Genomic DNA, 96,515 nt, shown 5'->3' with positions numbered 1-96,515 from the left:
TAGGAGACCCTACACATTTGATTCGTCGAAACTTTGTTCAGTTTTCAAAGATCTACAAAATTCAAAGCAATTAATATTATATCAGCTATTCTTTACAAAAGCAAGTGTTTTTTTACATCGCTTCACATAACTTAACAGCCAACTTTTATAGTATACCATGTATTACAAAAATAGCAACTGCAAATTTGGATTTTTTGGCTGTGTAAAACAAAAAAGCTATCATCGCAATTATTATCCATTTCAAAATAGGACTAACTATTTTGGCTTGCTTTTAAATACTTTTTAACCCTATTACTAATATTCACTAGAAAAAATAGAGCAGCCTACGCTGCTCTATCAATACACTTGCACTATTTTTAAAATCTTTATTTATGTTCTTCAGGACGCAGAGTTGGAAATAAAAGCACATCACGAATTGAAGGTGCGTCTGTCATTAACATTACTAAGCGATCAATACCAACACCCAAACCACCTGTTGGAGGCATACCGTATTCCAAAGCCTCGACATAATCTTCATCAATGCCTTCAGCTTCATCATTTCCAGCTTCACGTTCCTTAACTTGAGCCTCAAAACGCTCTTTTTGATCAATTGGATCATTTAATTCTGTGAAAGCATTGGCAAATTCATTTCCCAAAATAAACATCTCAAAACGGTCTGTAAAGCGTGGATCATCAGCATTTTTCTTTGCTAGTGGTGATACTTCAACCGGATGACCATAAATAAAGGTTGGGTTCACAATTTTGTCCTCACAAAACTTATCAAAGAATTCATTAATGATATGTCCGACTTCCCAATAGTCTTCATAGTGAACATTATATTCATTTGCGATTTTTCTTGCTTCATCAACAGACATTGGTTTCCAGAAATCAACACCAGTTTCATTCTTAATCGCATCCACCATATGAACACGCTGAAATGGTTTGTTAAAATCAACCTCATTTCCTTGATATGTAACAAGACCGTCATTCGTGACAACCGACGCAGCCGCTTTGAAAATCCCCTCAGTTTCGTCCATAACATCTTTGAAATCAAAGTACGCTGCATATGACTCAAGCATCGTAAATTCAGGATTATGTTTTGTATCAATTCCCTCATTTCGAAAGACCCTTCCAATCTCATAGACACGTTCCATTCCACCAACAATCAACCTTTTAAGGTGTAATTCCAAGGCAATTCGAAGATACAGTGAAATATCAAGCGCATTGTGGTGAGTTTTAAAAGGTCGTGCGGAAGCGCCACCTGCTTGATTATGCAGTACAGGTGTTTCAACCTCTGTAAAGCGTTGTCCATCCAAATACTTTCTGATCGCGGTTATGATTTGGCTCCGTTTAAGGAAACGATCAAAACTATCACGATTTGAGATTAAATCCAGATAGCGCTGACGATAAATTTGTTCAACATTTTGAAGGCCATGAAATTTATCTGGCAATGGACGCAAAGCTTTGGAAAGAAAAGTGATGTCTGTTACTCTGATTGTCAGCTCACCCATATCGGTTTTAATAACATCTCCTGTAAATCCGAGATGATCTCCAATATCGGAACGCTTGAAAATATGATACTTTTCTTCTCCAATAACATCTTTTCTCACATATACTTGAATTCTTCCATCCCGGTCCTGAATGTCAGCAAAACCCACTTTTCCTTTGCCTCTTTTTGCAACCATTCTTCCCGCAATCGTTTCTTTGATCTCTTTATTCTCAAGTTCTTCTTTTGACTCATTTCCATACTTTTCATGCAACTCCTGAGACAAAGCTGTTCGTTCAAAGCGATGCCCGAACGGATCTATCCCATTTTCCCTTAATTCTTGCATTTTTTCCCGACGCACACGCAGCTGATCATTCAAATTTTGTTCCTTTGCCAAACTAATCCCTCCAAAAAATCTTTTCTCTTACTATATTGCCAATTTAACACATAAAAAGCAAATCTATTTTACCTGCACGTTTCGCTCATGCCTTCTCTCTGCACGTTCAAGCAAATCAGCTAAAAAAATGTCAAAAATAGAGTTCATCTCATTTTCTGTATTAGCTGAATTTAATGCTGCTTTGGCACGCGCAGATCGTGGAATCCCTTTCAGATAATATGCAGCTTGACTTCTAAATTCTTTTGGCCCAACAATTTCACCCTTTAGCAATACTAAACGATGCAAGTGCTCTTTAGCAACACGTATTTTTTGTTCAGGAGTCGGTTCTGGTACAACTTCTTCACCAGCTAAATACTCTGCAGTTTGCTTTACAATCCATGGATTTCCTAATGCTGCGCGTCCGATCATAACCGCATCAGCGCCAACATCTTCCAGCATTTTCTTTGCATCCTCTGGTGTTCTGACATCACCATTTCCAATAAAAGGAATTTTAGTCAAATGGTCGGCAACATCTTTCAAAATTCCCCAGTCAGCATGCCCTGTGTATAATTGTTTTCGTGTTCTTCCGTGCATAGCTAATGCAGCAGCACCAGCCTCTTCTGCAGCCAAAGCATTCTCAACTGCATAAATATGGTCTTCATCCCAACCGGTTCTCATCTTGACTGTAACTGGCTTATTGCATGCGGCAACTACTGCGTGTACCATTTCATACACCTTGTTCGGATCAAGTAACCATCGAGCCCCAGCTTCCCCTTTTGTAACTTTAGGCACTGGGCATCCCATGTTGATATCAATAATATCAACATCAGTTGTTTCCTCAATAAAACGTGCAGCTTCAACTAAAGTTTCTTTATTTCCACCAAAAATTTGAACACTCACTGGATGCTCACTTGGATCAAATTTCAACATGCCTAATGTCTTCTTGTTTCTGAATTGAATACCCCGATCCGAAATCATTTCACACACAACAAGTCCAGCACCAAATTCTTTGCAGATCATACGAAAAGCAACATTCGTTACCCCAGCCATTGGAGCAACCACAACTTGATTTGGAATTGTGATATCACCGATTTTCCATTCCATTTCTACACCTCATTTTTTATTCGCCAAAACTTAATCTTGCAATAACAGTATAAGTTAAAAAACTAAACAATTAGTTAATTTGTTTTAAATGCAAGGTTTTCAATTCATCTTCACTAAAATAATATTTTTTCCCACAAAAATGACAAACTGCTTCTGCTCCATGATCTTCCTTAATCATAGTTTCCAAATCTCTAGGCGCAATACTTGAGAGAGACTGCGCAAAACGTTCTTTTGAGCAGTCACAACTATACGAAACAGGTACCTTATCTAAAAGTTTAACATTTTCTTTGCCACAAAATTTAAAAATAATCTCTTCAGGAGACATGTTTTGAGACATCAACTCAGCAAGCGATGGCAATGTACTTAATTTTTTTTCGAGTAGTTTAATCACATCATTTGATGCTTTAGGAAGAACTTGGATCATAAAACCTCCAGCCGCTTTTACAGAATTGTTGTCATCCATAACAACTGACAATCCAACTGCAGAAGGAATTTGTTCGGATTTTGCCAGATAATAAGTAAAATCCTCACCTAATTCACCTGAGACAAGTGGTACTTGCCCAGTAAATGGCGTTTTTAATCCTAAGTCTTTTGTTACTGACAAAAAGCCTTTAGAACCAACTGCATCTTTAACGTCAATTTTATTTTTGTTTTTTAAAGGGAAATGAACCTGCGGATTTTGCAGATACCCCTTTATCTGTCCTAGTGCATTACCATCCACTACAATAGCGCCGGCCGGCCCGTCTCCCATAATTCTAACTGTCATTCTTTCCTTGCCCTTTAATGAAGCTGCACTTAACATCGACGTAGCTGCTATTGTGCGTCCTAAAGCTGCAGTGGCTGCACTCCAAGTGTTGTGAATTTTTTGAGCCTCTTGGACCGTCTGTGATACATCAACCGCATAAATTCTGAGCTGATCCTCATAAGCTAGGCTCTTTACAAGATAGTCTTTCATTTTTCCTCCAAATATAACTCTCTCACATATTTTGTTTTTTCTAATAAACAAGGAGCGGGACAAAACAATTTTACAACCGTTTCATTCCGCTCGCTTATTTTATTTCGTTCCCAAATATTTGCCATTCAATTGCTTAACTTTACTCTTTATCTTTAGGATAAAATGTAACTGTGTCTGAATTTTTCTTTTCATCAGATTCAGACGAGTTCTTTACATCTTTTTGTTTTGCAGCTTCCTTACGTTCAAGAGCTTCTTTTGACTCTTCAAAAGTTGCAGCTTTTTCGCTAGGAAATTCCTCACCCTTTTTAGCAGGCATCTTACCTGTTTCAAAAAGGCTTAAGATTTGTTTCTCATCCAAGGTCTCATATTCAAGTAAAGCCTCAGCAATAATTCGATGTTGTTCACGATGTTCTTCAATAATCTTTTTAGCTTGCTCCATACCCTCAACGGCTAAATTTTTAACTTCTTCATCGATCATATTTGCGGTCTGACCGGAATAATTTGGTTGACCAGCCATACCACCACCAGCAAACATATTACTTTGTCCTTCATATTGTACGGGTCCTAATTTAGTGCTCATCCCATATTCTGTAACCATTGCTCGAGCTAATTGAGTAGCCTGTTGGAAATCATTTGAAGCTCCTGAAGACTGCTCACCATATACAATTTCTTCAGCAGCACGACCACCCATTAGACCTGCAATCTGTTCTTTTAGATCATGTCTAGACAACAACATCTGATCTTCTCTAGGAAGCATGATTGCGTAACCTCCAGCACGGCCACGTGGTACAATTGTTACCTTATGAACGACACGTGCATCATTCAGCACTAGACCTACAATAGTATGCCCTGCCTCATGAAAGGCAACTGTATGACGTTCTTTTTTACTGATAACACGATCTCTTTTCGCAGGTCCTGCAATAACACGATCTTCAGCTTCATCAATATCAGATGCATCAATTTGCTTCTTGTTACGCCGAGCAGCCAGCAAAGCAGCTTCATTCAGTAAATTCTCTAAATCGGCACCAACAAAACCAGGTGTTTGTTTAGCCACCATTTTCAAATCAACATCATTTGCCAGTGGTTTGTTTTTAGCATGGACCTTTAAGATAGCTTCTCGTCCCTTAACGTCTGGACGTCCAACAAGAATCTTACGATCGAATCGTCCTGGACGAAGTAAAGCAGGATCAAGAACATCAGATCTATTTGTCGCGGCCATGACAATAACTCCCTCATCGCCTGCAAAACCATCCATTTCAACCAGTAATTGGTTCAAGGTCTGTTCACGTTCGTCATGTCCGCCACCCATACCGGCACCACGTTGGCGACCGACAGCATCAATTTCATCAATAAATATAATTGATGGTGCATTCTTTTTTGCATTTTCAAATAAATCACGTACACGGCTAGCACCAACACCAACAAACATTTCAACAAAATCAGAACCAGAAATTGAGAAGAATGGAACTCCTGCCTCACCAGCAACAGCTTTAGCAAGCAATGTTTTACCTGTTCCTGGCGGTCCTTCAAGGAGAACTCCTGAAGGTATTCTGGCACCTAATGAAAGGAATTTATGCGGATCACGCAAAAATTCAACAACTTCAACTAACTCCTGTTTCTCTTCCTCTGCTCCAGCAACATCAGAAAAACGCACTTTATTTGCTTTCTTATCGACAGGCTTTGCCTTGGATTTGCCAAAATTCATAACACGGCCATTTCCACCGCCCTGGCCGGCTTGTCCCATCATCATGTAGAAAAAGAAAATGAAGAAAATTACAGGTAGAAGATATATGAGTAATTGAAGCCATAAGCTACTTGACTCTTCTTCTTTTGTCCCTACCTTAACATTATTTTTCTGCGAATAATCTTGAATCTGTTTGACTGCAACATCATTGGTCAACACATTAGTTGAAAAAGATGTCACCTTATTGCTGCCACTAGTCAAACCGCCTAATCCGGTGGATTCTTTGACCTTTCGAGCTTCCTTATATGTACCTGCTATTTTATAGGTACTGCCTGAAGGCTGCATTGTAAAATCTTTGACATTATTTTTCTTTAATTCTGTAACAAATTGGCTAGATTGGATTTGTTGAGACTGCGAATTTGTTTTACCACCAAAGAAGTAATACAACATTCCCATTATCCCAAGGAAAATCACAATATAAAACAGACTATTTTTAAAGAGCCCATTCTTTTTATTGTTCATACGTTTCCTCCTTGACTACATATGCATAGCTTAATTAATATTGTTTAGTTCGTATTATCGAATAAATCATATCATACTTGACCTTTATTGACTATTAATTATTCTCATAAACTTCAGGTTTTAAAACACCCACATAAGGTAAGTTACGGTAAAAGCCCTTATAATCCAAACCATAGCCGACAACGAACTCATTTGGGACCTTAAAACCAACATAATCAGGTTCGATCCCCTTAATACGACGTTCTGGTTTATTCAACAATGTACATATTTTAACAGAAGCAACTTTCCTATGCTGGAAAAGATCTACGAGGCAACTCAATGTCCTGCCTGTATCGATAATATCCTCAATGATCAAGATATTTCTTCCTTCAACTGGGACATCTAAATCTTTGATAATTTTAATTTCGCCCGTAGACTCTGTTCCATCACCATAACTTGAAACATCCATAAAATCGATTTCTGCATATGTTTTAATTTCACGGACAATATCGGCCATAAACAAGAAGGCTCCCTTCAATACACAAATCACTAAGGGATTTTTTCCTGCATAATCCTTGGTCAATTGAGATCCAATTTTTTGGGCAATATCTTTAATATCTTCCTTGCTGTAAAGGACCTCTTTAATATCATTATTCATTACCTTTAACCTCATCCCTGTCTTCTTCGCCTAAAAATTATCATGTATTGAATTTTATCATTTGATTGGCACTCTGACAAATTAGATTTCTTTATACCTGGCAACCAAATAACTCTATCTGAATTAGTCGTCAAAAGCCAAGTACTTTTCCGCTTTTCATTAGCCATTTTTTTGTCAATCATAATTTTTTTTACTTTTTGGTGTCCAATAGCTGTCTGAAGAACATCACCAGGCCGTCGATGTCTTAGTAGCAAAGGCAAATACGTCGCATCAGAAAAGAAAAAGAATTCATCTTCCGACTCTGTTGCTGGTTTATTGTGAAGAAAAACGCCTATTTTTGAACCATCAGAAAGCTCAACCCATTCATCCAGTTTTAACTTTCTTACACCTTGACTAATGGTCTGGGTGCTCTCTCCTTGCTTCAAAAAAAACTTATCGTAAAGTTTAACAAAAACAATTCCCTCCCCAAGTTCAACATAACCTTGAGGTTTATTCTTATTTTTTAACAAAGCATCAATCTGAGCTAGCTGCTGCACTGAGTAGGCTTTTTGGATTGACTGAATGATCATTTTTAAAACTATCTCCTGCCAATCCTGACTAAGCGCATTCCATTTCGAGACAGAGTAACTGTTTGCTTCCCCTTTGATTGATGACATCTTTTCTCGACCAATTCCATCAACAACAGACAATAATTGCTTAATTTGCCCTTCATATCCAGCAATATGCTGCAGAAATTTATTATTTTCCTTTTTTAATTTAGGAATTATCTGATGTCGCAACCTATTTCGAAAAACATCATCGTTTTGATTCGTATGATCTTCAAAATAATGCAACTTATGTTTAGTTGCATAATCACGGATTCTTCCTTTTGAAAATCCAAGCAAAGGCCGCGAAATTCGACCGACATCTTCAAAACACCGCTGTGCCTCGATTCCTGTTAATTGTTTTAGTTCACCACCGCGAACTAATTTCATTAGAAATGTCTCAGCCTGATCATCAGCATGATGTGCGGTCAATACGTCTGTAATATTCTCTTTTTTCATTATCTCCTTGAAAAAAGTATATCTGAAGATCCTTGCTGCCGCCTCAATCCCATTGCTCGGATGATCTTTGCTGCACCATTTCTTTAAAAAGAGTGGCAAAGCATTTTCTTGGCAGAAGTTTTGAATAAACTCAGTTTCAGCAATGCTTTGTTTTCTCAACTGATGATCAACATATGCGATAAAAATTTGCGGCTTAATTTCCGCAGGCATATTTAATAGCAAGTCAACAAGCGTCATCGAATCCACTCCCGTCGAAACAGCTACCAGAACTTTATTTCCCAATCCCAACTGCGCAAAGCTTTTGTTAAACTCTTGTCCCATGTCCATCTTCGTTCCGCCTATTCCATTAAAAAAACGATTGTCTCCTCTTGTATTCAAAGAGGCAACAATCGATCGTTCTTAATCTTTTTAGCTGCGACGACCGCCACGACCGCCACGTTTACCTTCAGTATTACGCTTTAACGAGGTCAAGCGTGCTTCACTATCCTTGAGGAAACCTGCCAATAAGGAGTCAAAATCTTTTGGCTTTGGTTCGGATTTCTTATATGTTTGACTGCGTTGATTACTATGATTGTGAGTTTTTACACCTGTTCCGCTATAATGGGAGCGCTGCTTACCGCCATCTTGATGATCATGTTCGTTCTTGCCAAAATCACGCGTGCTACTCTGCGTAGAATTTGTTGCTTTGCGAATTGAAAGACTGATCTTGCCATCATCAGCGATAGATAACACCTTAACTGTTACTTCATCACCAACACTTAGCACATCGTGAATATCCTTAACATAACTGTCAGATATTTCACTTATATGCACTAACCCATTCTTTCGCTCACCCAAATCAACGAACGCACCAAAACTTGTAATTCCAGAAACCTTACCAGTGACTTTAGCACCTACTTCAATCGACATAAAAAAGTTGCTCCTCCTTATTTTGTATACACCTCAGTATACCATGAGAGAGGGGGTATGCAACAGATATGTTAACTTCTTATTGAAGTTTCTACTTTTTATCAACACTTCCATTTGATTTATCGTTAGGAAAACTATAAATCGTCTCCCCCTTCTTCGAATAGTAATACTTCTCTCTAATCATTTTTTCAAGATAATCTTCCTCATTCAAACGCTTGACTTTGTTCTTTAAATCACTTTGTTCTTTATTGACATTGTTTAGCTTTTCCTTAGCCGTTTGCGTTTGATTACTCAAAGAATTCGCCATCAATCTAGTATTAATTATCTGATATCCAAGAATAACAGTTATGACTACGGTGACCAAAACAATGGCTGCAATCCGTCTTTTTCGGACACGTCTCACCCGCAGCTTACGTCCTTGAAGCTTCGCCTGCTGCTTACGTAATTTAAAAAAGTCGTTATTAAGAATTTTTATCTTATGCTCACCAGCCACTGTTCTCCCCCTCCAATCATATTTCTACATTACGGGCCGATTATAGCAGATGTTTAGAAACCACGTCTAACAATTTACTCATTTTTTAATTATTAAAGTTTTCTTTATAATTTTCTGCAAGAATATCGTACATTTGATCTGCTTCATCTTTTTTTGCATTTTCCTTAATTGAGTTCACTTTGATTTTTAATGTTTTGTTTCCAAAACCAATCGTTACTACATCTCCTTGAGCAACGTTGGAAGATGACTTAGCGATCTTATCATTTATTTTAATACGTCCCTTATCGGTTATTTGTTTAGCAACTGTTCTTCGTTTCACAATTCGAGAAATTTTTAAAAATTTGTCTATGCGCATTCCCTTTTACCTCATTTTCTATTAAATAATTTAAAAACCCTTCTGCCACCAGGAATGCTTGACCATTCTTGCAGAGTAAAAAGGTTTAACGTACTAGCTGAAACAACAAATGAAACACAACCAGCAACAACACCAATACATGTTTCTAAAATACTTCCCAACCGTCCTGAATAAATATGCTCTTCCAGAAATAAAGTACAGCCCAAAGTAATTAAAGTCATTATAAAAATACAAGTTATTAATTTAAGCAAAAAACGATCTGTCCCCAGTAAATGTTTTCCCATCTGAGGTAATGTTGTTTTAATCATGAAACAGCCGACCACTAAACTCAGCACAGTTGCTATACTAGCACCCTCGATTCCTAGATGCTGTACAAAGAAAGAATTACACAAAATTTTGACTGAAAGAATGACTACCAATGTCAAAAAAGTCTGCCAATATTGATCTAAACTCTGCAAAAATGCATTATACATCGTCAACAGCGTTGCAAATATAATCGTCAACATTGAGATAGCCAGTGACACACTACCCAGATCGTCTCCAAATAAAGAAATATTTATTTCAGGCATAAGAATCATCAATCCTACGCTCGCTGCACTTGAGATGCCAAGGCATACCCTAATTATCATTCTAGCTATTAGTTTAAATTGATGCAATTTATTTTGCACGAATTTTTCTGTAAGTAGCGGCAGAAGCGCCGTCGAAAAGCTTACTGAGATAACCAACCCCATCTGAATTAAAGGCTGCGCACGATCATAAATTCCTTTCAATTCTTTTGCTTTTGCTGATTGGTAACCTGAATTCTGCAATGCTTCTTTGACAGTAAATGAATCTACTAATTGTAAGAGGACCATCATTGCTGTAAATAAACAAATCGTCAAGCCCTTTGAAAACAATTGTTTGCCCATTTTCTTAAGCATATTCAATGAAAAATTTTTTCTCCCAGATAACAGTCTAAAATAAAACCCGCAGAAAAAAAGGGTCGCCGCAATTGCACCGAAAGTTGATCCCAGCATCGCCCATGATCCCATACGATAAAGTGACCAATTCATACTTACAGCTATAGCTGCAGCAGCAATAATCACAGTCACTCTGACAACTTGCTCCAGCAATTGTGACAGTGCAGTAGGCACCATATTGAAAATCCCCTGGTAATAGCCTCTGCCTACTGCCAGAATAGGCATTAATAAATACATCCACGCTACACTTTTAATCAAAACTGATAATTTTGCATCTCCCATAGCACGACCAATCCACGAAGCGCCGATTTGCAGGAACAAAAAAACAGATACTCCTAACAGTAACAGGAAGAAAAAAACTTCTCTGGCAATTTCATCTTTTGCTTGTTTTTTTTCTTCTTGAGCTATAATTTTTGAGATGTACATCGGAAAACCAGTGAGTGCAAATGTCATTCCTATCCCATATATCGGATAAATTTGCTGATAAATATAGAACCCTGTATTCCCCACTAAATTTTCAAAGGGTATTCGATAAAATGCGCTCAATATTTTAGCAATCAAGGAAGCAACTGTCAAAACAGCTGTTCCTTTCATCATCTTATTGACTTGCTTGTTCATCATTTTACTTTACCTTCATTGCTTTTTCAGTTTTCGAAGAAACGGTTTGTGCTAATAGTTGAACTATTTTTTGAAGCGAATCTAATACGTTTGTCATATTATCTGTTGGCTGGATTACAAACACCACTTGCATCTCACCGGATTCAGCACTGATTGTTGCTTGCAGACGCGTTTTTGAAATAGCCTGCAGCAAGTTTTTGGCATTAATATAACGCACTGCAATCTTAGAAAAAGTCATAATCACTTTATTTTTATTTTGCGTAATCGTTTGAATCAATGACTGATCAGCATTCATTTTCAATAATCCAACTTGTAGCAAGTTGGACACTTCTTTTGGATAATCCCCGAATCGATCAATTAAATCTGTCTGAACTTCTTGATATTGTTCCAGACTGGCAAAATTTCTGATTCGTTTGTACATCTCAATTTTTTGACGCTGATCGTCAATGTAACTATCAGGAAGATATGCTTCTAACTCAAAATTGATTTCACAGTCTTCTCTTGGCTTTCCCGTTTTGCCTTGTTTTTTAGAAACCGCGTCTTTCAGCATCTGTGTATATAAATCGTAACCAACAGAATCAATAAATCCATGCTGTTGCTTTCCAAGCAGATTTCCCGCTCCTCTGATAGACAGATCACGCATTGCTATTTTGAATCCTGATCCTAATTCTGTAAAATCCTTAATAGCTTCAAGTCTTTTTTCACTGATTTCTGTTAAAACTTTGTTTTGCTGGTACATGAAGTAGGCATATGCCACACGATTACTTCGACCTACTCGTCCTCTTAATTGATACAACTGAGCCAGCCCCATATGATCCGCATCTTCAACGATAAGGGTATTAACATTAGGGATATCTACGCCTGTTTCAATGATAGTCGTTGTGACTAAAACGTCGTACTCCCTAGCAATGAAATCAAACAAAACTCTCTCAAGCTGAACTTCCGTCATCTGCCCATGAATGTAACCAATCCGTGCATCGGGCATCATTGCCTTTAATTCACTAACGGTTTTTTCAATATCAGCAACACGATTATGCAAATAAAATACTTGTCCTCCACGCTTCATCTCTCGCTCGACAGCATCAACTATCACACCGTAATTCTGTTCTATAACATACGTTTGGATCGGGTATCTATTCATCGGAGCCGTTTCAATCACAGATAGATCCCGTACTCCTAACATCGACATATTCAGAGTTCGTGGAATCGGTGTCGCTGTTAATGTTAAAACATCTACCAGCGCCTTCAATTTTTTCAGTCGCTCCTTGTGTTTAACGCCAAAGCGCTGTTCTTCATCAATTATCAATAGACCCAAATCAGCAAATTTAACATCTTGAGACAAAAGGCGATGAGTCCCTACGACGATATCTGCAACTCCGGTTTTAAGATCATTTAATGTATCTTTGATTTGCTCTTTTGATCTAAAACGCGACAAAATTCCTACATTTACAGGAAAGCCTTCGAAGCGGCTCAACATTGTATCATAATGTTGTTGCGCAAGAACAGTTGTTGGGGCTAAAAAGGCTACTTGTTTTCCATCTTGTACCGCCTTGAAAGCTGCACGTAAAGCTACTTCTGTTTTTCCATAACCAACATCTCCGATTAATAAACGATCCATGGGTTGCTTTTGTTCCATATCATGTTTTATTTCAGCTGAACTGCGTAATTGATCAGGTGTCTCTGCATATGGAAATGCATCTTCAAATTCCGACTGGTAATCATTATCTTTTGAAAAAGCATACCCGTTCATTTCTTTGCGTTGCGCATATAATTCAACTAGATCATCAGCAATATCTTCAATTTTAGAAGCAACACTTTTTTTAGTCTTCCCCCATTCACTTCCGCCTAACTTGTTGATATGGGGTGTTTTTGACTCTGAGGAAACATACTTCTGAATACGATCAATTTGAGAAACTGGAATAAAGAGTTTAGCATCATCACGATATTTAATCGTTAAATAATCTTGATGCTTTCCAGATACCAGCATCGTTTTCATTCCCATAAAGCGACCGATACCATGATTTATATGCACAACATAATCGCCCTTTTTAAGTTCGGTATAGCTCTTTAACCGCTCAGTATTGTCCATTGTCTGATGTCTAACATGCCGTTTAACTATTTTTTTAAACAATTCGTGTTCCGTAAGTACAACCAAATGTCCTTCTGGTATTTCAAAGCCACCTGCCAAATCTCCTTGGACAATTTGGACTTCTGAAGCCTGAAGTGCATTTGATGCGGTCATAATAGCAGAAATTTTGAAATCATTTAGTGTTTTCAGTACCTTAGAAAGGCGCTCCTTTTCAGAGATAGCAATTACAACAGTCTGTTTTTTCTGGGACCAGCGAGCCATTTCTGCTTTTAGGAGCGGCATTTGTCCAAAGAACTGCTGTGTCGCTCGAACTGTCAGATCAAGCTTTTGCTTGAATCTAAGGCCACCCATTCCTTTTTGAAAAAGTGTCATAAAAATACTGTTATGCTTGTCATCTCTAATGAGTGGATGAAGATCAAGTGTCCATTTTTCTTTTGAAAAAGCTGTTCTTTTTTTCAGCAGTTCAATTGTCCAATTATCCTCTTCATCTTCTAAATTTTTTTGTGTTTCAAGTAAATGCTGATAGTCATCGACAACTAGTAGACCATCCTCACTTAAATAATCAAGCAATGTATTTTTTCGAGTGAATAACAGATCACTATGCACTAATTCAGCAGGTGTAACTTGATTGGCTTTCAAATCAGCAGCCACTTGCTCATAATGTTCTGTCAGTAGCTTTTGTTGTGCAGCATCCTGAAGCCTATGCAATTCTTTTTTATATACCTTTGTAATCCTATTCAACGCATCTGCAGCCATTTTACTCGACATAACCAAATCTTTTGCCGGTAAAATAAGGACTTGTGAAATATTTCGAATACTACGTTGGTCCGCAATATTAAATTCTCTAATTGAATCAACCTCATCATCAAAGAGATCAATTCTAACTGGATTAGAACAATTCAGAGGAAAAATATCAATAATCGATCCGCGAATAGCAAAGTCTCCTGGCTTATCGACTAATTTTTGCCGCTGATATCCCATCACCGACAATTTTTCTGGCAGACTCTCTAATTCAACTTTATCACCTGATTCAAAAATCATTTGAGAGCTGGCCCAGACTTCCGCCGGAGGTAAAATTCGTCTTAATCCTGCAGAAGATGTCACAATTATTTGCGGATTTTCACCATTACATAGCGCATTTAAAGCTTGAACCCTTGAGCTTTTAAATTCCGGTGAACTGACAGCTGTTTGCGCAGCAGCAGCCTCCTCAACTGGAAACAGAAAAATCTGCTGTGCACCAATTAGCTCGCTCAAATCAGTTTCAAGTTGTTCAGCGTGATGCAGTGTATCTGTTACAATCAACATTGTTTTTTGTTTTTTTTCAAACAATCCTGCCAGAAAGACTGTCTTTGAAGAAGACAACAAGCCCGTCACCAAATGACGGGCACCTTTAGCCGGGTCGATGTCTGCAATCCACTCTTCTACTGCTGGAATGCTTAACATCAAATCTTCCAATTTCATTTTTTGTTTAAGCTCCTTATTTTATAAACCTTACTTATGGTTATACTTATTCATGGTTTTCATAAAATCAGCATCGGTAAGCCAGCTATCTAACGCTGAAGTTGCACGTTGAATTCCTTCTTCCAATGACTTTTCCTGTTGTGCAGAAAACTTAGAAAGTACCCAATCCACTACACTTTGTTTCTGGGGATGGTCTATCCCAATTCGAATTCGTTTGAAATTTTGAGTGTTCAAATGAGCAATGATACTCTTAATTCCATTGTGTCCACCAGCTGATCCCTTCTGACGTAATCTTAATTGCCCAACTGGCAGATCCATATCGTCATGAATAACAATAAAATCCGCAATATCTATTCCAAAATAATCAAGCAGTGGTCCAACACTCCGTCCAGATTCATTCATATAAGTTGTTGGTTTGGCTAACAAAATTTTTTCACCATTAAAAAATAGCTCTGCAATCATTGCTTCACACTTTGTTTTGTTGAAGACAACATTGTTCTCCTCTGCAAACTTATCCACTGTCATAAACCCTACATTGTGTTTTGTATTTTCATACTTTTTACCAATATTTCCCAGACCTACAATTAATTTCATTCCTTACTCCTCCAAAAAACATTTCTTAACAATTTGTGAAAAAATCAATGTAAGCACATTCAAATAAATACAAATCAAAGTGTTGCCTACAAAATAAAAAACGCACAAAATTGGGTAAAACGCCTAACGTTTACCCTAAAAGTTGAAGCAATCGGTTTTATAACAGTATAGCATATTTTCATTTAAAGACCGGAAAAATTGTTTGAAAACTGCTACACATTTTTCTGAAAAACGTGGTATACTAACACTGTGTTAACAAGTTCACTATGAAAGGATGAATTACTGTGTCAAAAACACGAAATCATCAAAAAGTTATTTTAGTCGGCGATGGTGCCGTTGGATCTAGTTATGCTTATGCAATGGCTCTCCAAGGTGTTGCTGAAGAGTTCGGAATCGTTGATGTTGTGAAGGAACGTACAGAGGGGGATGCTTTAGATTTAGCTGATGCAACTGCATTGTCTTATCCAAAGAGAATCTACTCAGCTGAATATTCAGATTGCAAGGATGCGGACTTAGTTGTTATTACAGCTGGTGCTCCTCAAAAACCTGGTGAAACACGTCTTGATTTAGTCAACAAAAATCTTAAAATTTTGTCAAGTATTGTTAAACCAGTTGTAGAATCTGGCTTCGATGGTATCTTCCTCGTAGCTGCTAACCCTGTTGATATTTTAACATATGCAACATGGAAATTCTCAGGTTTCCCAAAAGACAGAGTTATCGGTTCTGGTACATCATTAGATACTTCACGTCTGCGTGTCGGACTTGGTGAACTGATGGGCGTCCGCGATCCTCGTTCGGTCCATGCTTATATCATGGGTGAACATGGTGATTCAGAATTTGCTGCATACTCTGCTGCAACTGTTGGTGGACTTCCTGTTTTGGACTGGGCTAAAGAAAACAATGTTTCTAAAGATCAGTTGGACAAACTCGAAGATGATGTGCGTAACAAAGCTTACACTATCATCAGCAAGAAAGGTGCAACTTTCTATGGTGTTGCAACTGCCTTAGCTCGTATCTCTAAAGCTATCCTTCGTGATGAAGATGCTGTTTTACCAGTTTCTGCATACATGGAAGGTCAGTACGGCTTAAATGATATCTACATCGGTACACCTGCTGTCGTTAATGGTAAAGGACTCGAAAGAATTCTTGAAGTACCTTTGAACGACGAAGAAAGCAAGAAGATGTCAGATTCAGCATCAACTTTGAAAAAAGTTCTTAATGATGGCTTGAAAAACCTTGAAAAAAAAGCTTAATTGATTTATCCGAGTGCAAAAAAGGCTGAGACATTTATGTCTCAGCCTTTTTTGTAGCCAGGCCTTTCTAGTATTTAATTGTAATTAAAAGATAATTAATTAAGTTTGTTTTTTATTATTATACTTCTTTTTTTATGATAAGATATATGAGAGCATTTTAATTAAATGGAGGATGCCATATTGTTATTCAAAACACTTATCAAACAAAAAAAAGATTTAACTACCGTACGTGAAGACGTTACATTAGAACAAGCACTAGATATTCTTGAAAAGTCAGGTTATCGTTGTGTCCCTATTTTAGATAAAACGGGGCAAATTTTTAGAGGAAACATCTATAAAATGCACATTTATAGGCACAAGTCTCGTGGTGGAGATATGTCCTTACCAGTTACCTACTTGTTGAAAAACGCAACTAAATTTATTACATTGGATTCTGCATTTTTTAATGTTTTCTTCTCTATCAAGGATCTTCCTTATATTACAGTATTAGATGAACATAACTTTTTCTATGGAATTCTTACTCATTCGAGTTTATTAAACATGCTTTCACAATCATGGAATGTTGAGATTGGAAGTTATGTTCTGACAGTAGTTTCATCTGGAGATCGTGGAGACCTTGTTGAAATGGCTAAAATAATAACTAAGTATACTTCTATCGCAAGCTGCATCACTCTTGATGTAGAGGCATCAGAGTTAGTTAGAAGAAGTTTATTTACACTTCCAGCTGGCGTGAACGAACAAAAACTTGAGAAAATAGTTGCCAATCTGGAACGCAAAAATTTCAGAGTACCTGAAATCGAAAATTTAAAGGCTTAATTCTATATGAAATGTCCTTCAATTTGAAGTATCACTGAAGAAATTCAAAAAAGACGAGACTGATTTTTTAATCCAGTTCCGTCTTTTTTGAATCTTTCATTTATGTATGCTGGCCAGCCCTAAGCTGACTTTTAGTGCATGATTAATTTCATCCATTCCTTGCTCATCGATATGTGTTACCTTATCTCTCAATCTCTGCTTATCAATCGTTCGTACCTGCTCAAGCAAAACGACAGAATCCTTCTCAATCCCAATTTTAGAAGCCAGTAGCCCCACATGTGTTGGCATTTTAGGTTTTTGAATCTTGGCTGTGATTGCTGCTACAATCACAGTCGGACTATACCGATTCCCAATATTATTCTGAATAATCAAAACAGGCCTCATTCCCCCCTGCTCTGATCCCACAACTGGTGATAAATCGGCATAGAATATATCTCCTCGTTTAACATCTTCAGTTGTCATATAAAACCTCTATCTTTTCTTTTCAAACTCTGTTTCACACTCACAACCCACAAGTTCATCACATATTTTTTTATTCAACGGTCCCATTTCTTTATATCCCGTAATCAATGCATCTAAAACCTGGTGATGCTTTTCAACGTACTCAGCAACCACTTTATCTTTTTCCAGCTCATGACGATCGATTGCATAGAAGTCACAGTAAAGAGCTATGCGTTCATTATTATCTACGATTAAATCATCCATTACATCTTCAAAATGATAAGTCATCTTCGGCAGCCTCCACAAGCTTATGCTAATAATATATGATAGCACACCCTTTTATAAAAGAGTATACTTAAATGTATTTTCGCTGAACTCTTTCCGAAATTCCGCATAAAATTTCATAACTAATTGTTTTTGCATACTTAGCTACATCTAAAGCCGTAATTTTCTCTTCCTGATTTTCACCAATAAGTGTAACTTCTGTCCCAACTTTAACTGAATAAGGAACTCTTACCATTATCTGATCCATGCACACTCTTCCCACAATTTCACAATATTGTCCATCAATAAGAATTTTAAAGCCTTGCATACATCTTGGCCAGCCATCCGCGTAGCCGATTGGAATAGTTGCTATCCATTCATTCATTTCAGCTGTGTATGTTTTCCCATAGCCGACAGAGTCACCCTTGCCAATCTGTTTTATAGCGGCAACTTCACTTGTCAATGATAAGGCTGCTTTGAATGTCTGGGGCAGCTCAAGTGCCTCACCTGAAGGATTCAACCCGTACATTGTAATCCCAAAGCGTACGACATTGCCGCTGCACTCACGGTGCCATAGAGCCGCCGCTGAATTAGCAACATGTACATAACGAGGCTTTTTTTTCACAACAGACATTAAATCATTAAAAGTCGTTATTTGTTTTTTATAGTATTCTTCGTCAGCCGAGTCGGCAGTTGCAAAATGCGTAAAGATACCTTCAAAATTAAATTTATTTCGATTGTTGTTGATAAAAGTAATTGCTTCGTTTAAGTCCTCTTTATTTCTAAATCCAATTCGGCCCATACCTGTGTCTAGTGCTAAATGTATACGCAATTTCTGATCAGTATCTTTCAGATAAGTTAAGGCACCCTGAAGATAGCCTAAATCCCCAACTGCAACTGAAATTTTATTTTCTGCCAAAAGACAGGCCTGATTCGTAGGAGTAACACCTAGGACGAGGATAGTTTCATCTAGTCCGGCTGCACGCAATGCCAAAGCTTCATCAACAATTGCAACACAAAAACCAGCAGCTCCAGCTCTCTCAGCAACCTTAGCAATCGGAATAATTCCATGACCATATGCATTTGCTTTTACAACCGCAAAAAGTTTCTGTTCTTGCGACATTCTTTTTCGTTCAGCTACGATATTATTTTCAATTGCTTTAAGATTAATAATAGCTTGTGTATTACGATGATTTCCCTCAACCATTATCAGCATCTTCTCTCATGTCTGGTTTGTTTTTATATTCCAAAATTACTTCTGTCATTACTAAGTCTGCCGTATGCGATATTGAGATATGACTGATTAAATCATTAACAGGTTGCATCGTTAACTGCGGTTTTCCTGTTTTTTCATCATTCAATATCTCAATTTCATGAAAGCTAGCATGCTTTCCAATCCCTGTTCCCAAAGCCTTGCCGTATGACTCCTTAGCCGAAAAACGTCCTGCTAGAAATTCTTTTTTTCGTCGATAGCTTAATTGGGCAAATTTTCTCCGCTCATTAGGGGTCAATACCATATCAATAAAACTAGTATGCGCCTTCCAGGCTTTTTCAATCCTAGCTATATCAGTAATATCGATTCCTATTCCATAAATCACAATTAAGCCTCCGTATATTTTTATCGAAAATCAAGCATTCAACTATAAGGTGCTATCTCTTGTCACAGATACACTTGTCATTTTACCATATTTTAAATCATTAAAAAAGAAGCTGAATCTACACACTTCAACTTCTTCTTTGTTATTTAATTGCTGATAACTTAGCCAAAATAATGTCTAATTCTACGCTACCAGATAATTAACTCGTCCATTTTACTAAACCCGTTATTTAATCTTTTTTGGAACGAATAGTATACTTACGCTTGCTTTTTTGACGACGATTGAATTTATCTCTATTTTTGTCTTTTTTTCCTTTATGGCTGCTATTGCTATCCTTGTGTGAATAACTTTTCTTATTGTAATGTCCTCCGCCACGATTAAAGTGTTTTGATTTTCTGCGTGGTAGTGGGCGTTCAGGAGTTATTTTCACAGGTACTTCATTGGCAGCATCCTTAGTCATTTCATTCAGAAGAGCTGCAACAAGGTCGACTGCTTCATATTCATTCATTAATTTTTCAGCTTGTTTTTCAAACATTGATGTATCAGTCTTCTTAATTAACTCCTCAATGTTATCAACTGCTGATGAAATTTGCCCGATAAAGGCTTCACGTTCTGTAGGTGGCTTAAGTGGCTCCATACGTTTCTTTGTCAACTTCTCAATTACACGCAAGTAATCCATTTCATTTGGTGTAACAAAAGTTACTGACACGCCATGATGCCCTGCACGCCCCGTACGTCCAATACGATGCACATAACTTTCAGGATCTTGAGGTATATCATAGTTATACACATGCGTAACACCCGATATATCCAATCCACGAGCAGCCACATCTGTTGCGACTAAAATGTCAAGTTTACCTGCTTTAAACTGCTTCAAGATACTCATTCTTCTTTGCTGAGACAAATCACCATGTATTCCTTTGGCATTGTATCCACGTGCTTCTAACCCCTTAGATAGCTCATCAACACGTCGCTTCGTTCTACCGAAGACAATTGTCAGCTCTGGAGCCTGAACATCAAGGATACGCGTCATCGTATCAAATTTTTCAAAATCACGTGCACGAACATAAAATTGGTCGACCAAATCTGTCGTCAATTCTTTTGACTTAATCTTTACAATCTTAGGATCAGTCATGAATTTCTCACCAATTTTTAAAATTGCCGGTGGCATGGTTGCTGAGAAAAGTAAAGTCTGGCGTTTAGCTGGAGTTTCTCGAATGATACTCTCAATGTCTTCAACAAATCCCATATCCAACATTTCATCTGCTTCATCCAAAATAACTGTTTTAACGTTTTTCAAATCAACAGTTCGACGACGGATATGATCAAGTAAACGCCCTGGCGTTCCAACAAGAACCTGCGGAGCACGTTTTAAAGCATTGATTTGTCGACGGATGTCTGCTCCACCATAAACGACCTGAACCTTAGCTCTTTGATCTTTTCCAAGTCTGAACAGTTCCTCTTGTGTTTGAATAGCAAGCTCACGTGTAGGCGAAACAATAACCGCTTGAATTGCATTTTCTTTTGGATCAATATGCTGTAAAACCGGCAGTCCGAACGCAGCAGTCTTCCCAGTCCCTGTTTGAGCCTGCCCAATAACATCATTGCCCTTTAAAACCAACGGAATTGTCTCGGCTTGAATTGGTGTAGCTTCCTCAAAGCCGCTTCGTTTTATTGCTTTCAGTAAATTCTCTGAAAGACCTAGTTCTGTAAATTTCAAAAAAAAATTCCTCCTATATATTGTCTATAATTAACAAAAAATTATTTCCTTAACGCTTCTAAAACTTTTTCCAAATGAATACCATGACTTCCCTTAAGCATGACAATATCATCTGTAACAATGCTTTCTCTCAATGTATGGATCAATTCATCCTTGTCATTTGCTGAATACAAATGAACTCTTGCAGGTGAAAATTTATCTGTCAAACTTCTGGCCAATGCTGCAACTTTTTCCCCACATAGAAAAACTTCAGTTACCTTATCCGGATCCAAAACACTTGCAAGATCTGCATGCATTTGATTCGATAAATCTCCAAGTTCCAGCATATCTCCTAAAACAACGAATCGTTTGCCATTTGTCTTAACTCGAGAAAAAGCACGTAAAACCATTTTTGCTGCAGTGGGGTTGGAATTGTATACATCACTTAATATTCTTTCGCCTTGATCACCTTGAACCCATTGCGTACGATTTTGAGTTAAATCAAAGTTTGAAAGAGCTTCGACCATTTTTTCAACCGGAATTCTGAAATGATTTCCCACACTCAAAGCTGCTAAGGCATTGCCAACATTGTAAGTTCCTAAAATATGAATCACAAAGTTATATTCTGGCCAATCCTTCACCCGAAAACTAGTACTATGTTCATCCCCTACAACATTTAACGCCTGGATATCGTTTCCTTCTTCACTTCCGAAGGAATGTGTTGCCTGCTCCAGTGTCTTCACGCGCTGCCTCAGCAATGGCTCATCACCGTTATAAATTAATATACCATCTTCTTTGAGCCCATGCGTTATCTCCATCTTGGCATCAGCTATTTTATCTCTCGTTCCAAAAAATTCGATATGTGCTTCACCGATCATTGTTATTACCGCAACGTCAGGTTCCACAAGTCGACTCAGTTTATCAAGCTCACCAAAGTGGTCCATCCCCATCTCAACGACAAGTGCCTCAGTGTTTGGTTCCATTCCTAGAATCGTCATTGGTACGCCAATGTGATTATTGAAATTGGCATGTGTTTTTTGCACATTAAACTGTGTCTTTAAAATTGCTGCGATCATATCCTTAGTTGTAGTTTTACCATTACTACCAGTTACCGCAACAACTTTGGGATTTATTTTATGAAGATAATAACCAGCTAAATCCTGCAATGCTTGCAAACAGTTTTCGACGTTCAATTTCGGGAAAACTACATTTTCATTATCTTCTGCTTTATCATGGTCATCCTGCCATAGCGTCGCTACAGCCCCATTATCGATTGCCTTCTGAATATAGTCATGTCCATCATGTTCCCCTACTAATGGAATAAATAATGCTCCTTGCTTCAACGTACGTGTATCAAATGATACGCTCGTAACAATAATCTTATCCCATTCATCTATTGACTGCACTTGTAGTGCTTTCGCAATTTCTGCTAATCGCATCTTCATGTGACTATCTTCCTTTCTTCACATCAGCGAAAAATAATAATATATTAAATTCAAATCTTCAAAATGTCTTTCCAACATTTATCACCTTATCATCTTAATCACAAATGATTTCATGATTTTCACCGATATTTAGTCCCTTGTTATTGTATCACAAAATAGCGTAATACTTTAAAACAAAATAAATACGGGACAGTGTATTATATCATGACCCCAGCAGCCAGCATACATTTTGCCGACAAGCATCACTTTATGCCATAAATATAATTCCATCCCATATCTTTTAGCATTAATAGAAAAAGAACATCAAAGACCGAAAGTATCCTCAAAAGCTTCCGGTGCGAGTATCTCAAGCTCCCATTTTCTAGTATTTAAATGGTATTTCAAATTGCCAACAATTTTGGATTTCTCAATCAGCATCGTTGGTTCATGCCACTTTAACTGATAAACAGAATCTGGTGCTGTCAAAACTGGAATAGTAGCCTCTTGACCTCTGATTTTTGAACTTCCGAAATCAAAAACAACACCATTCGCCATTAAAGTAAACATTTTCTTAGCAATTTCAGTTGGGAAGTCAATAAACTTGTAGCGCAATCTTAAAAAACTTTTCTTCTCGCGGTATACTTCGGCCAAATGACTAGTCAAACACTTAGCCAAAACTTTATAAAATTGAGTCAGATATCGGTAGTATACCTTTTTAGCACCGTTAGGCAAGGTGAGATAAACATAATTATTTTGCAGCTTATAGTAAAAAGGAGACTTCAAATGAGTATATGCATGTCCTAAATAAAGCAGTTCGGAAACTTCGACTGGAGTCAATACCTCTATATCGTATGCATTATCAAAGTCGATCCACTCCTGATTTTTGTTTTGCCTGTTAGTCAGATATTTGCGAACCTCATCAATTCCAATATACATATTAAAGCCGGAATAAATATCTATTTCTTGGTTAGCATCAACCGGACCTAAAGATAACAAATTAGTAGGCAACCTCTCGACACCCGCCATAAAATCTTTAACTGAGATGCCATATGACAAAGTAAGGTGAGAAACTCGTTCAAGATATACATACACAATATTGTCTCGCATTGATTTTTCCTCTATTCTACAAAAAATAATTACATTCTTTGCAACCTAGCAATTCTTTCAGCTGTAGGCGGATGTGTATCGAAAAGATGTGTCCAAGAGCCCTTTTTAAAAGGATTAGAAATATATAAAGAAGAGCTGCTTGAATCAGCTGATGTCATCGGTTCACTTCGTGATATTTTCTCAAGTGCATTGATCAAGCCTTGAGGGTTACGTGTTAATTCAACTCCAGAAGCATCTGCTAAGAATTCTCTATTTCGCGACAAAGCCATCTGTGCCAATGAGGCCGCAATTGGTCCCAGAATCAACATGAGAACAGACAAAACCAGTAAAATGATATTTGATCCGTTTCCGCCCTCATTATCACGTCTTCTTCCTCCGCCCCACCAAAACGAATTGAAGCCAATGTTAACAAGCATAGAGATTACGGCAACCAATGCGAGTGCTGTTGTTTGCAGCCTGATATCGTAGTTGCGTACATGTGATATCTCATGTGCTATAACACCCTCTAGTTCTTCACGGTTGAGTCTCGTCAGTAACCCTTGTGTTACAGCAACAGCTGAATGCTCCGGATCTCTACCTGTGGCGAACGCATTAGGACTATCATCATCAATAATAAAAACTCGCGGCATTGGTACTTTCCCAACAAGCGCCATATCTTCAATAATGTGCCATAATTCAGGGTAACTGTCTGCGGACTTAACTTCACGTGCATTATTCATTCCCATTACCACATCGGTCGAACGTGAGAGCATCACCATCATGTAAAAAACACCAATGACCGCCGCCATAATAACCCCAGCAATATAACTATCGAAAAAAACATATCCTAATGATGCTCCGATAGCAACTACCAACAAGAAAAAAGCAAGCATGACATAAACTGTTCGCCGTTTATTTCTTGCTATCTGTTGAAATAACATTCTTCACGCCTCCAACGGAAAAAATTTAACTAAAACGAAACCTTGGGTGCTTCTTTTTCTTCTGCAGGAACTTCAAGATAGTTAACTTTTAACATTCCATGTATTTTAGCAATTATATTTGATGGAAATGTCATCAACTTCTGATTATAACTGGCTGCGCTTGAGTTAAACAATTGACGTGAATACGCAATCTTATTTTCAGTATTGGTCAATTCTTCCATCAACTTAGTAAATTCTTGATTTGCCTTTAAATCAGGATAACTTTCAGCTAATGCAAAAATAGATTTTAATGCCCCTGTTAATTGGTTAGACACTTCCATTTTTTGCTGATGATCATCATTTGGTACCTGTGTCATTTGGTTGCGTAGTTCAACAACTTTTGCAAATGTTTCTTTTTCATGAGCCGCATAGCCTTTTGTAGTTTCAACTAAATTAGGAATCAGATCATTACGCCTTTTAAGCTGAACATCTATTTGACTCCATGACTCCTCAGTGTATACTTTAGTGGTCTGTAAACCATTATATACAGCTACATAACCCAGCCCTAAAATCACTAGTACTACTATCAGTATAATCCAAATCATTCTTTGACCTCCATCGGTAATTTTACACCTCAACTTAAGGGTAAAATCACTTCAATTTTTTAAAACATCATCAACTGTCAAACTTTTATAAAAATTGTAGGGGAAGTACCTTCCCAACAATCCATCATTGGTTTAATGATACCAAATTAGTTAGTCTTAATAAAGCCGTGGCACTCATGATTTTGAAAATATTTAAACTATTTCGATTGATGCTAAGTAAGAAAAAGGAGCCAAAGCAATAATTGCTTTGGCTCCTTTATATGCAGTACCCAACCAGAGGCTGGATAAACCGTGTATATTCCACAATATACAGTAGTAGGCACTCTAGAATACGCTAGAATATGTGTCCTGCATCGAAAAGTAAACCACTTGCCGCCGCAGCGAAATGATGAACTAGTCACCATCTGGTCTTTTCTCGACTCATCGCATAACCATAATATTACTCTCATTAAAAAGATAAAGCAACTCCAAAAATCAAATTATTTTTTTATCCATTCTGTGATGAGAAATTCCCGCATCCATAAACCCCTCTCCTACTGCTACGTAACCTAATGCAAGATAAAAAGAGCGGGCTTGATCTTGGGCACCAAGTGTCAAATAAGCAGCACCTTCTGAAACAGCATCTGCTTCAATCTTTTCCAGCACTTTTTTTGCAAATCCTTGATGTCGATAATCTTTCAAAGTTGCTACTCTTTGGATGTGCCATGCGCCATCTTTTTCGTGCAAAATCCTTGCTGTTGCAACAGCAATTTTTCCTTTATATGCTACATAATACTGAGCCGCTTGTTCATTGTCTAGCTCAAGTTCGACCGGCACTTGCTGCTCTTTTACAAAAACACTTTTCCTTATATATAGTGCATCATGGTAAACATCAGTACTTAAATCCGTTGTTGTTTTTATTCTAAGCATTTATATCGCTCCTTTTAAATATTAGCTGAGACTCGTATAATTACAGTTAGAAGTCAAAAATTCTGGCTTGCGAGGTTATAAAATGACAAAACACATGAAAAATGAACATCATAATTACACTCTTTTTCCCTTTATCTTGAAAACATTCATCTCAATTATTTTTTGTGGTTCTTTACTAGCTTTATTTTCAAACAATACCACAACTGATAATAAGGTTCACTTTACACCTGTAGTTCCTACCATCTACATCCATGGTTACGGCGGTGTCTTCAACTCTACAGAGCACATGATACAAGCTGCTGAAAAAACCGGTGCTGCTAAAAAGGTACTGATCGCCCATGTTGCTGCAGATGGAAAAGTCACGTATAGCGGTACATGGAATTTTACACAAAAAAATCCAATCATTCAAGTTCTCTTTGAAAATAATACCGCCGAAATACCAGAGGAGGCAAAATGGCTGAACACCGTGGTTGAACATCTTAAATCCGCTTACGCAATTTCAGAATTTAACCTTGTCTCACACTCAATGGGCGGCCCTGTGACACTCTACTGGGCTTTACATGAACGGACCTCCAGTTCACCTATTCTAAAAAAATTTGTTCCTATCGCCGGACCATTTGATGGTGTTATTTACATTGATGATTCTCCTAATACAAATTCGCTCGCCAGTAATGGTAAGCCTAAAATTCAAGATAATGCCTACCGTGCATACTACCAATACCGCATGCGGTTTCCTTCAGAAACACACATTCTGAATATCTATGGCAATTTAGAAGATGGGTCTAACTCTGACAGTCTGGTAACAAATGTCTCAGCAAAGTCCTTGGCTTATCTCCTAAAAAGCCATGTAGCTTCTTACCAAGAATTGATGATTAAAGGAGCAGATGCACAACACTCGCAGCTGCACAATAACGCAGAAGTTAATCGAGCTGTTATCAAATTTTTGTGGAATCGTTAATCGTTTGTTCTGATTTGAATTTTTTTATATTTGGACTACAATTAGGTTGTAGATAAGTTTCATAATGTGGATTTTAAAGGAAAGAGGCGATGACGATGTCAAAAAAGCTAAGTAAAGAAGAACGTAAAGCGATGGCACGTAAAGCTCTGGAGGATCGCGCAAAACAACCTAAAAAGGCTAATGGATCAGGTTTTGCAAAACTCGATGCCGATGCTAAGGGTTTACGCAACTAATTTAGATTGTTGCATATTTGGCAGCTCACAGAGTTTCGACCGATTTTTTTATCTGCTAGAATTAAAATAAAGCAATCAGAGTTCAAAACTGATTGCTTTATTTTTTGTTTCTTATATCCAATGCCTTAACTATCTTTACTTTACTTTGCGTTGCGAGTTTGTTAGCAAAAACATTTTTAAAAGCCGTTAAATTGGTTGAATTTGCTAAAATATCAAAATAAACAATCTCGAAGCATCCATTGAATTCTATCCGTCCAAGCGACTCACTGAAAATTTCAGCGACCATGCGAGGATTATTTCCGAACGCTCCACACCCAAAAGCCCCAAGAATCAGTATACGGTCTCCCACTGCTTTAAATTGACGTAAAATCTGCAAAATTTTTTTTGCAAAGTCGTTGCGAATTTTACGCTGATCAATAACAAGCTGAGCCCTTTTCATCGCTGTAACATTAGGGGCTGCAATACTTAATATATCAACATAATTCTCACCTTCTAAAAAATTTTTCTCAGTTTCATCGCGCAGTACTTTAATGTGACTTGCAAAAATCATTTTGGCACTGTAGTAATACTGATGTGAAGAGCGTTTATTTTCTAAATAATAGCTGCTGCGATACTTAAGCAGTTCCGGATATAGAAAACTATTTCGACAAATTGTCTGTTCTTGTGCATTTATACCCTCTAAAAATCTTCCCCCTGGAATTGTTGGACTTGCAAAATTTAAAACACCGACCTTCTGACCATTGCCGGCAACCAATTTTATCCTATGCAAAATATCTTCATCAAGTACTTCAACTTCAGTTCCCATATCACCAAAAGACTGAGTTTCCTTTAATGGCTCCTCAATCAATTCTGATTTTTGATTGATTTTTCCCATTTCGATCTGATACAAATTCATAGTATGATGCCCAATTTCTTGCAACACTTTTTTCTGTGTATTATCCAAGTTAAAATGCCTACTTCCCTCAGCAAATGCTTTTGCCTGATTTCTAGGAAAAACGAATTTCATCCAAGCAACACTTTTACTGCATAAAAAATTTATTTTCATTTTAATCTTAGCAAGTTCACATACTCTTGTATACCTTTTTCAGCGTAATAAGATTGCAACTTCAAGGTGCGGTAATAATAATAAGTTTAAATTCTTTTATAATAAAAAAGAAACCTCGCAAGAAATAACTTGATTGCGCGGCTTCTTAAGTAATTTGTTTAATTAGCTTATTATTAAATTAAAACCAAATTTTTGTTTTTTTTCAGTTTGTTAAATATTCAAAATCCAGAGAAAAATTAGAAAGACGAAAAACAAAAGATACATAATCGGATGAACTTCCTTGCCCTTTTTAGCAGCAATCATTGTAATAGGGTATGCAATAATACCTAGTGCTAATCCATCAGAGATACTATATGTTAAAGGCATTCCTAATAAAATTAAGAAAGAAGGAATTGCAATCTCCATTTTTTCCCACTCAATATACTTCATGCTCTGTGCCATCAAAACACCAACAATTATCAGTGCTGGTGCCGTTACCTGAGTAGTTACAACAGACAAAAGCGGCGAGAAGAACATACCCAAAATAAACAAAAATCCAGTTGTAACGGCTGTTAATCCTGAACGTCCTCCAACAGCAATTCCTGCCGATGATTCAACATATGCTCCAACAGGTGAGGTACCCAACAGTGATCCTGCAAGCATCGCTGTTGAATCTGAAAGCAGTGCTTTACCAACACGAGGCATCTTGTTATCCTTCATAAAACCAGCTTGCTGCGCTAAACCAACTAAAGTCCCGGCAGTATCGAAAAATGTTACCAGCAAGAAAGTCAAGACGACCACGAACAACTGCATTGTGTTAATATCACCGACATGCTTCAATGCAACTAAAAAAGTTGGCTTCAAACTTGGTGCACTCGAAACAAAGGACGTTGGCAGCTTGATCATTCCTGTAATTATTCCCAAAATAGAGGTTGCAACCATTCCAATAAATATTCCACCTGGGACACGTCTTACCAATAAAATAGCTGTAATAACCAATCCAAAGACAGTTAACCATGTAGTACCTGCAAAATGCCCAAGTGAAACAATAGTTGATTTGTCGGCCACAATCACACCGCCATCTTCCAAACCAATAAAGGCGATGAAAAGCCCAATTCCAGCTGAAATTGCATATTTCAAATTAGACGGTATCGCATCGATAATCAATTCACGCAGCTTAAAAATAGTAATAATTAAAAAAATGACTGACGCAACAAAAACACCGGCTAAAGCCGTTTGCCACGGAATTTTCATACCGATACATACTGAATAAGTGAAAAAAGCATTGATCCCTAAAGCTGGTGCAGTTGCAATTGGATACTTGGCAAAAAGACCCATAAGAAAACATCCAAGTGCACTTGCCAATGCTGTTGCAGTGAAAACAGCTCCCTTGTCCATTCCAGAGGCCCCTAAAACACTTGGGTTAACAAATAGAATATATGCCATAGAAATAAAGGTTGTAAAACCAGCCAGAACTTCTCTTTGCACACTAGAACCTAATTCATCTATTCCAAAATATGATACTAACTTCTCTTTCAAAGTTATATCTCCCTTTTTACCGAACATTAAAGCTCGTATATTTGATAATTAATCCTTTATCAATATACTATATACCGTAATCAATGTAAATACTCGATCTAGTGTGTAAGAATGTTCGTGTTTGAAAAGAATTAATCTCGTGCTAAAATTGTTTCAATATACAAATTCCGTTATAATGTTTCACAAGATTACTTTAATATTATTAATGAGGTTTTTATGATGAAAAATGAAATCGGGGTACGCCGATTAGTAGAGTTTATTTGGCAAACAGGCAATCTTCATGGTGAAATTTTTAGTAGCGACAATACAGCCCTTCAAGGAGCAGCTATTCATCGACAACTTCAAAAAAATTGGGATAAAGACTGCATTGCCGAATTTGATTTGAAATTACCTATTCAAATTGGAAATCAAGAATATATAATTCATGGAAGAGCAGATGGTGTCCATCAAAAAAACAATAATTACGATAAAATTATCGAGATAAAAACATCCTCCGTTTCTTTTGATACAATATCTGATTCAAAACGCAACTTATACTGGGCGCAATTAAAGGTTTATGCAGCACTCTTAATGAGAACCTGCAAAATTGACCATGTTGAGCTTGAATTAATTTATTTTCAAACAAATACTAATAAAATTACGCATAAAAAAAGTCTGTTTACTAAGGTAGAAGCTGAGTCCTTTTTTACAAAAACGATTAATATCCTTGATAAATGGATTAAACTGAAACAAAAAATGCTTTTGAAAAGAAATAACTCCATTCACAAACTTCATTTTCCCTTTGAACAATACCGCCCACACCAACGCGAACTAGCAGCAGCGGTCTATAAAACTGTTGTTTTGCACAAACGCTTATTTGTTGAGGCACCTACTGGAACAGGAAAAACGATTTCAACACTTTTCCCTTCAATCATGGCACTTGGTCAGAATAAAACGGAACGTATTTTTTATTTGACTGCTAAAGAAAGCACACGCCAGGTTGCTGAAAAAAGTCTCTTAAAGTTGCAAAAAAACGGTCTTTATATCCACAGTATTACACTCACTGCTAAAGAAAAAATAATCTTTGAGGAAGAAAGAGACCTTAAAGATGATAAGAATCCTTATTTTATCGGTTATTATGACCGTTTAAAACCTGCGCTGATGGATATTCTTCAAAATGAAAGTGTAATAACCACAGAAATAATTAAAAAATATGCTAAAAGGCATTTAGTTGATCCTTTTGAATTTTCGCTTGATGTTAGCCTTTTTTGTGACATCATCATAAGCGACTATAACTACCTTTTTGATCCACTTGTCTATCTACAACGCTTTTTCAAAGACTCGGACAAAGATTATAGTTTTTTAATTGATGAAGCACATAATCTAGTCGCACGTTCCCGTGCCATGTACACGGCTGAGATAACTTCCGCACCGCTCAGAACTTTGCTCACCAAATTTGAGACAATTCACGCACCGGCTCCCAATAAAATTCGTACTAACCTAAAAAAACTTCAACGTCACTTTTCTAAATTGCGAGAAAGGCTGTCCGATTCTAAACAGAGCTTTTTAATTTCAGAAAACTATTATGAAAAATTTTTAAAACAACTCCAACGTTTCAATTCTGATGCTCAAATTTGGTTGAAACAAAATCCTGACCATCTTTTATTTCAAGAAATATTAGACTACTATTTTGCAATACATGCTTTCATAAAAATTAACAGTTTTTATAATAAAACTTTCAGAACAAAGATTGAAATCGATAATGAGAACACTGTTGTCAAAACATTTTGTCTAAACCCTAGTTCACTGCTTCATCAAAGTCTAAAAAAGGGCAAGAGTGCTATTCTTTTCTCAGCCACACTCTCTCCGATTAGTTATTATCAAGATGTTTTAGGTGGAAAAAAAGAATCTTTGTCATACACATTATCCTCACCTTTTAACATTGAAAATCTTGGTATTTTCACTACTCCAAAGTTGAACGTTACTTACCGTTTTCGCTCACAAAATGAGAGCAAAATAATTGCTGCCTTAAGCGCAATGGTTCATGCTAAAAGCGGTAATTATTTAGTTTTTCTTCCATCCTACAACTTTCTTAAACAAATCCATACTGCTTTTTTGTGTGCAAATCCTGCGTTTAAAACAATTTGCCAATCAACGGATATGGATGCTAAAGCCAAAAAAACATTTTTGGATAACTTCACAAAACGTCCAATTGAAAAAGTAGTTGGTTTTGCTGTTCTAGGTGGGAGTTTCGCGGAGGGAATTGATTTAAAAGGTAATTCTCTTTCCGGTGCAGCGATTATAACAGTTGGTCTGCCTGCTTTCAATGAAGAAACAGCAGAACTTGAGCACTTCTTTGATCAGACAAACAAAAACGGGTTTGAATACACATATCAGCTACCTGGTTTTAATAATGTACTTCAAGCTGGCGGTCGTGTAATTCGTGGTATGAATGATACTGGTGTAATTTTATTATTAGATCAGCGCTTTAATACTGCACGCTATACGCGTTATTTTCCAGCTCACTGGCAGCACTACCGACAGAGTTATTCAATTAAACAACTAGAAGAACAACTATCTTTTTTTTGGACTCATGTTAATCCTAATTTTTGAAGGGAGAATCACTCAATGTTAGAAAAAATCAAACACAAGATGCTTCGGCCCCGTCAAAAATGGGAAAAAAATTTAATCGTTCTTTGGTTTGGCACTTTTATGGCTGGAATTGCATTTAGTTTAGTAATGCCTTTTTTATCACTTTATATTGATACGCTGGGAAATTTTTCCACAAGGCAACTTAATATTTACAGTGGCTTCACCTATTCTGCAACATTTTTAGTAACGGCAATTGTTTCCCCTTTTTGGGGTCGCCTAGCCGACCGCAAAGGGCGCAAATTAATGATTCTTCGTGCTTCTTTAGGGATGGCTTTCGTAATTGGGCTTATGGGTTTTGTCACCAATGTCTATCAATTAATTTTTTTGCGGCTTATTCAGGGAGTTTTTTCGGGTTATGTTAGCAATGCTAACGCCTTAGTTGCTACAGAAACACCAAAAGAAAAAAGTGGAAGAGCCTTAGGCTTTTTAACTACCGGAGCAGTTAGCGGAACATTGTTCGGTCCATTTGTTGGTGGTGTCATTGCAGCCGTTTTTGGATATCGACTGACTTTTCTGATAACAGGAGTCATTTTAATTTTAGTTTTTTTGCTAAGTGCCTTTTTTGTACATGAAGATTACGTTCCAGCAAACACAGAGAATTTAAAAAATTCACGTGAAATTTTTCATAGTCTAAAAAATACTAAATTGATTATTGGAATGCTCATTGCTACATTTTTAATTCAGCTCGGAAACTTCTCGATCAGTCCTATTATCAGTCTGTATGTCCGTGAACTTATGCATAATGTCGGACCCATCACAATCGCAAGCGGCATTGTTGCATCAGTTCCTGGAATTGCCACGCTTTTAGCAGCTCCTCGTTTTGGAACGCTTGGTGATAGGATCGGAACTGCACGCATTCTTAAACTTGGTATGCTGTTTGCAGTAATTGTTTTTATTCCTATGGCATTTGTAGGCAATGTCTGGCAATTCGGTATACTTCGCTTTTTAATTGGTATCTCCAATGCTGCAATGTTGCCTGCTGTTCAAACACTCTTAGCTAAAAATACACCTGCATATGCAACAGGTCGAATTTTCAGTTACAATCAATCCTTTCAAGCTCTAGGAAACGTTGCAGGACCATTAATCGGTTCAAGTATTTCAGGAATGTGGAATTATAATAGTGTTTTTATTTCGACTGCGCTCATTATTTTTCTAGGTTTTTTCTGGGTCAACTTTTCAACTAAAAAAAGCTCTTCGTGATTTATAGGCGCCGATAACTTAATAAGAATTATCAAACTTTTAACCGTGCATCAAAAAAAGAGGAAGTATGGATATGTTAGTATATTCTGAATACTAAGAAAAATATGACCATTGCGCTTTTCCTTGCTATACGTAATTCAAAGTTAGCTAGACATTTTTGAATTATGAACCAATTTATACAGAATCAATGATAGAACTCGCTCAACACATAAATTTGATCAATTCCACAAAAAAGGGTTATTACAAAACGTATATGTTTTGTAATAACCCTCTTTAAAACGTATGCAATTTTTATTATTTGTTCGTAAAACCATACTTCTTGTTGAAACGGTCCACACGACCATCTGCTTGAGTAAACTTTTGACGTCCTGTGTAGAATGGATGTGAGTCACATGAGATTTCAACACGAATCAATGGATATGTGTTTCCATCTTCCCATTCAATCGTTTCTTCTGATTTTTTTGTAGAACCAGAGATGAATTTGTAGCCTGTTGCTGAATCTTGAAAAACAACTTTATGATAATCTGGATGAATTCCTGGTTTCATTATATTACACTCCTTTGCCCTGAAACATTTGCTGAATCAGAGTTATTCTTAAGTACCACAACTCAAGATATTGTATCACGAAAAAACAGCACAAGCAATTATCTTTTTCGATTATCTTCGCGTTTTGCCAGCTTAGCTTCACAATTCTTGATAAATTCGTCATTGTTTTTAGTTCTTCCAAGCATATTAATAATCTGCTCTGCACTCCTTGCCACATCGTTAGGCAGAGACTTACGCAATTTCCACATAAATTCTAAACAATCTTTGTTTAGTAGCAATTCTTCCTTGCGCGTCCCAGACTTTTTTAGATCAACTGCTGGGAATATACGCCGTTCTGCTAAATCACGTGTTAATTGAATTTCTTGGTTTCCGGTGCCCTTGAATTCCTCATAGATAACATCATCCATTCGACTACCCGTGTCAACTAAAGACGTTGCCAATATTGTCAAACTACCGCCTTCTTCAATATTGCGAGCTGCGCCAAAAAACTTTTTCGGTTTAAATAGCGCTGCAGGATCAATCCCACCTGACAGAGTTCTTCCACTGGGCGGGACAATCAAATTATAAGCGCGAGCTAAACGAGTTAATGAGTCAAGTAAAATTACAACATCTTGTTTATCCTCGACGAGGCGCATTGCTCTTTCAAGTACCAATTCAGACACCCGCACATGATTCTCTGGTTTTTGATCAAAAGTAGAATAGACTACTTCCCCATCAATAGTTCGCTCCAAATCGGTAACCTCTTCTGGACGTTCATCGATCAGTAGCAGAATCAATTTTGCTTGCGGATAATTTTTAGTAATTCCGTTTGCAATTGCTTTTAACAAACTCGTCTTGCCAGCTTTAGGCGGAGCCACAATTAAGCCTCTCTGACCAAAACCGATCGGAGCAAACAAATCTAAAATGCGAGTCGCTGTTCTGCTGCGAGTTGTTTCTAAAATCATTTGCCGCTCGGGATATAACGGAGTTAAAGCTGGAAAATGCGGCCGCTGTTTTGCCTCTTCAGGATGTTTTCCATTCACACTATCCACATGCATTAGACCATAGTAACGCTCTTTTGGTTTAGGTGGACGTGCTTTGCCAGCCACTAAATCACCATTGCGTAAACCAAAACGGCGGATTTGGGAAGAAGAAATATATATATCCTCTTGCGAGGATCCATAGTTGATTGGTCGCAAAAAGCCATATCCATCTTGTTGCGCGGTTATATCTAAAACACCGGACATATAATAAAAGCCCTGTTTTTCTGCCTGAGCTCTAATTACAGCAAGTGAAAGTTCTTTTTTATTCATTTGGCTATAATATGGTATTTTAAATTCACGCGCATAACTATAAATTTCTTTTAACGTTTTATCCTTTAAATCAACTAATGTTAAGTTTTCCGTAATACTCTCCCCTTCAGGTTTACTCGAAACAAGTTGATCATTCTTGATTATTCCTTCAAGTTGTCATTTTCCTCAATGATTTGAATATCAACTGATAAACCTCGCAGCTTGTCAACAATACGCTCATATCCCCGTAAAATATTTTCAGCCTTAATAATCGTTGTTGTCCCTTTAGACATCAAAGCAAGTCCAAGTAAGGAAACACCAGCTCTAATCTCACTTGCTTCAACCGTTGTACCTTGCAGCGAAACTGAATGTCCCACCGTAATAACACCATTACTGCTTGAAATTTTTCCACCCATTCTCTGCATTTCGGGTATATGTTTGATTCTTTCAGGATATAGCGTATCAATAATTTTACTATCTCCTTGTGCCTTCATCAGTAGCGGTGTTATCGGCTGCTGTAAATCGGTAGCAAATCCAGGAAAGGGCGCTGTTTTAACAATCACTGGTGCTAAATGCTCCCCACCCCTGACATAAATACTATCTTCATTAACTTCAAGATAGACACCCATTTCAATTAATTTAGCAATAAATGGTTCTAAATGCTCGGTTATGACATTCTTAACTAGGACACCATCCCCATTTGCTGCTGCAAAAGATAAGTATGTGCCAGCTTCAATTCTATCTGGAATAATTGTATGTGTATTCGTAGCTTTAAGGCTGTTTACCCCCTTAATTCGAATCACGTCAGTACCTGCACCACGGATTTGCGCACCCATATTATTTAAAAAAGTTGCTAAATCAACTATTTCTGGTTCTTTAGCCGCGTTCTCAATAACAGTCGTCCCTTTTGCTTTGACCGCAGCTAAAAGAACATTAATTGTTGCACCTACAGAAACAATATCGAAAAAGATACGCGCTCCATGCAAGCCTTCTTCGCCTGTTCTAATATGGACAGCATCATTCTTTTCGATAACTGTTGCCCCTAAAGCTTCAAAACCCTTTATATGCTGATCTATCGGCCGCGGGCCAATATTATCTCCACCCGGGAAACCAACAATTGCTTCGCCAAAGCGTCCCAAAAGCGCGCCCATGAAATAATATGAAGCACGTAAACTTTTAATTGCTCCACCTGGTAGTGGAACTTTTTTTATTTTAGTAGGATCAACGTACAATTCACCATGGCTGAATGTTGATTCAACATTCATTGATCTTAAAATCAGCATTAAGTTATGTACATCCAAAATATCAGGAACAGAATCAAACGTAACTGGAGTATCCGCTAAAATTGCGGCTGGTATAAGGGCAACTGTACTATTCTTGGCTCCACCAATAGTGACTTCACCTGACAGTTTCTGCCCTCCTCTAATAATCATTTTTTTCATTTTTCTATAAATCCCCACTCGACTATTGAACAATAAGAAATCCCAACTCTGTTAAAATCATACATGCAAAAGTACCCAAAAAATAAATGTACGCTAACATAGGGCACGAAATGTGCCTCTCTTCATCATACAAGATAGATGCTATGGTTTCAATCCAAAACAATTAAATTAACATAATTATTCTCAAATTTTCATCAAAAAATTTGTTGCATAATCCTTGCTCATTTTAACATTCATCTAAAAAAACTCAATGAATACTGTTTGCCTTATCACCTTCTAAAATTTTTAAAATGACCATATAGATCTAGTCATCAAAATCTAATTTTTCTGCTCTAACAGATCCACCCAAAATCAATTTTTTAGCAATACTATTATCAAAACAAAAAGAACGATACAAAATAACATTTGCATCGTTCTTTTTAAGCACTACAGTATGCCGAAAATTCTGCTCACTAGAATTGAAACCTAATTTATATCCCCCACACTAGGTTCACCAAACCAACCTTATACGTTCATTTATGAATTACTTATAACCAAAATCAGATTTGTTTGTAGCATGTTATCTGCGCTTAAAATACCCAGTTTCAATTTACATTTTCTTTATTACTGTTGATTTCCAGTGTAACTATTTATAAAATCAAGAAGCAATTTTTTTTCATCACTGTCCGGTGAATATTTGTTCATTTTTATACCGTGAACCTTCTCAACAGACAGATGACTCGCCAAAGAAATTGCCGCATCCGTTACATGATATTTTTCTTGAAACAAAACCAATTTTTCTGCTAAGGAAACTACTTGGCCGTCTTTCATTCCAATTCCCCCCAAGATATTTCAAAATTACGTATATATCTAGGATACCACATTTGATCATGCTTGGAGGAAGCTGTTTTTTAATTACGCATTAGCGCAAGATTTAACAAATGCATGAAATAGTCCTTCTGGTCGTTGAGGCCGTGAAAGAAATTCAGGATGATATTGTGATGCAACAAAGAACTTATTGTTTGGAAGTTCAACAACCTCAACAAGCCTATTATCAGGCGAGGTTCCTGCAAAGATCAAACCATGCTCAGTAAAGCTTTTACGGTACCCATTATTAAATTCATAACGATGGCGATGACGTTCTTGAATAACATCCTCGTTGTCATACGCAGCAGCGGTTACTGTCTCTGGCATCAATCTGCATGGATAAAGACCTAAGCGCTGCGTTCCTCCCATATTTTCAACATCTTCCTGGTCAGCCATCAAGTCAATGATATTATTCTCACATTTTGGATCGACTTCAGTTGTATTTGCATCTTCAAGCCCTACAACATTCCGGGCAAATTCAATACATGCCATCTGCATTCCAAGGCAAATTCCCAAGAAAGGAACATCTTGTTCACGTGCATAGCGGATTGACTCGATCATGCCTTCAAGTCCACGATCTCCAAAACCGCCAGGAACAATGATACCATCGAATACACCGAGTTTGTCAGCGACATTTTCTTTAGTAATTTTTTCTGAATCGAACAACTGAATATTGACATCAGCATTAATTGCAAATCCAGCATGTTTTAATGCCTCCACTACCGAGATATAAGCATCTGGTAATTTTACATATTTTCCAACAAGAGCTATCTTGACCGTTTTTTCCAAATTCTGAACGCGCTTTGTCAAAGCTTCCCAAGTCTTCATATCAGCTTCAGGTGTTTTCAAGCGCAGATGTTGACAGACAATCTCATCCATATGCTGTGCCTTAAGGTTTAACGGAATCTGATACAATGTATCAACATCCATCGATTCTATTACTGCTTCTGGCTCAACATCACAAAAACTTGCTATTTTATTCCGCATACTCTGTGAAATTGGCTTTTCCGTCCTAACTACTAAAATATTTGGTTGAATACCTAATCCTCTTAACTCTTTAACACTATGTTGTGTCGGTTTTGTCTTCATTTCACCGGCTGCACGCAGGTAAGGAACCAATGTCGTATGAATATATACCACATTGTCGCTGCCAACGTCCGATTTCATTTGACGAAGTGCCTCTAAAAATGGCAAAGATTCAATATCTCCCACAGTTCCGCCGACTTCGGTAATGACAACATCGGCATTGGTCGTTGTCCCTGCACGCATAACCTTTTCTTTAATCATATTAGTAATATGCGGAATGACCTGAACCGTTGCGCCTAGGTAATCACCGCGACGTTCTTTTTTTATGACCTCTGAATAAATCTTCCCCGTGGTTACATTTGAATACTTGTTTAAATTATTATCAATAAAGCGTTCGTAATGCCCCAAATCCAAATCAGTTTCTGTACCATCATCCGTTACAAAAACTTCCCCATGCTGATATGGACTCATTGTCCCAGGATCGACATTGATATACGGATCGAATTTTTGGATCATTACTTTCAACCCTCTATTTTTCAATAATCTTCCAAGAGAAGCAGCTACAATCCCTTTTCCCAATGATGAAACTACGCCACCTGTAACAAAAATATACTTGGTCATTACAATTCTCCTTTGATTAGTAAATTGAGGGCCGCAGCAAAAAGAATTATACTATTGAGATAACCCAATAAAAATAACAAGCTCCCTATTCATTCGGAATAGGGAGCTTGTAAATATCTCCGTACAATGCCTAACACTCACATGCAAGGCGCCCAATAAGAATTTTACAAAAAAACTATCGAACAGTCAAGCATCAATTACTCGTTATTGTCATCATTATCAATCTCATCATCAGATAATTCAGAGAGTTGACCTTCGATCCCATCAGGTAACTCTTCTTCATCTTCAGGGTCATCAATATCATTTAAATCGTTGCTGTATTCTTTCAATTCATGATCCTCATCTTCAGAGTCATAGTCGACTGCTAAATCTTCATCTTCAGGATCATCGTTATTGTAATCAATAACATCATCATCATCCGCTGCATCCGCCATAAAAGCATTAACTTTTTTACGTTTTTTACCCTTAGGCATATCGTTTTCTTCTTCTTCGACATGGATAACAGCTTCATCAATAGAATCATACGGATACCATGAGCGTAATCCCCAAAGATTATCCCCCAACGAAATGAAACTGCCATCGATATTTAAATCTGTATAAAATTGAGAAAGACGTTCTCTTATCTCCTCATCACTTTTTCCAAGATACTCTTGGATTTCATTTGCCAAATCAGCAAAGGGCATCACGTCTCCATGACGCTTCAAAATCACACGAGCAACTTCGATCATAGATAACTCATTTTTGTTGGCATCCTTGAATTTTTCTAGCTCCAAACTGGTACACGTCCCTTCTACAGTCTAGACTTTATCATACAATTTTATGCCGTAAATTGCAATCTTAATTTATAATCTCCAAGCAATTCTTCGCCATTGTATAGTAAATAATCAATTTTAATCACGCCAGACAAAGGATTATCCCTTATTGTGACATTCAAAACAGGCGTAATTGTTTCAATTGGAATATCCCCAACTGATGTACGGTAAAGAGCTGCAATTCTTTGATTATTTCCAAAATACAATTTCATTTGAACATCTGCTTGTTTGCGTGTTAATTGGATGATTCCATTTTCTGAGATCTTAAATGTAACAGTTGCCCTATTTTCTTCTTCCAGATAGCGTAAATAAAGCGATGGTCCTATCTGAAACAATTGTCCCTGGAATTTTTTAGCATAATCACTGATTTTTCCATCTTGATTTCGCTGAGTTTTCAAATAAATCAAAACCGGAGTTCCTTTTGCCAAAAATACCCACCACCTTTTTTCATTCTTTTTTCCATTATATATCAAAACAATAAATTTGGTCACTATTTTAGGATTCGTATTCCTTGCAAGCCCGTGCGCTTCACATAAGATTAAGTTATAATTGAGGTTAAAAGACAAACTGCTTTTTTATAACAAGCTTAAGGAGTTGAAGACCATTACAGCTTACAGAGACAAAATGCTACCTATGGAAAAAGTCTTAAGAGATCCTATTCATAACTATATCTTTATCCAGCATCAGATTATTCTTGATTTAATCAATACACGTGAATTTCAGCGGCTTCGCCGTATTCGACAGCTTGGAACTGCCAGCAGTACCTTCCATGGTGCTGAACATTCACGTTTTACACATTCTGTCGGAGTTTACGAAATTACGCGCCAAATATGCGACCTTTTTCAGCGGAACTACCCTTCAAAAGCAAAAGATGATGGTTTATGGGATGACCATGAACGTCTAGTAGCCTTATGCGCAGCATTGCTTCACGATATAGGCCACGGACCTTATTCACACACTTTTGAACACATCTTCCACACAGATCACGAAGCAATAACTGCTGAAATTCTGACTTCTTCAACAACTGAGGTCAATCAGGTTTTAAGACGCGTTTCCGCTGATTTTCCGCAAGAAGTTGCAAGTGTTATTCAAAAAACATATCCAAATCCTCAAGTCGTACAGATGATTTCCAGTCAAATAGATGCAGATCGGATGGATTACCTCTTACGTGATTCTTACTATACTGGAACAAATTACGGAACATTTGATTTGACTCGTATCCTGCGCGTTATGCGTCCTTACAAAGAAGGAATTACTTTTCATATTAGCGGGATGCATGCTGTCGAAGACTATATTGTTAGTCGCTTTCAAATGTATCAACAAGTTTACTTCCACCCAGTCTCACGTTCGATGGAAGTTATTTTAAGCCATCTTTTAAAACGAGCCCAAGTTTTATATGAAAATAATGAACTGGATACGGCAATAACACCACATCTGCTACTTCCTTTTTTTGAGAACAATTTTTGCTTGTCTGATTATTTGAAGCTGGATGATGGCGTCTTAACAACATACTTCATCCATTGGTGCGAAAGTCCAGACAAGATACTGAACGACTTAGCAAACCGCTTTCTTAATCGTAAGCCCTTAAAATCAGCCAGATTTAACTCTCAAACAGCCAGACTACTGCCTAAATTGCGTATTTTAGTCAACGAAGCTGGATACAATCCAGAGTACTACACTGCCACCAATGATAGCTATGATTTGCCCTATGATGCCTATGACCCTACAAGTCAAAAACGACGTACCCAAATTGAATTAATGCAAGATGACGGTACCTTAGTGGAACTCTCAACTATCAGTAATCTTGTTGCTGCTATAACTGGCAAAGTCTCTGGAGACGAAAGGTTTTTCTTTCCAAAAGAAATGCTTGCAGAATCAAGTCAAGGCGAAATTTTTGCACCTATTTACAAAAAATTCCAAAACTATATAAAAAATGGGCGCATAACCGCACTCAAATAGTTTTATCCCAGTCTATTACGTAGCAACGTGTATCACCAAATATTCAACACCTTGCTCTTAAAAATTAGCTGGTATAGAAAATCAAAAACGATATTTGTGAAATAGATATAGTAGATTGCAAATATAGTTTACCCTTACTGTGAGCACTTCATGCTTAAACGAAAAAACTTACTAACAAAATACATTATTTTGCATAACATAAGGGTAACCAATAGGAGCTAGGTCAAAATACAACTTGTGACCCGGCTCCTACTTTTTTGCAGTTGCAATTTATTTCCATACTCAAGATTTGTGCGATAAAAACTAAATTTTATTAAGCGACGATATTTGTGAAATTTTCACTATCGTTTATGTAAAAACAAATCTCTCTATTATAGCTCTGTTTCACTTCAAATCCCTAAATATTAAGTATATAATGATATTATAATTTAGCTCATATATTTAGCTTGGTTTTTTATGACATTATTTAATAAAAATTTCACAAATATATTTTATATGAAAAACCATTTTAAACTTAAATATTTTAAAAGATAAACTACTTTTTTACTATTGTTATCCGCACTCGGTTTTGGTCGAGTGACTGCTCAAACTATTGGCAGTCACGACGTGAAATTAGATTGAGGGACATATAAAAATTGAAGAAGTAAATACTATTAAAACAACTCTTAGAATATTGATATCACATATAATCGCATTTTTTTATTCAAAGATTGCAAGTCTATACTATTATTGATCAATCAGGAGGATTATGATATGAATAAAAATTTAGTTAATAATGACTTCGCTGATATAGTTTTTAACCGCCATTCTGTTCGTTTATTCGATTCAACAGTGAAAATCACACGCAAAGAGCTGCAAGCTATGATAGCAGAAGCAACCACTGCTCCCTCTGCCTGTAATTTGCAATCATGGCATTTTGTTGTAGTCGACACGCCAGAAGCAAGGGAAAAAACAAAGAAAGCAGTGCTGAAGTTCAATTATCCACAAATAGATACAGCTTCAGCCATCATTTTTATTGTTGGCGACACACAATCACATGAGGTTTATCGTGATGTATGGCAAAAAGTCTATGAAAATCATAAAATAACTAAAGAGCGTTTGGATCAGATTTTTGGTACGTTTTTACCAATGTATGAAAATGCAACGCCTGATTTTTTGAAACTCGATGCAACAATTGATAGTTCGATTGTTGCTACACAGTTAATGTTAATTGCTCGTGCTCATGGCTATGATACTAATCTATTTTCCGGTGTTGATTTTGAAAATATTATTCCAGCACTTGAGCTTGATCCCAAACGATATATTCCGGTGATGGGAATTGCGATTGGGAAAGCCACAGAAAAACCTTTACTGACTGACCGTTATGATGCAGCAACATTAACAAAATTCTTATAAGAAAGAAACTAAACCGCGATATTCATTAACTTACCACCTACGTAAAAATTTAAAAACCGTGATCTCAGAACAAAATGTAGATTAGGTGCAAAAAGTTGGCAAAAAGATACTTCTACTAAAGAGTGGCTTAATTCTAAAATTTTGAGCAGAAAATCGGCGGTCAAAACCACTAATTTTATTTTTAAACACCAAAACAAAGAAGAGATTGTTGAAGATCTGTAACGATTTTCAACAATCTCTTTTCTTTTAAGAAATTTGTGACTCAAGCTCCTATTGTGACGTTATATTATACGAATTAACGGAGCCCAATTGTTAGGAAATCTCGGTTAGCCGCATCTCAATACTTAGCCACTTTCCAACAGATTTGCTGATTCAATCAATATTCTAAATCATCACAGAGTAACTAAGATTGCGCAAAGAATAAAGATACTTCCCGCTGCTAAACAGCTCCGCCCCAACTTGCTGCTTTGAATCGGCGCGTTTTTTAAACGTCCAACTTCTCTAACTTTAATTTTATTTTTTTGATACTCTTCGTCTGTCTCACCCTTTTTTTTGTGGCGAAACCAGCCTGCCAATAAATGAGCCTTTAATAGAACATCAACAACACTAACACATATTAAAAATAAGCCTATCACAAATGCAATATTTGAAATCAAAATTCCATAATACCCCAGCCTTGCTACTAATAAAAAGATTGCTGCGATTAGCGAAAGTGTAATTAATGCTTTTAAATAAATTTTCCGTTTAACCCACTGCATATACTTCTCCAATAAAATTGATTTGCCATTCAACCGTCTTGCCTATTGGCGATGGCCATATTAATTCACCTGAACATATTCTCCTGACACTTCGTTCATTTTTTGCACAACTTGAGTTGAAACTGCAAAACGATACATACCCTTCAAATTCGAAACTGCTGTATTATTGGGACTTGTATGCCTGATCTCAATCTGATAACTATCGCTATCTATTTTTTGTATATAATATTGATCTCCAGCTTCTTGCGGTATACCTGCCGCTGCTCGGAATTTGGCTAGGACTTCTGTATCAGTCAAACCATTGGCAACAGAAGAAACCTGACTATTCGTTGCTGAAGAAATTGAACTTCCGGTTTTCTTCTCATATTCTGAACTAACAATTTTTGAACTTCGCGCATTAGTATAGCCACTGCTTGCTTGTGTGCCAGCCGTGCTGTTATCCGTAGTGCTGGCCGCACTCGTAGAGCTGGAGTTACTACTTGAATCGGGTGTGGTTCCAGTACTTGCAGACTGAGCCTGAGCAATCAAATCTTCATATTTTTGCGCTTTAGATTGATATGCCGCAACTGCTTGGTAACGGGAAGGCAATGATTTTAGCGCCTCTAAACTTCCACCCGCAGCTGAAATTTTCTGTGCATTATAGTAATCACCGACTTCAGCATAGTATACACGTGCTAGTTTAGCTGATTGATATTCTTTCTTAACAGCATTGATTTGTTTAACCAAACTTTTAGGTGTATTCACTCTGTCAAGTTTTGCCAAATACTCACCTGTTTTTGTCAGCTTATCCTCTGTAACAGCTTTTTTCGCTTTTAACAAATATCCGAGATTCTGATGCAGTTTCTCGGCTTTTTCATTTTTGGAATCCTTCGCAACTACTTTTTCCAATCTACTGTATGCCTGCTGAGGTGCATTATTCCTAAGGGCATCTAATGCCTTTTGGTACCCATTAGCCACTAATGACGCTCTGCTAGAAGAATCTTTATCTGTTTGCTTGCCACCCTGGTCTGTAGAACAAGCAGCCAGCACCGTAGCTAAGATGACAATTCCTGCCCCCCTAAGAAATCTTTGACTGATGTTATTCACTTCTTCATCCCCCTGAACTAGCGCATTTTATGGGTTCATTATAACACGTAGTCAAGCACATTAATATTAATGGCTTCTTACTTATTTTTTTTGCGCTGTCTGGCTAATTTATGGACCATTAGCTCACTTGTAACCCAAATAATCATTATTACTGCGATTGATGCATAAAGTACAAGCATCGTTTCACCTACAAAAATTTTAGAGTTCAAATAATACCCAAATGAAGCTTGCAGTTTATACAATAAAATGAACAAAGCCAAATTCCCCCCAAACATACCAAAAAATAGCGTATTGAACGTCATCCCCATAATTTGCTGTCCAATGTTTCTTCCACTCTTGCGTAGATCACTTAACTCAATCTCAGGTTTTTGTTCAATTATTTCTTGGAGCCCACTTGAAACCGCAATTGCTGCTTCTGCTATTGCCCCTAGTGTACTCAAAACTGTAGCTGAAATCATAATTGCTTCAAAATTTACACCTACTGCAAGATTAAAAGCCTCAATTTCTTCAGAGTCTTCATTGCTGAAGCCTTGAATCTGTGCGGCATGTTCGATTGGGACAATCAATAACAACATAACGATCATTACAAGTATCGTAGCTAAGAAGGCAATATCAGTCTCACTTTCCCCGCTGTTGCCCATATAGATCGTAATTGCCAAAATGCATATTCCGCTAAAAAAAGAGACTCCGATAGCTGGAACTCCTCCCGCTATCAAAACAACGGTTATAAATAACAGGGAAAAGTTAATCACTAAGCTAATAAAAGAATACACTCCATTACGTCCACTTGTTGCAAACATCAGCAAAGCCAAAATAAGAGTCAAAGAAGTCATTGTTGTCATCTATCTCGTCCTCCTAAAGCAGCCGCAGCTAATAAACTGGCTGACGGAATAACCAAAGTGATCCCGATACCGCTAATAATTGCTTGAACCATTCCTAATGACATTGTCCATTCAAAAGTATAACCGAATGAGTTTCCCGTTCTAAAGTAAAGCACCGCTAAAGTAAATGTTTCAGCAAAGAAAATTAACAGCAAAACGTTGATCAGCGGACCCATAATCTTTTTCCCAACTTGCCTACCAGAATTAAATAACTGCTTAAAATGAATCTTTGGCTGACTCCGTTTTAGTTCAAACAATGTTGAAACAATATCCGTTGCCGCGTCCATCACTGTCCCTAGTAATCCTATTACACTAGCAGATAAAAATAGTTGTTTGGGAGCTTGTGTTGCAAAATCCAAGGCTTCATAATGCATCCCCTTGTCCTTAGTCAACCACATCGCCGTCACAGTAATCAGCAGTGCTGTTGTCGTTCCAAAAAAAATTGCGGCAAATGTTACTAAACACTGTTTATTCCATCCGATTACAAGAATCAAAGTTAAAGCCGTGAAAATAATTGCACTGATTGCATAAATCCAAAAAAAAGAAGTTATATTCCACATTACATCAAGCTGAACAACAATTAAAAATAAAATAAAATTGAGGATTACGCTCACAATTGATCTCAATCCATTACTTCGCATAACAATAAATAACAGCATCAATATCAGCCAACACAGCATCAGCAAATACGTATCGCGTTTATAGTGCGATATAGAAATAGTCTTTTTCCCCTCTTTTTGATAAACATTGACAAAAACCTGTTGCCCTACATAAAATTTTTGATCCATCCCTTTTGACAAAGTATATGTATTGCGGACTTTAAAACTCTTATCTTTGTTCTTACCATTTAATATTTTGCCTGTTATAATTTGATTTGTCTGTTGATCATGATTTTTAAACTCATCAACTGTCCCTTTCGTCTCACCATTTTTTACATGTGTTATTCTCAAAATGGGTTGTTTGTACAAAAAAGCATCTTTAGTGGTGAAAAAATAGAGTAAACATCCACTCAATATGATGAGCAGTCCCATAATAAAATCTCTTTTTGTGAGCTTCATACTATAATTGCTCCCTCTCCTTAATCTTCTATCCAAAAGTAACATGACTAACATTGCAAAACAAAGAAAAATCCGTATTCTTAAACAAAACAAAGCATTATTTTTTCACTTTTCTTCTTGTTTGGAACCCAAAACGTTCTACCGCTTCTTTGCACTTTAACAAACCTTTATTTATAATCCAGATAATACAACAATTTAAGGAGTAATAAAAATGGAGACTAATCAACTCGTACTGCAAAAACTTTCATCAAGCGACCAATCCATCTCTGGTGAACAATTGGCACAAGAACTTTCAATTTCAAGGACAGCTATTTGGAAAGCCATCAAGACATTGAAACAAAAAGGTTACCAAATTGAAAGTAAACCGCATGTCGGATACAAGTACAATGACAATGGTTTTCTGAATGAATTCGTTATCAGACGATATCTGAGTGCTGAAACAAATAAAAACATTAATTTCGAAATACGCGAAAAAATTAGTTCTACAAATACACGAGCAAAGGAAATAAGCATCAGCTCTGATAAAAATTTACCTTTAGTTATTATCAGCAATCAGCAAACTGGCGGCTATGGTCGTTATGGTCGAGCCTTCTCGTCACCTAATACCGGCATTTATATGAGCCTGCTTTTGAAGAATTCTTCTTCCTCCCTTAACCCTGGGCTTTTAACAACTGCCACAGCAACAGCTATTACTCGCGCAATTGAAAAAAAACTCCATGTTACCCCTAGCATCAAATGGGTCAATGATGTTTTAGTTAACGGAAAAAAAGTTGTTGGTATTTTAACTGAGGGAATAGCTGACATTGAAAGCCGTTATATCAAACAGATTGTGATTGGGATCGGTATTAATTATTCAACAGATGTTGATAGCATGCCCTCAGAACTGCAACAAAGAGCAGGTTCGTTGCTTGAATTTGCTAAAAAGTATTCTGTTTCCCGTAATGAGTTCATTGCAGCTGTCTTACAAGAATTTTTCTTACTTTACCCACATTATGAAGAAGGAACTTTTTTGGATGAATACCGCACTCATTCGGCCGTTCTTAACAAAAAAGTCACTATTACCCAAGGTCAACATCAATATGTTGGTTATGTTGACCAGATCAATCGCCAAGGCGAAATTGTTCTTGATGATGGAACAACTCTATCATCCGGAGAAGTAACAAAAATAAGATTAGCATAATTTAACTATTGACAAATCGTTTTACTTATTTTAATCTTTCTTTAACTTAATATTCGTCCATACAAACCGTTGAAGTGGAGATCAAGGTGGCCGTGCGCACACAGAGAGCCGATATTGCTGAGAATTTGGCTGAACGCAGACTGCTAAATGGACCACTGAGGGTGTGATGAACGCGGATAGATTCCGTTAGTACTTCACAACGTACGATATACGTCAGTTATCAGGAGTGTGTTTGCACTCTGGCAAGTGTGGAATCAGATACGCATTTTGTTTATTTGCGTTCTCTTCGATTTCAAAATAAGGTGGCACCGCGGAAAATCCGTCCTTAACAATCATGTTATGGACGGATTTTTTGTAAACTTTTTTATAAAACGGAGGAAACAAAATGACGCAAAACATCGAAAGTATCACACCATTAGCAGAAACATACCCTTGTATTCCAATTAGCATCTCGTTTGAAATAAAAAATCTGAATGTTTTTAAACTAACTCAAATCTGTGATCAGCTTGGAGATTGTTTCCAACTAACCATTGCGGACCACAAGAAAGAAAAATACAGCTACTTCGCACTAGAACCTCAAGCAAGTATAACTGTACTCGACGGTTCAATATCGGTGCAAACAGGGCACAATGAACAAATCATCAAACAAGATCCGCATACCTATATTGAAAAACTGCTTCTAAAACATCAACAACCTAAAATACAAGGATTACCACCATTCACAGGTGGCTTAGTTGGGTATTTTAGCTACGAATATACAAAATATTATTTAAAAAAAATTACTTTCAACCATGCTAATCCTGATAACTTAAAAGATGCTGGTCTCTTGCTATGCAACTTTGTTATCGCTTATCGTCATTCTGATCACCGTTTATTTCTCATTCAAAGTATTGCTAGTCAAAACTTGCGCAAAAATTACATGCAGGCAGATAAAAAACTTCATTTAATCAAGCAAAAAATACTAGCATTACTAAATCAAGAGTTAGAAAAGCCCAATTTAGTGCAGTTATCACCTTTTAAATTGCAACATTCTATAAAGGATTTTTCAACTGGAATAGCGAAAACCCAATTGCATATCAAAAATGGAGATATTTTTCAATTAATCTATTCTAATCCACACAGCTGCCATGCTAAGGGATCACTGATCCCTGTAGCACAACAACTCGCTCAAAGCGACCCTTCACCATACAATTTTTACTTTCATCAAAACAATTTTCAAATTGCCGGTGCCTCACCAGAAACATTAGTAACAAAATTTTCAGAACAACTTGTTACTTACCCACTAGCAGGAACACGCCGCCGCGGAAAAACACCTGCAGAAGATGAAAAATTTGCGCATGAATTGCAAAATGATCCCAAAGAATTATCCGAACATAATATGCTGGTCGACCTAGGAAGAAACGACCTTGGACAAGTAAGTCAATTTGGCAGTGTTCACGTTACCGCGCATGCCCAACTAGAACGTTATTCTAAAATCATGCATTTAGCTTCGACCATTAAGAGTGTCGCAGCATCTGACAAGAGTGTCTTAGATATTCTAGAAGCTGTCTTTCCGGCGGGAACCTTATCAGGTGCTCCTAAAATCAGAGCAATTCAGCTTATTGATGAACTTGAAAGGACAAAACGAGGAGTCTATGGCGGATGTTTTGGATATCTGTGCTTTAACGGTGATATGGATGTCTGTATTGGAATTAGAATGGTCCACAAAACAAGCGACAAAGCAGTTATTCATACAGGTGCTGGCATAGTTGCAGACAGCATCCCAAAACACGAATATCAAGAATGTTTAAACAAGGCACGCGCTGTAGATCTTGCTTTTAATAAAGTAACAGGAGGGAAAAACAATGGAACTCTTAATTGATAACTATGATAGTTTCACATATAACTTGTATCAACAGATTGGCGGTTTAAGCAGCGACATTCAAGTATATAAAAATGATGAACTGACCTGCGAAATGATCGAGCAAATGCATCCAGATCATATTTTTATCTCTCCAGGTCCCGGTTCTCCAAAAGATGCAGGAATAAGCCTTGATCTAGTTAAAAGATTCAAAGGTACAATCCCAATTCTTGGTGTTTGTATGGGAATAGAAGTTATTGCTGCAGCCTTTGGAACCAAAATTAATCGTGCACATCAATTAATGCATGGAAAAACTTCTCTAATCCAGCAAACAGTTGCTGATCCTTTGTTTGTTGGTTGTCCACATCTTTTTAAAGCCGCTCGTTATCATTCATTGGTTCTTGATCCTCAGACATTACCAAGTACTTTTACTGTAACTTCTGTGTCTGATGATGAAAACATTATGTCGATTTCAAATACGTCACAAAAACTTTTCGGCGTTCAATTTCATCCAGAATCAATTATGACTCCCAGAGCTGTTGGAAATAGAATCATTACAAATTTTTTGAAAATAAAATGATTTTATATTGACATTTATCTCATAATGGTTTAATCTTTCCTTAACTTAATATTCGTCCATGCAAACCGTTGAAGTGGAGATCAAGGTAGCCGTGCACATTCAGAGAGCCAATGTTGCTGAGAATTTGGCTGAACGCAGACTACTAAATGGACCACTGAGGGTGCGATGAACACGGGTAAATTCCGTTAGTACTTCGCAACGTACGATATACGTCAGTTATCAGGAGTGTGTTTGCACTCTAGCAAGTGTGGAATCGGATACGCATTTTGCTTATTTGCGTTCTCTTTGATTCCAAAATAAGGTGGCACCGCGGAAAATCCGTCCTTAACGAACATGTTATGGACGGATTTTTTTGTAGTCTTTTTTTCGAAGGAGGATATCAATGGAATTTAAAATGCGATGGCATTTCTCCACACTTTAAAATGTTAAGCCACTGACAAATTAATATTCAATTAAATGGAGGAATACCTTATGATTAACGAAATTATCAAAAAAGTTGTTAACAACGAAAATCTGACGTTCGAGCAAGCACAGACAGCTACTAATGAAATTATGAACGGTAAAGCGAATAATGTTCAAATTGCTTCATTTTTAACAGCATTGACAATGAAGCAAGAGACCATTGATGAAATAGCAGGAGCTGCCGCAGCAATGAGAAAACATGCTCACGCTTTTAAGACTCTACAACCTGCATTGGAAATCGTTGGAACTGGTGGCGATCATTCAAATTCATTCAATATTTCGACTACTTCAGCCTTCGTTGTATCAGCCGCTGGTATTCCAGTTGCTAAACACGGTAATCGAGCAGCGTCCTCAATGAGCGGAGCAGCCGATGTCTTAGAAGCCTTAGGAATAAATATCTCTACCTCATCTGCCCGCTCACAGCAAATATTACAGAAGGAAAATATTTGTTTTTTATTTGCACAAAAATACCACAAAGCAATGCGTTTTGTTGCTCCTGTACGTAAGGAATTAGGTATTCGAACAATTTTTAACATTTTAGGGCCATTAGCCAATCCAGCTCATGCATCAATGCAGCTTCTAGGAGTTTATGATGAAAAGCTGTTGGATATAATGCCTTCTGTTTTACAGAAGTTAGATGTAACCTCTGCAATGATCGTCCATGGACAAGATGGTTTAGATGAAATATCATTAACTGCCCCAACAGACGTTGTTGAATTCCAAAATGAACATCTGCAAAAATATGAAATTACTCCCGAACAATTTGGATTAAGTCGTTGCACACCTGAAGATCTACTCGGCGGATCTGCACAGAGAAATGCAGAAATCACACGTAATATTCTCGCGGGGGAGAAGGGTCCTAAAAGAGATGTCGTGTTATTGAACGCAGCGGCAGCAATTCATATTGCCAAACCCCAAGTTCAATTAAAAGCTGCTTTAAAACTTGCCGAAAAAGCAATTGATTCCGGTTTAGCGCTGAAAAAATTAGACACTTTTGCTGAATTATCCAATAGTGATGTGATTGCTTTATGATTTTAGATGAACTTGTCCAATCCACCAGAAGAAACATGCAGGCACGACAAAAAGTACTCAATATAGATGCATTAATGAGACAAGTTGCGACTATTCCCCTTAACAAAAACTTTCTTTTTGAGAAAAAGCTAGCTGCTGATAGCTTAAGCATTATTGCCGAAGTTAAGAAGGCTTCGCCATCCAAGGGAGTCCTTGTCAATCACTTCTCCTATATGCAAATCGCCGAAGAGTATGCTGCAGCTGGTGCCACTGCCATTTCAGTTTTAACTGAAAAGGATCACTTTCAGGGAAATTTAAAATTTCTACAAGAAATTGCGGCTTCGACAAGTACCCCATTACTCAGAAAAGACTTTACCATCGACCCTTATATGATCTACGAAGCAAAGGCAAATGGTGCAAGTATTATTCTCCTTATTGTTGCAATTTTGACCAATCAACAACTAAAATCATTTCTCAGATTAGCGAATACTCTTGGAATGTCGGCAATTGTTGAAGTTCATAACAAAAATGAAATAGACCGTGCACTGGCCGCCCATGCTCGAATCATCGGCATTAACAACCGAAACTTAAAGACTTTCGATGTCAGTCTTCAAACAACTATTCAACTCCAAAAATATGTTCCTTCAAATGTTCTTCTCATATCAGAAAGTGGCATAAAGAAAAAACAAGATATTTCTAAACTGAAGCAAGCTGGGGTCAACGGCGTTCTAATCGGCGAATATCTGATGCACTCAACCAATAAAAAAGCTTTGATCACTAGCCTCAGAAAGGTAGATCATCTTGACTGAAATCAAAATATGCGGCTTGAACCAACAACAAGATATTCATGCTGTAAACAAACTGTTCCCAGAATTTATTGGTTTTGTCTTTGCTCCCAGTCAACGACAAATCTCTTTTGAACGAGCAAAAAAGCTACATTCTCTGCTCTCTCCTTCAATCAAAACCGTTGGAGTTTTTGTTGAACCGTCAAACAAAGATGTGTTGGCTTTATATTCAATGGGAATTATCCAAGTTGCACAGCTGCACGGCACTGTTTCTTATGAACAAATCAAATTTTTACAAAAAAAAGGCTTGGAAATTATTCAAGTCAAAAGAAGCAACCAATCTACTAATAATTCACCCGCAGAATACATTATGTTTGATTCTCCAAAACCTGGTTCAGGAAAAAAAGCTGACTTGAATAAGTTAACTCGCCCGCAACGTCCATTTGTTATTGCTGGTGGTCTCAATGCCAGCAACGTCACACAAGTTATCGAAAAATTCCACCCTGATATCGTTGATGTCAGTTCCGGTGTTGAAACAAATGGAAAAAAAGATCCTCAGAAAATAAAAGAATTTATAAGGAGTGTTAGAAATGCAAAATGATCTAAAAAAAGAACAAAAAGCAGGACGTTTTGGTGAATTTGGTGGTCAATATATTCCCGAAACCTTAATGCATGAGATCGATCGGTTAGTAAAAGCTTATAATTATTACAAAAATGACCCTACTTTTAAAAAAGAGCTCACTGATTTGCTACACAAGTACGCAAACCGCCCTTCACTTTTATATCATGCTCAAAGAATGTCTAAAGATCTTGGCGGTGCACAAATTTATTTTAAGCGCGAAGACCTCAATCACACTGGTTCTCATAAAATCAATAATGTTTTAGGACAAATTCTATTGGCTAAAAAAATGAAAAAAACAAGAGTAATTGCTGAAACTGGTGCCGGACAACATGGTGTGGCTACAGCGACAGTTGCCGCACTTATGGGAATGAAATGTGAAATTTTTATGGGAGAAGTCGATACCAAGCGACAGTCTCTCAATGTTTATCGTATGCGCCTGCTCGGTGCAAAGGTGCATTCTGTGACAACTGGTACTGGTACGCTTAAAGATGCCGTTAATGCAGCCATGCAGGAATGGGCAAGCAGGACCGAAGATACACATTACGTAATCGGTTCTGTTATGGGACCCCATCCTTTTCCAACAATGGTTCGCGATTTTCAAGCATGCATCAGTGCAGAGATAAAAAAGCAATTGATTAATGAAACAGGCAAACTCCCTGATGCCATCGTTGCTTGCGTGGGGGGCGGCAGTAACGCTATTGGTGCTTTCTATCATTTTATCAAAGACAAGGATGTGAGATTGATCGGTTGTGAGGCAGCGGGAAAAGGTGTTGATACCGAAAAACACGCTGCAACCTTAGAACGCGGAACAACTGGTATTTTTCATGGTATGAAATCCATATTTTTACAGAATGATGATGGCCAAATCGATGAAGTTTATTCAATTTCAGCGGGACTTGATTATCCTGGGATCGGTCCAGAACATGCTGAATTAGCAGCCCAAAATCGTGCCGAGTATGTAGGCATCACAGATGATGAAGCTGTCGAAGCTTTTGAATATCTCGCGCGTGAGGAAGGAATCATTGCTGCAATTGAAAGTTGTCATGCTGTTGCCTACGTAAAAAAACTTGCACCTCAGATGAGTACGGATCAAATTATCGTCTGCAACCTTTCTGGACGCGGAGACAAAGATGTAGCTGCAATTGCACGTTATCGGGGGGAAAAAATTTATGACTAATATTAGTAATGCTTTTAAAAATAAAAAAGCCTTCATTGGTTTTGTTGTTGCTTGTGATCCAAACTTTGAAAAATCGATTGATTATGTAAAAACTTTAGCTGATGCAGGAACTGATGTAATTGAGATCGGTGTCCCTTTCAGCGATCCTATAGCTGATGGTCCAGTAATACAAGAAGCTGGTTTAAGGGCTTTTAAAAATGGTGTTTCAACAAAGCGAGTATTTGAAATGGTTGCTAAGATTCGTGAGAAGACCACTGTTCCACTGGTACTTTTAGTTTACTTGAACAATATTTTCAAGTACGGCTACGATAAATTTTTTAGTGCTTGTCAACAACTAAATATCAATGGTGTTATCATCCCTGATCTTCCGGTAGAGGAGCGCTCAGAAGTCGCAGTATTCGCTAAAAAGGCCGATTGCTCTTTGATTCCTTTAGTAGCTCCTACTTCAGGAAATCGCATAAAAAAAATTGTTGCAGGGACTGATGGATTTGTTTATGCTGTTTCCTCACTTGGAGTAACAGGAGCCCGCGACAGAATTACAACTGATTTGGACACGATGGTTTCTAACATTAAACGATTTACAGATGCCCCTATTGCGGTTGGCTTTGGAATTCATTCGCCGGAGCAAGCCGTCGAAATCGCAAAAACCGCTGATGGCGTGATTGTGGGTTCAGCAATCGTAAAAATAATTGCGCAGGAAGGAACACATGCTGAAGAAAAATTGATTGATTATGTCAGCAATATGAAAAAAGCACTCAAGCAACCCGAAACTAATCGGATTTAACAAAACAGTTGTTACTGCCTGAATATGCTAAGAAAGTATGCAAATATTTGATAAACCTCGTGTATTAATTGTGAATTGTAACCATAGTTTGAGTTAACTCTGAGCAATTCGTAGTTAACTCGAAAAACTGACTATTGAATACGTTAACTAGCATAATATAAGGTTAAAATATAATCTTTTTCTTTAACCCCATATTTATTGCATTTCCCCCTATCCGACTCCTTTTCCTAATAAATAAAGAAGAGAGTGAAAAGCCAAACAGACGGTTTGGTTTCACTCTCTTCTTTTATATCTTTGTACAATTTCTCTGTAGATTTAATTTTATTTTATTTTAACTAAATAAAATTAACTATTTCCATCAATATTGGGACGACTACAACGAATAAAACAGTGCTAGTTGTGACAACATTTGTCGCATACTCAACATCTCCGTGAGATTGACCGACCAAAATCGGTAAAACAGCCAATCCAGGTGTTGCAGTTTGAATAATTAGCGTATTTTGTTCAATATTTGGGATTGCTTGTCCCATATTTTTAAAGATAATCATAATAACAATCATAATCGCTGGTGCTACAATAAAACGACCTAACAATGCAAAGATTGTATCTTTATCGAAATGAATTGACTTCAATCCTGCATCTGCCAAAATAATACCAATATAGATCAAAGACATTGGTGTAACAATACCACCGACCATTGAGAATGTCTTATCAAAGAATTGTGGTAGTGGTAATCCTAGCAAGAGCCAAACCAATGCAACTAAGAAGCCAACAAGCGGTGCTGGTAATAATTTTTTCCAATTGAACTTGCTATTGTTTTGATTATTTTTCTGCTTGGTCGGATCATCATTAGATATAAAGAAAACACCGATTGCCCATGTTGAAACTGTGTTGGCTACGTAATAAATCAGGAAATACGGTAAACTGACATTGCCAAAAAGTGCAATATTTAAAGGAAGACCTACAAAAATTGTATTGGCATTGACAAACATGTTGATAAATGTTCCTCGGCGACCAGGTCGAACACGCAATACTTTTGTCAAGATCCATGCAATTAAATATCCACTGACAAAACTGATTAACACATAAATTAACCCGCTAGAAAGACTAGCTAATTTACTACGTGTTAAATTGTCTAATACAGAAACAAATATCGATAACGGCAAAGCAACGTTCATGATTAAAAAAGAAATACTGCCTTTGAAACTGTCATCAAATTTGCCTTTGCGTCTGAGAAAATATCCCAATGCAATCACCAGAATAATTTGACCGACACTTGATAACGAAGTTAAAAATGCTGCCAAAACAACCACACTCCTATTTTTTTATCAATCTGTTAATTCTTCATATTCAGGAACCCATTTCAAATCAGCAACTGCTTTTTTCACATCCTTGATTGGTTCCTTGTTCAATTTCTGAACAACGGCGCTCTTTGCAACTGCTTCAGCAACTGTTTGTGAAAAGACATCTAACTTAGTAACTGGTGGTAAAACTGCAGCCCCCGGTTCAGTCGGATCGACAATTCCACCTAATGAATGAGCAGCCTTACTGATCATTTCGTCATTAAGTACACGAGCTTTAGCAGCAATTGTGCCTAAACCTAATCCTGGATACACTAAAGCATTATTAGCTTGCCCTATTTCATAAGTGACACCGTTCAATTCAACGGGTTCAGCTGGTATGCCGGTAGCAACTAAAGCTTTTCCGTTTGTCCATTTCAACAAATCTTCAGCCTTCGCTTCGGCTAATTTAGTTGGATTAGATAATGGAAAGATAATCGGTCGAGCAGTATGGGCTGCCATTTCTTTGACAATCGTTTCTGTAAATGCACCTGGTTGAGTTGAAGTCCCTACTAGAATCGTTGGATGAACTGCTTTAACTGCATCTGCAAGAGTCTTCAATTCATCTGCATTAACAAATTCACTGCGTTTGTGGGCAAATGGTTTTTGTTCTGGTGTCAAGTCTGGATCATCATCAAATAGCAAACCTTGCTTATCAACCATATAGAATCGCGAACGAGCCTCTTTTTCTGATAATCCCTGTTGCAGCATTTCTTCATATATGCGCTGTGTAATACCAGCACCGGCCGTGCCAGCACCAAAGCTCATATAAACTTGATCAGTAAAGTTTTCACCTGAGATGTTCAAAGCACCCAACAAGCCGGCTAAAACAATTATCCCAGTTCCTTGAATATCATCGTTAAACGTTACAATTTCATTCTTGTATTTATTCAATATATTGGCAGCATTACCACGCCCAAAATCTTCAAAATGCAAATACAAATCTGGGAAAAGATCTTCAGCGGTCTGAACAAAACGATCAACAAAGGCGTAGTATTTATCACCACGCACACGTTCATGACGATTTCCAAGATATAACGGATCATCTAGCAAACTTTGACGATTAGTTCCAACATCCAAAACAACAGGTAAAACTTCGCTAGGATCAATTCCTGCAGCAGCTGTATAAACCATTAATTTACCGACAGAAATATCAACCCCTTGTGTTCCCCAATCACCGATTCCTAAAATTCCCTCGGCATCAGTTACGACAATAAGCTTAATATTTCGACCAGCAGCTGTATTTTTTAAAGCAGTAGCCATCGAATCAGGATCATCAATCGACAAAAATGCAGCATTTTGAGGGTTAACAAAAAGCGAACTGTAATTTTCGATCGTATCAGCAATTGTCGGGTCATATACAATTGGCATAAATTCAGCAATATGTTGGCTGAAAAGTTTATAAAATAAGACACGATTTTCGTTAAAAATAGACATCAGAAAAATTCGTTTCTCTAACATTGAGGGTTTAGTCAGGTACTGTGCGTAAGTTTGTTTGGCCTGATCATCTATAGTTTGGACATGCGGAGGCAATAAACCTGCTAATCCGAATTGTTGACGTTCAGCCACGGTAAAGGCCGTCCCTTTATTGAGAAATGGATTGTTTAAAATTTGTTGTGCTTTTTCATTCATCAAAAAATCCCCTTTATTTATAAATTCAATTAATTGCTGTGAAAGCATAGCATTTCAAAAAAACTATAGTCAAACTATGCAGTTGTGATAAACTAAATTTATAAGAGTGACGGAGAAGTGTCAGAAAACAAAAATCTTTGAATTTTAATAATAATGACAAACACACTTAAATTTTTATAAATAATTCATATTCAAACAAAAAGATTAATCTCTGGAGCAACTTAAGATGAAATTTTAAATTATGTCTTAAGCCTCGATCCATACACTGCTTTCTCTAAGCAAAAAAACGCATAACAGAAAAATTTTCTGTTATGCGTTCTTGATTTTTATTACTCCATTGCTCTTAAGTTCTCAGGAGGTTTTTATGAAAATTCGCGATTTAACTTACTTTTCCAAGCTAGTATCTCTAAAAAATTTCACTGCTGTGGCTGACTATTTTTCAGTCAGCCAACCAGCGATTACCATGGCCATCAAACGACTAGAAAATGAATTCGATACAGTCTTACTTTACCGAGATCAGTCGCATCAGTCAGTCTTGCTTACTTCCAGCGGACAACAGCTTTTGAAGCATGCACATCGCATAATTGCCGAAGCAGCATTGACCAACCTTGACATGGCATCATTGAAAACTGAACAAATCCGTTTTGGCCTTCCGCCAATCATCGGAAATTATTTTTTCCCCAAAGCAGCATCTCGGTTAGTTGAAGCCAATCTGCTCGATCAGTTACTGGTTACAGAAGCAGGCTCCAGTGAGTTGTTAGCAGCTCTAGAAAGCGGAAAACTCGATATCGCCTTGCTAGGTTCTACACATTCGCTTGATAGTGCCGAGCTAAGTGCAACACTTTTGGCAAAACATCATTTTAAAATAATTGTCAGTCCTCAATCGCATTTAGCCTCATTGAAAAAAATTGCATTTCGCGATCTTCGTAACGAGAAATTCATTATGCAAACTGAAGATTTTGTTCATCCTACTGCTTTTGGTGCGTTAAACAAAATCTCACGAATTGATCCGCAAATTATATATAAAACAGGGGATATTGCATTGCTCAAAAATATGATTCACGAAAATATCGGCATTGGTTTCTTAACAGAAACAGCAATTACTCCGCAAGATGGAATAATTAGTCTTGACTTGACGGATTCATTTCAACCAGAATTTTTGATTTCTCTAGTCTTTCGGCAATCAAAATTACTATCCCCGTCCAAAAAAAAGCTTATTGAGCAGCTAACTCAAAGTTTAAATTCCCTTTCAAAAGGCGAAAGCTTTTAAATACTAGCAACGAATTACAAATATAGACTAGTTTTAACTATAGATAATTATTAATTAGCTAATATCTAGTTTGGTAACCTTTAAAACAGCAATATGGCCCAAAAGGCAGTATACTTATGCTCTGAACTTTCAAAGGGGTTAGGAGAATGCATTATTCCTTTTATTTTTTGTTCGAACACAAGCTACTGGCTTTTGGGCCATATTAGACTCTAGCCAAAAAAACTTTATTTGGCTATTTTTTTAATTTCTGTGCAGCTTCTTCATCTAAAATGACCGTCACATTTGGATGCCGTTGCAAAACACTTGCTGGGCACTCTTGTGTCACAGGGCCTTCAATCATATTCTTAATCGCTTCCGCTTTTGAATTTCCGAAGGCCTCTAAAATAATTTTCTTAGATTTCAAGATAGAGCCTATTCCCATCGAATATGCATAACGCGGAACATCCTGACTATTATTAAAAAAACGGGCATTCGCAGCAATTGTTGATTCGGTAAGTTCCACTTTGTGGGTTTTCAAATCAAAGTCTGTTCCTGGTTCATTAAAACCAATATGTCCATTCCTACCAATTCCTAACAATTGAAGATCAATCGGATTTTTTTCAAGAATAGCATTATATCTGCTGATTTCCCTTTCTTCATCTGTAGCTCCTCCGTTAGGCAAATAGGATTCTCGAAACGGCTTGTATCTAAATAAGTGTTCCTGCATATAATAGTTATAGCTTTGCGGATGATCTGAACTCAACCCAACATACTCATCTAAATTAACGGAAATGCTGTTATTAAAATCCAAATTACTGTGCACAAGTGCTTCATAAGTGCTTATTGGCGTGCTTCCAGTTGCTAATCCAAAAACTGCATCATTTTTTTGTTCCAGTTCCTTCTTAAACAACTCACAAGCAGCCTGACCACCCTGCTTGTCGTCTTTGACAACAATAATTTTCATAATACTTTACCTCCAATAATTGGTATAGTCCCATTATAATTGGGCTATACCAAATCTGCAAGTAAAAAAGCTTGCCTATTTCAAGAACAATAACTAGAAACACATTTTCCACATAAATAATTCTATCATCTTTGTAAGCGTTTGTAAACATTTAAAAGTATATTTAAGTCTTTTTAAGCGTCAATGGCTGTAAACACTGTTATAACTGGAATTTTTAAAAAATATCAATTAGTAAACTGAGGCAATTATAAAAAATTATAAAAAAGTAATTGACATAGTATTAGAAATACGTTAAATTAATAGTCAAATAAAGAAAGGAGTCCTCGACATGGTTTTCGAATACAATGTAACTACAACAATTGAATTCGCCCTACTACTATGACGGAGGACTCAGACGAATATGTCGAGTCCTATTTAGCGTTATGGGAATGGGGCTCGAACCAAAGATGGTTAGCGTCTCATTCTTAATGAATGAGGCGTTTTTTTTATAAAAAAATACCGTGTAGATAATTGCAAAATAATTAGGAGGTTATTCTTATGACAAAAAAAATTCAATTTTTCGATACAACTTTACGTGATGGCGAGCAAACAATTGGTGTTAATTTTTCTATTGATGACAAAGTCGAATTGGCTCATCAGTTTGAAGCTTGGGGAGTAGATGTAATCGAAGCAGGTTTCCCTGTTGCTTCAAAAAATGATTTTGAAGCAGTTGAGCGCATCGGAAAAGAAATAAAGAAAACAAATGTTGTTGGTATAGCACGCTGTGTCAAAAAAGATATTGACGCGGTTTCTGCAGCTTTAAAGGATGCACCTACTGGTCAGATTCACGTCTTTATTGCGACAAGTCCGATTCATCGTCAAGCAAAATTGCATATGAGTCAAGATGAGGTGATCGAGTCAATTAAACATTTTGTCAGCTATGCAAAAAAGAGTTTCACTAATGTTGAGTTCTCACCGGAAGATGCAACTAGAACTGAATGGGATTTCTTGGTGAGAGCAATCAGAACTGCTATTCATGCAGGTGCAACAGTCATCAATATACCTGACACAACAGGCTATACAAATCCACATGAATTTGCTGCCATGTTTGACTATATGCGTGAAAATATCCCAGAATTTGATGATGTTATTTTTTCTGTTCACTGTCACAATGATTTAGGTATGGCAACAGCCAATGCATTAGCTTCAATCAAACACGGTGCAACAAGGATCGAAGGTACTGTTAATGGTATCGGCGAACGTGCCGGAAACACTGCTTTGGAAGAAGTTGCAGCAGCAATGTATGTCCGCAAAGATTATTATGACGCAGAAAACAATATTGATCTTAAACAAACATTTAAGACAGCTACTATGGTTAGCCAAAAGACAAAGATGCCTATTCCTAGCAACAAAGCTATTATCGGTTCAAATGCATATTCGCATGAATCTGGTATTCACCAAGATGGTTTCTTAAAGAATCATGCTACGTACGAAATTTTAACTCCTCAAACCGTGGGTATAGCTCATGCATCAATTCCATTAGGAAAATTATCCGGTTCCCATGCTGTAGCTGTCAAATTAAATGAAATGGGGTATCAGGTAACTAAGGAAGACATGCGTCGTATTTTTCCTATTTTCAAAGCAGTCGCTGACAATCAGCAGCTGGTCTCTGATGCAGACTTAGAACAAATTATAAAAAGAAGCAAGGTAACACAATAAATTTTTATCCAGAAAGGTGTTCGCAATGCCAAAAAAAGTAATAGCAGTCCTTCGTGGAGACTACATTGGACCAGAAATAATGGAAGCTGGTTTAACGGTCTTAGAAGCAGCCAGTGCAAACTCAAATTTTCAATATGAAACAATTGATTATCCTTTTGGAGGTGAAGCCATCGATAAATGTGGCGATCCGTTACCACAACAAACTGTTGCTGGTTGTGAGGAAGCAGACGCAGTGTTATTGAGCGCTATTGGTGGTCCTAAGTGGGATAATGCCAGCAAGCGCCCAGAAAAGGGACTTTTAGAGATTCGGAACAAGTTGGGGCTTTTTTCAAACATTCGCCCCACAAAAATTGATCCTAACCTATCACGTTTTTCTCCTGTAAAACAAGAAGTACTTAACAATACTGATTTTGTAATCGTCCGTGAATTAACCAGCGGTATTTACTTTGGAACACCTCGAGAACAGCATCCGCAAGATGCACTCGACACTTCAACCTATACCGTACAAGAAATTAAACGTATTTTAAAAATTGGCTTCGACATGAGTATGCGACGGAAAAAACACGTGACTGTTGTTGATAAAGCAAATGTCCTTGCAACTTCGAAACTTTGGCGTCAAGTTACAGAAGAAATTAAGCAGGATTATCCTGAAGTAACAGTTGACTATTCTTACGTTGACGCTGCTGCTATGAAGATCATTACGCAGCCTACCTCTTTCGATGTTCTGATTACCGCTAATTTATTTGGTGATATTCTAAGTGATGAAGCTTCAGTTCTGACAGGTTCACTAGGAACAATTCCTTCAATGAGTGCTGGCACAACTGGACCCAACTTGTATGAACCAATTCATGGATCTGCTCCAGACATCGCTGGCAAGGGTATTGCTGATCCGATTTCAATGATTCAAAGTATTGAAATGATGCTACGTGAATCATTCAATGAAGATTATCTGGCTGATAAAATAGCAAAAGCCGTTCAAAAGACGATTGAAGACGAGATCACTACTCCTGATATAGGTGGAACAGCTACAACACAAGAAGTTACAGCTAATATTGTAAAGAATCTGAAAGGATGAACAAAATGGGAAAGACATTATTTGATAAACTCTGGGAAAAACACGTTATCGCAGGTAAACCAGGAGAACCTCAATTGATTTATATTGATTTGCACTTAGTGCATGAAGTCACCTCCCCGCAGGCATTTGAAGGATTACGTGTGAACCATCGCCATGTCCGCCGTCCCGAAAGAACCTTTGCAACGATGGACCATAATGTTCCTACTAAAGATATTTTCAATATCAAGGATGCTATTTCGCTTAAACAGATTGAAACACTCAAAAAGAACTGCGATGAATTCGGAATTCGTTTGGCAGAAATAGGCTCTGAGGAGCAAGGCATTGTTCATGTCATTGGACCGCAGTTAGGCTTAACTCAACCTGGACAAACTGTTGTCTGTGGTGATTCACATACAGCAACACATGGTGCTTTTGGTTCAATTGCCTTTGGAATTGGAACTTCTGAAGTTGAACATGTTTTAGCTACACAAGCAATTTGGCAATTAAAACCTAAGACAATGGGAATTCATCTGCACGGAAACCTGCAGAAGGGAGTTTCAGCTAAAGACATTATTATGGCATTGATCGCAACTTACGGTGTTGATTTTGGTACAGGTTACGCGCTTGAGTTTTACGGAGATACAGTGGACCGTCTTTCAATGGAAAATAGAATGTCTATTTGTAATATGGCTATTGAAGGTGGCGCCAAAATGGGAATGATGAAGCCAGATCAAACTACTTTTGAATATGTTACAGGACGCAAATATGCTCCTAAAAAGATGGACGAAGCCATTGAATACTGGCAGCAATTCTATACCGATGACCCGACCGACTATGACAAAGTTTTAGATTTTGATGTAAGTGAATTGGCACCATATGTTTCTTGGGGGACCAACCCTTCCATGTCTGTACCTGTATCAGGGAGCCTGCCTGATATTGCAGATATGAACTTTCAACGTGCTTATGACTACATGGGACTCAAACCACACATGGCAGCCAGTGCGATTCCAATTCAGTGGATCTTTATCGGCTCTTGTACCAATGGACGTTTAGCTGATTTGCAGGAAGCAGCTCGTGTTATGAAGGGACATCATCTCGCTAAAAACGTAACTGCATGGATTGTACCAGGGTCAAGAACCGTCAAAAACGATGCTGAAAAACTCGGACTAGATAAAATCTTTAAAGATGCTGGCTGTGAGTGGCGTGACCCAGGATGCTCAGCCTGTTTAGCAATGAATCCCGATAAAATTCCTGCTGGTATCCATTGTGCTTCAACCACCAATCGGAATTTTGAAGGTCGTCAAGGAAAAGACGCACGGACACACTTGGCAAGCCCCGCAATGGTTGCAGCTGCAGGCATTCACGGACATTTTGTTGATATTAGACAGAAAGAGGTAATTTAGATGGAAGCTATCACAGTACACACAGGAACGACAATTCCACTGATGAATAATAACATTGACACCGATCAAATCATTCCAAAGCAATTTTTAAAAAATATATTAAAGATCGGTTATGGAAAACATCTTTTTCATGACTGGCGCTTCTTAGATGATGGCAGTCCTGATCCCAGTTTCATCTTAAACCATCCTGAAAGACAAGGTGCAACGGTTTTGATCAGTGGTGAAAACTTTGGTTGTGGTTCTTCACGAGAACATGCTGCGTGGGCATTGAAAGACTGGGGTTTTAAAATTATTATTGCCGGCAGTTACAGTGACATTTTCTTCATGAACTGTACCAAAAATGGGGTCCTTCCGATTATCTTGCCTCTTGACGCACGTAAAAAAATTGCTACTATTTCACCTGAAGAAAAAATAACAGTTGATCTTCCACAGCAGTTCGTAGAATGTAACGGTGAAAAATTTAATTTTAAAATCGATTCAACTTGGAAACAAAAATTTATTAATGGCACGGATGATATCGATATCACTTTGAATTATTCCGATAAAATTTCCAAATTTGAAAATTCGATGCCATCATTTTCTTAAGGATGTGACTTATGCGTGGACAATACTAATTCTTTATCCCAAAACAACACTAACCAAACTATGAAACAGGATCTGCACATTAGAATGGACAAGATCCAGCCAACTAAAACATTTTACAAAATTTTTACTCTGGTCTCAGCTGGAATGTTTCTTGATGCAATTGATGTTTATCTCGCCAGTGGCGTTAGCAGCTACTTATTGAAAGATGGCTGGTCAACACTTTCTTTGAATTCAACTTTTCTTTCTGTTGGTTTTTTTGGTCTCTTTCTCGGCTCAGTCTTTGCTGGTTTAATTGGCGATCTGTTTGGACGTAAAAGAGCTTACCAGCTTAACTTGCTGATTTTTGGATCATTTACTTTGCTGGGCTCTTTTGCCCCTAACATGCCCTTTTTGATTGTCTGCCGACTGATCTCAAGCATTGGACTTGGAACAGAGATTGTTACCGGATATGCAATGATTAACGAATTCTCACCCATTAAATCACGTGGTAAGTGGTGCGCTTTGACTTCTTTTGTTGCAAATTGCGGTGCACCAATAACAATGTTGTTGTGCACATTAATTATTCCTCATTTCTCTTGGCGTGCGATGTTCGTTATCTCTGGTGTCCTTGCTTTAATTCTTTGGTACTTCAGACGCAGTTTGCCTGAATCTCCACGTTGGTACATTGCGCATGATAAATATCAAGATGCCCAAAAAGTAATCGCTGGTATAGAAGATGAGATGAAAGCTGAAAATGCGCGGCCAGCAGTAGCTGTTTCAGCAGAATCAGCCGCTCACAACTCAGCCGATTCCGACAAACATTTCATTCGGAATCTTTTTGTGGCAACTTTTGCCGTCTCTGCAACTATCGTATGCCAATATACCTTTACTTCTTGGGTACCCACTCTGCTCGTCAAACAAGGAATTAATGTCGTTTCATCATTGGGCTTTACTACTGTAATGCTGATGGGAGCGCCTTTCGGAGCATTTATTGGTGCATTAGCTGTTGATCATATAGGTAGGAAACCTACTATTGTTTCTGCTTTTGTTTTGGCAGCCATACTAGGCATCTTGTACGGACATCAAACTCAGCCCATAATGGTTATGTTTCTCGGATTCTTGCTTACCTCCTGTTTCTACATTTTGATGGCATCAGTTGTAGGAGTTTACGTTTCAGAACTCTTCTCGACAAAATATCGTTTCCGAGGTGCTGGGATCGCTAACGGTATCTCAAAATTGATAACAGTTGGAATGCCTTTCGTTGTTTCATCGTTAATTGCTATTTCTAATCCTACTATGATTTTTGTTTTAATAAGTCTTTTTGCAATTATCGCTGGTGCTGTTGTCTTCTTTTTCGGACCAGAGACAAATAATAAGATATTGGAATAAATTTTTCATTCACTTTACTTAAAAACAGCGTTTATCAGAAATTGGGGAGTTCCAAGCACCAACAGAAAATTGTAGTCAAAAACATATTTAGTTTTTGAATGTAAGTAATTCATTGTTAGTCAAAGATTGACCGTTGAAATATTTTAATTCGTACAACATAGGGGAATGGATCAAAAATTATTTTGATCCATTCCCCTTCTGTTTTATTTGAACTTATACGTCTTCTGCTTTCAACTCCGCAAATCTTTTCTTAATCTGCAAGAACTTTTTTGCTTTTTTTTCTCAAACACCCTATTATTATAAAAAAGCTATACATTCAATAAAGAGTTAGGAAGGATCACATGCCCAAAATGAAAAATTCACAAATAGTTTTTCGTCAAGTACAGCGAGAAGATATTCCGCAACTGTTGGAAATTTATGCTCCCTACGTCAAAAAAACTGCCATTACTTTTGAATATCAGGTACCCACCGCCGAAGATTTTGCGCAAAGAATCACTGAAATTTCCTTAAAATATCCTTTTATCATTGCTGCACGAGACCACGAAATTCTAGGTTACGCTTATCTATCTCCATTTCATCCTCGTGCTGCCTATGCTTGGTCAGCTGAAATTTCAATTTATCTAAAAAGTAACAGCCGGAGAAACGGTCTTGGTCGTTGTTTTTACACATTACTGGAAAAAACGGCCAAACAACAACATATTTTAAATTTGAATGCTTGTATTGGTGTTTCACCAAAACCAGACCCACATCTTCCACCAGACAGTGTTATATTTCATGAACACATGGGGTTCAAGCAAACCGCACACTTTCACAATTGCGGATATAAATTTTCTACTTGGTACGATATGATTTGGATGGAGAAACAAATTGGTCAGCATAAAGCTTCTGTTGACCCTGTCATACCTTTTCCAAAATTGAAAACTAATCTCTTAAATGAGTTTCAAGCGGGAAAATAAGCAATCAAACTAAATGGTGTTAGAATTAGGGTGGTATTTAAAACAATTCAGGGAGTGATTTCGTATGAGTGAGAATGTACTGTTCAATCCTGGTCAAGCTATTTCCAGTACTTTTGATTTTAACGAGGCCTATGTTTCAGCCCAGATTTATCGTAAGAAAAACAATAAACCTTTACTCGTTGTTCAAGAAAAAGACGGTAAGCTGTATTGTGTTTTCGATAAGTCTGTAGCACAAGAAAACAGCACAGACTCCAAACAGTATCGTGTGATCAAACATCTTGATTAACTGATAATTATCGAAAAATATCATTCGGGGGGATATTAATTTGGTATCTAAACAATCACTGATCCTTAACGACAAAAATAGTATTCCATTAATCGGATTTGGAACTTACAAATTAAACGGTGCTCAAGGCGTTAACACAATTACACAGGCACTAAAAAATGGCTATCGTGCACTTGATACAGCTGTTAATTATGAAAACGAAGGAACAGTTGGCCAAGCAATTAAACGTTCAAGCATTCCAAGAGAGCAACTTTTTGTGAGCTCTAAATTACCTGGACGCCACCACCATTACCATGAAGCAATCGTTACTATTCAAGAATCATTGTACAGAATGCAGCTTGACTATTTAGATCTGTATTTGATTCATTGGCCGAATCCATTAGAAGATAACTACGTTGAGGCATGGCAAGCCTTGATAGATGCTCAGAAATTTGGTCTTGTCCGCTCAATTGGTGTCTCAAACTTTTTACCAGAGCATATTGATCGTTTGGAACGAGAAACAGGAGTGCTACCAGTCATAAACCAGATTGAGTTGCATCCCTACTGGTCTCAACCTACACAAAGAAAATACGATGCAGAACATAAAATTGTCACACAGGCTTGGAGCCCTCTGGGACGTGCAAGTGCTGTTTTAAGTGAACCAGTTATCCAAAAAATCGCTCAAAAATATTCTAAAACAGTTGGTCAAGTCATTTTACGCTGGGAAATACAGCTTGGTGTTTCTGTCATACCTAAATCAAGTTCGCAAATACGTCAATTGCAAAATAAAGATCTCTTTGATTTCGAACTTTCTACTGCTGAAATGGAATCTATCACTAATCTTGATAAAAGCGATGGCCGCAACAAAAACCAAAATCCAGCAACCTATCAGGAATTTTAATTAGCAAATGTTCCCAACTAGAATTGCCTCCTTTCTTAATGAATTGGCTAAAACTATTTCCCAAATTTCGTGATAGTTGTATTTGGTCGCTTACGGTTGAGTAAGTAGTCTTATCTTTGAAAAAGAAGTTCTTAAACAGAGATACAATCAAATCAAATTAAAGCGGCTATGACAAATTACACCTGTCATAGCCGCTTTAATTAACTTCAAATATTATTCATTTTACCATGTCGATTTAGTTAACATAAGAACTCAAAATACTGCTTATTCCCGATGGAAACGATTCTTAAACAATGGACTAACAGACTTGTTCTCATGGATACGTTTAATTGCATCACCAATCAGTGGCCCAACAGAAACTTGAAGAAGTTTATCAATCTTTTTTTCCTCTGGTAACTTAATAGAATCAGTAATAACCAGACGTTTAATCGGTGAGTTCTCAATTCTTTCAATTGCCGGCCCTGAAAGAACTGGATGAGTTGCGCATGCATAGACCTCAGTTGCACCAGCATCTCTTAAAGCTTGGGCTGCAAGCGTTATTGTACCTGCTGTATCGATCATATCATCTATTAAGATACAACGTTTGCCATCAACTGACCCAATAATATTCATCACTTCAGCAACGTTCGCTTTAGGACGACGTTTATCAATAATTGCAATCGGTGCTTTTAAAAATTCTGCAAGTTTACGTGCACGGGTCACACCACCATGATCAGGTGAAACAACTACTGCATCTTTTTCAAGTCCATTGTTAAGAAAATAATCCGCAAGCAAAGGTGCTCCCATCAAATGATCCACAGGGATATCAAAGAAACCTTGAATCTGAACAGCATGCAAATCCAACGCAACAACACGGCTTGCGCCAGCTTTTACTATCATGTCTGCCACTAGCTTCGCAGTAATCGGTTCGCGTGGACGCGCTTTGCGGTCCTGACGTGCATACCCGTAATAAGGGATAACCACATTTATCGTTGATGCACTCGCACGCCGCAAGGCATCTATCATAATCAATAACTCCATCAAGTTATCATTCACAGGTGCTGAAGTTGATTGGATAATAAAGATTTCATCTCCACGAATACTTTCTTCAATATTGATTCTTATTTCCCCATCACTAAAACGATCAACAGAAGTTTTTCCTAACTTAACACCCACAGCTTCAGCAATTTTTTCAGCCAAAGGTTTGTTTGAATTCAAAGCAAATATTTTGAGCTTCGGATCAGCATAATATCCAGACATGACAGCCTCCATAATTTATATTTATCTATAGATAATAGTATTCATTTTTGGGATTAAAATCAAGATTATTAGTAGTTATCTTTTGACAATTTAATTTTTCACATCTTTTTTGGATGTTTCTGCGCAAGGATACCTATCATAATATCCCTTTTTATTGACTTGTCTTCCTCTTGCAATAGCCATGTCATGAGTAGAGACATCATTGGTAATAGTTGAACCAGCTGCAATATAAGCATGATCAGCGATATGCAACGGTGCTATCATATTTGAAGCACTACCTACAAAAGAGTGATCCCCGACAACTGTGTGATGTTTATTTTTACCATCGTAATTGACAAATACACATCCGCAACCTACGTTGATGTCTTTGCCCAATGTTGCATCCCCAACATAAGTTAAATGACCAACCTTGGTGTTTTCACCAATTTCGGCTTTCTTGATTTCAACAAAATTGCCAATATGCACTTTTTTGCCAATTTGAGCGGCCGGTCTCAGATGGCTATACGGTCCAATATTGCTCTCATCCTGCATCTCAGCACCTTCAAGTGTTGACGAAGTGATGGTAACTCCATCATGGATAACACTGTCACGAATGTCTGAATGTGCACCTATCAGACAATCCTCGCCAATTACCGTACTCCCTCTCAATGACACTCCAGGTTCAATAATCGTATCGGCACCAATTTTTACATCAGCATCGATATACGTCGTCTCGGGGTCTATTAAAGTAACACCATCACGCATATGCTTTTCATTAATACGATGACGCATTAATTTAGTAGCTGCTGCCAAAGCAACTCGGTCGTTAACTCCCATTGACTCAGAAAAATCTTTCATTTTATATGCTGCGACTATTTCATGCTGCTTCTTAAAAATCTCCATAACATCAGTTAAATAATATTCTCCTTGAACATTATCGTTGTTTATTTTATGCAGTGCACTAAACAAAGCTTCATTATCAAAACAATAAACACCTGTATTTATTTCTTTAATTGCTACTTCTTCTTTTGTAGCATCTTTTTGTTCAACGATTTTTTCAACAATACCTAAATCATTACGTATAATCCGACCATACCCGAACGGATTCTCTGCTGTCGCTGTTAATACAGTAGCGACAGCACCTTTTTGCTGATGGTATTCAAATAATTCATTAAATGTCTGAGTCGTAAATAACGGCGTATCTCCGCAAGTAATTAGCGTTATGCCTTTTTTTCCTCCCAGTAACTTTTCTGCTTGGAGTACAGCATGACCTGTTCCCAATTGCTCCTTTTGCAAAGCATATTCAGTTCGATCGCCTAAGGTTTCTTCCACTTTTTGTGCTCCATGACCCACAATTGTTACTACTTCATCCATATTATTCTTTTCAATCTGTGTAAGCACATGCTCCACCATCGTCTTCCCACAAACTTTGTGTAAGACCTTATACAATTTGGACTTCATTCTTGTTCCTTGTCCAGCTGCAAGAATAATTGCATATTTTGCCGTCATTTCCTAATCTCCTCTTACATTGATATGTTCCTAGTACATGATACCGTAGTGGCAATTAGTGTGCAAGACAGCTTAATGTCTCATTACCTTTTCCGTTCCATCGGCTCCTGTATACAAAGCCCGATATAGTGGGAAAAATTTTGTCAGAAGATTGGGGGTTTGGAGGACCTAAGCTTTAGAATAAGAATATATCCTTTGATTATGTTCAGTCCTTAATTAGCTTAAAGGATCTGGGACAAAATAACTACTTTGCCACAGACCCTCCTCTGATTTCTTGATTACTATTTTAATTTTCCACAAATTAATGAATACTTCCATTGAATTATGAAAAAAAGCACTCAACAAACTCCCTGAGCCTCACTACTTGCTCTTAATAGTAAATTACTACTCTGACAGACCTTAGTCACCGTACAAAAGCTATTCTTCTCCAAAAACTTTTTCGAGATAATTTCCTGCACTAACTTGAATTGTTTTGTCAAGAGTATTTACCTTATCAACTTTCAGCAATGATGTATAATCCTCCACCATTCGATGCCCTTCAAATGAAGCTTCAGCAAAAACTGTTATTCCAACCATTTTAGATTCGAATTCTTCAATCATGCTTCTCATTCCATTAACTGTGCCGCCACCTTTCATAAAGTCATCAACCACAAGGACGTTTGACCCTCGTTTCAAACTTCTTTTTGAAAGTTCCATTTTTTCAATTCGTTCACTTGAACCTGACACATAGTTAACCGAAACAGTCGATCCTTCTGTTATTTTTGAATCTCGTCGCAAAATAACAAATGGAACATTCAAATAACTGGAAACGCTTTGTGCAATAGGCACACCTTTCGTTGCTACAGTCATAACTGCATCGATTTGTTTGTCAAGATATTGGCGCGCAATTACACGACCAACCTGACGCAAAACCTCAGGCTTTCCCAATAAATCAGACAAATAAACATACCCGCCTGGCAGCAAACGATCTTTCTCAGAAAGCTTCTCTGTCATTGTCGCAATAAATGAGCGTGCTTCTTTTTCATCAATAGATGGTATGTATCGTGCACCTCCAGCAGCACCTGGAATCGTTTGGAGAATTCCAATTCCCCTTGCCTTGAATGTTCGCTTTATAATTGCTAAGTCTTCACTGATTGACGACTTAGCAGATTCATATCTTTTAGCAAAAAAGGTTAATGAAATCAGCGTATGGGGCCTTTCAAGTAAATAATTTGTCATATCAATCAACCGATCGCTTCTTCTAGTCTTCAAAAAAATTCCTCCATAAATATTTTTTTCTATAAAAAGCCTGTAGTAAGATAGTCTAAGCGTTATTATAAGCTATTTTACGTGATTTGAATAGTAATTTTATCATTATTATAAAAATAGTTCGTTTTTAAGCTAAAACAAAAGCATTTTTCACATTTTAATTAGAGAATTTTCATAAAAATCTAACATTCGACATTTAAAGACAATTAGTTCAAAAAAAGAGGAACAATAGAATAGTATTGTCCCCCCTTTTTAATTTTTTAAATTTTCCAATCTAGTTTATTTTATATTTCTAGCAGCAAGTCCCGCGGCTCTATCCATCTCAAACGATCTATGAAAAGATACTTTGAAACATAAGCTAATATGACTGGCAACACAACAAAAAGCACACATATTATAATGAAATTAGCAATAGTACCGGTCATTTGATGGTACGCTGTTAAGGGACCAATAAGTCCACTGAACCCAAACCCTGCGCTCATCGGAGTTCCTTTGATTTCAAAAATTGCCCCTATAAATCCCATGATCCCAGCATTAATTGCCAAAGGTATAAACAAACGCGGTTTCTGCAACATATTTCCCATTTGAATTTTAGGTGATCCAATAAAATGAGCTAATGTAGTTCCCAAGTGATTAACAGAACTTCCGTAAACGGCCAGCATAAAGCTTCCTGCAGTAATTCCTAAATTGGCGGTCCCTGAACTGATCCCAGCTAAGCCGATTGCAGTCGCAATTCCAACCGAACTTATTGGAGACACAATCAAAACTGCAAAACTAATTCCCATAAGTGTTCCCATAAGCAACGGCTGTAATGAAGTAACATGGGTAATCACTGCTCCAATCGAAGCTGCGATCATTCTGACGCTTGGAAGCAAGAGCAACCCGACGCCACCAGCTACAACAATTACTAGCAATGGTAACAACAGTATTGTATAATTTTTGAACTTATTGCCTAGCACCAACGCAAGACCCACGGCTAACGCAATCGTTACACCAGTATTAATGATGTCGCCCGTCCCTTGCAGTATAAACTGACCATTTTTCGAGCTCATAACACCAGATCCGATCATCGCAGCGATAGCCACTGCTGAAATTTGAATTGGGTTGAGCTTAAACTGCATTCCAACACAAAATGCAGCAATTGCGGGCAACAGACTCATTGCAAAACTCGTCATCATGATAATCTGTCCTGCAACTGGAAAGCTTCCTTGTATAGCTTGCATCAATTGTCCTACGAGGGCTGAAGGCAATAATGCCACTACCACACCCAAACTGATTCCGTTCAAGATATTCATAGTATATTGTCTACCGGTCACTTTTTCTTTCATTTACAAAACTCCATTCAGGATACTTGATGGACACAGTGTTCGCCTTTTAAAATAGTTAAAACATCATCTAAACTAATGTCGACCATGTTCTTAACAGCAATATTCGTATAAAAACCAATATGCGGAGTGACAATTACATTATCCATCTCACGCAATTTTATTAATTGCTTACTTGGTAGTTGTTTACCTTGCAGATCAAAATTAAAGAAATTCTCCTCACCAGTCAGTGTATCAAGTGCCGCACCTGCAATCTTTTTTTGTTCTAAAGCTTTAATAAGTGCATCTGTATCCACAACTGGTCCACGACACTCATTAACAAGAAATGCTGTTGGTTTCATAAGCGATAATGCCTTTTCATCAATCAATTTATAACTTGTCTCGTTTAAATCAACATGTAAACAAACAACATCTGCTTCAGCTAAGACTTCTTCCTTACTTTTGTATGTCACAATGTCCCTTAGATCCGTCCGCTCTTTTAAATCGTTGGCTATTACTTCTGCACCAAGTGCTTTAAATAAACGCGCTGTTGTTGCACCAATTCGTCCCGCTCCGATAATTCCAATCGTCAAAGAATGTACTTCCTTAGCCTGCAGACCAGCCCAGCGATAATCTTGTTTTTCAATTCTTTTGTCAAATATCTCAAGATTGCGAATTAATCTCATTGTATGTGTAAGCGCCAATTCAGCTACAGATCTTGGTGAATAAGCAGGAACATTCGTTACTTGCAGACCATTTTCATGTGCCGCATCAAGGTCAACCATATCAAATCCTGCAGTCCTTGTTGAAATCTGTTTTAAACCTGCCTTTTTTAAGATAGGATAAACACTTGCTTCAACCTTGCTTCTTTGTTGAATAACCAGCCCATCGTATCCCACAATTTTTACAGCCGTATTTTCATGCAAATCCCACTCAACCGTATCAACTTGAATGTTATTTCTTTGCGACCATTCTTTAATCGCTTTCTGTTCGTCATCACGTACACTTAACATTAGGATCTTCATTTCAGTAATCTCCCTTTATTCTTAACGTTGTTTATTAGTTTTGACATATTTTTTGATCCGTCCAACTGCCGTTTTGATGCTCTCAAGACTTGCTGCATAGCTGATGCGGATATATCCTTCCCCGCCAGGTCCAAAGCTGCTTCCACTAATAACGGCAACTTTTGCTTTAGAAGCTAGATCATAAATGAATTTTTTATCATCCTGAATCAACCCGTCAGGTATTTTGGCAAATAAGTAAAATGCACCTTCCGGTTTCGCACATTCAAAACCCATTTCTGTCATTTCAGCATACAGATAATCTCTTCGTTCTCGATATTTATCCCTCATTTTAGGCCCATCTTCAAAACCATTTTTGAAGGCTTCCGCAGCAGCTGCCTGTGTCATAGTTGACGTTGTTGTAACCGTGAATTGATGCACCTTGCTTAGTTCATTCGTTATTTCACGCGGTGCACACATCACTCCGATTCTCCATCCAGTCATCGCATGTGATTTGGAAACTCCATTGATTAAAATAGTTTGTTCTCTTAAACTTTTTGTCATCGATACATGTTTTTCTTCGTAAGTCAGTTCGCTATAAATCTCATCACATATCGTAAATATATTTTTTCCTCGGATAACATTAGCAAGTTCATCCAAATCATCTTGACGATATGCTACTCCCGTAGGGTTAGATGGATAATTAAGAACAACCGCCTTAACTGCACTTCCATGTTCATCCAATGCAGCTTTAAGCATTTCAGGAGACAATCTAAAATCGTTCTTGGATGTATCCACTAAAATGGGCGTTGCTTGATTCAATATAGTGATAGCTATATACAATGGAAAAATGGGCGTTGGAATAATAACTTTGTCACCTGGATTCAAAATCGAAGTTAAACTTGTATATATTGCCTCTGTTGCACCATTTGTAATAATAACTTCATCTTTTGGATCATAATTTTGTTCATATTTTTTGTTCAAAAAATCACTTGCTGCTTCACGTAATCTTATTGTTCCATTTGATGGCGCATAGTGAGTCTGATTATTATTTATACTTTCTATACCTGCTGCCTTAATATGTTCTGGTGTAGCAAAATCAGGTTCTCCCATCGTAAATTTAATAATGTCTGGAATTTGAGAAGCAAATTCGTCAAAAGCCCGAATGTCTGAGGGCTTTAAGAATTGCAATTCTTTTTTCATACTATCTGCCAATGAATTCACAAAAAAACTTCCTTTCTTTATTAAACAACAAAAGCCCAAGGACCATCAATAGTCCTTAGGCTTAAACTTTTACCATGCATAATTCAAAAGCCGCCAGACTATGATTACATCTGTGCGGCTTTGTTTGATTTCTAGTTAGCAAACAAACTTTCGTTCTCCTCACAGGCGCAAATACGTTTTGCATACGTGTTTGCACCTCATCCTCGGATAAACTACAAACACTTGTGAAAAAACCAAAAGTAATAAAAAGTATTCAATTGTTGTTCGAGTCTACTTTGCTTGTGCATAATTAAAAACTCCTTAAAATTGAATAAATACAATATAACTTATCATTTTTAAGCTGTCAACTGAAAAACTTGTAAATTATGTAAAAAAAATTCTGCTTTTTCATAGTTAATTGTTTTTTTTTTAGCTTTTATTCACTTTAAAATGAATAAAAAACCATTTTAGACATTTTTTAAGTATATTTAACAAATATTGTTGCATTTTATGAATATAAATGTTATTGTTTTATCAATCAAAAAAAGTATTTGGAGGTCATATAAATGGCAAACGAAAAAGTTGTATTAGCATATTCGGGTGGTTTGGATACTTCTGTTGCAATCGCGTGGTTAAAAAATAAGGGATACGATGTTATTGCATGTTGCATTGATGTAGGTGAAGGAAAAGATTTAGAAGCAATTAAGCAAAAGGGTTTTGATGTGGGCGCCGTTGAATCAATTACAATCGATGCTAAAGAAGAATTTGCGCAAGACTATGCATTAATTGCATTACAGGGACATACTTACTATGAGAACAAGTATCCACTGGTTTCTGCGTTATCACGTCCTCTGATCGTCTCAAAATTGGTTGGTGTTGCAAAGCAGTATGGAGCAACAGCCATTGCTCACGGATGTACTGGAAAAGGAAACGACCAAGTTCGTTTCGAAGTTGGCATCCACGCTTTAGCACCAGATATAAAGATTGAAGATCCAATCAGAGATTGGCATTGGTCTCGGGAAGAAGAGATTCAATATGCTCAAGACAACAATATTCCTGTTCCAATTAATAAAAAGAGTCCCTATTCAATTGATGAAAATCTCTGGGGTAGAGCTAATGAATGTGGCATTTTAGAAGATCCTTGGGAGAGTGCCCCAGAAGATGCATATGATCGGACTATAGCTATTGAGGATACACCGGACGAACCTGAAACAATTGAAATTACTTTTGAAAAAGGTGTACCAACATTTTTGAATGGTGAATATTATTCCTTAGCTGAGTTGATTATGACACTTGACAAGATTGCCGGAAAACATGGAATTGGCAGAATTGACCACATTGAAAATCGGTTAGTTGGAATTAAATCACGTGAAGTTTACGAATGTCCTGCTGCTACAGTTTTAATCAAAGCCCATAAGGATTTGGAAGACTTGACCAGTGAACGCGATTTAGCTCATTTCAAACCAGTTATTGAACAAAAATTGAGTGAAATCATCTATAATGGCTTATGGTTCTCGCCATTAATGCCAGCTTTAATTTCATTTTTGAAAGAATCACAAAAAGATGTTAACGGTGTAGTTAGAATTAAACTATTTAAGGGAAATGCTATCTGCGAAGGACGGAAATCAACAAATTCACTATATGACAAAAACCTTGCTACTTACACATCTGCTGATGAATTTGATCAAGAGGCTGCTGCTGGATTCATCAAATTATGGGGACTTCCCTCACAAGTTTATGCACAAGTTCAAGCCCAAAATAAAAAAACTGCAAAAAAAAATACCACAAGTGATGGTGTTAAGCAATGAGTACCAAAAAATTATGGGGTGGGCGTTTTACAACTGAAAGTGCTGAGTGGATAGATGCTTTTGGTGCATCGATTTCATTTGATCAATTAATGGCACATGAAGATTTAGAAGGTTCTTTGGCACATGTTAAGATGCTTAAACATACAAAGATTTTAAATGCGACAGATGCTGATCAAATTGTTGCCGGTTTGCAAGAATTGCAGCTAGAATTAAACACGGGAAAATTGACTTTCTCCGTAGAAAATGAAGATATTCATATGAATATCGAAAGTATCTTAACAAAAAAAATTGGTCCTGTCGCTGGCAAACTGCATACTGCACGAAGCCGTAACGATCAAGTAGCAACAGATTTACATTTGTATCTCAAACATCGTCTTCCTGAAATAATAGGCGTCTTGATTCAATTGCAAAAAGTAATTATAGAAAAAGCAGAAGAAAATGTTTATACGATAATGCCTGGATATACTCACCTTCAGCATGCACAGCCAATTTCCTATGGTCATTACTTGATGGCTTATTATCAAATGTTTAAACGCGATATTGAACGTTTTTCGTTCAATCAGCAACATACTGATTTAAGCCCCTTAGGAGCAGCTGCGCTTGCGGGAACAACTTTTCCGATTAATCGTCAATTTACTGCTGATGAGCTGAAGTTTAAAGATATTTATGCCAACTCGCTTGATGCCGTTTCAGATCGTGACTTTGTTCTTGAATTTCTTAGTAACGCTTCGATTTTAATGATGCACTTGTCGCGTTTTTGTGAGGAGATTATCTTATGGTGCTCATATGAATTCAATTACATCGAACTGAGTGACGAGTATTCAACAGGCAGTTCAATTATGCCACAAAAAAAGAATCCTGATATGGCCGAATTAATTCGCGGTAAAAGTGGTCGTGTTTTTGGACATCTTTTAGGCTTGTTGACAACTCTAAAGGGATTGCCTTTAGCCTATAATAAAGACTTGCAAGAAGACAAAGAAGGATTGTTTGATACAATCAAAACAATCGTTCCTAGTCTAAAAATTTTTACAGGTATGCTTTCTTCGCTAAAAGTTAACGAAGAAAAGATGGCACACGCCACTGAACATGATTTCTCCAATGCGACAGAATTGGCAGATTATCTAGCAAATAAAGGTATTCCGTTCAGAGAAGCTCACGCAATCGTTGGTAAACTTGTCCTTAAGGGAACACAGAATGGCTTTAATCTGCAAGACATTCCTTTGGAAGAATTCAAAAAAATATCTCCTCTCATAGGCCAAGATGTTTATGAAGACTTGAAATCTAAAACTGCTGTTGAAAGACGTCATTCAGCCGGCAGCACTGGTTTTGATGAAGTCAATAAGCAGATAAAAAACGCAAAAAAAGAACTGGATTTCTAATAACAGCCATCCTCCGAATACACTAAAAATTCAGAAGCAAAAACAAGGAACTGTATCAAAAGATATCTTTTGATACAGTTCCTTGTTTTAACTTTATAATTTATCTGCAGAACCATGAACGCTAAGTTGTTCAACATTAGAGTGAGCTTATTTTGCATCTATTTCAAAGTTTATCACTCTTTACTATGTTATGTTTCATCGTTACTTTATATCCAAAAACTGCATACTGAACTTTCCCCACAAAAAAGATGAAAGCCACAATTTTGCTTGATTTTTCAAATATATTCTCTCAGATAATTGCTTTTTGAAACTAATCAGCTTCTCTTTCACAAATCATCTATGCTCAAAGGACTTTTCCAAGCTGCATGGATGAACTATATACACTTCATTGCAAAAGCCTTTGAGACTATTGTAAACATGTTGTGCCCGCGAATACTTAGCACAAACCCCAAAAACTGTCGGCCCACTACCGCTCATTTGAGCTGCTTGGACACCGAAATCATACATCTTCTGTTTAATTTTATTTATCTCCGAAATTTCTTTTACGGTTATTGGTTCAAGTGCGTTTCCCATCCATTTACAAATTTCTGCTAAATTTCCCTTTTTAATGCCCGCTACCACATTATCAACATTTGGATGTTCTATTTTTTCATATGATATTTTTTTTAAAATAGATGGTGTAGAAACACTCTCATGCGGTTTAGCAACCACCAACCAAAAAGGTGGCAATTCATCCAACGGAGTAATTAGTTCACCCTTTCCTTCCACCAGTGCAGTTTTGCTGTAAACACAGAAAGGAACATCTGAATCTATTTTCAAACCTATTTTGGCTAATTCACACAAGGAAAGTTTTAAATTCCAAACCTGGTTCAAGCCACGCAAAACTGCAGCAGCATCCGAAGATCCTCCGCCAAGCCCAGCGGCAACAGGTATATTCTTCTTAATATTGATATGCACACCCTCAGAAATATTAAACAAGCATTGTAATTCTTTAGCCGCCTTATAAGCCAAATTACGATGATCACTCGGGAGAAATCCAGTATCAGTTTCTATTGAAATACCTGTTAAAGCACTGCTGGTTTCAATATGCACATAGTCAGATAAATCGATTGAAGTCATCACCATACGCCACTCTGGGCTTCCATCAAGATGGCGAAATGGAGTGTCTAAACACAGATTGATCTTGGCGGGGGCTTTTTCTAAAATATCCATCCGGTCACCTACTCAAACGTTTTAATATCATTATACTTAAAAACGTCATTACTTGAAAAGAAAAACTCAAACATTTTTTTGACAAACAAAAAAAGCCACGCATCATTAACCAGCTAGGCTTCAATAAAAACCGACAAACAATAAGTTTTTACGTTCAATGATAACACTGAACTTTAACTTTTCTCAAAATCAAGTTCGATGTTTTTAGTGAGCACATCCGTATAACTATATGAAACACGTTCAAATGCATTTTCATCCTGATTTAAATCAACCACGAACACAGCTGGAAATGTTTCGCGTAAGATTCCATGTCGCCTAATAGTCTTCTTACGTCCAGCTTGCGCGACGACCGTTAAATTCTTCCCCACGTAATCATCAAGTTTTTCTTTAATGGTAGCTAATGTTATTGGCATGGATTTCACCCCTCTGTGAAACTATCATAACATTGTTTCACAAAAAAAGCAATTATACCACACTAAGCCACTATAATTCAATTAAAAAATAATTATTTTTCAATGATTTTAAGTTCGATAATTTTATTAGCCAATTGAACAAACTCGTCAATTGAGAGGTTTTCTGCTCTTGTTTTGGGAGAGACATCAAGTTCCAAAAGCATCTGCTGCAATTTTTCCTTATTTACTTTCTTTTTGCCTAAAAAGGATTGCAGATTATTCCAAATCGTCTTTCGTCGATGCTGAAAACATCCTTTAACTACTTTGAAAAAGAATTGTTCATCTTTAGGCAATGCAAGTATTTCTTTGGGACTTAAAATAACGATCGCAGAATCAACCTTAGGTTGTGGGACAAAAACTGTTTTAGGTACAATAAAAGCGACTTTAACATTCATCTGATACTGTACCCGAATCGACAACGAACCATAGGCTTTCGTACCTGAATGTGCGCCAAGACGTTCGGCAACTTCCTTTTGCATCATAACAACAATTGAATCGAAAGAAAGCCCTGTTTCAAGAAGATGAATAATAATAGGACTCGTAATGTAATATGGTAAATTAGCCACAACTTTCACATGATGCTGTCCATCAAAATGTTTTGACAGTAACTGCTTCAAGTCAGCCTTAAGTACATCCTGTTTAACCACTTGAATATTATCATATGGTTCTAAAGTCTCGGCCAAAACTGGGATTAAACGGTCATCAAGCTCCAAAGCTAAAACGTTATGCGCTCTTTTAGCAATTTGTTCAGTCAGTGCACCAATTCCCGGCCCAATTTCGAGCACATCGTCATTTTCATCAACCCCTGCGGCATCAACAATTTTCTTTAAAATATTAACATCTGTTAAAAAGTTCTGCCCTAAACTTTTTTTAAAGTTCAGGCCATATGTCTCCATGATTGCCCTTGTTCTAACTGGTGATGCAATATCTGGTCTATCATTATTTGTCACTTCTGTTCTCCCCCATTCTTCTGATTTGCAACATAGCCTCCTCTAATTGCTTAGGTGTTATTTGAAATAAATTTAATCTGTTATACAGTTGTTTGCCGTTGGTATAACCTATTTTTAAAATCTCACCTAAAAGAGCACGTTTCTTTTTAGCTTCCGGTCCCGATGTCAGTCCCAACATCATCAAATCTTCACGTGAAATCAGGGGCTCCCCGTCTGTTATTTCAGTATACAAATGTGCAAGTGCCTCGCGAATCACATCAAGAGACGCATGCTCGACACCTAAGCTGCCTTTAGTGTGCGGTACAGCATCTTTTTTATTTAAAAAAGCATGCTTCACACCTGGAACTTCACGTGTAATGATGTTACGGATTTTTTCACCCGAAAAATCAGGGTCAGTGAAGACAATAACACCTCTTGTCTCTTGTAGTTGAGCTATCTGTTCAAGTGTTTCATCACTAATAGCAGAACCCCTTGTCTCCAATGTATCCGCATTAACAGCTAATTTTATTCTCTTGGTATCATCCTTGCCTTCAACAACAATTACTTCTTTAATTTTATTCATATTACTTGATCCTTAATATTTTTTTTGTGTTTTGATAGGAAATAGCAGCCAACTTTTCATTAGTTATGCCTCTAATTTGAGCCAAATATTCAAGTGTATAACGAGTATATCCAGGTTCATTTTTCTTACCTCTGTAAGGCGTTGGTGTGAGATAAGGTGCATCCGTTTCTACTAATACCCGTTCAAGCGGTGTAGCCATAAATGCCTCTCGCACATCGGCAGCGTTTTTAAAAGTAATCACACCGCTATAAGATAACGACATACCTAACTGCAAAAATTTTTGTGCCCAAAAAGCATTCCCATTAAAACTATGCATAATACCACCCACTTGCTTAATACCCGACTCTCTTAGGATTGTATAAACGTCCTTGAAAGCATCCCGGTTATGGACACTAATAGGCAGGTCCAACTCTTTAGCGAGATTAATTTGAGATCTAAATACTTCTTTTTGTATCTCACGCGGTGTGTCACAATGATAATCCAATCCAATTTCACCTAAAGCACGCATTTGAGGATGGTGCAATTTTCCCCTTAAATATTCTATCAGGTTATCGTTATAGTGAGCTGCATCTTCTGGATGGCAGCCCACTGCCCCGTAAATAATTCCCTTGTACTGCTCCATCAAAGAGAACAAACAATCTGTACTTGGTTTATCATAGCCTATAACGAGCATCTTAACCACATCCAACGCCTGTGCTCTTTGAAGTACTTCAGCAACTTCTCCTTTAAACTGAGGAGCATTGATATGTGTGTGTGAGTCAAAAATTTTCATTTTATTTCCTCCATAGGCCAAAAATATCAGCCTAAATACAAAACTATCATTTCAAAGCACAGTTAAGCCAGAGGGGCCGTGACAAAACGGAAATTTTGTCATGGCCCCTTGAGTTTATCTCGAATTTTTAACGTTAATGTATTCTCAAAAACATTTTTCGTACCCTAAATGCAAAGTGCTTATCGGCAAAACAAAACATAAGCAACTTGCTGTTCAGCATACTCAAGGATTCCCAGCATGGGCCGCACTGACTAACTGATTAAAGAACCATTTGGAATAAAGTTATCAACAGTTATTAGTTTGACCTTATCTCCATATTCAGCAGATAAAAGCATTCCTTGGCTGAGTTCCCCACGCATCTTGCGCGGCTGCAAGTTAGCAACGATAATGACCTTTTTACCAACAAGGGTTTCTGGTTCAGGATACCATTCAGCAATTCCCGACAAAATTTGTCTATCCCCTTTATCTCCAGCATCTAAACGGAATTTCAATAATTTATCAGCACCTTTGACATGCTCAACTTGTAAAACTTCGGCAACTTTCAACTCAACCTTTTCAAACTTGTCAAATCGGATTTCTTTTTTAGTTAAATTCAATGATGCCGAATTACTTTGCTTGGCTTCAGCGAGCGCCTTACGGCCCTTTACCTTATCATTTTTTGTCATTTTAGATTTAATATATTCAACTTCTTCTTCAACATCCAACCGTGGAAAAATTGGTTTTGCTTTAGCAATAACTTGAACATCTTCTGGAAAATCATTAAATTCCACTTTTTCAATGTTCATATTGTCAGCAGACAGACCTAACTGCTTGAAAATTTCCTTAGGTGCATGCGTCATAACAGGCTGCAATAAAATTGCAATCACACGCAAACTAGCTGCTAAATGGGCCAGAACACTATCCAATTCAGCTTTCTTTTCTGCATCTTTTGCCAAGATCCAAGGCTCAGTCTGGTCGATATACTTGTTTGTCCGGCTAACAAATTGCCAAATAGCGTCCAAAGCATTTGAAAAGTGAACCGAGTCCATTTCTTTTTTATAAACTTCTACTATTTCTGCTGCTTTTGTTTCCAATTCTGCATCAAACTCTAAGTGGTTTTTGTTCTCGCCCAACGAGGGAACAACGCCACCATTATATTTATTGATCATAGCAACCGTTCTATTTAAAAGATTGCCCAAATCATTTGCCAAATCATAATTGATACGTTCAACAAAATCTTCTGGCGTAAAGACACCATCATTTCCAAATGGAACAACGCGCATCAAATAATATCTCAATGCATCAAGGCCATAACGTTCAACCAACATCTCCGGATAAACAACATTCCCCTTTGACTTAGACATTTTACCGTCTTTCATCAGAAGCCAGCCATGCCCAATGACATGCTTAGGAAGCGGCAAATCAAGTGCCATCAATATGATTGGCCAATAAATCGTATGGAAACGTACAATTTCTTTTCCAACCATTTGAATATCAGCCGGCCAATACTTCTTAAACAAATCTTCATTTTTAGTTCCATAACCCAAGGCTGTGATATAGTTACACAAAGCATCGATCCATACGTAAACCACATGTTTAGGATTACTTGGTACCTTGACCCCCCAATTAAAAGTTGTACGTGTAATAGCCAAATCTTCAAGACCAGGTTTTATAAAATTATTAAGCATTTCATGTTTGCGTGAACTCGGAACAATAAAATCAGGATGCTCATCATAGTATTTTACGAGTTTGTCGGCATACTTGCTCATTTTAAAGAAATAGCACTCTTCTTTAACCAATTCAACTTCATGACCAGAGGGTGCTTTCCCACCAGTAATGTTTCCCTGTTCATCACGATAAACTTCAGCTAACTGCGATTCAGTAAAGTATTCCTCGTCAGAAACAGAATACCAGCCTTCATATTCACCAAGATAGATATCTCCTTTGTCTAGCAGTGCCTGAAAGATTTTTTGAATAGCCTTTTCATGATAATCATCCGTTGTCCGAATGAATTTATCATTCGAAATTTCTAAAAGTTTCCAAAGTTTTTTAATACCTGCCGCCATTTTATCTACATAGGCCTTAGGCGTCGTACCTAATTCTTCAGCTTTTTGTTCAATTTTGAGCCCATGCTCATCGGTACCCGTGAGGAAAAAAACATCAAAATTTTGTAATCTTTTATAACGTGCCATAACATCGCAAGCAATTGTCGTGTAAGAATTTCCAATATGTAATTTCCCAGACGGATAATAAATCGGAGTAGTTATATAAAATGTCTTTTTTTCACCCATTAGATTAATCCCCTTCAACCCAACTATAATTTTTGGTTCTTTAATATCTATATTTTTTCTGTACTTTAAGTCATTTTTATTTTTTGTTAGTTACTGTAAGTATATCATATTTTCAAGCATTGATTTGTGTAAAAAGCTAATAGTCCAAGTTCTTTTAGGTATCATCTAAATGCACTCTTAAGTCCATTTAGCTCTTCAAATATTTAAATTTGAAAATACCAGCGCTGCATCTTCAAGAATCATTTTCCCATCAGGCGGAAGAGCAATCTTTTCGCGATTAATCGCTACTATTTTTGCTTTGGAGGAACGGTATTGAATTAAGCCAGCAAATGGATAAACAAGCAATGAAGTTCCACAAATAATAATCAGATCAGCTCCTGCTAGTATATTAATTGCTTTTTGAAGCAGTTTTTGATCAATTGCTTCTTCATACAAAACAATATCTGGTCTGAGTATTCCACCACACTTTTGATGGATCATGCTCTTCAGATAGTCGCGATAATTTACACTTTCCCCACATCTTTGACAATACACATGGTATAGATTTCCATGGAATTCCAGCACATCATCGCTTCCAGCACTTGCATGCAATCCATCAACATTTTGTGTAATTACTTTCGCATGGTAGATGTGCGAAGCAGCAGCTATTTTCTTATGAATAACGTTTGGTTGAGCTTCTGGATAGTACATCTGTTTCATTACAAAGTTATAAAAAGTTGACGGTTCACTCCTTAAACAGGTTTTGCTTAATAGATATTCTGGATTTGACGTTTGTGCATACAAACCTCTCTTAGATCGATAATCGGGTATTCCAGAGGGGGTCGAGACACCGGCACCCGTTAGGAAAACAATATTACGCGCATTATCCAGCATTCTTTGTAAATCTATCATTAACTATCCTCCTAACAACGGTTCAACGTGTTAAATAAGGTATTGCAAGCTCATCCATAAATTCCCCAATTGGCATCGCATAGATACGTTTAAACTCATCTTCCGTTTTTTTACTTCGAGGTGTCGGTAAAACGAAAGTGTTTTGCTGATCAGCTTTTGAAATGCCGATATACGCAGTTGTGTCTTGTAGATTTTCATGTAATTCAGAATGAAAAATAGAAAATAACTGCCGCACTTCCAATCGTTTCTGCCTTTTACTCAGAACAACCGTCAAGGTCACAAAATTCTGTAGATTCATCTGCGACATTTTCCATTGCTCTAATTGCTGATCAAACAAACGAAATACTTTGACAACTGCCCTTCTTATTTCAAAGGCTGAGCTAATATTCTTCACTGTTAATGCCTTATAAATTCTTTGGGCGGCGGTAAATGTTCGTGGATATAATTTCTCTAATTTAGGTAAGATATGCCCCTCTTCATCCCTGAAAAAGACTAATGTATCCAATAGTGTCAATGTCCTTAAAACCATCCATTCATCAGTATGATCTGAAGGCTCTGGTTTTAGTGTTGCCAAGACTCCTTTAAAATATAGTTCTTTAACCTTTTCATTGATTAATCCGCGCTCTTTTTGTTGCCGATACACAATAAAATGCAAAACTGTATCATAAAGTTCCATTCCAGTTGCCATTATTTTATTGTCCAATTCTTCACTACCAGTTGTAATATTAAACGAGATTTGTGGAGCACCCTTGAACAGCAATAGCAAATGCAGTAACTCATGTGAAACTGTATAATTTGCTTCTGTTACATCGTTTACTTCTATTACCATTTTGCCATCGTGCAAATACTGTTGCGCTTGATCATGTCTTAAAAAACCAGCTTTTTTATCGTGATACTTAATCTTTAACTCATCAGGATAAATCTCTTTTAATTCAGCAATTACTTTTTTTGCTGCTTCATTTAATTCAATTTCTCTCATGTTGTTTATTCCTCCTAATTTCTTTTATTGCCGCTTTAGCAGCTGCTAAATTTTTCCCTTTGGTCTTACTCATCATACTTAAAACTTGTTGAATTTCATCAGCCTTAGCCCCAGCAGCTATTGCCAGTGATTTTGTTTGCAGTCTCATATGCCCCTTTTGAATTCCTTCTGAAACTAGAGCATACAATGCAGCCAAATTCTGTCCTAAGCCTACACAAGCAATTATCCTTTCTAGTTCTTCAGCACTTTTTACATTTAAAATTTTTTGATTGACTTTGACTAGCGGTAAAATTCCGATAGACCCTCCGACACTTCCCACTGGCAAAGGTAGTTCAATCCGCCCCTTCAACTGACCGCCGACTATTGTCCATTGACTGAGGCCTCGATACAGACCATCACGAGCGGCAAAAGCATGTGCTCCGCTTTCAATTGCACGCCAATCATTTCCAGTTGCCAGAACAACTGCATCAATACCATTCATAATACCCTTATTATGTGTCGCCGCACGATAAGGATCAAGTTGAGCAACTCGACTCGCCTGGACTATTTTATGGCCTATTTCTTCACCTGTAAAATTTTCTTTTTTCAAATTTGAAAGTGGCATACTACATTCAGCAACTGCTAGACATTCAGTAGCATAATTAGACAAAATACTCATTAAAACAGTTTGACTAAATTCTTTTCGCACATAATCCGCTACTGCTTCCAACATTGTATTGAGCATATTCGCTCCCATTGCTTCTTGTACATCTACAGCTAAATCAATAGACATCAAATCATCTGCCAATTTTCTACATCGAATCCATCTTGCCCCGCCACCACGTTTAATCAGTGAATAATGAGCTTCATTGGCTATCCTAAGAAGTGACGCCTGCTCGTGATCAATTTTTTCTCTCAATTCTTGAAAATCTTGAAAATCTTCAAGAATTATTTGCCCCAACATTAATCGCTGTTTGATTTTTGTCTTAAAGCCACCAGCTTTTTTAATTAAACCAGCCCCATGACTGCTGGCAGCGATCACCGATGGTTCTTCCGTTACCATAGGAACAATATAATCTCGTCCATCGATTAAGTAATGGAAGCTTACTCCCTCTGGAATTGAATAGTTAGCTATAAAATTTTCAATCATTGAATTTCCTAGTTCAGTTGCATCTGTTGTCCTTTTCAAACACTTGATTTGTTCATTCGTCAGTATTTTTCTATCCTGTAAAACATCCCAACGCTCCTGTAACGTTTTACGATAAAATTTTTTCAAGCCTTTCATTTGCTCTCTCCTCTAAGAATACATTAGGGTGTAATTATCTGTCCTTCATTATATAATAATATTAGAATCATTAAAGTATAAAAGGGAGGTAGGCACCATTAATGAATGCGTGCTGATTATGCGTAAAAAATATAGATACTTTATTATAGCTGCGGTTTCCATTATTTTAGGTCTAACATTTGCCACAAAACTTATTTTTAATTCTGAACCAGCCCAAAAAAGTGTTTTACTTGTCGGTGTCGTTTCCCAAAATAAACCTTATAGTTGGCATAATCAAAAAAAACAGTTAATTGGTTTTGACATCGAACTTGCCAAAAAAATTGCTAAAAAAAATAATATGCAAGCCAGATTCATTACTGGTTCTCGTAAACGATTATACAGTAAGTTCGAACATGGAAAAATTCAGCTACTCTTTTTAAATCAGAGCCCTGCTGCATTAAAAAAAGATTCTTATTACAAGACCGATACTTATTTATACCAACCGAATGTGCTGATCACTTTATCAGATCACAAAATAAGTGACTTGGACAATTTGGTAAATTACCGAATCGCACTTTCGAATCATTTAAACGTACCTCCAACACTGCAGGGAAAACATATAAAATTCTCCCGCTATTCACAGTCACAGAAAATGTTGCATGCAGTTCTTGAAAAAAAAGTTAGAGCTGCAGTCATGAGTGATTATGCTTATTCAGCTGCTCTACAAAAAGAGCCACTTCTCTCAGCTGAGCTATCTAAAAACGCCCCTTTCCCGCCAATTGTCTCACAGAAAATATTTGGAATCACATCAACCAACAAAACACTACTCTACAAAATAAACACCAGTCTAAAGACACTTGAAGAAGATGGTACACTTGCTAAGCTTTCACAAAAGTTTTTTAATCAAGATTGGTCAAAACAGTAACCGGTCTTCTTAATGATATAGGCGAGATAATAATAGTTTAAACAGCTTCTTATTCAAGAAAAATCTCAGCAAACGATGTAAATTTTGGCTAAAACAATTCATATATAATTGAAGGAGCTGTAACAAAAAGCAAAATTTTGTCACAGCTCCTTTAATTTAAACCATAATTAGCACATCAATATGTTCTAATGGATTTTTTTCTAATCCCAAATTACTCTTAATAAAAAAATCAATTCTGTTGCTTAAGAAAAGTGTGCATAAAACCTTCACGAGCGCCACTTTCAGAAAAAACAACATTGGAACTCTGCAAAACTTGAAGCAACATGACAATAGGTGTCATTCCACCTAAGATAATATCTGCGCGATTCTGTTCCATTCCACTAATAGTCTTCCGTTCTCGTCTATTTTTTCCTAATAAGTCAGTGTAGACATCTGTAAAATCCTTTCGCGGAATTTTGAAACCATGAATTTGTTCAAGGTTGCTTTGATGCAACCTTCTTTTCTGGATACGAGCAACAGTTCGATTGCAACCACCTAGTAGTACAATTGGAACGCCATGAGCTTGTTTTAACCATTCCAACTTCTGATACTGTTCCTGAACAAAATTTTGAAATTTAAAAAGTTGTTGCGCATTCATTACTTTTTCAGCCCCAAAACGCTCAGTCAAACTGATTGCTCCATAAGGAATACATGTCAAATGTTGTGCTTTTCTATCTCTAACTAAGATTATTTCACAACTTCCGCCACCCATATCCACTATAAGACAGTCTTTGAGTGGCAGAGAATTAACGACACCAAGATAATCATAATAAGCCTCATCCTGACCTGAAAGAATTTTGACATCAACACCCGTCAATGCTTTTACAGACTGCAAGAAAAAGGCACTATTTTCAGCTTCTCTAACAGCTGCTGTTGCAATTGCACACACTTTGCTATGAGGATAGTTCTGGTATACTTTAATAAAATACCTGACCGCATTCAAAGTGCGTTCAACTGCTTTCGGTTCAAGCATTTTTTTTGTACTATTCTGTTGTCCCATACCTTCGGCCAAACGAGTTGTTTCTTTGATCCGTTTTATCTCTTTAAAATTTCCATCAGCGGAAATGCGATTAATCGCTAAACGTGCTGAGTTCGACCCAAAGTCAAGAATAACCAAATTTTCCAACGTACTTCCCTCCAAACTTCTCCTCAAATCTTACTTTGCCACACGCAGTTTATCTAGTCAAAATAATTTACCCCTATTGCGTTTCGAACTTCTTCCAATGTTTTCTCAGCCACTTCGTTTGCTTTCTCACTGCCCCTTTTTAAAATGTCATATACAGCAGGTATGTCTTGGGCAAATTCTGCTCTTCTTTTTCGAATCGGCGCAAATTCATTTTCTAAAACCTCATTCAAGTAACGCTTGATTTTAACATCCCCTAATCCGCCTTCTTGATAATGCTGTTTTAATTCGGCAATTTTAGGTTTGTCAGTTCCAAAAATATCAAGATAGGTGAAGACCATGTTTCCTTTAATTTTCCCCGGATCTTCAACATGAATGTGTCCAGGATCGGTATACATTGACATAACTTTCTTACGTAAGGTGTCAGCGTCATCTGATAAATAAATGCAATTCCCTAGTGATTTACTCATCTTAGCATTTCCATCTAACCCTGGCAGACGACCTTCCCCTTTAGGAGGGAATATACCTTCGGGTTCAATCAAGATGTCCTTTCCATAGATCGTGTTGAAACTCCTGACTATTTCACGTGCTTGTTCAATCATTGGTTCTTGATCATCACCAACTGGAACAAGGTTCGCCTTAAATGCTGTAATATCAGCAGTCTGGCTAACTGGATAAACGAAAAAGCCTGCTGGTATAGAACGTTCAAAGTTTTTTTGCTGAATTTCAGCCTTAACAGTAGGATTTCTTTCAAGACGTGAAACTGTGACTAGATTCAAGTAATAACTTGTTAGTTCTGTCAGGGCTGGAATTTGTGACTGAACAAAAATCGTTGACTTTTCTGGATCTATTCCAACAGCCAAATAATCTAAAGCCACTTGAATCAATGAATTGCGTATTTTTTCGGGATCACGTGCATTATCTGTCAGTGCCTGCTGATCCGCAATCATGATATAAGGATCATATTCACCTGTATTCTGTAGTGCAACTCGATTTTTTAGTGAACCAACATAATGTCCGATATGCAGTTTTCCAGTTGGACGATCACCTGTTAAAATAACTTTTTTCATAATTTTCCTCCATTAATTATAAATATAAAAAAAGACCCATTGCCACCTAGCAATAGGACGATTTTTTCACCGCGGTACCACCTAAATTGCAGGATAATCCTGCCACTTGAGCTCTTATTCAATTATACTTATTTCTTCTATGCAGTTCCAATTCATCAGATTTTTGTGTCTTTCAGCTAACAACACATCTCTTGAGGTAATCTGACTACTCAATCTGCGTGTTTCAATAACACCATTGTACCCAACAAAAATCCTAAAGTCAAAATCAGGAGATACTGTAATCAAACAACGTTTCTCAAATAATTGTCGTAAGATACAGAGTGTGTTAGTATTACTTCCTATGAAAATAAAATCAGGAGGGCTTAAGTATGGATAAAGAACGTCTGCAAGAACAAAGACGAGTTGATAATGTTGTAGCTAAAATCAAAAAATCCTTTAAGAAAAAAGAGCAAGAATATTTAAAAGCCCATCAAGAAACATCTTCAGTTGAAAAAAATTACGTTCAAAATGCAAAAATAAACACTTTTGAAATTGATGATCGCATTGAAACAAATGCTGAAGTTCAGCAGCAAAAACAATTGGTTGCTAAAAATGTTGAAACAGAAACTATCCTTAAAGGGCAGTTAACCACATTGAATGATCTTGAAAAATCACCCTATTTTGGAAGGGTAGATATTCTTGATGAAGATGAACAGACACCAGAAACACTTTACATTGGCATTTCTTCCTTTGTTGACGAGAAGCAAAATTTTTTGATTTACGATTGGCGCGCACCCATATCAAGTATTTTTTATAACGGTACTTTAGGCAAAGTCAGTTATGATGCTCCAAGTGGCAAACAAGAAACCGACCTGCTCAAAAAACGCCAATTTTTAATTCAAAATGCACAAATAAAAAATATGTTTGATACTAATGAAACAGTTGGTGACAACATTCTACAAGAAATACTTGGTAGTGCCAGTGATGAATATATGAAAAATATTGTTGCCACCATTCAACAGGAACAGAATATTATCATTCGTGATACACAAAGCGATTTGCTCCTTGTTCAAGGAGTAGCTGGCAGTGGAAAAACTTCGGCTATTCTTCAACGCATTGCTTTTTTGCTATATCATAGCAGAAGTGAACTAAACGCCGACCAATTTGTGCTCTTTTCACCTAACCTTCTTTTCAGTCATTATATTTCTGAAGTTTTGCCAAGTTTAGGCGAGCGCAACATGCGACAAGTTACCTTAGCTGAATTCTTTTCACAGCGTTTTGAAGGTTTGAATGTCGAAACATTATTTGATAGTTATGAAAAAAGACTATTTCCATCTAAAGAAGAGCATAAATATAAACAAGAAAAAGAAACTGCTTCATTTATGGAAAAAATAAAAAATTATATCCATGATTTAAAAACTGATGACTTTCAGTTTACTGATATCATGCTAGATGACCAAGTTATTTTCGATAAAGAATTAATAAGAGCAACCTACGCTTCTCTCCCAGATGCTATGTCCCCCTCACAACGTTTTTTTGAAACAAAAAACCTGCTTATAAAAAAGTTGAAATTGTTAATTGCCAAAGAAACGCGAAAAAAATGGGTTCTAGAGAGAATTGATAGTCTTAACGATGAAGAGTATTTCACATTAATTTCTGATTACAAACGTTCCCGCTTCGGGGAAGTGGCTGAAGAGGAAAACTATTTAGCCCTCAAAATAGTAAAAGATAGATTTAGGACAGTCTATGATGCAATTTATAATAATTATTTTCTTGATGTTTACCGTCAGTACTCTGCTTTTCTAATGAAAAATTTGCGTGGATCTGAAATTTCATTCAATGCGGAACTTGAAATTCACCGTCTTTCCTTAGCTGACTGTGCCCCGTTACTTTATCTAAGAGATCTATTGACTGGAGGTGGACAAAATCAAAAAATTCACCATTTATTTATTGATGAAATCCAAGACTATTCATTAGCACAATTGAAATATCTTAAATTTGCTTTTCCACAGGCTAAGCTCACATTACTAGGCGATAGTGAACAAGCACTCTTTTCAGATATTCAAGAACCTGCAGAGTTCTTGAGCAATCTGAAAAAAACACTTAACGTCAAAAAGGCTCGCATCATCCAATTAAATAAAAGTTATCGTTCAACAAGTAGTATCACGAATTTTATTAAGGCGATGCTTCCTGATGGTAATAAAATTCAGGCCTTTACCCGTCCAGGCAAAGTTCCGAAAGTCTTACTGGCCAATGACTACTCAGATGCAATCAAAAAAATCAATACACAAATAGCTCAACTCCTTAACTCAAATTCCACAATCGCTATTATTACTAATAGTATGGAAGAATGCAAACAGATCTATCGTAAGATTCATTCAATTCGTCCCGTAACTCTCATTGATAATACTGCTAGAGCTGTACCTCAAGGTGTTTTGATATTACCTATTTATCTGGCAAAAGGTCTTGAATTTGATGCTGTGATTGCTTATGATATATCAGCTCATAATTATCAAAATGAGCATTCACTTGGTACTCTATACACGATTTGCTCACGTGCTATGCATGAACTCGTTCTACTAAGCATTGGTGATGTATCCCCTTTGATTCAAAAAGTTCCTACTAAGCTTTTCTCAGTTGAGCACCAAGTAATTTTACCGTATAAAAACTAAAAAGGCTTATCATCCAGAGCAATTTTTTTTGAATTGTTATTGATTTTAAAACTACGATATAATATACTATCTAAGGTAACAATTCAATGCCACTTTAGCTCAGCAGGTAGAGCACCACCATGGTAAGGTGGGGGTCACCGGTTCAAATCCGGTAAGTGGCTTATTATCTTAGCAGTACAAAAATAAATTTTTAAGCGAAAATCTCTTCTAACTACGCGTATTAACCCAATAACAGTTTCTTTAAAATAAGCGACATATCAAATTTATTGATATGTCGCTTATTTTTATAGTTTTTATTTATTCAAAGACATTTTGAAACATCATATAAAAATCGCATCTTTCATTTTAAGTTAAATCCTAATCAAAAAAACAAATCATTTTTTTAAATAATTTTTTAGGATATTTTTTAACTTTTATAACGTACTTCCCTTTTTTTTATACCAAAACCGGTATATTAATTAATGGAAACAAAAACTAAACTAGGTGGAGGATTAAAAAATGAAAAACGTATCAACCGACCAAGATAACTCATTGATTAGCGCTATTAAGGCTAAAAATGAAAGCGTTTCTTTTAAAGAGCTTTTTGATAAATATCGTCCTTTAGTCAATAAGGCTGCCAAACGTTACCATTTTAGATTTCAAGAAAATGAAGATCTAATCCAAGAAGCTCGGATAGTTTGCTATCAAGCCGCACTAGCCTATGACAGTTCGACTAATGTTTCATTTGGGAAATTTTTTCAGCGAAGTTTGCTTAACCGTTACTGCAGTCTATTACGCAAGGAAAGTGCCAAAAAGAGAATGAGTGACAGGTACGCTGAATCTTTTGATAAACTTTTAGAAACACAAGGTGATTTTGTTTCTAAATCAGATCTGCCTTATCCCAATTCATTAGCAATAATTTTGTCGAAAGAAATAATCCTGTCCATGTCAGAAAGTATGTCCGAAATGGAGTACTCTATTTTCAATTTACTTGTTTTTGAACATTACACACCTGAACATATTTGTTCAGACCTGAATTTGTCCCGTACCCGGGTTCATCGTGCAATGTCCCGCAGCAGAGCAAAACTCGCTGCACGATTTGGTGATATGTAAGTTGTTCTTAAAAACATCAGAAAAAAGAAGCCTACTTCTAATTTAAGCAATAAACTGTTGACTTATTTCAAACAAAAGTTTAGTGCCAAATTCACTAAAAAAGAATCTATTACCAATTAACAGTAATAGATTCTTTTATTTTGCACGGCAACGACCTACCCTCGCAGGGGGCGATCCCCCAACTACTATCGGC

General features: G+C 37.1%; 86 protein-coding genes and 1 tRNA gene. 31 read left to right on the top strand and 56 right to left on the bottom strand.

All coding sequences use genetic code 11. The features are described from left to right. Positions 1-365: 365 nt before the first annotated feature. The 12 genes from lysS to pth form a co-directional block, all read right to left on the bottom strand. Positions 366-1,862, bottom strand: a complete 1,497-nt coding sequence (gene lysS / locus FD20_RS06245) for a lysine--tRNA ligase (protein ID WP_057736803.1) — start codon at positions 1,860-1,862, stop codon at positions 366-368. 63 nt (positions 1,863-1,925) lie between these two features. Further along, positions 1,926-2,945, bottom strand: a complete 1,020-nt coding sequence (dusB, locus tag FD20_RS06240; RefSeq protein ID WP_057736801.1) for a tRNA dihydrouridine synthase DusB — start codon at positions 2,943-2,945, stop codon at positions 1,926-1,928. Between the two features lie 70 nt (positions 2,946-3,015). Further along, entirely contained in the window at positions 3,016-3,900 is an 885-nt protein-coding gene (gene hslO, locus FD20_RS06235) for an Hsp33 family molecular chaperone HslO (protein ID WP_057736799.1), read from the bottom strand. A 139-nt stretch (positions 3,901-4,039) separates the two neighbouring features. Then, positions 4,040-6,106 carry an ATP-dependent zinc metalloprotease FtsH gene (gene ftsH, locus FD20_RS06230; RefSeq protein ID WP_057736797.1) on the bottom strand — a complete coding sequence of 689 codons (2,067 nt, stop codon included), beginning with the start codon at positions 6,104-6,106 and terminating at the stop codon, positions 4,040-4,042. Between the two features lie 94 nt (positions 6,107-6,200). Then, the gene (gene hpt, locus FD20_RS06225; RefSeq protein ID WP_057736795.1) at positions 6,201-6,743 is read right to left on the bottom strand and encodes a hypoxanthine phosphoribosyltransferase; all 543 of its coding nucleotides are present in this window, start codon (positions 6,741-6,743) and stop codon (positions 6,201-6,203) included. Between the two features lie 11 nt (positions 6,744-6,754). Beyond that, positions 6,755-8,164, bottom strand: coding sequence for a tRNA lysidine(34) synthetase TilS (tilS, locus tag FD20_RS06220; protein ID WP_235807722.1), 1,410 nt, complete (start codon positions 8,162-8,164; stop codon positions 6,755-6,757). Positions 8,165-8,194: 30 nt separating this feature from the next. Then, entirely contained in the window at positions 8,195-8,695 is a 501-nt protein-coding gene (locus FD20_RS06215) for a S1 domain-containing RNA-binding protein (protein ID WP_057736791.1), read from the bottom strand. Between the two features lie 91 nt (positions 8,696-8,786). Continuing rightward, positions 8,787-9,188, bottom strand: a complete 402-nt coding sequence (locus tag FD20_RS06210) for an FtsB family cell division protein (protein WP_057736789.1) — start codon at positions 9,186-9,188, stop codon at positions 8,787-8,789. An 85-nt stretch (positions 9,189-9,273) separates the two neighbouring features. Beyond that, the gene (locus FD20_RS06205) at positions 9,274-9,543 is read right to left on the bottom strand and encodes an RNA-binding S4 domain-containing protein (RefSeq protein ID WP_057736787.1); all 270 of its coding nucleotides are present in this window, start codon (positions 9,541-9,543) and stop codon (positions 9,274-9,276) included. 11 nt (positions 9,544-9,554) lie between these two features. Further along, the gene (locus tag FD20_RS06200; protein WP_083489060.1) at positions 9,555-11,123 is read right to left on the bottom strand and encodes a putative polysaccharide biosynthesis protein; all 1,569 of its coding nucleotides are present in this window, start codon (positions 11,121-11,123) and stop codon (positions 9,555-9,557) included. A 1-nt stretch (position 11,124) separates the two neighbouring features. Next, complete coding sequence (gene mfd, locus FD20_RS06195) at positions 11,125-14,670, bottom strand: transcription-repair coupling factor (RefSeq protein ID WP_057736785.1); 3,546 nt, start codon at positions 14,668-14,670, stop codon at positions 11,125-11,127. A gap of 30 nt (positions 14,671-14,700) precedes the next feature. After that, positions 14,701-15,264, bottom strand: a complete 564-nt coding sequence (gene pth, locus FD20_RS06190; protein ID WP_057736784.1) for an aminoacyl-tRNA hydrolase — start codon at positions 15,262-15,264, stop codon at positions 14,701-14,703. A gap of 284 nt (positions 15,265-15,548) precedes the next feature. Here pth and FD20_RS06185 point away from each other — a divergent pair, with 284 nt between their 5' ends. Both FD20_RS06185 and cbpA read left to right on the top strand, forming a co-directional pair. After that, positions 15,549-16,517: an L-lactate dehydrogenase gene (locus FD20_RS06185; RefSeq protein WP_057736782.1), complete on the top strand. Its 969-nt coding sequence runs from the start codon at positions 15,549-15,551 to the stop codon at positions 16,515-16,517. Positions 16,518-16,697: 180 nt separating this feature from the next. Next, on the top strand, positions 16,698-17,333 hold the full coding sequence (cbpA, locus tag FD20_RS06180; RefSeq protein WP_057736780.1) for a cyclic di-AMP binding protein CbpA: 636 nt from the start codon (positions 16,698-16,700) through the stop codon (positions 17,331-17,333). 96 nt (positions 17,334-17,429) lie between these two features. On the opposite strand, the gene FD20_RS06175 is transcribed toward cbpA, so the two are convergent. The 10 genes from FD20_RS06175 to FD20_RS06130 all read right to left on the bottom strand — a co-directional run bounded on the left by FD20_RS06175 (position 17,430) and on the right by FD20_RS06130 (position 26,279). Then, entirely contained in the window at positions 17,430-17,795 is a 366-nt protein-coding gene (locus FD20_RS06175; RefSeq protein ID WP_057736778.1) for a type II toxin-antitoxin system PemK/MazF family toxin, read from the bottom strand. A 9-nt stretch (positions 17,796-17,804) separates the two neighbouring features. Next, positions 17,805-18,062: a hypothetical protein gene (locus FD20_RS06170; protein ID WP_057736776.1), complete on the bottom strand. Its 258-nt coding sequence runs from the start codon at positions 18,060-18,062 to the stop codon at positions 17,805-17,807. Positions 18,063-18,129: 67 nt separating this feature from the next. Continuing rightward, on the bottom strand, positions 18,130-19,245 hold the full coding sequence (gene alr, locus FD20_RS06165) for an alanine racemase (RefSeq protein ID WP_057736774.1): 1,116 nt from the start codon (positions 19,243-19,245) through the stop codon (positions 18,130-18,132). Then, positions 19,238-19,636, bottom strand: a complete 399-nt coding sequence (acpS, locus tag FD20_RS06160) for a holo-ACP synthase (RefSeq protein WP_057736772.1) — start codon at positions 19,634-19,636, stop codon at positions 19,238-19,240. The genes alr and acpS overlap by 8 nt, the downstream gene beginning before the upstream one ends. Before the next feature lie 229 nt (positions 19,637-19,865). Further along, positions 19,866-21,356: a degradosome RNA helicase CshA gene (gene cshA / locus FD20_RS06155; RefSeq protein ID WP_057736770.1), complete on the bottom strand. Its 1,491-nt coding sequence runs from the start codon at positions 21,354-21,356 to the stop codon at positions 19,866-19,868. Between the two features lie 41 nt (positions 21,357-21,397). Further along, the gene (locus tag FD20_RS06150; protein ID WP_057736769.1) at positions 21,398-22,780 is read right to left on the bottom strand and encodes a UDP-N-acetylmuramoyl-tripeptide--D-alanyl-D-alanine ligase; all 1,383 of its coding nucleotides are present in this window, start codon (positions 22,778-22,780) and stop codon (positions 21,398-21,400) included. Positions 22,781-23,083: 303 nt separating this feature from the next. Beyond that, positions 23,084-23,866, bottom strand: coding sequence for a hypothetical protein (locus FD20_RS06145; RefSeq protein WP_057736767.1), 783 nt, complete (start codon positions 23,864-23,866; stop codon positions 23,084-23,086). Positions 23,867-23,895: 29 nt separating this feature from the next. Next, the gene (gene htpX, locus FD20_RS06140; RefSeq protein WP_057736765.1) at positions 23,896-24,786 is read right to left on the bottom strand and encodes a zinc metalloprotease HtpX; all 891 of its coding nucleotides are present in this window, start codon (positions 24,784-24,786) and stop codon (positions 23,896-23,898) included. Between the two features lie 29 nt (positions 24,787-24,815). After that, the gene (locus tag FD20_RS06135) at positions 24,816-25,370 is read right to left on the bottom strand and encodes a LemA family protein (protein ID WP_057736763.1); all 555 of its coding nucleotides are present in this window, start codon (positions 25,368-25,370) and stop codon (positions 24,816-24,818) included. A 474-nt stretch (positions 25,371-25,844) separates the two neighbouring features. Continuing rightward, on the bottom strand, positions 25,845-26,279 hold the full coding sequence (locus tag FD20_RS06130) for a GNAT family N-acetyltransferase (protein ID WP_057736761.1): 435 nt from the start codon (positions 26,277-26,279) through the stop codon (positions 25,845-25,847). A gap of 82 nt (positions 26,280-26,361) precedes the next feature. Here FD20_RS06130 and FD20_RS06125 point away from each other — a divergent pair, with 82 nt between their 5' ends. Together FD20_RS06125 and FD20_RS13670 are read left to right on the top strand one after the other, a co-directional pair. After that, the gene (locus FD20_RS06125) at positions 26,362-27,237 is read left to right on the top strand and encodes an alpha/beta hydrolase (RefSeq protein WP_057736759.1); all 876 of its coding nucleotides are present in this window, start codon (positions 26,362-26,364) and stop codon (positions 27,235-27,237) included. A 95-nt stretch (positions 27,238-27,332) separates the two neighbouring features. Continuing rightward, complete coding sequence (locus tag FD20_RS13670; protein WP_164478844.1) at positions 27,333-27,470, top strand: hypothetical protein; 138 nt, start codon at positions 27,333-27,335, stop codon at positions 27,468-27,470. Positions 27,471-27,567: 97 nt separating this feature from the next. Here the strand turns inward: FD20_RS13670 and FD20_RS06120 are convergent, their stop codons facing one another. Then, a complete protein-coding gene (locus FD20_RS06120) occupies positions 27,568-28,476 on the bottom strand; it encodes a TIGR02452 family protein (RefSeq protein ID WP_157060863.1) in 909 nt (302 codons plus the stop codon). Positions 28,477-28,725: 249 nt separating this feature from the next. Further along, positions 28,726-30,033, bottom strand: coding sequence for an NCS2 family permease (locus FD20_RS06115; protein WP_057736755.1), 1,308 nt, complete (start codon positions 30,031-30,033; stop codon positions 28,726-28,728). A gap of 219 nt (positions 30,034-30,252) precedes the next feature. Here FD20_RS06115 and FD20_RS06110 point away from each other — a divergent pair, with 219 nt between their 5' ends. Together FD20_RS06110 and FD20_RS06105 are read left to right on the top strand one after the other, a co-directional pair. Further along, the gene (locus FD20_RS06110) at positions 30,253-32,625 is read left to right on the top strand and encodes a helicase C-terminal domain-containing protein (protein ID WP_057736753.1); all 2,373 of its coding nucleotides are present in this window, start codon (positions 30,253-30,255) and stop codon (positions 32,623-32,625) included. A gap of 15 nt (positions 32,626-32,640) precedes the next feature. Then, on the top strand, positions 32,641-33,864 hold the full coding sequence (locus tag FD20_RS06105) for a multidrug efflux MFS transporter (protein ID WP_057736752.1): 1,224 nt from the start codon (positions 32,641-32,643) through the stop codon (positions 33,862-33,864). 294 nt (positions 33,865-34,158) lie between these two features. Here FD20_RS06105 and FD20_RS06100 read toward each other — a convergent pair whose 3' ends face one another. The 8 genes from FD20_RS06100 to FD20_RS06070 all read right to left on the bottom strand — a co-directional run bounded on the left by FD20_RS06100 (position 34,159) and on the right by FD20_RS06070 (position 40,856). After that, on the bottom strand, positions 34,159-34,410 hold the full coding sequence (locus tag FD20_RS06100; protein ID WP_057736750.1) for a type B 50S ribosomal protein L31: 252 nt from the start codon (positions 34,408-34,410) through the stop codon (positions 34,159-34,161). A 98-nt stretch (positions 34,411-34,508) separates the two neighbouring features. Continuing rightward, the gene (gene rho, locus FD20_RS06095) at positions 34,509-35,798 is read right to left on the bottom strand and encodes a transcription termination factor Rho (protein WP_057736748.1); all 1,290 of its coding nucleotides are present in this window, start codon (positions 35,796-35,798) and stop codon (positions 34,509-34,511) included. Between the two features lie 44 nt (positions 35,799-35,842). Then, positions 35,843-37,123 carry a UDP-N-acetylglucosamine 1-carboxyvinyltransferase gene (locus FD20_RS06090; protein ID WP_057736747.1) on the bottom strand — a complete coding sequence of 427 codons (1,281 nt, stop codon included), beginning with the start codon at positions 37,121-37,123 and terminating at the stop codon, positions 35,843-35,845. A gap of 304 nt (positions 37,124-37,427) precedes the next feature. Beyond that, positions 37,428-37,550 (bottom strand): hypothetical protein, encoded by a 123-nt coding sequence (locus FD20_RS14005; protein ID WP_268871942.1) that lies wholly within the window; start codon positions 37,548-37,550, stop codon positions 37,428-37,430. Positions 37,551-37,726: 176 nt separating this feature from the next. Beyond that, complete coding sequence (locus FD20_RS06085) at positions 37,727-37,933, bottom strand: LBP_cg2779 family protein (protein WP_057736745.1); 207 nt, start codon at positions 37,931-37,933, stop codon at positions 37,727-37,729. An 84-nt stretch (positions 37,934-38,017) separates the two neighbouring features. Then, a complete protein-coding gene (locus FD20_RS06080) occupies positions 38,018-39,616 on the bottom strand; it encodes a CTP synthase (RefSeq protein WP_057736743.1) in 1,599 nt (532 codons plus the stop codon). A 197-nt stretch (positions 39,617-39,813) separates the two neighbouring features. Continuing rightward, positions 39,814-40,389: a DNA-directed RNA polymerase subunit delta gene (gene rpoE, locus FD20_RS06075; protein ID WP_057736741.1), complete on the bottom strand. Its 576-nt coding sequence runs from the start codon at positions 40,387-40,389 to the stop codon at positions 39,814-39,816. A 44-nt stretch (positions 40,390-40,433) separates the two neighbouring features. Then, positions 40,434-40,856 (bottom strand): YwiB family protein, encoded by a 423-nt coding sequence (locus tag FD20_RS06070; protein ID WP_057736739.1) that lies wholly within the window; start codon positions 40,854-40,856, stop codon positions 40,434-40,436. Between the two features lie 196 nt (positions 40,857-41,052). On the opposite strand from FD20_RS06070, the gene FD20_RS06065 reads away from it, so the two are divergent. Together FD20_RS06065 and FD20_RS06060 are read left to right on the top strand one after the other, a co-directional pair. Then, positions 41,053-42,387, top strand: a complete 1,335-nt coding sequence (locus FD20_RS06065) for an HD domain-containing protein (protein WP_057736738.1) — start codon at positions 41,053-41,055, stop codon at positions 42,385-42,387. 753 nt (positions 42,388-43,140) lie between these two features. Continuing rightward, complete coding sequence (locus FD20_RS06060) at positions 43,141-43,782, top strand: nitroreductase family protein (protein WP_057736736.1); 642 nt, start codon at positions 43,141-43,143, stop codon at positions 43,780-43,782. A gap of 392 nt (positions 43,783-44,174) precedes the next feature. Here FD20_RS06060 and FD20_RS12950 read toward each other — a convergent pair whose 3' ends face one another. The 4 genes from FD20_RS12950 to FD20_RS06040 all read right to left on the bottom strand — a co-directional run bounded on the left by FD20_RS12950 (position 44,175) and on the right by FD20_RS06040 (position 47,565). Continuing rightward, positions 44,175-44,540 carry a DUF3899 domain-containing protein gene (locus FD20_RS12950; RefSeq protein WP_083489059.1) on the bottom strand — a complete coding sequence of 122 codons (366 nt, stop codon included), beginning with the start codon at positions 44,538-44,540 and terminating at the stop codon, positions 44,175-44,177. Positions 44,541-44,600: 60 nt separating this feature from the next. Then, complete coding sequence (locus FD20_RS06050) at positions 44,601-45,626, bottom strand: hypothetical protein (RefSeq protein WP_057736734.1); 1,026 nt, start codon at positions 45,624-45,626, stop codon at positions 44,601-44,603. A gap of 77 nt (positions 45,627-45,703) precedes the next feature. Continuing rightward, the gene (locus FD20_RS06045) at positions 45,704-46,468 is read right to left on the bottom strand and encodes a YibE/F family protein (RefSeq protein WP_057736732.1); all 765 of its coding nucleotides are present in this window, start codon (positions 46,466-46,468) and stop codon (positions 45,704-45,706) included. Then, on the bottom strand, positions 46,465-47,565 hold the full coding sequence (locus FD20_RS06040) for a YibE/F family protein (RefSeq protein ID WP_057736729.1): 1,101 nt from the start codon (positions 47,563-47,565) through the stop codon (positions 46,465-46,467). The genes FD20_RS06045 and FD20_RS06040 overlap by 4 nt, the downstream gene beginning before the upstream one ends. 211 nt (positions 47,566-47,776) lie before the next feature. Between FD20_RS06040 and FD20_RS06035 the strand changes: the two genes are divergently transcribed. The 8 genes from FD20_RS06035 (at position 47,777) to trpA (ending at position 56,006) form a co-directional block, all read left to right on the top strand. Further along, positions 47,777-48,745 carry a biotin--[acetyl-CoA-carboxylase] ligase gene (locus tag FD20_RS06035; protein ID WP_057736727.1) on the top strand — a complete coding sequence of 323 codons (969 nt, stop codon included), beginning with the start codon at positions 47,777-47,779 and terminating at the stop codon, positions 48,743-48,745. Between the two features lie 385 nt (positions 48,746-49,130). After that, positions 49,131-50,606 carry an anthranilate synthase component I family protein gene (locus FD20_RS06030; protein WP_057736725.1) on the top strand — a complete coding sequence of 492 codons (1,476 nt, stop codon included), beginning with the start codon at positions 49,131-49,133 and terminating at the stop codon, positions 50,604-50,606. Next, positions 50,590-51,165 carry an anthranilate synthase component II gene (locus tag FD20_RS06025; RefSeq protein WP_057736724.1) on the top strand — a complete coding sequence of 192 codons (576 nt, stop codon included), beginning with the start codon at positions 50,590-50,592 and terminating at the stop codon, positions 51,163-51,165. The genes FD20_RS06030 and FD20_RS06025 overlap by 17 nt, the downstream gene beginning before the upstream one ends. Positions 51,166-51,636: 471 nt before the next feature. Continuing rightward, positions 51,637-52,659, top strand: coding sequence for an anthranilate phosphoribosyltransferase (trpD, locus tag FD20_RS06020; RefSeq protein WP_057736722.1), 1,023 nt, complete (start codon positions 51,637-51,639; stop codon positions 52,657-52,659). Further along, complete coding sequence (gene trpC / locus FD20_RS06015; protein ID WP_057736720.1) at positions 52,656-53,447, top strand: indole-3-glycerol phosphate synthase TrpC; 792 nt, start codon at positions 52,656-52,658, stop codon at positions 53,445-53,447. The genes trpD and trpC overlap by 4 nt, the downstream gene beginning before the upstream one ends. Continuing rightward, positions 53,440-54,024, top strand: coding sequence for a phosphoribosylanthranilate isomerase (locus FD20_RS06010; protein ID WP_162255627.1), 585 nt, complete (start codon positions 53,440-53,442; stop codon positions 54,022-54,024). The genes trpC and FD20_RS06010 overlap by 8 nt, the downstream gene beginning before the upstream one ends. Then, positions 54,014-55,222, top strand: a complete 1,209-nt coding sequence (gene trpB / locus FD20_RS06005; RefSeq protein ID WP_057736718.1) for a tryptophan synthase subunit beta — start codon at positions 54,014-54,016, stop codon at positions 55,220-55,222. The genes FD20_RS06010 and trpB overlap by 11 nt, the downstream gene beginning before the upstream one ends. Then, positions 55,215-56,006, top strand: a complete 792-nt coding sequence (gene trpA / locus FD20_RS06000) for a tryptophan synthase subunit alpha (RefSeq protein WP_057736717.1) — start codon at positions 55,215-55,217, stop codon at positions 56,004-56,006. The genes trpB and trpA overlap by 8 nt, the downstream gene beginning before the upstream one ends. Before the next feature lie 335 nt (positions 56,007-56,341). Here trpA and FD20_RS05995 read toward each other — a convergent pair whose 3' ends face one another. Continuing rightward, complete coding sequence (locus tag FD20_RS05995) at positions 56,342-57,310, bottom strand: AEC family transporter (protein WP_057736715.1); 969 nt, start codon at positions 57,308-57,310, stop codon at positions 56,342-56,344. Positions 57,311-57,334: 24 nt separating this feature from the next. Continuing rightward, positions 57,335-58,978 (bottom strand): malolactic enzyme, encoded by a 1,644-nt coding sequence (locus FD20_RS05990; RefSeq protein WP_057736713.1) that lies wholly within the window; start codon positions 58,976-58,978, stop codon positions 57,335-57,337. A gap of 364 nt (positions 58,979-59,342) precedes the next feature. Here FD20_RS05990 and FD20_RS05985 point away from each other — a divergent pair, with 364 nt between their 5' ends. After that, positions 59,343-60,248 (top strand): LysR family transcriptional regulator, encoded by a 906-nt coding sequence (locus tag FD20_RS05985; protein ID WP_057736711.1) that lies wholly within the window; start codon positions 59,343-59,345, stop codon positions 60,246-60,248. Positions 60,249-60,480: 232 nt separating this feature from the next. Here FD20_RS05985 and nagB read toward each other — a convergent pair whose 3' ends face one another. Beyond that, a complete protein-coding gene (gene nagB / locus FD20_RS05980; RefSeq protein WP_057736709.1) occupies positions 60,481-61,191 on the bottom strand; it encodes a glucosamine-6-phosphate deaminase in 711 nt (236 codons plus the stop codon). 537 nt (positions 61,192-61,728) lie between these two features. Between nagB and FD20_RS05975 the strand changes: the two genes are divergently transcribed. From FD20_RS05975 to FD20_RS05940, 8 genes are all read left to right on the top strand, one after another. Further along, on the top strand, positions 61,729-62,889 hold the full coding sequence (locus tag FD20_RS05975) for a 2-isopropylmalate synthase (RefSeq protein WP_057736707.1): 1,161 nt from the start codon (positions 61,729-61,731) through the stop codon (positions 62,887-62,889). 25 nt (positions 62,890-62,914) lie between these two features. Continuing rightward, positions 62,915-63,964, top strand: a complete 1,050-nt coding sequence (leuB, locus tag FD20_RS05970) for a 3-isopropylmalate dehydrogenase (protein WP_057736705.1) — start codon at positions 62,915-62,917, stop codon at positions 63,962-63,964. 5 nt (positions 63,965-63,969) lie between these two features. After that, positions 63,970-65,346, top strand: coding sequence for a 3-isopropylmalate dehydratase large subunit (gene leuC / locus FD20_RS05965; RefSeq protein WP_057736703.1), 1,377 nt, complete (start codon positions 63,970-63,972; stop codon positions 65,344-65,346). Next, complete coding sequence (leuD, locus tag FD20_RS05960; protein WP_057736701.1) at positions 65,347-65,931, top strand: 3-isopropylmalate dehydratase small subunit; 585 nt, start codon at positions 65,347-65,349, stop codon at positions 65,929-65,931. A 60-nt stretch (positions 65,932-65,991) separates the two neighbouring features. Beyond that, positions 65,992-67,299, top strand: a complete 1,308-nt coding sequence (locus FD20_RS05955; RefSeq protein ID WP_057736809.1) for an MFS transporter — start codon at positions 65,992-65,994, stop codon at positions 67,297-67,299. Positions 67,300-67,640: 341 nt separating this feature from the next. Further along, the gene (locus FD20_RS05950) at positions 67,641-68,255 is read left to right on the top strand and encodes a GNAT family N-acetyltransferase (RefSeq protein WP_235807721.1); all 615 of its coding nucleotides are present in this window, start codon (positions 67,641-67,643) and stop codon (positions 68,253-68,255) included. 64 nt (positions 68,256-68,319) lie between these two features. Further along, positions 68,320-68,541 (top strand): hypothetical protein, encoded by a 222-nt coding sequence (locus FD20_RS05945; RefSeq protein ID WP_057736699.1) that lies wholly within the window; start codon positions 68,320-68,322, stop codon positions 68,539-68,541. A 40-nt stretch (positions 68,542-68,581) separates the two neighbouring features. Then, entirely contained in the window at positions 68,582-69,421 is an 840-nt protein-coding gene (locus FD20_RS05940) for an aldo/keto reductase (RefSeq protein WP_057736697.1), read from the top strand. A 264-nt stretch (positions 69,422-69,685) separates the two neighbouring features. Here FD20_RS05940 and FD20_RS05935 read toward each other — a convergent pair whose 3' ends face one another. From FD20_RS05935 to FD20_RS05910, 6 genes are all read right to left on the bottom strand, one after another. After that, a complete protein-coding gene (locus tag FD20_RS05935) occupies positions 69,686-70,660 on the bottom strand; it encodes a ribose-phosphate diphosphokinase (protein WP_057736695.1) in 975 nt (324 codons plus the stop codon). A 90-nt stretch (positions 70,661-70,750) separates the two neighbouring features. After that, on the bottom strand, positions 70,751-72,148 hold the full coding sequence (gene glmU, locus FD20_RS05930; RefSeq protein WP_057736693.1) for a bifunctional UDP-N-acetylglucosamine diphosphorylase/glucosamine-1-phosphate N-acetyltransferase GlmU: 1,398 nt from the start codon (positions 72,146-72,148) through the stop codon (positions 70,751-70,753). A 417-nt stretch (positions 72,149-72,565) separates the two neighbouring features. Further along, a complete protein-coding gene (gene purR, locus FD20_RS05925) occupies positions 72,566-73,399 on the bottom strand; it encodes a pur operon repressor (protein WP_057736691.1) in 834 nt (277 codons plus the stop codon). A gap of 281 nt (positions 73,400-73,680) precedes the next feature. Further along, positions 73,681-74,724 carry a PTS sugar transporter subunit IIC gene (locus FD20_RS05920; RefSeq protein WP_057736689.1) on the bottom strand — a complete coding sequence of 348 codons (1,044 nt, stop codon included), beginning with the start codon at positions 74,722-74,724 and terminating at the stop codon, positions 73,681-73,683. Between the two features lie 14 nt (positions 74,725-74,738). Further along, a complete protein-coding gene (locus FD20_RS05915) occupies positions 74,739-75,725 on the bottom strand; it encodes a D-2-hydroxyacid dehydrogenase (RefSeq protein ID WP_057736687.1) in 987 nt (328 codons plus the stop codon). A 21-nt stretch (positions 75,726-75,746) separates the two neighbouring features. Continuing rightward, complete coding sequence (locus FD20_RS05910) at positions 75,747-76,925, bottom strand: aminotransferase class I/II-fold pyridoxal phosphate-dependent enzyme (protein WP_057736685.1); 1,179 nt, start codon at positions 76,923-76,925, stop codon at positions 75,747-75,749. 545 nt (positions 76,926-77,470) lie between these two features. Here FD20_RS05910 and FD20_RS05905 point away from each other — a divergent pair. Next, entirely contained in the window at positions 77,471-78,712 is a 1,242-nt protein-coding gene (locus FD20_RS05905; RefSeq protein WP_057736683.1) for an argininosuccinate synthase, read from the top strand. Continuing rightward, positions 78,709-80,091, top strand: a complete 1,383-nt coding sequence (gene argH, locus FD20_RS05900) for an argininosuccinate lyase (protein WP_057736681.1) — start codon at positions 78,709-78,711, stop codon at positions 80,089-80,091. Before FD20_RS05905 ends, argH begins: the two co-directional genes overlap by 4 nt. Positions 80,092-80,424: 333 nt before the next feature. Here the strand turns inward: argH and ispE are convergent, their stop codons facing one another. The 9 genes from ispE to FD20_RS05855 form a co-directional block, all read right to left on the bottom strand. Continuing rightward, entirely contained in the window at positions 80,425-81,303 is an 879-nt protein-coding gene (gene ispE, locus FD20_RS05895) for a 4-(cytidine 5'-diphospho)-2-C-methyl-D-erythritol kinase (RefSeq protein ID WP_057736679.1), read from the bottom strand. Between the two features lie 173 nt (positions 81,304-81,476). Further along, positions 81,477-81,716 (bottom strand): Veg family protein, encoded by a 240-nt coding sequence (locus tag FD20_RS05890; protein ID WP_057736677.1) that lies wholly within the window; start codon positions 81,714-81,716, stop codon positions 81,477-81,479. A gap of 92 nt (positions 81,717-81,808) precedes the next feature. Continuing rightward, entirely contained in the window at positions 81,809-82,651 is an 843-nt protein-coding gene (gene rsmA, locus FD20_RS05885) for a 16S rRNA (adenine(1518)-N(6)/adenine(1519)-N(6))-dimethyltransferase RsmA (protein ID WP_057736805.1), read from the bottom strand. 43 nt (positions 82,652-82,694) lie between these two features. Further along, entirely contained in the window at positions 82,695-83,267 is a 573-nt protein-coding gene (gene rnmV / locus FD20_RS05880) for a ribonuclease M5 (RefSeq protein ID WP_057736675.1), read from the bottom strand. 1 nt (position 83,268) lies between these two features. Beyond that, a complete protein-coding gene (locus tag FD20_RS05875; RefSeq protein WP_057736673.1) occupies positions 83,269-84,039 on the bottom strand; it encodes a TatD family hydrolase in 771 nt (256 codons plus the stop codon). 251 nt (positions 84,040-84,290) lie between these two features. Beyond that, positions 84,291-86,309: a methionine--tRNA ligase gene (metG, locus tag FD20_RS05870; protein WP_057736671.1), complete on the bottom strand. Its 2,019-nt coding sequence runs from the start codon at positions 86,307-86,309 to the stop codon at positions 84,291-84,293. A gap of 195 nt (positions 86,310-86,504) precedes the next feature. Beyond that, positions 86,505-87,200, bottom strand: a complete 696-nt coding sequence (locus FD20_RS05865) for an NAD-dependent protein deacylase (protein WP_057736669.1) — start codon at positions 87,198-87,200, stop codon at positions 86,505-86,507. A gap of 22 nt (positions 87,201-87,222) precedes the next feature. Continuing rightward, positions 87,223-88,179: a hypothetical protein gene (locus FD20_RS05860; protein WP_057736667.1), complete on the bottom strand. Its 957-nt coding sequence runs from the start codon at positions 88,177-88,179 to the stop codon at positions 87,223-87,225. Beyond that, complete coding sequence (locus tag FD20_RS05855) at positions 88,166-89,443, bottom strand: hydroxymethylglutaryl-CoA reductase, degradative (RefSeq protein WP_057736665.1); 1,278 nt, start codon at positions 89,441-89,443, stop codon at positions 88,166-88,168. The genes FD20_RS05860 and FD20_RS05855 overlap by 14 nt, the downstream gene beginning before the upstream one ends. A 118-nt stretch (positions 89,444-89,561) precedes the next feature. On the opposite strand from FD20_RS05855, the gene FD20_RS05850 reads away from it, so the two are divergent. Further along, positions 89,562-90,347 (top strand): substrate-binding periplasmic protein, encoded by a 786-nt coding sequence (locus FD20_RS05850; protein WP_057736663.1) that lies wholly within the window; start codon positions 89,562-89,564, stop codon positions 90,345-90,347. A 229-nt stretch (positions 90,348-90,576) separates the two neighbouring features. Here FD20_RS05850 and FD20_RS05845 read toward each other — a convergent pair whose 3' ends face one another. Further along, the gene (locus FD20_RS05845) at positions 90,577-91,512 is read right to left on the bottom strand and encodes a Ppx/GppA phosphatase family protein (protein WP_057736661.1); all 936 of its coding nucleotides are present in this window, start codon (positions 91,510-91,512) and stop codon (positions 90,577-90,579) included. 53 nt (positions 91,513-91,565) lie between these two features. Then, positions 91,566-92,582 carry a tryptophan--tRNA ligase gene (trpS, locus tag FD20_RS05840; protein WP_157060862.1) on the bottom strand — a complete coding sequence of 339 codons (1,017 nt, stop codon included), beginning with the start codon at positions 92,580-92,582 and terminating at the stop codon, positions 91,566-91,568. 365 nt (positions 92,583-92,947) lie between these two features. Between trpS and helD the strand changes: the two genes are divergently transcribed. The 3 genes from helD to FD20_RS05825 all read left to right on the top strand — a co-directional run bounded on the left by helD (position 92,948) and on the right by FD20_RS05825 (position 96,322). Beyond that, the gene (gene helD / locus FD20_RS05835) at positions 92,948-95,230 is read left to right on the top strand and encodes an RNA polymerase recycling motor HelD (protein WP_057736657.1); all 2,283 of its coding nucleotides are present in this window, start codon (positions 92,948-92,950) and stop codon (positions 95,228-95,230) included. 88 nt (positions 95,231-95,318) lie between these two features. Further along, positions 95,319-95,391, top strand: a tRNA-Thr gene (locus FD20_RS05830). Between the two features lie 337 nt (positions 95,392-95,728). Beyond that, positions 95,729-96,322 (top strand): sigma-70 family RNA polymerase sigma factor, encoded by a 594-nt coding sequence (locus FD20_RS05825; RefSeq protein WP_057736655.1) that lies wholly within the window; start codon positions 95,729-95,731, stop codon positions 96,320-96,322. The last annotated feature ends 193 nt before the right edge of the window (positions 96,323-96,515 follow it).

Source organism: Liquorilactobacillus uvarum DSM 19971, from assembly GCF_001434935.1.
Classification (GTDB): Bacteria; Bacillota; Bacilli; order Lactobacillales; family Lactobacillaceae; genus Liquorilactobacillus; species Liquorilactobacillus uvarum.
This window is presented reverse-complemented; position numbering and strand designations above follow the sequence as displayed.

Excerpts from the sequence above, each read along its gene's own strand:
- FD20_RS06080 (WP_057736743.1), bottom strand. The coding sequence starts at position 39,616 with ATGACCAAGTATATTTTTGTTACAGGTGGCGTAGTTTCATCATTGGGA.
- FD20_RS12950 (WP_083489059.1), bottom strand. The coding sequence starts at position 44,540 with ATGCAGTGGGTTAAACGGAAAATTTATTTAAAAGCATTAATTACACTT.
- FD20_RS05920 (WP_057736689.1), bottom strand. The coding sequence starts at position 74,724 with ATGAAAGAAAAAGTGACCGGTAGACAATATACTATGAATATCTTGAAC.
- FD20_RS06175 (WP_057736778.1), bottom strand. The coding sequence starts at position 17,795 with ATGACAACTGAAGATGTTAAACGAGGAGATATATTCTATGCCGATTTA.
- nagB (WP_057736709.1), bottom strand. The coding sequence starts at position 61,191 with ATGAAAATTATTGTTGTCAAAGACGACAAGCAGGGTGGTCAGGCTGCT.
- argH (WP_057736681.1), top strand. The coding sequence starts at position 78,709 with ATGAGTACCAAAAAATTATGGGGTGGGCGTTTTACAACTGAAAGTGCT.
- trpA (WP_057736717.1), top strand. The coding sequence starts at position 55,215 with ATGACTAATATTAGTAATGCTTTTAAAAATAAAAAAGCCTTCATTGGT.
- FD20_RS05905 (WP_057736683.1), top strand. The coding sequence starts at position 77,471 with ATGGCAAACGAAAAAGTTGTATTAGCATATTCGGGTGGTTTGGATACT.
- FD20_RS05850 (WP_057736663.1), top strand. The coding sequence starts at position 89,562 with ATGCGTAAAAAATATAGATACTTTATTATAGCTGCGGTTTCCATTATT.
- ftsH (WP_057736797.1), bottom strand. The coding sequence starts at position 6,106 with ATGAACAATAAAAAGAATGGGCTCTTTAAAAATAGTCTGTTTTATATT.
- FD20_RS05855 (WP_057736665.1), bottom strand. The coding sequence starts at position 89,443 with ATGAAAGGCTTGAAAAAATTTTATCGTAAAACGTTACAGGAGCGTTGG.
- FD20_RS06135 (WP_057736763.1), bottom strand. The coding sequence starts at position 25,370 with ATGATTTGGATTATACTGATAGTAGTACTAGTGATTTTAGGGCTGGGT.
- FD20_RS05825 (WP_057736655.1), top strand. The coding sequence starts at position 95,729 with ATGAAAAACGTATCAACCGACCAAGATAACTCATTGATTAGCGCTATT.
- leuB (WP_057736705.1), top strand. The coding sequence starts at position 62,915 with ATGCCAAAAAAAGTAATAGCAGTCCTTCGTGGAGACTACATTGGACCA.
- FD20_RS05955 (WP_057736809.1), top strand. The coding sequence starts at position 65,992 with ATGAAACAGGATCTGCACATTAGAATGGACAAGATCCAGCCAACTAAA.
- FD20_RS06170 (WP_057736776.1), bottom strand. The coding sequence starts at position 18,062 with ATGACTTATCATTTTGAAGATGTAATGGATGATTTAATCGTAGATAAT.
- FD20_RS05945 (WP_057736699.1), top strand. The coding sequence starts at position 68,320 with ATGAGTGAGAATGTACTGTTCAATCCTGGTCAAGCTATTTCCAGTACT.
- FD20_RS13670 (WP_164478844.1), top strand. The coding sequence starts at position 27,333 with ATGTCAAAAAAGCTAAGTAAAGAAGAACGTAAAGCGATGGCACGTAAA.
- alr (WP_057736774.1), bottom strand. The coding sequence starts at position 19,245 with ATGGTTGAGGGAAATCATCGTAATACACAAGCTATTATTAATCTTAAA.
- pth (WP_057736784.1), bottom strand. The coding sequence starts at position 15,264 with ATGAAATTAATTGTAGGTCTGGGAAATATTGGTAAAAAGTATGAAAAT.
- mfd (WP_057736785.1), bottom strand. The coding sequence starts at position 14,670 with ATGAAATTGGAAGATTTGATGTTAAGCATTCCAGCAGTAGAAGAGTGG.
- leuC (WP_057736703.1), top strand. The coding sequence starts at position 63,970 with ATGGGAAAGACATTATTTGATAAACTCTGGGAAAAACACGTTATCGCA.
- FD20_RS06040 (WP_057736729.1), bottom strand. The coding sequence starts at position 47,565 with ATGAAGCTCACAAAAAGAGATTTTATTATGGGACTGCTCATCATATTG.
- leuD (WP_057736701.1), top strand. The coding sequence starts at position 65,347 with ATGGAAGCTATCACAGTACACACAGGAACGACAATTCCACTGATGAAT.
- htpX (WP_057736765.1), bottom strand. The coding sequence starts at position 24,786 with ATGTTATTTCAACAGATAGCAAGAAATAAACGGCGAACAGTTTATGTC.
- dusB (WP_057736801.1), bottom strand. The coding sequence starts at position 2,945 with ATGGAATGGAAAATCGGTGATATCACAATTCCAAATCAAGTTGTGGTT.
- FD20_RS06150 (WP_057736769.1), bottom strand. The coding sequence starts at position 22,780 with ATGAAGATGCGATTAGCAGAAATTGCGAAAGCACTACAAGTGCAGTCA.
- FD20_RS05875 (WP_057736673.1), bottom strand. The coding sequence starts at position 84,039 with ATGAAAATTTTTGACTCACACACACATATCAATGCTCCTCAGTTTAAA.
- trpD (WP_057736722.1), top strand. The coding sequence starts at position 51,637 with ATGATTAACGAAATTATCAAAAAAGTTGTTAACAACGAAAATCTGACG.
- FD20_RS06030 (WP_057736725.1), top strand. The coding sequence starts at position 49,131 with ATGACGCAAAACATCGAAAGTATCACACCATTAGCAGAAACATACCCT.
- FD20_RS06045 (WP_057736732.1), bottom strand. The coding sequence starts at position 46,468 with ATGACAACAATGACTTCTTTGACTCTTATTTTGGCTTTGCTGATGTTT.
- FD20_RS06130 (WP_057736761.1), bottom strand. The coding sequence starts at position 26,279 with ATGCTTAGAATAAAAACAACAACGGATTTAAGTACTGATGTTTACCAT.
- FD20_RS05935 (WP_057736695.1), bottom strand. The coding sequence starts at position 70,660 with ATGTCTGGATATTATGCTGATCCGAAGCTCAAAATATTTGCTTTGAAT.
- glmU (WP_057736693.1), bottom strand. The coding sequence starts at position 72,148 with ATGACGGCAAAATATGCAATTATTCTTGCAGCTGGACAAGGAACAAGA.
- FD20_RS06105 (WP_057736752.1), top strand. The coding sequence starts at position 32,641 with ATGTTAGAAAAAATCAAACACAAGATGCTTCGGCCCCGTCAAAAATGG.
- FD20_RS05950 (WP_235807721.1), top strand. The coding sequence starts at position 67,641 with ATGCCCAAAATGAAAAATTCACAAATAGTTTTTCGTCAAGTACAGCGA.
- FD20_RS06145 (WP_057736767.1), bottom strand. The coding sequence starts at position 23,866 with ATGCGAGACAATATTGTGTATGTATATCTTGAACGAGTTTCTCACCTT.
- helD (WP_057736657.1), top strand. The coding sequence starts at position 92,948 with ATGGATAAAGAACGTCTGCAAGAACAAAGACGAGTTGATAATGTTGTA.
- rsmA (WP_057736805.1), bottom strand. The coding sequence starts at position 82,651 with ATGGAGACATATGGCCTGAACTTTAAAAAAAGTTTAGGGCAGAACTTT.
- FD20_RS06120 (WP_157060863.1), bottom strand. The coding sequence starts at position 28,476 with ATGAAATTCGTTTTTCCTAGAAATCAGGCAAAAGCATTTGCTGAGGGA.
- rnmV (WP_057736675.1), bottom strand. The coding sequence starts at position 83,267 with ATGAATAAAATTAAAGAAGTAATTGTTGTTGAAGGCAAGGATGATACC.
- FD20_RS06125 (WP_057736759.1), top strand. The coding sequence starts at position 26,362 with ATGACAAAACACATGAAAAATGAACATCATAATTACACTCTTTTTCCC.
- metG (WP_057736671.1), bottom strand. The coding sequence starts at position 86,309 with ATGGGTGAAAAAAAGACATTTTATATAACTACTCCGATTTATTATCCG.
- FD20_RS05990 (WP_057736713.1), bottom strand. The coding sequence starts at position 58,978 with ATGAATGAAAAAGCACAACAAATTTTAAACAATCCATTTCTCAATAAA.
- trpB (WP_057736718.1), top strand. The coding sequence starts at position 54,014 with ATGCAAAATGATCTAAAAAAAGAACAAAAAGCAGGACGTTTTGGTGAA.
- hpt (WP_057736795.1), bottom strand. The coding sequence starts at position 6,743 with ATGAATAATGATATTAAAGAGGTCCTTTACAGCAAGGAAGATATTAAA.
- FD20_RS06060 (WP_057736736.1), top strand. The coding sequence starts at position 43,141 with ATGAATAAAAATTTAGTTAATAATGACTTCGCTGATATAGTTTTTAAC.
- FD20_RS06205 (WP_057736787.1), bottom strand. The coding sequence starts at position 9,543 with ATGCGCATAGACAAATTTTTAAAAATTTCTCGAATTGTGAAACGAAGA.
- FD20_RS06065 (WP_057736738.1), top strand. The coding sequence starts at position 41,053 with ATGCTACCTATGGAAAAAGTCTTAAGAGATCCTATTCATAACTATATC.
- FD20_RS06025 (WP_057736724.1), top strand. The coding sequence starts at position 50,590 with ATGGAACTCTTAATTGATAACTATGATAGTTTCACATATAACTTGTAT.
- FD20_RS05860 (WP_057736667.1), bottom strand. The coding sequence starts at position 88,179 with ATGAGAGAAATTGAATTAAATGAAGCAGCAAAAAAAGTAATTGCTGAA.
- trpC (WP_057736720.1), top strand. The coding sequence starts at position 52,656 with ATGATTTTAGATGAACTTGTCCAATCCACCAGAAGAAACATGCAGGCA.
- FD20_RS05985 (WP_057736711.1), top strand. The coding sequence starts at position 59,343 with ATGAAAATTCGCGATTTAACTTACTTTTCCAAGCTAGTATCTCTAAAA.
- FD20_RS06100 (WP_057736750.1), bottom strand. The coding sequence starts at position 34,410 with ATGAAACCAGGAATTCATCCAGATTATCATAAAGTTGTTTTTCAAGAT.
- FD20_RS05865 (WP_057736669.1), bottom strand. The coding sequence starts at position 87,200 with ATGATAGATTTACAAAGAATGCTGGATAATGCGCGTAATATTGTTTTC.
- FD20_RS06090 (WP_057736747.1), bottom strand. The coding sequence starts at position 37,123 with ATGAAAAAAATGATTATTAGAGGAGGGCAGAAACTGTCAGGTGAAGTC.
- FD20_RS05975 (WP_057736707.1), top strand. The coding sequence starts at position 61,729 with ATGACAAAAAAAATTCAATTTTTCGATACAACTTTACGTGATGGCGAG.
- FD20_RS06200 (WP_083489060.1), bottom strand. The coding sequence starts at position 11,123 with ATGATGAACAAGCAAGTCAATAAGATGATGAAAGGAACAGCTGTTTTG.
- FD20_RS06085 (WP_057736745.1), bottom strand. The coding sequence starts at position 37,933 with ATGAAAGACGGCCAAGTAGTTTCCTTAGCAGAAAAATTGGTTTTGTTT.
- FD20_RS06110 (WP_057736753.1), top strand. The coding sequence starts at position 30,253 with ATGAAAAATGAAATCGGGGTACGCCGATTAGTAGAGTTTATTTGGCAA.
- ispE (WP_057736679.1), bottom strand. The coding sequence starts at position 81,303 with ATGGATATTTTAGAAAAAGCCCCCGCCAAGATCAATCTGTGTTTAGAC.
- FD20_RS05890 (WP_057736677.1), bottom strand. The coding sequence starts at position 81,716 with ATGCCAATAACATTAGCTACCATTAAAGAAAAACTTGATGATTACGTG.
- FD20_RS05915 (WP_057736687.1), bottom strand. The coding sequence starts at position 75,725 with ATGAAGATCCTAATGTTAAGTGTACGTGATGACGAACAGAAAGCGATT.
- FD20_RS06215 (WP_057736791.1), bottom strand. The coding sequence starts at position 8,695 with ATGTCGATTGAAGTAGGTGCTAAAGTCACTGGTAAGGTTTCTGGAATT.
- hslO (WP_057736799.1), bottom strand. The coding sequence starts at position 3,900 with ATGAAAGACTATCTTGTAAAGAGCCTAGCTTATGAGGATCAGCTCAGA.
- FD20_RS06035 (WP_057736727.1), top strand. The coding sequence starts at position 47,777 with ATGGAGACTAATCAACTCGTACTGCAAAAACTTTCATCAAGCGACCAA.